112 protein-coding genes and 1 tRNA gene (1 of these 113 running past the window's edge) are annotated in these 107,007 nt (G+C 61.2%); 46 read left to right on the top strand and 67 right to left on the bottom strand.

What is annotated here, in order from left to right; all coding sequences use genetic code 11:
• The 4 genes from B4F27_RS17650 to B4F27_RS05915 all read right to left on the bottom strand — a co-directional run.
• Positions 1–89 (bottom strand): 30S ribosomal protein S2 (locus tag B4F27_RS17650; RefSeq protein ID WP_414717689.1); only part of this gene is annotated, 89 nt, incomplete at its 3' end.
• Positions 90–277: 188 nt separating this feature from the next.
• The gene (locus B4F27_RS05925; RefSeq protein WP_286759129.1) at positions 278–1,132 is read right to left on the bottom strand and encodes a lysophospholipid acyltransferase family protein; all 855 of its coding nucleotides are present in this window, start codon (positions 1,130–1,132) and stop codon (positions 278–280) included.
• Complete coding sequence (locus B4F27_RS05920) at positions 1,129–1,893, bottom strand: GNAT family N-acetyltransferase (protein ID WP_286759128.1); 765 nt, start codon at positions 1,891–1,893, stop codon at positions 1,129–1,131. Before B4F27_RS05920 ends, B4F27_RS05925 begins: the two co-directional genes overlap by 4 nt.
• A gap of 99 nt (positions 1,894–1,992) precedes the next feature.
• Positions 1,993–2,196, bottom strand: a complete 204-nt coding sequence (locus B4F27_RS05915; RefSeq protein ID WP_005853586.1) for a DUF3553 domain-containing protein — start codon at positions 2,194–2,196, stop codon at positions 1,993–1,995.
• 68 nt (positions 2,197–2,264) lie between these two features.
• On the opposite strand from B4F27_RS05915, the gene B4F27_RS05910 reads away from it, so the two are divergent.
• Positions 2,265–2,867, top strand: coding sequence for a histidine phosphotransferase family protein (locus tag B4F27_RS05910; RefSeq protein ID WP_286759127.1), 603 nt, complete (start codon positions 2,265–2,267; stop codon positions 2,865–2,867).
• Here B4F27_RS05910 and B4F27_RS05905 read toward each other — a convergent pair.
• The 10 genes from B4F27_RS05905 to B4F27_RS05860 all read right to left on the bottom strand — a co-directional run bounded on the left by B4F27_RS05905 (position 2,864) and on the right by B4F27_RS05860 (position 11,089).
• A complete protein-coding gene (locus B4F27_RS05905) occupies positions 2,864–4,141 on the bottom strand; it encodes a glutamate-5-semialdehyde dehydrogenase (protein ID WP_286759126.1) in 1,278 nt (425 codons plus the stop codon). The genes B4F27_RS05910 and B4F27_RS05905 overlap by 4 nt on opposite strands.
• 79 nt (positions 4,142–4,220) lie before the next feature.
• Positions 4,221–5,330 (bottom strand): glutamate 5-kinase, encoded by a 1,110-nt coding sequence (gene proB, locus B4F27_RS05900; RefSeq protein WP_286759125.1) that lies wholly within the window; start codon positions 5,328–5,330, stop codon positions 4,221–4,223.
• The gene (obgE, locus tag B4F27_RS05895; RefSeq protein WP_005853579.1) at positions 5,318–6,355 is read right to left on the bottom strand and encodes a GTPase ObgE; all 1,038 of its coding nucleotides are present in this window, start codon (positions 6,353–6,355) and stop codon (positions 5,318–5,320) included. The genes proB and obgE overlap by 13 nt, the downstream gene beginning before the upstream one ends.
• Positions 6,356–6,382: 27 nt before the next feature.
• Positions 6,383–6,919: a GNAT family N-acetyltransferase gene (locus B4F27_RS05890; protein WP_005853576.1), complete on the bottom strand. Its 537-nt coding sequence runs from the start codon at positions 6,917–6,919 to the stop codon at positions 6,383–6,385.
• A gap of 2 nt (positions 6,920–6,921) precedes the next feature.
• Positions 6,922–7,524, bottom strand: a complete 603-nt coding sequence (locus B4F27_RS05885) for a LysE family translocator (protein WP_286759124.1) — start codon at positions 7,522–7,524, stop codon at positions 6,922–6,924.
• Positions 7,521–8,117: a GNAT family N-acetyltransferase gene (locus B4F27_RS05880; RefSeq protein ID WP_184582059.1), complete on the bottom strand. Its 597-nt coding sequence runs from the start codon at positions 8,115–8,117 to the stop codon at positions 7,521–7,523. The genes B4F27_RS05885 and B4F27_RS05880 overlap by 4 nt, the downstream gene beginning before the upstream one ends.
• Before the next feature lie 98 nt (positions 8,118–8,215).
• The gene (rpmA, locus tag B4F27_RS05875) at positions 8,216–8,485 is read right to left on the bottom strand and encodes a 50S ribosomal protein L27 (RefSeq protein WP_005853571.1); all 270 of its coding nucleotides are present in this window, start codon (positions 8,483–8,485) and stop codon (positions 8,216–8,218) included.
• A 12-nt stretch (positions 8,486–8,497) separates the two neighbouring features.
• Positions 8,498–9,211: a 50S ribosomal protein L21 gene (locus B4F27_RS05870; RefSeq protein ID WP_005853569.1), complete on the bottom strand. Its 714-nt coding sequence runs from the start codon at positions 9,209–9,211 to the stop codon at positions 8,498–8,500.
• Positions 9,212–9,434: 223 nt separating this feature from the next.
• Entirely contained in the window at positions 9,435–10,244 is an 810-nt protein-coding gene (locus B4F27_RS05865) for a hypothetical protein (protein WP_286759123.1), read from the bottom strand.
• Positions 10,245–10,246: 2 nt separating this feature from the next.
• A complete protein-coding gene (locus tag B4F27_RS05860; RefSeq protein WP_074634903.1) occupies positions 10,247–11,089 on the bottom strand; it encodes a DUF2059 domain-containing protein in 843 nt (280 codons plus the stop codon).
• Positions 11,090–11,236: 147 nt separating this feature from the next.
• On the opposite strand from B4F27_RS05860, the gene B4F27_RS05855 reads away from it, so the two are divergent.
• Positions 11,237–11,326 (top strand) — tRNA-Ser (locus B4F27_RS05855).
• Between the two features lie 123 nt (positions 11,327–11,449).
• Here B4F27_RS05855 and B4F27_RS05850 read toward each other — a convergent pair.
• From B4F27_RS05850 to B4F27_RS05825, 6 genes are read right to left on the bottom strand one after another with little or no spacing between them, the layout of a single operon-like run.
• The gene (locus B4F27_RS05850; RefSeq protein WP_286759122.1) at positions 11,450–11,914 is read right to left on the bottom strand and encodes an HAD family acid phosphatase; all 465 of its coding nucleotides are present in this window, start codon (positions 11,912–11,914) and stop codon (positions 11,450–11,452) included.
• Positions 11,911–12,459, bottom strand: a complete 549-nt coding sequence (locus B4F27_RS05845) for a histidine phosphatase family protein (protein WP_414717685.1) — start codon at positions 12,457–12,459, stop codon at positions 11,911–11,913. The genes B4F27_RS05850 and B4F27_RS05845 overlap by 4 nt, the downstream gene beginning before the upstream one ends.
• A complete protein-coding gene (locus tag B4F27_RS05840) occupies positions 12,456–13,472 on the bottom strand; it encodes an MBL fold metallo-hydrolase (RefSeq protein WP_286759120.1) in 1,017 nt (338 codons plus the stop codon). The genes B4F27_RS05845 and B4F27_RS05840 overlap by 4 nt, the downstream gene beginning before the upstream one ends.
• 51 nt (positions 13,473–13,523) lie before the next feature.
• Positions 13,524–14,567, bottom strand: coding sequence for an ABC transporter ATP-binding protein (locus B4F27_RS05835; RefSeq protein WP_286759119.1), 1,044 nt, complete (start codon positions 14,565–14,567; stop codon positions 13,524–13,526).
• A complete protein-coding gene (locus B4F27_RS05830) occupies positions 14,555–16,258 on the bottom strand; it encodes an ABC transporter permease (protein ID WP_286759118.1) in 1,704 nt (567 codons plus the stop codon). Before B4F27_RS05830 ends, B4F27_RS05835 begins: the two co-directional genes overlap by 13 nt.
• On the bottom strand, positions 16,258–17,226 hold the full coding sequence (locus tag B4F27_RS05825) for an ABC transporter substrate-binding protein (protein ID WP_286759117.1): 969 nt from the start codon (positions 17,224–17,226) through the stop codon (positions 16,258–16,260). Before B4F27_RS05825 ends, B4F27_RS05830 begins: the two co-directional genes overlap by 1 nt.
• A 169-nt stretch (positions 17,227–17,395) precedes the next feature.
• Between B4F27_RS05825 and B4F27_RS05820 the strand changes: the two genes are divergently transcribed.
• Positions 17,396–18,163, top strand: a complete 768-nt coding sequence (locus B4F27_RS05820; RefSeq protein WP_286759116.1) for a DeoR/GlpR family DNA-binding transcription regulator — start codon at positions 17,396–17,398, stop codon at positions 18,161–18,163.
• A gap of 3 nt (positions 18,164–18,166) precedes the next feature.
• On the opposite strand, the gene B4F27_RS05815 is transcribed toward B4F27_RS05820, so the two are convergent.
• From B4F27_RS05815 to B4F27_RS05795, 5 genes are all read right to left on the bottom strand, one after another.
• The gene (locus B4F27_RS05815) at positions 18,167–18,949 is read right to left on the bottom strand and encodes an amino acid ABC transporter ATP-binding protein (RefSeq protein ID WP_286759115.1); all 783 of its coding nucleotides are present in this window, start codon (positions 18,947–18,949) and stop codon (positions 18,167–18,169) included.
• Positions 18,946–19,620: an amino acid ABC transporter permease gene (locus tag B4F27_RS05810; RefSeq protein WP_005853555.1), complete on the bottom strand. Its 675-nt coding sequence runs from the start codon at positions 19,618–19,620 to the stop codon at positions 18,946–18,948. Before B4F27_RS05810 ends, B4F27_RS05815 begins: the two co-directional genes overlap by 4 nt.
• A 6-nt stretch (positions 19,621–19,626) precedes the next feature.
• Complete coding sequence (locus B4F27_RS05805; RefSeq protein WP_005853554.1) at positions 19,627–20,379, bottom strand: amino acid ABC transporter substrate-binding protein; 753 nt, start codon at positions 20,377–20,379, stop codon at positions 19,627–19,629.
• A gap of 321 nt (positions 20,380–20,700) precedes the next feature.
• Positions 20,701–20,922 (bottom strand): DUF1127 domain-containing protein, encoded by a 222-nt coding sequence (locus tag B4F27_RS05800; RefSeq protein WP_286759114.1) that lies wholly within the window; start codon positions 20,920–20,922, stop codon positions 20,701–20,703.
• 83 nt (positions 20,923–21,005) lie between these two features.
• Positions 21,006–21,173, bottom strand: coding sequence for an RSP_7527 family protein (locus B4F27_RS05795; RefSeq protein WP_235183784.1), 168 nt, complete (start codon positions 21,171–21,173; stop codon positions 21,006–21,008).
• A gap of 377 nt (positions 21,174–21,550) precedes the next feature.
• On the opposite strand from B4F27_RS05795, the gene B4F27_RS05790 reads away from it, so the two are divergent.
• Together B4F27_RS05790 and B4F27_RS05785 are read left to right on the top strand one after the other, a co-directional pair.
• Positions 21,551–21,877 (top strand): TfoX/Sxy family protein, encoded by a 327-nt coding sequence (locus tag B4F27_RS05790; protein ID WP_005853551.1) that lies wholly within the window; start codon positions 21,551–21,553, stop codon positions 21,875–21,877.
• 93 nt (positions 21,878–21,970) lie between these two features.
• Positions 21,971–22,387, top strand: a complete 417-nt coding sequence (locus B4F27_RS05785) for a DUF4112 domain-containing protein (protein ID WP_286759113.1) — start codon at positions 21,971–21,973, stop codon at positions 22,385–22,387.
• Between the two features lie 91 nt (positions 22,388–22,478).
• On the opposite strand, the gene ndk is transcribed toward B4F27_RS05785, so the two are convergent.
• The gene (gene ndk, locus B4F27_RS05780; protein WP_005853549.1) at positions 22,479–22,901 is read right to left on the bottom strand and encodes a nucleoside-diphosphate kinase; all 423 of its coding nucleotides are present in this window, start codon (positions 22,899–22,901) and stop codon (positions 22,479–22,481) included.
• Between the two features lie 104 nt (positions 22,902–23,005).
• Here ndk and B4F27_RS05775 point away from each other — a divergent pair, with 104 nt between their 5' ends.
• The 3 genes from B4F27_RS05775 to B4F27_RS05765 are packed head-to-tail and all read left to right on the top strand — an operon-like array spanning position 23,006 to position 26,193.
• The gene (locus B4F27_RS05775) at positions 23,006–24,868 is read left to right on the top strand and encodes an ABC-F family ATP-binding cassette domain-containing protein (RefSeq protein WP_037945024.1); all 1,863 of its coding nucleotides are present in this window, start codon (positions 23,006–23,008) and stop codon (positions 24,866–24,868) included.
• Between the two features lie 53 nt (positions 24,869–24,921).
• Positions 24,922–25,557 (top strand): MarC family protein, encoded by a 636-nt coding sequence (locus B4F27_RS05770; RefSeq protein WP_237279953.1) that lies wholly within the window; start codon positions 24,922–24,924, stop codon positions 25,555–25,557.
• Positions 25,558–25,608: 51 nt separating this feature from the next.
• Positions 25,609–26,193, top strand: coding sequence for a retropepsin-like aspartic protease family protein (locus B4F27_RS05765; protein ID WP_286759112.1), 585 nt, complete (start codon positions 25,609–25,611; stop codon positions 26,191–26,193).
• Positions 26,194–26,210: 17 nt separating this feature from the next.
• Here B4F27_RS05765 and B4F27_RS05760 read toward each other — a convergent pair whose 3' ends face one another.
• Positions 26,211–26,669 (bottom strand): DNA polymerase III subunit chi, encoded by a 459-nt coding sequence (locus B4F27_RS05760; RefSeq protein ID WP_009824619.1) that lies wholly within the window; start codon positions 26,667–26,669, stop codon positions 26,211–26,213.
• A 5-nt stretch (positions 26,670–26,674) separates the two neighbouring features.
• Positions 26,675–28,147: a leucyl aminopeptidase gene (locus B4F27_RS05755; protein WP_286759111.1), complete on the bottom strand. Its 1,473-nt coding sequence runs from the start codon at positions 28,145–28,147 to the stop codon at positions 26,675–26,677.
• Positions 28,148–28,286: 139 nt separating this feature from the next.
• On the opposite strand from B4F27_RS05755, the gene lptF reads away from it, so the two are divergent.
• Genes lptF through rsmA form a run of 6 tightly spaced genes read left to right on the top strand, consistent with a single transcriptional unit; the run spans position 28,287 to position 35,716 of the window.
• Complete coding sequence (lptF, locus tag B4F27_RS05750) at positions 28,287–29,417, top strand: LPS export ABC transporter permease LptF (protein ID WP_286759110.1); 1,131 nt, start codon at positions 28,287–28,289, stop codon at positions 29,415–29,417.
• A complete protein-coding gene (gene lptG / locus B4F27_RS05745; RefSeq protein ID WP_286759109.1) occupies positions 29,414–30,511 on the top strand; it encodes an LPS export ABC transporter permease LptG in 1,098 nt (365 codons plus the stop codon). The genes lptF and lptG overlap by 4 nt, the downstream gene beginning before the upstream one ends.
• Position 30,512: 1 nt before the next feature.
• Positions 30,513–32,627, top strand: coding sequence for an LPS-assembly protein LptD (locus B4F27_RS05740; protein ID WP_286759108.1), 2,115 nt, complete (start codon positions 30,513–30,515; stop codon positions 32,625–32,627).
• Between the two features lie 5 nt (positions 32,628–32,632).
• Complete coding sequence (locus B4F27_RS05735) at positions 32,633–33,850, top strand: peptidylprolyl isomerase (protein WP_005853540.1); 1,218 nt, start codon at positions 32,633–32,635, stop codon at positions 33,848–33,850.
• A complete protein-coding gene (gene pdxA, locus B4F27_RS05730; RefSeq protein ID WP_286759107.1) occupies positions 33,847–34,833 on the top strand; it encodes a 4-hydroxythreonine-4-phosphate dehydrogenase PdxA in 987 nt (328 codons plus the stop codon). The genes B4F27_RS05735 and pdxA overlap by 4 nt, the downstream gene beginning before the upstream one ends.
• Positions 34,834–34,873: 40 nt before the next feature.
• Complete coding sequence (rsmA, locus tag B4F27_RS05725) at positions 34,874–35,716, top strand: 16S rRNA (adenine(1518)-N(6)/adenine(1519)-N(6))-dimethyltransferase RsmA (protein WP_009824612.1); 843 nt, start codon at positions 34,874–34,876, stop codon at positions 35,714–35,716.
• 77 nt (positions 35,717–35,793) lie between these two features.
• On the opposite strand, the gene B4F27_RS05720 is transcribed toward rsmA, so the two are convergent.
• The 3 genes from B4F27_RS05720 to prfA all read right to left on the bottom strand — a co-directional run bounded on the left by B4F27_RS05720 (position 35,794) and on the right by prfA (position 38,591).
• A complete protein-coding gene (locus tag B4F27_RS05720; protein ID WP_286759106.1) occupies positions 35,794–36,480 on the bottom strand; it encodes a DUF4167 domain-containing protein in 687 nt (228 codons plus the stop codon).
• 216 nt (positions 36,481–36,696) lie between these two features.
• A complete protein-coding gene (gene prmC, locus B4F27_RS05715; RefSeq protein WP_286759105.1) occupies positions 36,697–37,539 on the bottom strand; it encodes a peptide chain release factor N(5)-glutamine methyltransferase in 843 nt (280 codons plus the stop codon).
• Complete coding sequence (prfA, locus tag B4F27_RS05710; RefSeq protein ID WP_180829335.1) at positions 37,536–38,591, bottom strand: peptide chain release factor 1; 1,056 nt, start codon at positions 38,589–38,591, stop codon at positions 37,536–37,538. The genes prmC and prfA overlap by 4 nt, the downstream gene beginning before the upstream one ends.
• Positions 38,592–38,653: 62 nt before the next feature.
• On the opposite strand from prfA, the gene B4F27_RS05705 reads away from it, so the two are divergent.
• The gene (locus B4F27_RS05705) at positions 38,654–38,959 is read left to right on the top strand and encodes a hypothetical protein (protein WP_286759104.1); all 306 of its coding nucleotides are present in this window, start codon (positions 38,654–38,656) and stop codon (positions 38,957–38,959) included.
• Here B4F27_RS05705 and B4F27_RS05700 read toward each other — a convergent pair.
• The 3 genes from B4F27_RS05700 to B4F27_RS05690 form a co-directional block, all read right to left on the bottom strand.
• Positions 38,900–39,331 (bottom strand): DUF1499 domain-containing protein, encoded by a 432-nt coding sequence (locus B4F27_RS05700; RefSeq protein WP_286759103.1) that lies wholly within the window; start codon positions 39,329–39,331, stop codon positions 38,900–38,902. The genes B4F27_RS05705 and B4F27_RS05700 overlap by 60 nt on opposite strands.
• Positions 39,332–39,403: 72 nt before the next feature.
• Positions 39,404–40,381, bottom strand: coding sequence for an agmatinase (speB, locus tag B4F27_RS05695; RefSeq protein WP_286759102.1), 978 nt, complete (start codon positions 40,379–40,381; stop codon positions 39,404–39,406).
• Position 40,382: 1 nt separating this feature from the next.
• The gene (locus tag B4F27_RS05690; protein ID WP_005853528.1) at positions 40,383–41,552 is read right to left on the bottom strand and encodes a M20 aminoacylase family protein; all 1,170 of its coding nucleotides are present in this window, start codon (positions 41,550–41,552) and stop codon (positions 40,383–40,385) included.
• Positions 41,553–41,614: 62 nt separating this feature from the next.
• Between B4F27_RS05690 and mazG the strand changes: the two genes are divergently transcribed.
• The 5 genes from mazG to B4F27_RS05665 all read left to right on the top strand — a co-directional run bounded on the left by mazG (position 41,615) and on the right by B4F27_RS05665 (position 46,320).
• Positions 41,615–42,439 (top strand): nucleoside triphosphate pyrophosphohydrolase, encoded by an 825-nt coding sequence (gene mazG, locus B4F27_RS05685; RefSeq protein WP_037966320.1) that lies wholly within the window; start codon positions 41,615–41,617, stop codon positions 42,437–42,439.
• A gap of 72 nt (positions 42,440–42,511) precedes the next feature.
• Positions 42,512–43,453 (top strand): nucleoside hydrolase, encoded by a 942-nt coding sequence (locus B4F27_RS05680; protein ID WP_009824603.1) that lies wholly within the window; start codon positions 42,512–42,514, stop codon positions 43,451–43,453.
• On the top strand, positions 43,450–43,899 hold the full coding sequence (locus B4F27_RS05675; RefSeq protein WP_005853523.1) for a GNAT family N-acetyltransferase: 450 nt from the start codon (positions 43,450–43,452) through the stop codon (positions 43,897–43,899). The genes B4F27_RS05680 and B4F27_RS05675 overlap by 4 nt, the downstream gene beginning before the upstream one ends.
• Before the next feature lie 42 nt (positions 43,900–43,941).
• Entirely contained in the window at positions 43,942–45,354 is a 1,413-nt protein-coding gene (locus tag B4F27_RS05670) for a protein adenylyltransferase SelO (protein WP_286759101.1), read from the top strand.
• Positions 45,355–45,498: 144 nt separating this feature from the next.
• Positions 45,499–46,320, top strand: a complete 822-nt coding sequence (locus B4F27_RS05665; RefSeq protein WP_286759100.1) for a DUF533 domain-containing protein — start codon at positions 45,499–45,501, stop codon at positions 46,318–46,320.
• 51 nt (positions 46,321–46,371) lie between these two features.
• On the opposite strand, the gene mfd is transcribed toward B4F27_RS05665, so the two are convergent.
• Positions 46,372–49,860, bottom strand: coding sequence for a transcription-repair coupling factor (gene mfd, locus B4F27_RS05660; protein ID WP_286759099.1), 3,489 nt, complete (start codon positions 49,858–49,860; stop codon positions 46,372–46,374).
• A 31-nt stretch (positions 49,861–49,891) separates the two neighbouring features.
• Positions 49,892–50,419 carry a hypothetical protein gene (locus B4F27_RS05655; protein WP_005853514.1) on the bottom strand — a complete coding sequence of 176 codons (528 nt, stop codon included), beginning with the start codon at positions 50,417–50,419 and terminating at the stop codon, positions 49,892–49,894.
• Positions 50,420–50,572: 153 nt separating this feature from the next.
• Between B4F27_RS05655 and hemB the strand changes: the two genes are divergently transcribed.
• Both hemB and B4F27_RS05645 read left to right on the top strand, forming a co-directional pair.
• Entirely contained in the window at positions 50,573–51,571 is a 999-nt protein-coding gene (gene hemB / locus B4F27_RS05650; protein ID WP_286759098.1) for a porphobilinogen synthase, read from the top strand.
• Positions 51,572–51,714: 143 nt separating this feature from the next.
• On the top strand, positions 51,715–52,281 hold the full coding sequence (locus tag B4F27_RS05645; protein ID WP_005853509.1) for a YSC84-related protein: 567 nt from the start codon (positions 51,715–51,717) through the stop codon (positions 52,279–52,281).
• 45 nt (positions 52,282–52,326) lie between these two features.
• Here the strand turns inward: B4F27_RS05645 and B4F27_RS05640 are convergent, their stop codons facing one another.
• On the bottom strand, positions 52,327–53,199 hold the full coding sequence (locus B4F27_RS05640; RefSeq protein ID WP_037944263.1) for an NAD(P)-dependent oxidoreductase: 873 nt from the start codon (positions 53,197–53,199) through the stop codon (positions 52,327–52,329).
• Positions 53,200–53,297: 98 nt separating this feature from the next.
• On the opposite strand from B4F27_RS05640, the gene B4F27_RS05635 reads away from it, so the two are divergent.
• Together B4F27_RS05635 and B4F27_RS05630 are read left to right on the top strand one after the other, a co-directional pair.
• Positions 53,298–55,766 carry a penicillin acylase family protein gene (locus tag B4F27_RS05635; protein ID WP_074634932.1) on the top strand — a complete coding sequence of 823 codons (2,469 nt, stop codon included), beginning with the start codon at positions 53,298–53,300 and terminating at the stop codon, positions 55,764–55,766.
• Entirely contained in the window at positions 55,763–56,326 is a 564-nt protein-coding gene (locus B4F27_RS05630) for a pseudouridine synthase (protein ID WP_037944262.1), read from the top strand. Before B4F27_RS05635 ends, B4F27_RS05630 begins: the two co-directional genes overlap by 4 nt.
• Before the next feature lie 75 nt (positions 56,327–56,401).
• On the opposite strand, the gene B4F27_RS05625 is transcribed toward B4F27_RS05630, so the two are convergent.
• The 5 genes from B4F27_RS05625 to trkA all read right to left on the bottom strand — a co-directional run bounded on the left by B4F27_RS05625 (position 56,402) and on the right by trkA (position 61,538).
• The gene (locus tag B4F27_RS05625) at positions 56,402–56,803 is read right to left on the bottom strand and encodes a DUF2177 family protein (RefSeq protein WP_064216540.1); all 402 of its coding nucleotides are present in this window, start codon (positions 56,801–56,803) and stop codon (positions 56,402–56,404) included.
• Between the two features lie 112 nt (positions 56,804–56,915).
• Entirely contained in the window at positions 56,916–58,214 is a 1,299-nt protein-coding gene (gene hflX, locus B4F27_RS05620; RefSeq protein WP_286759097.1) for a GTPase HflX, read from the bottom strand.
• Positions 58,211–58,450 carry an RNA chaperone Hfq gene (gene hfq, locus B4F27_RS05615; protein WP_005853497.1) on the bottom strand — a complete coding sequence of 80 codons (240 nt, stop codon included), beginning with the start codon at positions 58,448–58,450 and terminating at the stop codon, positions 58,211–58,213. Before hfq ends, hflX begins: the two co-directional genes overlap by 4 nt.
• 141 nt (positions 58,451–58,591) lie before the next feature.
• On the bottom strand, positions 58,592–60,127 hold the full coding sequence (locus B4F27_RS05610; RefSeq protein ID WP_074634934.1) for a TrkH family potassium uptake protein: 1,536 nt from the start codon (positions 60,125–60,127) through the stop codon (positions 58,592–58,594).
• A gap of 34 nt (positions 60,128–60,161) precedes the next feature.
• Positions 60,162–61,538 carry a Trk system potassium transporter TrkA gene (gene trkA / locus B4F27_RS05605; RefSeq protein ID WP_005853494.1) on the bottom strand — a complete coding sequence of 459 codons (1,377 nt, stop codon included), beginning with the start codon at positions 61,536–61,538 and terminating at the stop codon, positions 60,162–60,164.
• Between the two features lie 155 nt (positions 61,539–61,693).
• Between trkA and B4F27_RS05600 the strand changes: the two genes are divergently transcribed.
• Complete coding sequence (locus B4F27_RS05600; RefSeq protein ID WP_286759096.1) at positions 61,694–62,164, top strand: hypothetical protein; 471 nt, start codon at positions 61,694–61,696, stop codon at positions 62,162–62,164.
• A gap of 9 nt (positions 62,165–62,173) precedes the next feature.
• Here the strand turns inward: B4F27_RS05600 and B4F27_RS05595 are convergent, their stop codons facing one another.
• The 5 genes from B4F27_RS05595 to dusB form a co-directional block, all read right to left on the bottom strand.
• Positions 62,174–63,586 (bottom strand): sigma-54-dependent transcriptional regulator, encoded by a 1,413-nt coding sequence (locus tag B4F27_RS05595; protein ID WP_037966344.1) that lies wholly within the window; start codon positions 63,584–63,586, stop codon positions 62,174–62,176.
• The gene (locus B4F27_RS05590) at positions 63,579–65,801 is read right to left on the bottom strand and encodes a sensor histidine kinase NtrY-like (RefSeq protein WP_286759141.1); all 2,223 of its coding nucleotides are present in this window, start codon (positions 65,799–65,801) and stop codon (positions 63,579–63,581) included. The genes B4F27_RS05595 and B4F27_RS05590 overlap by 8 nt, the downstream gene beginning before the upstream one ends.
• A gap of 132 nt (positions 65,802–65,933) precedes the next feature.
• Positions 65,934–67,307 carry a response regulator gene (locus B4F27_RS05585; protein ID WP_005853488.1) on the bottom strand — a complete coding sequence of 458 codons (1,374 nt, stop codon included), beginning with the start codon at positions 67,305–67,307 and terminating at the stop codon, positions 65,934–65,936.
• A 2-nt stretch (positions 67,308–67,309) separates the two neighbouring features.
• On the bottom strand, positions 67,310–68,401 hold the full coding sequence (locus B4F27_RS05580; protein ID WP_005853487.1) for a two-component system sensor histidine kinase NtrB: 1,092 nt from the start codon (positions 68,399–68,401) through the stop codon (positions 67,310–67,312).
• A complete protein-coding gene (gene dusB, locus B4F27_RS05575) occupies positions 68,401–69,387 on the bottom strand; it encodes a tRNA dihydrouridine synthase DusB (RefSeq protein WP_286759095.1) in 987 nt (328 codons plus the stop codon). The genes B4F27_RS05580 and dusB overlap by 1 nt, the downstream gene beginning before the upstream one ends.
• Positions 69,388–69,569: 182 nt before the next feature.
• Here dusB and B4F27_RS05570 point away from each other — a divergent pair, with 182 nt between their 5' ends.
• The 4 genes from B4F27_RS05570 to B4F27_RS05555 all read left to right on the top strand — a co-directional run bounded on the left by B4F27_RS05570 (position 69,570) and on the right by B4F27_RS05555 (position 73,008).
• Entirely contained in the window at positions 69,570–70,712 is a 1,143-nt protein-coding gene (locus tag B4F27_RS05570) for a bifunctional 2-C-methyl-D-erythritol 4-phosphate cytidylyltransferase/2-C-methyl-D-erythritol 2,4-cyclodiphosphate synthase (protein WP_286759094.1), read from the top strand.
• Positions 70,709–71,206 (top strand): phosphatidylglycerophosphatase A family protein, encoded by a 498-nt coding sequence (locus B4F27_RS05565; protein WP_286759093.1) that lies wholly within the window; start codon positions 70,709–70,711, stop codon positions 71,204–71,206. Before B4F27_RS05570 ends, B4F27_RS05565 begins: the two co-directional genes overlap by 4 nt.
• Positions 71,199–71,666: a CinA family protein gene (locus tag B4F27_RS05560; protein WP_082896073.1), complete on the top strand. Its 468-nt coding sequence runs from the start codon at positions 71,199–71,201 to the stop codon at positions 71,664–71,666. Before B4F27_RS05565 ends, B4F27_RS05560 begins: the two co-directional genes overlap by 8 nt.
• A 160-nt stretch (positions 71,667–71,826) precedes the next feature.
• The gene (locus B4F27_RS05555; protein ID WP_286759092.1) at positions 71,827–73,008 is read left to right on the top strand and encodes an ammonium transporter; all 1,182 of its coding nucleotides are present in this window, start codon (positions 71,827–71,829) and stop codon (positions 73,006–73,008) included.
• Positions 73,009–73,060: 52 nt separating this feature from the next.
• Here the strand turns inward: B4F27_RS05555 and B4F27_RS05550 are convergent, their stop codons facing one another.
• Positions 73,061–73,516, bottom strand: coding sequence for a type II toxin-antitoxin system RatA family toxin (locus B4F27_RS05550; protein WP_074634939.1), 456 nt, complete (start codon positions 73,514–73,516; stop codon positions 73,061–73,063).
• A gap of 67 nt (positions 73,517–73,583) precedes the next feature.
• Here B4F27_RS05550 and hpt point away from each other — a divergent pair, with 67 nt between their 5' ends.
• Together hpt and B4F27_RS05540 are read left to right on the top strand one after the other, a co-directional pair.
• Positions 73,584–74,120, top strand: a complete 537-nt coding sequence (hpt, locus tag B4F27_RS05545) for a hypoxanthine phosphoribosyltransferase (protein ID WP_005853480.1) — start codon at positions 73,584–73,586, stop codon at positions 74,118–74,120.
• The gene (locus B4F27_RS05540) at positions 74,117–74,290 is read left to right on the top strand and encodes a hypothetical protein (protein ID WP_286759091.1); all 174 of its coding nucleotides are present in this window, start codon (positions 74,117–74,119) and stop codon (positions 74,288–74,290) included. Before hpt ends, B4F27_RS05540 begins: the two co-directional genes overlap by 4 nt.
• A gap of 103 nt (positions 74,291–74,393) precedes the next feature.
• On the opposite strand, the gene lipA is transcribed toward B4F27_RS05540, so the two are convergent.
• Positions 74,394–75,341: a lipoyl synthase gene (lipA, locus tag B4F27_RS05535; RefSeq protein WP_005853478.1), complete on the bottom strand. Its 948-nt coding sequence runs from the start codon at positions 75,339–75,341 to the stop codon at positions 74,394–74,396.
• A gap of 114 nt (positions 75,342–75,455) precedes the next feature.
• Positions 75,456–76,550 (bottom strand): DUF6456 domain-containing protein, encoded by a 1,095-nt coding sequence (locus tag B4F27_RS05530; protein ID WP_286759090.1) that lies wholly within the window; start codon positions 76,548–76,550, stop codon positions 75,456–75,458.
• A 243-nt stretch (positions 76,551–76,793) separates the two neighbouring features.
• Here B4F27_RS05530 and B4F27_RS05525 point away from each other — a divergent pair, with 243 nt between their 5' ends.
• Entirely contained in the window at positions 76,794–77,093 is a 300-nt protein-coding gene (locus B4F27_RS05525; RefSeq protein ID WP_286759089.1) for a DUF6477 family protein, read from the top strand.
• Here the strand turns inward: B4F27_RS05525 and B4F27_RS05520 are convergent.
• Positions 77,086–78,624 (bottom strand): trimethylamine methyltransferase family protein, encoded by a 1,539-nt coding sequence (locus B4F27_RS05520; protein ID WP_037944248.1) that lies wholly within the window; start codon positions 78,622–78,624, stop codon positions 77,086–77,088. The genes B4F27_RS05525 and B4F27_RS05520 overlap by 8 nt on opposite strands.
• A gap of 200 nt (positions 78,625–78,824) precedes the next feature.
• On the opposite strand from B4F27_RS05520, the gene guaA reads away from it, so the two are divergent.
• From guaA to B4F27_RS05480, 8 genes are all read left to right on the top strand, one after another.
• Positions 78,825–80,387, top strand: coding sequence for a glutamine-hydrolyzing GMP synthase (gene guaA, locus B4F27_RS05515; protein ID WP_005853474.1), 1,563 nt, complete (start codon positions 78,825–78,827; stop codon positions 80,385–80,387).
• A 73-nt stretch (positions 80,388–80,460) separates the two neighbouring features.
• Complete coding sequence (locus tag B4F27_RS05510) at positions 80,461–81,324, top strand: DMT family transporter (protein ID WP_286759088.1); 864 nt, start codon at positions 80,461–80,463, stop codon at positions 81,322–81,324.
• 164 nt (positions 81,325–81,488) lie between these two features.
• Entirely contained in the window at positions 81,489–82,589 is a 1,101-nt protein-coding gene (locus B4F27_RS05505) for an OmpP1/FadL family transporter (RefSeq protein WP_286759087.1), read from the top strand.
• Between the two features lie 161 nt (positions 82,590–82,750).
• Entirely contained in the window at positions 82,751–83,605 is an 855-nt protein-coding gene (locus B4F27_RS05500; protein ID WP_286759086.1) for an ATPase, read from the top strand.
• A gap of 83 nt (positions 83,606–83,688) precedes the next feature.
• Positions 83,689–84,621, top strand: a complete 933-nt coding sequence (gene metA / locus B4F27_RS05495) for a homoserine O-acetyltransferase MetA (protein ID WP_005853468.1) — start codon at positions 83,689–83,691, stop codon at positions 84,619–84,621.
• Between the two features lies 1 nt (position 84,622).
• Positions 84,623–85,585, top strand: a complete 963-nt coding sequence (locus B4F27_RS05490) for an alpha/beta fold hydrolase (RefSeq protein ID WP_286759085.1) — start codon at positions 84,623–84,625, stop codon at positions 85,583–85,585.
• Positions 85,586–85,637: 52 nt separating this feature from the next.
• Entirely contained in the window at positions 85,638–86,507 is an 870-nt protein-coding gene (ppk2, locus tag B4F27_RS05485; RefSeq protein WP_037966363.1) for a polyphosphate kinase 2, read from the top strand.
• Positions 86,500–87,117 carry a TetR/AcrR family transcriptional regulator gene (locus B4F27_RS05480; RefSeq protein WP_005853462.1) on the top strand — a complete coding sequence of 206 codons (618 nt, stop codon included), beginning with the start codon at positions 86,500–86,502 and terminating at the stop codon, positions 87,115–87,117. Before ppk2 ends, B4F27_RS05480 begins: the two co-directional genes overlap by 8 nt.
• Here B4F27_RS05480 and B4F27_RS05475 read toward each other — a convergent pair.
• The 4 genes from B4F27_RS05475 to B4F27_RS05460 form a co-directional block, all read right to left on the bottom strand.
• Positions 87,114–88,103 (bottom strand): LLM class flavin-dependent oxidoreductase, encoded by a 990-nt coding sequence (locus B4F27_RS05475; RefSeq protein ID WP_286759084.1) that lies wholly within the window; start codon positions 88,101–88,103, stop codon positions 87,114–87,116. The genes B4F27_RS05480 and B4F27_RS05475 overlap by 4 nt on opposite strands.
• Before the next feature lie 176 nt (positions 88,104–88,279).
• Positions 88,280–88,780, bottom strand: coding sequence for a 30S ribosomal protein S9 (gene rpsI, locus B4F27_RS05470; protein ID WP_005853459.1), 501 nt, complete (start codon positions 88,778–88,780; stop codon positions 88,280–88,282).
• A gap of 2 nt (positions 88,781–88,782) precedes the next feature.
• Entirely contained in the window at positions 88,783–89,244 is a 462-nt protein-coding gene (gene rplM / locus B4F27_RS05465; RefSeq protein WP_005853457.1) for a 50S ribosomal protein L13, read from the bottom strand.
• A gap of 162 nt (positions 89,245–89,406) precedes the next feature.
• On the bottom strand, positions 89,407–90,837 hold the full coding sequence (locus B4F27_RS05460; protein ID WP_132996627.1) for a PLP-dependent aminotransferase family protein: 1,431 nt from the start codon (positions 90,835–90,837) through the stop codon (positions 89,407–89,409).
• A 98-nt stretch (positions 90,838–90,935) separates the two neighbouring features.
• Here B4F27_RS05460 and B4F27_RS05455 point away from each other — a divergent pair, with 98 nt between their 5' ends.
• A complete protein-coding gene (locus tag B4F27_RS05455; protein ID WP_005853453.1) occupies positions 90,936–91,166 on the top strand; it encodes a DUF1127 domain-containing protein in 231 nt (76 codons plus the stop codon).
• 87 nt (positions 91,167–91,253) lie between these two features.
• Here the strand turns inward: B4F27_RS05455 and B4F27_RS05450 are convergent, their stop codons facing one another.
• A complete protein-coding gene (locus B4F27_RS05450; RefSeq protein WP_005853451.1) occupies positions 91,254–91,673 on the bottom strand; it encodes a PaaI family thioesterase in 420 nt (139 codons plus the stop codon).
• 63 nt (positions 91,674–91,736) lie between these two features.
• Between B4F27_RS05450 and B4F27_RS05445 the strand changes: the two genes are divergently transcribed.
• The 3 genes from B4F27_RS05445 to gluQRS all read left to right on the top strand — a co-directional run bounded on the left by B4F27_RS05445 (position 91,737) and on the right by gluQRS (position 95,000).
• Positions 91,737–92,513 carry an enoyl-CoA hydratase gene (locus B4F27_RS05445; protein WP_414717688.1) on the top strand — a complete coding sequence of 259 codons (777 nt, stop codon included), beginning with the start codon at positions 91,737–91,739 and terminating at the stop codon, positions 92,511–92,513.
• 301 nt (positions 92,514–92,814) lie between these two features.
• Entirely contained in the window at positions 92,815–94,167 is a 1,353-nt protein-coding gene (gene trmFO / locus B4F27_RS05440) for a methylenetetrahydrofolate--tRNA-(uracil(54)-C(5))-methyltransferase (FADH(2)-oxidizing) TrmFO (protein WP_037944238.1), read from the top strand.
• On the top strand, positions 94,164–95,000 hold the full coding sequence (gene gluQRS, locus B4F27_RS05435) for a tRNA glutamyl-Q(34) synthetase GluQRS (protein ID WP_286759082.1): 837 nt from the start codon (positions 94,164–94,166) through the stop codon (positions 94,998–95,000). The genes trmFO and gluQRS overlap by 4 nt, the downstream gene beginning before the upstream one ends.
• A gap of 3 nt (positions 95,001–95,003) precedes the next feature.
• On the opposite strand, the gene hisI is transcribed toward gluQRS, so the two are convergent.
• Positions 95,004–95,369 carry a phosphoribosyl-AMP cyclohydrolase gene (hisI, locus tag B4F27_RS05430; protein WP_286759081.1) on the bottom strand — a complete coding sequence of 122 codons (366 nt, stop codon included), beginning with the start codon at positions 95,367–95,369 and terminating at the stop codon, positions 95,004–95,006.
• 75 nt (positions 95,370–95,444) lie between these two features.
• Between hisI and B4F27_RS05425 the strand changes: the two genes are divergently transcribed.
• Entirely contained in the window at positions 95,445–95,900 is a 456-nt protein-coding gene (locus B4F27_RS05425; RefSeq protein WP_005853441.1) for an iron-sulfur cluster assembly scaffold protein, read from the top strand.
• Positions 95,901–96,170: 270 nt separating this feature from the next.
• Here B4F27_RS05425 and B4F27_RS05420 read toward each other — a convergent pair whose 3' ends face one another.
• The 5 genes from B4F27_RS05420 to B4F27_RS05400 form a co-directional block, all read right to left on the bottom strand.
• Positions 96,171–96,299, bottom strand: a complete 129-nt coding sequence (locus tag B4F27_RS05420) for a hypothetical protein (protein ID WP_005853439.1) — start codon at positions 96,297–96,299, stop codon at positions 96,171–96,173.
• A 98-nt stretch (positions 96,300–96,397) separates the two neighbouring features.
• Positions 96,398–98,488: an ATP-dependent DNA helicase RecG gene (gene recG / locus B4F27_RS05415; protein WP_286759080.1), complete on the bottom strand. Its 2,091-nt coding sequence runs from the start codon at positions 98,486–98,488 to the stop codon at positions 96,398–96,400.
• Positions 98,485–100,605 (bottom strand): NAD-dependent DNA ligase LigA, encoded by a 2,121-nt coding sequence (gene ligA, locus B4F27_RS05410; RefSeq protein WP_286759079.1) that lies wholly within the window; start codon positions 100,603–100,605, stop codon positions 98,485–98,487. The genes recG and ligA overlap by 4 nt, the downstream gene beginning before the upstream one ends.
• Positions 100,606–100,690: 85 nt before the next feature.
• Positions 100,691–101,410, bottom strand: a complete 720-nt coding sequence (ctrA, locus tag B4F27_RS05405; protein ID WP_005853432.1) for a response regulator transcription factor CtrA — start codon at positions 101,408–101,410, stop codon at positions 100,691–100,693.
• A gap of 97 nt (positions 101,411–101,507) precedes the next feature.
• Positions 101,508–101,786, bottom strand: coding sequence for a DUF1153 domain-containing protein (locus B4F27_RS05400; protein WP_286759078.1), 279 nt, complete (start codon positions 101,784–101,786; stop codon positions 101,508–101,510).
• Between the two features lie 166 nt (positions 101,787–101,952).
• Between B4F27_RS05400 and mnmA the strand changes: the two genes are divergently transcribed.
• Positions 101,953–103,095, top strand: a complete 1,143-nt coding sequence (mnmA, locus tag B4F27_RS05395) for a tRNA 2-thiouridine(34) synthase MnmA (RefSeq protein ID WP_005853429.1) — start codon at positions 101,953–101,955, stop codon at positions 103,093–103,095.
• A 113-nt stretch (positions 103,096–103,208) separates the two neighbouring features.
• On the opposite strand, the gene lpxB is transcribed toward mnmA, so the two are convergent.
• The 5 genes from lpxB to B4F27_RS05370 all read right to left on the bottom strand — a co-directional run.
• Positions 103,209–104,360: a lipid-A-disaccharide synthase gene (gene lpxB, locus B4F27_RS05390; RefSeq protein ID WP_286759077.1), complete on the bottom strand. Its 1,152-nt coding sequence runs from the start codon at positions 104,358–104,360 to the stop codon at positions 103,209–103,211.
• Entirely contained in the window at positions 104,357–105,148 is a 792-nt protein-coding gene (locus B4F27_RS05385) for an LpxI family protein (protein ID WP_286759076.1), read from the bottom strand. Before B4F27_RS05385 ends, lpxB begins: the two co-directional genes overlap by 4 nt.
• Positions 105,148–105,930 (bottom strand): acyl-ACP--UDP-N-acetylglucosamine O-acyltransferase, encoded by a 783-nt coding sequence (lpxA, locus tag B4F27_RS05380; RefSeq protein ID WP_286759075.1) that lies wholly within the window; start codon positions 105,928–105,930, stop codon positions 105,148–105,150. The genes B4F27_RS05385 and lpxA overlap by 1 nt, the downstream gene beginning before the upstream one ends.
• Positions 105,930–106,388: a 3-hydroxyacyl-ACP dehydratase FabZ gene (fabZ, locus tag B4F27_RS05375; RefSeq protein ID WP_005853421.1), complete on the bottom strand. Its 459-nt coding sequence runs from the start codon at positions 106,386–106,388 to the stop codon at positions 105,930–105,932. The genes lpxA and fabZ overlap by 1 nt, the downstream gene beginning before the upstream one ends.
• 68 nt (positions 106,389–106,456) lie before the next feature.
• Positions 106,457–107,007: the 3' portion of an OmpH family outer membrane protein gene (locus B4F27_RS05370; RefSeq protein ID WP_037944231.1), read on the bottom strand. 1 nt of this gene lie beyond the right edge of the window; only the last 551 of its 552 coding nucleotides appear in the window; only part of the start codon is in view: it crosses the right edge, with 2 bases visible at positions 107,006–107,007; it ends in the stop codon at positions 106,457–106,459.

Raw genomic sequence — 107,007 nt, 5'->3', positions numbered from 1 at the left:
CCCATGCGGGGGTTCCAGCGCTGTGTTTGGTGACCAAAGTGTACGCCTGCTTCAAGCAGTTGGCGCATGGAGAACTCAGGAAGAGCCATGTCTTTATACCTTTCCGGTTTTGCCTCGTCGGGGGTCTCGATCCCGGAATGGGACCAACCGGCGGACGTTCAAGGATTTCTCCCTCAAAGGCCCAACCCCGACTGCGGGTTTAAGTGACGCGCGTATAGTCCGGATTTTCACGCTTCGCAAGGTCCAAGGCGCATGTTTTAGCGCCTGGGGCCCTATATCACCGCAATTCAGCGGGGTTTGGCGTTGCAAGCCCCGCCGAGGGATGGGCCGCGCGCACCTGCGCTTCACAGGCTTGGGCCAGGGCTTTGCGGTTCTCGAAATCGGCGACGGCCAGCGGCGTGTGATAGATCGTTGTTACTTGCCCCTGCCGCAGCGACGCCAAGGTGCGCAGCAGATGCCCGCCAAAGCTCATATCGCCCCACCAGCCATAAAACCGTGGGTCGGTCCCATTGGGCGCGGTATAGAGCACGGTCACAGGCTGCACCCAGATCACGTCGCGCAGTTCGGGCGCGAAGAAGGACTGGAAGAGCGTGGTTTTGAACGGCAAGACCTGCAGACCATCGGTGCTGGTGCCTTCGGGGAAGAACAACAGCCGGTGGTTGTCGAGCAAGCGACGTTGGAACACCTCGGTCTGTTTGCGCGCGTGTTTCGGATTGCGTTCGATGAACAACGTGCCGGTCGCCTTGGCGAGCCAGCCAATGCCGGGCCAGCTGGCGACTTCGGACTTGGACACAAAGTATATCCGTTGCGCCGCGTTCAAGCTGAAGATATCAAGCCAGCTGGTGTGATTGGCGACAACAGCGCCCCTGTGGCGCATCGGGGTGCCGATAACCGTGCGGCGTAACCCCATGATCCAGAATGCGATTTTGCAAACGATCTGGGTGATATGCGGGGTCACGGGCCGACCCTGCCCATATAGCGGGCGCTCTATCAGGCGGATCGCGAGCAGGATCACCAGCCCCACAAGAACCACCGTCGCCAGCGTCATCCCACGCAGCAGCATCAGCACCCAGCCAAGCGGCCCGACGGATACCGGTGTCGGGTGGTCGGCGCTGTCCCAGGCTGCGCTCATCCTTGTTGTCCGCTGTAGATCTTGGCCTGCCGCTCGCTAAGCCGGGCGGTGTCGAGCATCAAAAGCACATCCGTGGTGTTGAAGTCATGATCGATAAAGGCCCCCTCGCCCACACATCCGCCAAGCCGCAGATAGGCTTTGATCAGGCTGGGCATCTGCACCATCGCCTGACGCCGGTTCAAGATGTCGGCGGGGATCAGGTTCATCTCTTGGCGTGCCTTTGGCAAGGCGGTGACCCGCAGATCGGGCGGCGCGAGGTAGGTGTGATGCAGCAGCGACAAGGGCTGCGCCAATGCCTCGGCCTGGGTGCCATGAAAGCTCGCGACGCCAAAAAGGATCTCTATCCCGTGTTCCGCCACATAAGAGGCAAGCCCCGCCCAAAGCTGGTGCATCGCGATTCCGCCGCGATAGGATGGATGCAAACAGGACCGCCCCAGCTCGAGTATCTCGCGGCCAGAGGATTTGAGCGCGGACAGATCATATTCGTTTTCCGAATAGAACCCGCCTGCCCGATCCGCCATATCGCGGCGGATCAGCCGGTACACGCCGACAGTTTGCTGGGTTTTGCGATCAATAAGCAGCAAATGGTCCACGAAATCGTCGTATTGGTCGACCTCTCGCCGGTTTTCGTGATCCACCAAAGGCCCGCCCGCCCCCAGCTCGGTGACAAAAACGTCATACCGCAGCCGCTGCGCCGCATGAAGATCCGCTTGGGTGCGCGCCAGACGGACTTCGAACTCTGCCGCTTTTGCAATGATCATGGGCTGGTTTCGTCTCCGGTCGCAATCACGCGGATAAATAGGCAGTTGCCGCCCGTTGCGCAATGCTTGCCCCGCGTCGCGGTGGTTTTCGGCGAAAAATTAACGATTTGCTAACGAAGAGCCTTCATCAAAGACGGGGGTGAGCATCACCCGATGACTATCGACCACGATCTTGCCCTCGCTGCGGAAGTTTACCGTGACCTTGCCGCTGATATTGCTTTGCACCTGCCCCACGCCCCAATCGGGATGTGCGGGGTGGCGTACAAGCATTCCGGGTGTCAGTATCGCATTCAGGTCTTCCAAGCGTGCGTCCTTTCTGCGGCGCGGTGTGGGGGGCAGCTATTTAGGGCCAGCTAATTAGGGGGCGTCCCATGGTAGAAACCGACACTGATCTTGCCGCCTTGATCGGCAGCCGCATCTGCCATGACTTGATATCGCCGGTGGGCGCGATCAACAATGGGCTTGAGCTGCTTTTGATGTCGGGCATGAATATGAGCCCCGAAGTCGCGCTGATCGATGAAAGCGTGCGCAACGCCAGTGCGCGGCTGCGGTTCTTTCGCGTGGCTTTCGGCGCGGGCGACGCGCAGCCTGTCCCTGCCCAAGAAACAAGCGGTATCCTGCGAGATCTATATGCTCAGTCCAAATGGCAGGTATCCTGGCCCGACGGCGTTGCCGCGCCGCGCAATGCGCTGCGGATGGTGTTCCTGGGCCTGCTATGTCTGGAAACGGGGATGCCCTATGGTGGGCAGATCACTATAGATCACCGCGATGCGGGATGGGACATCACCGGCACGGCCGACCGGCTAAGCATCAATGCCGCGCTTTGGGGCGTGCTGGCGGGGCAGTCTCGGGCAGAGGGTCTAACAGCTTCGCAGGTGCAGTTCGGGCTGTTGCCCGCCATCGTGAAAGACAGCGGGCAACAGTTAACATCCATCGTGACAGAAACGACCATCACCCTTGGGATCACGGCTTAGCTGCGCACAGCCCCATCGCCACGCACCAGATATTTGAAGCTGGTCAGCTGCTCGGCACCGACAGGCCCGCGCGCGTGCATTTTGCCGGTGGCGATCCCGATTTCGGCACCCATGCCAAACTCTCCACCATCGGCGAATTGGGTGGAAGCATTGTGCATCAGGATCGCAGAATCCAGCCGCGTCATGAATTTGGTCGCCGCCGCATCGTCTTCGGTGATGATGCAATCGGTGTGGTTCGAGCCGTAGGTGCGAATATGGGTGATCGCATCGTCGATGCTGCCCACGGTTTTCGCCGCGATGATCATATCAAGGTATTCGTGACCCCAATCATCCGCCGTGGCCGGCACGGTGCCTTCAATCTCGGTTAGCTCGCCGTCGGCGCGCACTTCGACGCCAGCGTCCAGCAGCGCCTTGATCACGCCCTTGCCAATCGTCCGCGCCACTTTTTCATGGATCAGCAGACATTCAGCCGAGCCGCAAATGCCGGTGCGGCGGGTCTTGGCGTTCAGAACAACCTTCAACACTTTCTCGGGGTCGGCGTTTTCATCGATATAGATGTGCACGATGCCTTCGAGGTGCGCAAAGACCGGCACCCGCGCTTCGCGCTGCACCAGACCGACCAGCCCCTTGCCGCCGCGCGGGACGATCACATCAATCGTGTCGGTCATGGTCAGCATCTCGCTCACCGCGGCGCGGTCGCGCGTGGGCACCAGCTGGATTGAATCCGCAGGCAGATCAGCGGCTTCGAGCCCCTGTTGCAAGGCGGCATGGATCGCGCGCGAGGAATGGAAGCTTTCGGAGCCGCCCCGCAGGATCACGGCATTACCCGCCTTGAGGCAAAGAGCACCGGCATCCGCGGTCACATTCGGGCGCGATTCATAGATCACGCCGATAACACCCAAAGGCGTGCGCACGCGCTGGATGTTCAGCCCCGTCGGCTGATCCCATTCGGTCAGCACCTGCCCCACGGGATCATCCTGTGCGGCGATGCTGCGGAGGCTGTCGGCGATGGCGCTGATGCGCGCATCATCCAGCAAGAGCCGATCCATCATCGCGTCAGAGAGACCCTTGTCGCGGCCAAACTCCAGATCTTTGGCGTTCGCGTCCAGAATATCGGCGCTGCTGGCCATCAGCGCGTCAGCGGCTTTTTCAAGCGCGGTCTGCTTTTGGTCGGCACTGGCAAAGCCCAATGTCGCGGCGGCGGCTTTGGCGCGCGCGCCAATATCCGCCATCAACGCGGGAATGTCGTCTGTCTGTGTCATATCCAAGGTCATAACCTAATTACTGCTTTTTTGTCATTTCGGGTTGCCCTCTACCTAAAGCCTTCGGCGAGGATTTTAAACCATTTGGAGGTCAGGAAAGCGCAAGATCGTCCCGATGGATCAAAGCAGCACGCCCCGGCGCGCCCAGAATCGCCTCAATCTCCGAGGATTGTCGACCTTTGATCAGCTCTGCCTCTGCCGAGGTATAGCGTGTCAGCCCGTGCCCGATGGGGCGCCCATCTGGGGCCAGCAGCGCGACGGAGTCGCCGCGCCCGAAGGGACCGGAAACAGCGGTGACACCGGCGGGCAAAAGCGACTTGCCCTTGGACATGGCAGCCACTGCACCGGCATCCAATGTGACGCTGCCGCGCGGTTTGATTGCCGTAATCCATTGTTTGCGCGCGGTTTGGGGGTCGGATTGCGCGGTGAACCAGGTGGCGTTGGCCCCGTTTTCAAGGGTCAGCAGAGGCCGCAACGGTGATCCTTCGGAGATGGCCATAGCGCAGCCCGCGGCGGTCGCGGTTTTCGCGGCCATCAGCTTTGTCTTCATGCCGCCCTTGGAAAGGCCAGAGCCCGCATCGCCCGCCTGCGCCTCGATCTCTGGGGTGATCGTGTCGATCACATCATAGCGGATGGCATCGGGGTCGTCATTGGGGTTGGCGGAATAGAAACCATCCACATCCGACAGCAGGATCAACCGGTCTGCCGCCACGGTCACGGCGATCTGCGCCGCGAGCCGGTCATTGTCGCCAAAGCGAATCTCGTCCGTGGCGACGGTGTCATTCTCGTTGACGATGGGTACCGCCCCCATGGACAACAGCTGTTCCATCGTGGCGCGGCTGTTGAGATACCGCCGACGATCCGCGCTGTCTTCCAGGGTGACAAGCACCTGCGCGGCGGTGATCCCATAGGGTTCCAGCGCCTCTTCATAGGCGCGGGCCAGACGGATCTGCCCCACCGCGGCCGCGGCTTGGGATTGTTCCAGCGCAAGCGTGGTTGGCGGCAGCCCAAGCACACCACGCCCCAAAGCGATGGAGCCCGAAGACACCAGCACCACATCCTTGCCCTGCCCCTTGAGCCACGCCACATCCTGCGCGAGACTTTGCAGCCAATCGCGGCGCAGTTGGCCGGTGGCCCGATCGACGAGCAGCGCTGAGCCGATTTTTACAACGATACGGGTGCCGTCGCTTAGGGTTGCCAAGGTGCCTCTTCTTCATCTTCGGAGCGGAAACGCAGCCGATCGTCGTCAATTTGGCCACGCAAAGCCCGCAGCACCTCGGTGACCCCTTCGCGGGCGACGCCAGACATCATCATGACCTCTGCGCCGCAGGCTTTTTCCAATTCCTCGCGGGCGGTTACGCGGTCATCTTCATCCAGTGCATCAATTTTATTCAGCACGGTGATCCGCGGTTTATCCGCCAGCTCGCCGCCATAGGCTTCGAGTTCGTTGATGATGGTCTGGTAATCTTCGGCAATGGTGTTTGACGTGCCATCAATCAGGTGGAGCAGCACCGCGCAGCGTTCGACATGGCCCAGAAACAGATCGCCCAGACCGCGCCCTTCGGACGCGCCTTCGATCAGGCCGGGGATATCGGCGACGACGAATTCGGTATTATCCACCCCCACAACGCCCAGATTCGGGTGCAGTGTGGTAAACGGGTAATCCGCAATCTTCGGCCGCGCGTTCGATGTCGCGGCAAGGAAGGTCGATTTACCCGCGTTCGGCAGGCCGAGCAGACCCACATCCGCGATCAGCTTGAGACGCAGCCACAGCGTGCGGTCCACGCCTTCCTGTCCGGGATTGGCACGGCGCGGTGCCTGGTTCGTCGCGGATTTAAAATGCAGGTTCCCCCAGCCGCCGTTGCCGCCCCGCGCCAGTTCGACGCGCTGGCCAAGCTCTGTCATATCTGCCAGCACGGTTTCCTGATCCTCATCAAGGATCTCGGTACCCACGGGGACGCGCAGGATGATGTCATCGCCATCCTTGCCGGTGCGCTGCTTGCCCATGCCGGGCTGGCCGTTCTTGGCAAAGAAGTGCTGCTGGTAGCGGAAGTCGATCAGCGTGTTCAGCCCGTCGACGGCTTCGGCCCAGACCGATCCGCCCGACCCGCCGTCTCCGCCATCGGGACCACCGTATTCAATGTATTTTTCGCGCCGGAAAGACACGCAACCGCCCCCGCCTGCGCCAGAGCGGATATAGACTTTGCACAGGTCAAGAAACTTCATCAAAAGGGCCTTTCGGGGCACGTGTGGTCATAGTTTATGGCTATACGTCCAGGTTGGTACGCAGGTCTCGCGCGCCAGACAATAGGTTTCCGCATTGCCAAGATAGCGGAAGCCCGCATTTGTCAACACTTTGGCAGAGGCAGGGTTGTCGCGAAATACCGAGGCGAACATATTTTTGTTGCGCAGCGGATTGGCCTGCACCAGCGCTTGTACCGCCTCGGACGCGAGATGCGTGTTCCAGAACGCAGGAGCGACCCAATAGCCGACTTCGGATTGATCGCGGTCCATCCGGATCAGGGAAATCACGCCCATCACCTCGGAGCCGCCGGTTTTCAGCCCATCCATGACCCAGACATCTTCTGTCCGGGGGGTGCTGGTGGCGCGGGTGATGAAGCTTTCGATCACGCCGGGCGGTAGCGGGTGCGGGATGGATGCGGTGCGCATCGCAACCCGTGGATCGCTGGCATAATGTTCGATCATCCCACGATCCGACATGCGCACAGGGCGCAGGTCAAACCGTTCTGTTTCAATCACTTGCTGTTGCGACACTGTTAAATCTTCCATCGTTATGTCCCTCCTCCGAACAGCACGAACAAGACAGAGGCCACCGTCAAAGCGGCCAAGGTCCACATCAAATACTTCTCCCAAACGGTGCCGGCGACCGTCTTTGCGATCCCCGCACCGGCCAGCGTCCACAAGGGGTGCAGCACGATCTGGCATCCCAGCAGCACGGCGGCCACCGTGGCCGTCGCCGCCAGCGCAGGCGTCCCAGGCGCGATGAAGGCCGTGAAGCTGCCCACAATCATCGCCCAGGCCTTGGGGTTCAGCGGGTGGACGATCAGCCCGGCCAGAAAGCCCGGTGCGGCCTCGGTTCGTGCGCCCTGCCCCAACCGCAGGTTCGCAACCTTCCACGCCAGCCAGATGATATAGGCGGCAGAGGCGAATTTCAGCGCGACGAAAACCCCCGGCGCGCGGTCGGCCAGTTGCATCAACCCGAAACCCACTGGCCAGATCACCAGCTGTTTGCCAAGGGCCACGCCCGCGACAAAAGGCAATGCCGCGCGAAAGCCGAAGCGCGCGCCCGTGGCCATCAGCGCCATATTCGCCGGTCCGGGTGTGCCGATCTGGCTTGCCGCAAAGACGATAAAGGATGTCAGTGCGACGCTCATGACTGGCTCTTCTTCTTGCGCTTTTGCCGCGGCTTGGCGTCATAGACGGGCGGAACGTAATCGGGTTTGATCAGCCCGAACAACAGGTTGTCGTGCCATTCGCCCCCCAGAAAAGACGACTGCCGGGCGCGGCCTTCGGGGGCAAAGCCGACTTTGGTGAAACAGGCCGCAGCGCGTTCGTTGATGTCGAGCACGCGGGCAGAGAGGCGGTGCAGCGCCAGCGGGCCAAAGGCGTGGGCCGCAAGCAGATGCAGCGCGCGTGTACCCAACCCCTTGCCCAGTTTCTTGGGGGCCAGAATGCCGATCGCGACATCGGCGCTGGCGTCCCACGGACGCAGACTATGCAGGCGCAGCGCACCGATCATCTTGCCGCGATGTTCGATGACCCAGGCCAGCGGTTCAACCAGCTGCGTTTCATACCAACGTTCGGCCAGCGCCTTGGTCATCACCGGCACGGCGTTCAACTCTGCCCCGAACATGTGGTGGATCTCGGGCGTGTTTCCAAGCTTGAACCGGGCGTCGATGTCACGGTGTTCGGGCGCGCGCAGACGGATGGTGCCATCGCTCAGCTCGGGGCGGTTTGATCGTGACATAACGGCCCCTCCCTTCCTGGGTGAACACTGGGCGATAAAATGGAAAAGGGACCGGCGTTTCCGCCGATCCCTAAATTTTCAAACCTCTCGGGTGCGGCTTATTCTGCGGCTTCTGCCGCTGGCAGGACCGAGATAAACGTACGGTTCTTCAGCCCCTTGTGGAACTGGACCTTGCCGTCAACGGTTGCGAAGATCGTGTGATCCTTGCCCATGCCAACGCCTTCAGCGGGCCAGTACTTTGTACCGCGCTGACGCACCAGAATGTTGCCGGGAATGACAGCTTCGCCGCCATATTTTTTCACGCCAAGACGACGACCTGCTGAGTCGCGGCCGTTACGGGATGAGCCGCCTGCTTTTTTATGTGCCATTGGTGTCTCTCCTTAGCCTTTTGCGAGTTCTTTGGCCTGTGCGATCCAGTCTTCACGACCGACGCGACCTTTGAACGACAGTTTCTCTTCGATAGCTTCGACGTCAGCGTCTGTCCAAGCAGCGATCTGTGCGAAGGTTGTGATGCCTTCACCGTTCAGCTTGCCAACGATGACGGGGCCAACACCGGAGATCTTGCTCAGATCGTCGGCGCCTTCGGCTGCGGGTGCAGCTTTGGCCTTCTTCGCCTTGGCAGGCTTGGCCGATTTCTCTTCGGCCTGGTTGTTCTTCACGCGCTTGGCCATTTCGGCCTGATCGGTTTTGTTCAGCGCATACCGCTCTTCCATGGCTGTCACGGCAGCAGCGCTGACGGACCCGGTGCCGATGGCCGCTTTGACGTCGGATTTATCCGCGCCGGACGACAGGATCTCGCCGATCTTGACCAGTGTCAGCTTTTGACGGTGGCCTTTGGTACGCTTAGAAGAGTGCTTCCGGCGGCGCTTGACGAAGTGAATGACTTTCTCGCCCTTGATCTGATCGACGACCTCGGCTTGAACGCCGGCCCCTGCGACCAAAGGAGCACCCAGCTTGGGGGAATCGCCGCCCAGCATGAGAACTTCGTTGAATTGGACTGTTTCGCCCGCGTCAGCAGCCAAACGTTCTACCCGCAGCATATCGCCGGATTGAACTTTGTACTGCTTGCCGCCTGTCTTGATGACCGCAAACATGCGTCTTCCTTTACTGTTTCCGCATCCTGTGGTCCCCGTTCGGGAGTTTGTCGGGCCTTGGCCCACCTCGGACAGCGCATCCCGTTTCGGGATGTTCATGAAATAACAAAGGCACCCGAAACGGGCACCCTTAGGTTGAGGCTTGCCGTATGATGCACCGCCCCCCTGATGTCAAGGGCCAGCACGGGCCTCGCAGGACTTATCGCAAAGGCGGTGCGGCTGGCTATAACTCCTCGGCCACCATGTTCAACGCAACTGCGCGGCCAAGGGCATAGGACACGTCTTCGTATGCGGTGCCAAAGCCCTCGAACAGCGCTGTATTCAGGCTGCGCCCCGCATCGCTTTGCGCAAAGGCGATATAGCGGTCAAGCTCTGCATCCTCCAGCGGAGAATACGCCAGCAGCAGATAGCCATAAAGCCAGCCGCGCGTGTCTTGCGCGATCTCTTCTTGCTGCTGCGCCACGTCGGCCAGCATCTCGGCCTCTGTCATCTGCAGCGCGTTGCCATCTGCCATCCCGCGCATGAATTGAAAGTTGGAATTCATCGCTGCGGTGACATTGCGATCGATCATATCGCCACTGTCGATCAATGTGGCGATCTGCGCCAGACGTGGGTCGTCGCTGCCCTCAAGGTCATGGAAACCTGCACGGGCGGCGTCTTCCACCTCGGGGTCGGTGATGGCGGCGCGGGCCTCGTTCTCGAGCGTGATGATCCTTGCGCCCGTGTCTTGCGCGAAAAAGGCAATGACATCCTCGCGGGCCTGCCCTTGCAACCCCGCATCCAATGCCCCGCGCAGGGTTTCGACGATCCGTTCGGGGTTGTAGATGGCACGCACCTGCAGCGCCCACCCCGCGCCGCCCTGCCCGCCCAGCATATCGCGATCAAGCGTTTCCGCGTTCTCCAATCCCTCGCGCTGCAAAATCTCGGCCAGCTCGCCAAGACGCAGGACATCCACCAGCACGGTTGACCGCGCGTCGGCCCAAAGCGGCAGCGCCAGCATCGACAGGCCAGCAGCAAGAACAAAGGCGCGCATGGTTACAGGTCCTGACTGGGTTGCATGGTGCCAAGCCGCTGTGCGACCTCTTCAAACCGGTTCGCCATGATCTCGAACTGCACGGCGTTCATCAGCGCGTAGACCTCCTGCATCTGCGGATCTTCCAGCGCCTTGGCATAGACCAGTACCTCTTCATCCGAAAACGCCTGATAGGTATAGGCCGCACCCGCCAGCGCGTTCTCTTTGATAGAGGCGCGCATCTCGGGCTCTTGCGCGCGCATCGCTTCGCGCAGGTCGGGTTCTTCCATCTGTAATTCGATCACGCCCGCGCCCGCCGCTGCCATCAGGAACCGGATCTGCACCTCTTGCAGCGCCTTGATCGAGCTCTCCTCGACATCGCTCGCCCCGTTCAGACGCGCCAACAGATCCACACGCGGAGAATCGATCCCGCGCAGCCCGTTCAGGATCGCATCGCCCGCCTCTGCCTTCGCGGCATCGTCTTCCTCCATATGCGACGCGTTTTCAGCGGCCACCAGGCGTTGGCCCAGATCGCTGGCATAGAAATCCGAGGCATGTTCCAGCGCATCATCGCTAAGCGCCTGCGCCAGAATACCGGCCCCCATGTCCAGCATCAAATCCGTCTCGAATACCTCGCGCACCAGACGCGACCATTCAGAGCCGAAGGCATCCGCATCAATCCCCAGCATTTGCGGCGCGGAATCAGCAGACAGCCGGATGCTTTCAAGAGCGACATCAAACCCTGTGACTTCCAGAAATGCATCGACCCTTTCCCTGTCGGCGGCCCGTGCCATCGGTGCAATCAGCGATACCATGACCGCCAATCCAAAACATAAAGTTAACGGCAAACGGGACAGTCGGCGCATCAGGGCATTCCTTTCAAGTTGATCCACCCCAAGAGCTTAGGCGAAATCCATCTGTCAGCAATGAAATTCCCCGTGTCCGCGAAAACTGGCCTAGCCCCCCTTGCCACCCCGCAAAATCCATCCTAAACGGACGCACCACACCGATGCGGAGAGGTGCCGGAGTGGTCGAACGGGGCGGTCTCGAAAACCGTTGAGCCTTCACGGGTTCCCAGGGTTCGAATCCCTGTCTCTCCGCCACTATCCCCCTGACAGTTGAGGCCCACCCCTTACGGGACAAGCCGTCGCCTTGGTCGCACGCCCCCGTGGGGCGGTGCGCTGTCAAAATCTGCGATCAGGGTCGAGATGCTGCACCCGTCCGCGTTAAAAATCCCCCGGCGCGCATTGCAGACAGGCAAGCCCCTCGGCCCGCCATGCGTCAACGACCGAACTGCGATCATCGATGACCAGCCAGGGGGCCAGCCCGTCCGCTTGCATTTGCGCCAGCGCTTGGCGTTTGACGTCGGGATCGCTCGCGGCGTCCTGATCCTTGGCGCGCAGGTAAACGCCGTCGAAGGGCAGATCGTGTTTGTGCAGCCAGGCGATCGTGTGTTCCGCCCAACCGTCAGGGCGGCCCGAGCAGATGACGATCGTCTCGCCGCTTTGCTTCAGGCGGCGCATCAGTTTGGCGATGGGGGCAATCAGCGGGGCGTCGGCCATCGCCATGTGGAAGGCATCCCATTGCTTCTCGACGCCATGCACCAGATGACCCAGCTTTGCCGCGTCGAACTCGGCCAGAGTGCCGTCGACGTCGAATACCACGCAAGGTTTCAGGGGGGCGGATGTCATAGCTCTTTCTCCTCAAGAAGTGTGCCCGACCGCTGAAACAGGATCGGGATGGCGTTTGGCGGGCGTGTGCCCGCGTCATGGGGTGTCCACAGCACGCGCGCGGCGCGGATGATACCGGAATGGCAGACCAGCACCGGAAGGTGGCCAGCGGGTGTGGCGGCACAGGCCGCGTGGATCGCGCCTGCGACACGATCAAGCATGGCGGGCCAGCTTTCGCCGCCTTCGGGGGTGTCTTCGCGTATGGGTTGCTGCGACAGCGGCTGCCCCTCGAACGCCCCCCAGTCGCGTTCGCGCAACGCGGAAATCACGGTAAAACCGCGCTGCGGAAAGGCGAGCTTGCAGGTTTCTCGCGCCCGTGCGGCGGGGCTGGCGAAAAGCGTGACCGGCTGCGGCCAGCGACGACGGGCCAGCGCGCGCGCCTGATCGCGGCCATGGGCGGTCAGCGCTACATCGGTCACCCCTGCGATGATGCTTTGCGCATTGGCGGTCGTCTCGCCGTGGCGGATCAGGCAAAAGTCCGAGGGCGGAAGCGCGGCCACCCTCACAGGCGCACCAGATCATGCATGAAAACCTCGACGCCTAGATCCTCGATCAGGTAATCCTCGGGCTGGGTGCAGAAGGCTGGCGCAAAGCGTTTCGCGCCAAGCCGTTCCAGCATACGCACCTGATCACGCAGCGGCGGGTGTACGTTCCAGCGTTGGAAATATCCCCCCGGCACGCTGCAGATCCCGCGGGCATGGGCGGTCATATGGCCGGTAAAGACCACATGCGCGTCGCGCCCCAAACGGCCGCTTTCATGCCAGGCGCGCACATAGCCCCAGGCGGCACCGCCATCGGCATTGGGGGTGTCGCAGACAAGAAAACGCGCCTCGTCCAGCGGGCCGCGCGCCAGCAGCGGGGCGATCTTGGCCGCATCCTCGCCAAGCGTGCCGCTGCGCAGACCCGTCGCCAAGACCGCCTGACATTCAGGGTCCAGCATGACGCTGGCGTGACCATAGCGCCGGATCAGGTGCAAGGCCATTTCGCCCGCCCTGCCCGATGGCGGCACTGGCAAAAGCACCTGCCCCTCAAGCCCGTCTAGCAAGGCGTCAAGTGCTGCAAATCTTTCGGTCTGGGGCACATCGTCAAGCTGGTAGGAACAGTCCAGGATCGCCGTTGCCGCGGGGGGCGGAAGATCCAGCGGGAACCAGTCGGATTCCTCGGACCAATCGCCCGAGTAGAACAGTCCCTCGCCCAAGGCGAAATGCATCCAGACACCGCCCATGGCGTGCCCGTTACGCCCCGTGGTCAGCTGCACGCCATCGATCACGGATACCCCCTGTTCGGGCAGCAGGTTGACCTTGGCGGCAGGGGGCAGCGCCTTGGCGGTTTGCGCGGTGGCATAGATCGGCAGCCCCGCCTCTACCGCATAGATCGCCCCGCCGATGTGGTCGATATGGTCGTGGGTGATAAAGACCGCATCCGCGCCCTTCAGCCAGCGCGGGTCAAAATGGGCGTGGGCCTCGGGGCCAAAGCCGCAGTCCAGCAGCCAGCGCCGATTGCCCGTGTTCAATTGCATGCATGCGGGGCCTTTGTCCCCGATGCCGGAAAGTACTCTTACGCTTTGCATTTAATCCTCGGAGAATGCCCATGGGGTGGTGATCGTCAGGCCAAGCTGCATGCCGACATCAAACCGTGCCCGTGTTTCAGCCAGCAGACGCGTGCCGCAGTCCGCGACGGTTTCCAGAAGGTATTTGCCGCCCAGATAGGTCACCCGCGCCACTTTGGCGCGCAGGTCGCCGGTTTCGCTGATGGTCAGGTTTTCGGGGCGCAGGCAGACATGGCTTGGCAGGTCATCCCCGCTTTGCACCGCGATCCGCGTCCCCAGGACATGGCCGTGCAAGGCGCTATCGCTCTTTTCGACCCCTCGCATAGGCACCACCGTGCCGCGCCCGACGAATTCGGCGACAAAGCGGTTCCTGGGGCGTTCATACAGCGTTTGGGGCGTGTCGAACTGCTGGATGCGGCCCTTGTCCATCACGGCGATCCGGTCTGCCATGGCCATCGCCTCTGATTGATCGTGGGTGACATAGACCATCGTCGCGCCGGTGCGCTTATGGAAATCGGTGAACACCGTTTGCATCGACGCCCGCAGCGCCACGTCAAGGTTGGCCAGCGGTTCGTCCAGCAGCACCGCATCGGGGTGCGACACCAGACAGCGCGCCAAAGCGACCCGCTGACGCTGCCCGCCCGACAGGTTGGAGGGCATCCGGTCGGCATAGTCCGTCAGCCCCGTCGCCTGTAACGCCTGATCGGTCTGCGCGGTGATCTCGGCCTTGGAAAAACGCCGGATCTCCAGCGGATAGGACACATTGCGCCGCACGTTCATATGGGGCCAAAGCGCGTAGGACTGGAACACGAAACCGATGTTGCGATCCTCGGGCGGGACCATGCGGTTGCCGGCCACATGCGCGACCTCGCGCGGGCCGATGGAAATCTGCCCCGTCGTCGGCATCTCGAACCCCGCAAGCAGGCGCAGCAGCGTGGTCTTGCCGCAGCCCGACGGCCCCAGCAGGGCGACGAATTCGCCATCTCTGAACGTGGTGGTGATGTCATGCAGCGCGGGGGCACCGGCGAATGATTTGCCAAGCGCGGACAGGCTTATGTCTGCCATGGGACTACTCCTTTGGGGAAACGTCGGGACATCAGCTGCACCAGCACCATCAGCGCCATAACCACCAGTACGATGGTCATCGCCAGCGCGCTGGCCATCGCGGTCTCGCCGCTGTCGTCCAGATTGAAAATGACCACGCCCAACGTCTCGGTCCCCGAGGACCAGAGCAGCGCGGAAACCGTGAGCTCGTTAAACGCGGTGAGAAACACAAGGATCGCCCCTGCCGCCGCCGCCGGTGCCGAGAGCGGCACGATCACATCGCGCAGCCGCTGGAACAGCGATGCTCCCACCGATTGCGCGGCTTCGCCCATGGCAGGATCCAACTGCTTGAGGCTCGCTTGCACGGGGCGGAACATCACCGCGAAGAACCGCGCCAGATAGGCCAGGAAGATGATCCAGATCGTGCCGTACAGCGTCGCATCGGTGAACGGCAGCTTGATCAGCAGCAGGATCATCGCAATCGACAGCACCACTCCGGGCAGGGCATAGGGTAGATCCAGCAGGCTGTCGAACAGCCGCGACAGCCGCGTCGGGTTCCGCTCCATCAGCCACGCCAGCGGCAGGCAGAGCAGCATGAGCACAACCGCCGCGCCGATCGCCAGACCAAAGGAGTTCGCAAAGGCCCGCGTCGTGACCGGTTGGCGCAGCAGGACCTCGGTCCACGCCTGAAGGGTTACGGTGTCAAGTCGCAGTGGCACGCCATAGGCAGGCACCAGCGACGTCGCCAGCAGGCCGAACATGGGCAGCACAAGGATCGTGCAGACCACGGCCCATAGCAACACCTCGACCGGCAGACGCGCCGCCCCGAGCGGGATCGCCAAGGGGCGCGACGTGGCCCCCACCAGATAGACCCGTTGGCGCGATTGGAAGAACCGTTGCGTCAGGATGCCCGTTACAGCTACCGCACCGATCAGCATGGCGAGGATCGATACCTCGGCCAGCACGCTGGTGCCCATGCCCGCCAGCTTTTGGTAAACCAGTGTCGGCAGGGTCGCATAGCCCGCCGGAATACCCAGCATCGCGGGAATGCCAAAGTTGCCAAGGGCGGTGACAAAGGTGATTGCCGTTCCCGCCGCCAAACTGGGCAGGGTCAGGGGCATGACCACCTGCCACCACGTGCGCAGCCCCCGCGCGCCACTGATGCGCGCCGCCTCTACCACCTCTTGCGGGATGGCGCGCAGACCTGCACGCAGGGTCAGGAAAATAATCGACATATGCTGGATGCCCAGCAACAGAATGATACCTTGCGCCGAATAAAGCGGCTGCGGTGAGCCCAGTGGCGGGGCCATCCCCAAGGTCTTGAGCAACACAGACGACGGCCCCATAATCTGGGTCCACGACAGCGCGGTGATCTGGGGCGGGATCATCATCGGGATCATCAGGCAGAAGACCAGCGCCGCCTTGGCGCGCAGATCGGTCAGCGCTACCAGAAACGCAAAGGCAGCCCCCAGAACCACCGAGACCAGGGTGCCAAACCCTGCGGTCACCAGCGAATGTTTCAGCGCGCTTAGCGTCGATGGCTGGCGCAGCACCTCGCCCGCAAGCGACAGGCCAACCGCGCCCTGATCCGTCACCCCTTCGACAAACAGGCGCAGCACCGGCGCAAGAGTCAGGCTGATCGCCACAATCAAAATGGTAGAGAGCAGCCACCCCTCGGACCGGCTGCCCCCGTTTTTTGTCAGAACGCCCATTACTCGGCGCCAAACAGCTCTGTGAATTTGGCCTTGTTGGCTTCGGCGTCTTTCAACGCGGTCGCGGGATCGAAATCCATCAGTTTGATGTCTTCGCGCGCAGGGAAGCCGGCGGGCACGCCCATGCCATCGCGCGCGGGGATATAGCCCATCTCAAGCACCACATCCTGTCCTTCCGCGCTTAGCAGGAAATCGACGAACTTCTGTGCGCCTTCGACGTTCTTGGCGGTCGACATGATCGCCACAGGCTCGGTCACATAGGATACGCCTTCGGTCGGGAAGACGAATTCGATAGGCGACCCTTCGGCCTTGTTGCGGATCGCGAGGAAGTCGACGACCATGCCATAAGGTTTCTCGCCCGAGGCCACGGCCTTGAACGTGCCGCCGTTGCCGCCTTGGGCGCGGGCGTCGTTTTCCGCCAATTGTTCGTAATAGCCCCAGCCAAGGCTGTCATCGCCGGTCAGGGTTGCCAGATGGATCAGCGCCGCACCGGAATACAGCGGAGATGGCATGGCCACCTGCCCTTTCAGCGCCGCATCGCTCAGGTCGTTCCACGAGGTCGGAGCCGTCTCGACGCCGGTGTTATAGACGATGCCTGTCGTGATCAGCTTGGTCGAGTGATAGAAGCCGTCGGCAGAATACAGCGCGCTGTCATAATTGGCAGCCTCGGGGGATTGGTAGGCGGTCAGCAGACCGTCTTGAGCCATGCCCTCCAGCGTCACGGTGTCGGCGATCAGCAGCACGTCGGGCTGCGGGTTGCCTGCCTCGATCTCGGCGCGCAGACGGGCCATCAGTTTGGTCGTGCCGTCGCGGACCCATTCGACATCGGTGTCGGGGTTGGCGGCTTTGAAGGCGTCCACAGTCTGCTGTGCATCTGCATTGGGCTGCGAGGTGTAAAGTGTGATTGTATCTGCAAGGGCCGTGCTGGCCATCAGGGCAAAAGCGGTGGTGGTGAGGATGGTTTTCATGGGGCTCTCCTAAAAAGGTAGCTTTCGTACGAAAGCATTTCACGCTCGCCTTATTCCCATCTTACGCTACAGATTTATGACATTTGCGTAACAGATTTAATTATATTGCGCCGTGGACGGGGTCGCTCTAGAGTCCGGCTAACCTTGAGTTGTTTTCGAAGGAAAATAGATGGCGCGACCTACTCTGACCGACCGGCGCGACAGGATCATTGCGCTGCTGTCGCAGAACGACGCTTTGTCCGCTGCCGAACTATCGCAGCGTCTGGACGTTTCGGTGCAGACCATCCGCGCCGACCTGCGCGAGCTTGATGATGCGGCACTGGTGCAACGGCGGAAGGGTAAAGTGCAGCTGCGCCAGCAAAGCGAGAATATCGGCTACCTGCCCCGTGAAACCATCGCGCGACAGGAAAAGCAGCGCATCGCCTTGGCGGTTAAGACCCTGATCCCCGATGGCGCACGGGTGGCGCTTGGGACGGGGACGACGGTTGAGCATTGCGCGCGGTTTCTGTCGTCGCACAAAGACCTATTCGTCGCGACCAATAGCATCCACGCGGTGTGCGCCCTGCAGAATGCCGCGGGCGTGATGGTGGAGCTGGCGGGCGGCAATGTACGGATGCGCGATCTGGATCTGATCGGCGCTGCAGCGCTGGCGTTTTTCGCGGGTTACCGCATGGATTACGCGGTGTTCAGCTGTGGCGGGCTGTCGGGGTCGGGCGCGGTGATGGACTATAACTCGGACGAGGTGCTGGCGCGCAAGGCGATTGCGGGCTGCGCCAAGACGACGATCCTGGTGGCCGATCAGGGCAAGGCGGAGTTGGACCTTGCCTGCCAGCACGCGGAGATCTGGGCTTATGATTACCTTGTCACAGGGGCCGCGCTGTCGCCCGATCTGCTGTCCCGCGCCGCCGCCCATGGGTGCACGGTGATCAAGGTCTGATCCCTACCCCGTGACACGCCGTAGAAAGGATTGGGTGCGCGGGTCTTTGGGCGCATCAAGCAGTTCTGCCGGTGGGCCCTGTTCGACAATCCGCCCCTCGTCCATAAAGACGATCCGATCCGCAATCTCGCGCGCGAACTGGATCTCGTGGGTCACGATCAGCATGGTCTGTCGTTTCTCGGCCACGCGCCGCATGAGGTCGAGCACCTCTCCCACCCATTCGGGGTCCAGCGCCGAGGTCGGTTCGTCAAACAGCATCAGATCCGCATCCAGCGCCATCGCGCGGCCGATGCCCACCCGTTGCTGCTGGCCGCCCGACAGTGCTGCGGGGTAGCTGTCGGCTTTCTCGAACAGACCGGTTTCGCGCAGTGTCGCATCGGCACGGGCGTTAGCCTCGGCCTTGCTATAACCCTGAACTGTAATCAGCGCCTGAGTGATATTCTCGCGCGCGGTCTTGTTGGCAAACAGCGCGTAGTTCTGGAACACGAAGGACGTGCGCCGCCGCAGCGCCAAAATATCGGCGCGTTTCGCCGTAGCTGCATCGACAGACATATCGCCAATGCGGATGATGCCCGCGTCAGGCGCATCAAGAAAGTTCAGGCAGCGCAGCAAAGTGGACTTCCCCGTGCCCGACGGCCCGATGATCACCACCCGTTCGCCTTGGGCAATATCAAGCGAGATATCTTTCAGTACGGCGGTGCTGCCAAAGGATTTGGTCAGGCCGGATATGGTGATCCCGTCATCCGTCGCCCTGCCCGTCTCTGGAATGCTTTGTGTATTGGTCATCGCGCATGTGCCTTGTTCAGATAGACCTCTAGGTGACGCTGTGCGAAGGCCAATGTCTCGACCATGACCCAATAGATCGCGGCGACGACGAGAAAGGCTTCGAAGTAGAGGAAGCTGCCCGCTGCCTCTTTCTGGGTCGCCCCCATCAGTTCGGTCACCCCGAGGGTAAAGGCCAGCGAGGTGCCTTTGATCATATCGATAAAGTAGTTCACCAAAGTCGGTGCCGCGACCCGCGAGGCCTGTGGCAGAATAATCTGGCGCATCATCTGGCCTTGGGTCATGCCAACGGCCTGCGCGGCCTCCCATTGGCTGCGATCCACACCCAGAATGGCGGCGCGGATGCTTTCCGCCATATAGGCCGAGAAATGCAGCGTCAGCCCCATGATGGTCGCGGTGACGCCGTCGATCTTGCCCAGAAAACTCAGGACTTGCGGCAGGCCGTAGTAGAACAGGAACAACTGCACCAACAACGGCGTGCCGCGAAAGAAGCTGATGAACAGCCGCACAAAAACGTCGAGGACCGGAACCCGAAACACCCGTTCAACCGCGAGCACAGAAGCCAGTACCAATGCGCAGACCATGCCCACAAACGCCATGAACAGCGTCAGCGGGACATAGCCCAGCAACACAGGCAGCAAGCCCCACATATATTCGAAATCCAGTCCCCGCATCTTGTGTTACTCGGCTGTTGTGATGTCAGAGCCGAACCATTTTTCCGAAATCTCGGTCAGGGTGCCGTCTTCTTTCAGCTTGGTAATCGCGGCGTCGAAGCGGTCACGCAGGGCCTGACCTTCGTCATCGTTACGGAAGGGCAGTGCGTTGCGGATTTCGCTGAAGGGTTTGCCTGCAAGCGCCAGCGGCAGCGGGCTTTCCGCGATCAGCTGGGCCGAGGAAACGCGGTCCATCACAAAGGCATCCACGCGACCAAGGGCCGTGTCTTGCGCAATGTTGCTTTCATAGGTGCGAATGTCGATCTCGCCCGCGTTCGGCAGCTCGTTCAGCAGTTCCTCGAAGTTGGAGCCGAGGTTGACCGCAACGGTCTTCCCGCTCAGATCCTCGACACTGCCGATGGTGTCTTCGTTGCCCTCTTTCACCACGACTTGCGCCCCGTCAAAGACATAGGGCTGCGAAAAGGCGAATTTCGCCTCGCGTTCGGGGGTGATGGTGATCTGGTTGGCGATCGTGTCGATGCGGCCAGATTCCAGCGCGCCGATCAGGCCGGAAAAGGACATGGTGACAAAGTTAACTTCGTCGCCGGTTTCCTTGGCGACGGCATTGATGAAATCGACCTCGAACCCTTGAAGCTCGTCAAGCTTTACGAAGGTAAAGGGAAAGTACCCGCCCGACATGCCGACATTCAGCGTCTCTGCCTGAGCAGCACTGACGCCGGTAGCAAGGGCGATTGCGGTAAGTGTGGCGTGTTTGATCATGATATTCTCCGTTACGTCTAAGGGGGAGGTAACATGACGCAGCCGCGCTTCAATGGCGCAGCGTCAAGCAAGTCCGCGGTGGTGTCATTCATCCTTGGTCAGGAATAAAATTCTGGCAAGGACTTTGATCGCGAAACGCTGTTTCGGGGGCCGCAGCGGCGGAAGGGGTTTTGGGGGAAGATATCAAGCGATGCAGTACCTGATTGGGGGAATCACCAGCGCCGGATTTCACCGCATAAGCATCTGATCGGACAAAATAAAACCGCCGCAAAGTGGGAGGACTTTGCGGCGGGGAAACTCTTGTGGCTTTTGGCGTCGTGGTTAGCGCAGGGCAACCGCTTGCGAGGCAATATGGCGGATCTCGCCACGTGCAACACCGATATCTGCCAGATCCCGGTCATTCATCGCCGACAGCTCGCGGAAGGTCTGGCGTTTGGCGCGTTGGTCAGCGCTGTAGGCACGGAATGCATCAAGCGACTGGCGCAGCTTGGGCATCAGACCCGCAACAGGTGCGGCGGTATATGTGGATGTATAATAGCTCATTTCTTATTCTCTCTTTCACGTCTATGCGGCGGCCTATCCACCGCATTCGGTTTGGTATGTTCCGTCAGCGAAGCGCTGGCGGTTTAGGCTGCTGCCGTGCCGCGGGGTGCGGTGCGGAACAGGCCGGTAAACTTGCGCGATGCTTTGGCAACAGCGGCAGAGATATAGGCACTGCGCAGCGCGTTGGCTTCGGCAAGAAGACGGTCGACTTCGACCGGAGTGGCGGTTTTGTATGTAGCTTCGGTTTTCATTTTCCAGCTTTCCATTTCAGGGCTTCAATGCCCGTGACCGTCATATGTGCGCGGTGCAGCAAAGGTGCAAACCATAGTGGATATGCGGAAAACGCATGGCTTAAATGGCACAGTTTCGCCCCAAAACCGCCCATATCCGGCCCTTAAACCGGCAGTTTTCGACTTCACCGTGAACGAAAGGGCCGCCCGAACGTTGGTAGCCCCTGAAACGGAGAGACCAACACAAGCCGGAGAAGACCCATGACCAAGCAATCGCCGCAGCAGCAACAATCCGCCCCACCCAAACCCGCGCCGGAAAAACCCCAGCCGGTGATATTTACGGATTATGCCAGCATCTGAAAGTGACAGGCGGCAAGCTGCGGTATAAACAGCCCGGTATGACTGACCCTGTTTCTTCCATCCGCAATCTTGGCCCCGCGTTCGAGGAAAGCTGCGCCCGTGCTGGCATCCACTCTGCGCAAGAGCTGCGCGATCTTGGTGCCGATGCAGCCTATGAGAGATTGCTGCAAAATGGTCAGCGCCCCCACTTCATCGGGTACTATGTTCTGGTGATGGGGCTTCAGGGGCGCCCGTGGAACGACTGCAAGGGGGAAGAAAAGAAAGCCCTGCGGGTCAAGTTCGACGCGATCAAGGCCCGTGCCCATGATACCGGACGCTCTGAATTCGAACGCATGATGAACCTGATCGGTGTGCGCGAGGCGTAACGCGTCCCTGCGAAACCCGAAGGCGGCAGCGGAACGGCACTGCGCCCATAAGCGTTGGGTCGCTAACGTAGCCCCAACAGGATACCCTGCCCCATGCCACATACCCCCGATGTTCAACACGACCTTGACCGGCTGCGTGGCCTTGCCCGTACGATGGACAGCGCCCTGCGCGTGCCTGTGCTGGGCGTTCGGCTGGGCTGGGACAGCATCCTTGGCCTGATACCCGGTGTTGGTGACGTTCTGGCTTTGGCACCGGCGGGCTATATCTTGAAGGAAGCGCATCGCATGGGCGCAAGCCGCTCGGTCCTTGCGCGTATGGGGGCGAATGTGGGCATCGACCTTGCGATCGGTGCGATCCCCCTGATCGGTGACATCTTTGACGTGGGCTGGAAGGCAAACATCCGCAACGTCGATCTGTTGCACCGTCATCTTGAACAAACGGCGCTGATGAAAACCGTGAGCCCTGTGGACGGTGAACTGTCATCACACCATCCGACCCTTAAAGGCTGAACAGATCGGCCGCCGATATGTGATCCCCGTTGCATGAAAAAAGGGCCGCAGTTGCCTGCGACCCTTTTCATCTGTCCAAACCTGTAAAGGCTTAGCCAACCAGTTCCAGACCGGAGAAGAAATACGCGATTTCGACTGCGGCTGTTTCAGGTGCGTCGGACCCGTGAACGGAGTTTTCGCCAACGGATTCGGCGAATTCTGCGCGGATCGTGCCTTCGGCTGCGTCTGCTGGGTTGGTTGCGCCCATCACTTCGCGGTTTTTCGCGATGGCACCTTCGCCTTCGAGAACCTGAACAACAACAGGCTCGGACGCCATGAATTCGCACAGTTCGTCATAGAAAGGACGCTCGGCGTGTACGGCATAGAAAACGCCGGCTTGTGCCTTTGTCATGTGAATACGCTTTTGTGCGACGATGCGCAGGCCGGCTTCTTCGAATTTGGCGTTGATTTTGCCGGTCAGGTTGCGGCGTGTTGCGTCTGGTTTGATGATCGAGAATGTGCGCTCAAGGGCCATGATAGCTCTCCTAGGTGGGGTTGATTTGGCCGCTCCCTAGCATGGGTCATGCCCCGTGAAAAGCCGCGATTGACGCGGGGCCAGACATGGTTCACACCGCGTCCATGTTAAGCATTTCAGAAATCAACTATTCCGTCGAAGGCCGTCCCTTGTTCGAGGAAGCCAGCGCGGTCATCCCCGAAGGCCACAAAGTGGGTCTGGTCGGGCAAAACGGTGCGGGTAAAACCACGCTGTTCAAAATCATTCGCGGAGAGCTGTCGCTGGACGCGGGCGACATCAGCCTGCCCTCGCGCGCCAAGATCGGGGGCATCGCCCAAGAGGTCCCGTCCTCTGACGTGTCGCTGATCGATACGGTGCTGGCCGCCGATGTCGAACGCGCCGCCCTGATGCACGAGGCAGAGACAACGGATGATCCCGCGCGCATCGCCGAGGTGCAGACCCGCCTTGCCGATATCGACGCCTGGTCCGCCGAAGGCCGTGCCGCCGCGATCCTCAAGGGGCTCGGCTTTGACGACCATGATCAGCAGCAGCCCTGTTCGGCCTATTCGGGCGGGTGGCGGATGCGCGTGGCGCTGGCGGGCGTTCTGTTCGCGCAGCCGGATTTGCTGCTGTTGGACGAACCGACCAACTACCTTGATCTTGAAGGCGCGTTGTGGCTGGAAAACTACCTGTCGAAATACCCGCATACGGTGATCATCATCAGCCACGACCGTGGTCTGTTGAACCGTGCCGTCGGTGGTATCTTGCACCTCGAAGACCGTAAGCTCACGTATTATCAGGGTAATTACGACCAATTCGCGAAAATGCGGGCCGAAAAGCGCGCGCAGCTGACCGCGCAGGCGAAAAAGCAGCAAGCGCATAAGGCGCATATGCAGGCCTTTGTGGACCGCTTTAAGGCCAAGGCGTCCAAGGCGAAACAGGCGCAGTCGCGGATGAAGGCCATCGAGAAGATGGTGACAATCACGCCGCCGGAGGAAGCCGCGCGCAAGGTCTTTACCTTCCCGCAACCCGATGAGCTTTCGCCGCCTATTATCAGCATCGAAGGCGGATCGACCGGCTATACCGAGGGCCAGCCCGTCCTGTCGCGCCTGAACCTGCGGATCGACCAAGACGACCGCATCGCGCTGTTGGGCAAAAACGGTCAGGGTAAATCCACCCTGTCCAAGCTGCTCTCCAACCGTTTGGTGTTGTTCGAGGGCAAGGCGATCAACTCCAGCAAGCTGCGCATCGGGTTCTTTGCACAGCATCAGGTGGATGAATTGATCGTCCATGAAACGCCGCTGCAGCATATGATCAGCGCGCGCCCCGGTGTGATGCAATCCAAGTTGCGCGCACAGCTGGCGGGGTTCGGTCTGGGGCCGGATCAGGCCGATACCGAAGTGGGGCGTTTGTCGGGTGGGCAAAAGGCGCGTCTGTCGCTGCTGCTTGCCACATTGGACGCACCGCATCTGCTGATCCTCGATGAGCCGACCAACCACCTTGATATCGAATCGCGCGAAGCGCTGGTCGAGGCGCTAACGCGCTATTCGGGTGCTGTGATCCTTGTCAGCCACGATATGCACCTTTTGTCGATGGTCGCGGACCGTCTGTGGCTGGTGTCGAACGGCACGGTCAAACCCTATGAGGATGACCTTGAAGCCTATCGCAAGATGCTGTTGACCGTGGAAAAGCCCGTCAGCAAGAACCCCAAACCGGTCAAGGAAGCGCCAAAACCCAAACGCGCCAACCGCGAAGATATCCTTGCCCTGCGCGCCGAAGTGCGCACGGCCGAGGCGCGGGTGACCAAGATCAACGACATGCGCGACAAGCTTGCGAAAAAGCTCGCGGACCCTGCCCTTTACGAAAAGGACAAAGTCGGCGAACTTGAGGTCTGGAACAAGAAATACGCCGAAGTCATGGCCGCGCTTGAACGGGCCGAAGCGATCTGGATGGGCGCGTTGGAAAAACTGGAAACCGCGTCGGCGTAATGCCAGCGCGGCGCAAGGGATAAGGACGGGGCTGGCCCCGGTGACGTTTTATGATGGCACTTGATCTGGCATTCATGATCACCGCGTTCGCGACGATGATCGTGATCATTGACCCCTTTGCGATTGGCCCGATGTTTCTGGCTCTGACCCCCGGTATGACTCCGCGCCAGCGCCGGTTGATTGCGTGGCGGTCGGTCATCATCGCGGGGCTGCTGCTGCTGGTCTTTGCCGCCTTTGGCGAAGCCGTGCTTGGCTTTATCGGCATCTCCATGCCCGCCTTTCGTGTCGCGGGGGGCGTGCTGCTGTTTCTGACCGCGCTTGATATGTTGTTCGACCGCCGCACGAAACGCCGCGAGGGCCACGCCGAGGCGGATGACGATCACGACGACCCATCGGTATTTCCGCTTGCCATTCCCTTGATCGCGGGCCCCGGCTCTATCGCGTCGGTGATCCTGCTGACAGGCGAGAAACCGGGCCTTGAAGGGCTGGTGACCGTCGTCGCGATCACTTTCGCCGTCCTGATCATCATGGGCATCACGATGCAGGCCAGCGGTTACCTTGAAAACGCTTTGGGCAAGGTCGGGATCAACGTGATTACGCGGCTTTTGGGGATGCTGCTTGCCGCGCTGTCGGTGCAATTCGTGCTCGACGGGCTCAGCGCCTTTGGTTTCGGGCCGGGTCCGGGCTGACTTTTCCGCGCCCTGCCCCCATATCTTTGGAGAATTGCCAAAGGATATACGATGCCGGACATTGAAACAGGACGTTTGATCTATCTGATCGTGCTCATGGCGATGGTCGCGGGCTGGTTCTTTATACAAAGCCGTCAGGGCTGGAACAAGACGCTGCAACAGGTCGCGGTCTGGGCCATGATCTTTACCGGTGTCGCCGCGGGCTACGGCCTGTGGGAGGACATCAACCGGCAAGGCGACATTCCGCGCCAAGCCTATGAGGCCAGCACCGGCAGCGTCACCCTGCCACGCGCCCGCGACGGGCATTATTATCTGACGGCGACGATCAACGGCACGCCGCTCCGCTTTGTTGTGGATACCGGCGCGACGGATATGGTGCTGACCCGCGCCGATGCCGAAGCCGCAGGGCTTTCGCCCGATCGCCTGAACTATCTGGGCCGTGCCAGCACCGCCAACGGTGAAGTGCGCACCGCCTATGTGCGGCTGGACGAGGTTGAACTGGGCGGGGTGCGCGATACCGATGTGCCCGCGGTCGTGAACGAAGGCGAAATGCGGCAATCCTTGCTGGGGATGGGCTATCTGCAACGCTGGGGCCGGATCGAGATCACCAACGGAGAGTTGATCCTCACCCGGTAGAGCGTGGCGTAACGCCTTTAGGTCTCTGCCTTTTTCTCCCAACGACCCGATTCCTCGGACCAGTATTGCGCAGAGGCTCCTGCGGCTTTCAGCGATTTCCACTGGTCCCGCGCGACATTCAAGGCGTGGTCGTCCAGCCCGTCGAACAGGATGCACACCCGATCCAGCGCTGCGACTTCCTGTGCCGACACAGCCGCACCATGGATCGAGAACACGCAGCTTGCGTTATTCGGCGCGTGGGTGTCCGTGGTCAGCAAAACCGGCTGTTCGGCATCATGGGGGCCACCGGCCAGACCATGGGGCAGAAAGCCATCCTCGGGCCCGCGCCACAGGGCGACGTCAAGCTGTTCCAGCAAGGATTGATCGGTGCCGCGTACCGCCACACGCCAGCCCGCGCCTTGGGCCTTGCCCAAAAGCATGGTCAGCGTTTCGACCAGCGGTCGCTGGGTCAGATGGTAGAAATACGCGGCACCCATCAGGTTTACTCTGTCTCGTAGAGGTTTGAAATCAATCGGTTCAACGCGGCAACGCCCCAGCCCGTGGCCCCGACGGGCGCCAGCGCTGTCTCGGATTTGACGGAGGCCACACCGGCGATATCAAGGTGAATCCAAGGCGTGCCGTCCTTGATGAACCGTTGCAGGAATTGCGCCGCCGTGATCGACCCGGCAGGCCGCCCGCCGATGTTTTTCATGTCGGCGATGCGGCTTTTCAACAGCTTGTCATACCCCGCGCCCAAGGGCATCCGCCACGCGCCTTCACCCTCGGTTTGCGCAGCCTTGAGGAAGGCGTTGCACAGCGTATCGTCGTTCGAGAAAACCCCCGCATTGTCATGACCCAAGCCGATGATAATCGCGCCGGTCAGCGTGGCCAAATCGATCACGCCCGCGGGGTTGAACCGTTCTTGCGCGTACCAAAGCACATCACAAAGCACCAAACGGCCTTCGGCGTCGGTATTGATCACCTCGACCGTGTCGCCCTTCATCGTCTTGATCACGTCACCGGGGCGGGTTGCCGTGCTGGATGGCATGTTCTCTACGATACCGACCAGCCCGACGACATTGGCCTTGGCCTTACGCAGGGCAAGGCTGCGCATCACGCCCGAGACAACGCCTGCGCCGCCCATGTCCATTGTCATGTCTTCCATGCCCGCGCCCGGTTTCAGGCTGATGCCGCCGGTGTCGAACACAACGCCCTTGCCGACCAACGCCAGCGGGGCCGCGTCTTTCTCGCCGCCGTTCCATTTCATCACCACGACGTAGGACGGGCTGGCCGACCCCTGCCCGACGCTAAGCAAGGTGCGCATCCCCAGCTCTTCCAGCTTGGATTCGTCCAGCACTTCGACCTCAAGGCCGATTGACTCCATTTCGGCCAGACGGTCGGCGAATTCGGTGGTGGTCAGGATATTCGCGGGCTCATTCGTCAGGTCGCGGGTCATAAAGGCACCGTCGGCGATGGCCAGCAGGGGCGCGGCAGCGGCTTCGACCTCTTCGGGTTTGGAATTCATGATCACGACCTGCCCCTTGCGTGGCTTGCCGTTGCTTTTGCGATCCTCGAACGTGTAGTCGCGCATGGCCAGTCCAAAGCAAAGCTCGGCCGCTTTGCGCAAGCCGCCCGTCAACACCAGCAGATCCGCATCGCCGCGCCGTTTCGCAAGCGCCGCACCGGCTGCGCGCAGGGCTTCCTGATCGGCGTTATTTGCCAATTGCACCACATCCACGGCCTCGGCCGCCATGCCGGTGGGAAAACCGAGGCTGACCGCATCGCCCGCTGACAATTTCGTGAAGCTGTCGCTGGCCACCAGACGTTCCAGCGCGCCTTTGGTCAGCTTGTTGATGCGCCGCGCGGAGGGGTTGAGCTTGCCATCCGCGCCCACAGTCACAGCCACACGGCCCGTGTGACCCGCGATCTGGTCAATATCGGTTTCGGTAAATGTCATCGGCGTCAATGCGGTCATCAGGTGAACCCCTTTTGTCTGAATTTCGCTTAGACGTATCCTGCGTGCGCCGTTAAGGCCAGATAGCAGTTTTCGTGGGCGGAAATTTACTTTATCGTCGGGCGAAAGTTCACCCGTGTTGATACCCAAGGGATGCAGATTGGCCAAGTTCGACCGCTATATGTTGTCCCAGTTCCTGATTTTGTTCAGTTTCTTCGCGTTGATCCTGGTGGCGATTTTCTGGATCAACCGCGCCGTTGTGCTGTTTGACCGGCTGATTGGCGACGGCCAGACGGCGCTGGTGTTTCTTGAATTTACCGTGCTGGGGCTGCCCAAGCTGATCACCACCGTCCTGCCGATCGCGACCTTTGCGGGGTCGGTCTATGTGATCAACCGGATGACCAGCGAATCCGAGCTGACGGTGCTGCAGGCGACGGGCACCAGCCCTTGGCGTCTGGCGCGGCCGGTGTTCGTCTATGGCCTTTGCGTCGCGATCATGATGTCGGTGCTGACCCATCTGCTTTTGCCCCTTTCCAATGGCCAGCTGTCTGAACGCGAGGCCGAGATTTCGCAGAATGTCACCGCACGGCTGCTGACCGAAGGCACATTCCTGCATCCGACCTCTAAGGTCACGTTCTATACCCGCGTGATCGACGCCGACGGGGTGTTGCGTGATGTGTTCCTGTCGGACCGGCGCAACCCCGACGAGGGCGTGATCTATACCGCGTCCGAAGCCTATCTGATCCGCAATGGCGATGGTACGACGCTGATCATGGTCGATGGCATGGCGCAACGGCTCGAGATGGCCGGCAAGCGCCTGTCGACCGCCAAGTTCCGCGATTTTTCGTTCGATATCTCGGCATTAGTCAGCAGCGACAAACCCCGCACCCAATCCATCGACGCCATGACCACGGCAGAGATGTTTGCCCAGTGGGATCAGCTTGAGACGATCACCAAATCCAGCGCGGGCGAGATCGCAGAAGAGCTGACGGCGCGCTTTGCCTCGGCGGCGTTTTGTATGATCGCCGCGATGATCGGCTATGCGACACTGGTGCTCGGAGGGTTTTCACGCTTCGGAGTCTGGCGCGAGATCGTGATCGCCTTTGGTCTGCTCATCGCGATTGACGGGTTGCGCGGCACTTTGGTCGAAACGGTGCGCGACGACGCCAGCCGGTGGCCGCTGCTGTTCCTGCCCAGCCTGATTGGCGCTATGATTGTGATCGGGATGATCTGGCAAACGGCCCATCCGGGCTGGACCAAACGGATGGGCAAGCAAAGGGGCGTCGCATGATCCTGCATCTCTATTTCGCGCGCCGCTTTATTATGGGGTTTATCCTCATTTCCGCTGTGCTGTTCTCGCTGCTCGTGTTGGTGGATATGGTCGATCAGGCGCGCCGGTTCAGCAACTACGATATCGGCTGGCTGCGGCTCTTCGGGATGACGTTGTTAAACACGCCCGAAACCATGAACCTGATCCTGCCGCTGATCATGATCCTTGCGACCGTGGTGTTGTTTTTGTCGCTGGCACGCTCGTCAGAACTGGTGGTGACCCGTGCCGCCGGTCGGTCAGCGCTCAGCGCGTTGCAGGCCCCGATCTGGGTGGCGTTCATCATTGGCGTGATGGCTGTGGGCATGTTGAACCCCATCGTTGCGGCGACCGCCAAACGTTACATCCAGCTCAGCGATAGCATTCGCGCGGGCGGGACCTCTGTCCTGTCGGTCAGCGACGAAGGGCTGTGGCTGCGCCAAGGCAGCGACGAGGGGCAGACCGTGATCCGCGCATGGCGGTCAAACAAGGACGCCTCGGTGCTTTATGATGTCACATTCCTCAGCTACGCCCCCGAGGGCGGTCCCGCACGGCGGATCGAAGCGGACAGCGCCGCGCTGGAAGATGGCATCTGGACGCTAACCGATGCGAAGTCATGGCCGCTCGAAGTGGGGGTGAACGCCGAAGGCGCGGCAGAGACATTTGACACGCTCACCCTGCCCTCGACCCTGACGCTCGACCGTATCCGCGACAGCATCACCGATCCCGGTGCCGTCTCGATCTATGATCTGCCCGATTACATCAAGCAGCTTGAACTGGCAGGCTTCAGCCCGCGTCGCCACAAGGTCTGGCTGCAGACCGAACTGGCGCGCCCGTTCTTTCTGGTTGCGATGGTTCTGGTTGCGAGCGCGTTTACCATGCGCCATACGAGGTTCGGAGGCACGGGCGTCGCGGTGCTGGCCTCTGTTCTGATGGGGTTCGGCTTGTATTTTATTCGCAGTTTTGCGCAAATTCTGGGGGAGAACGGGCAAATTCCGGTTCTTCTTGCGGCTTGGGCTCCGCCTGTCGCGTCCATTCTTCTGGCGCTTGGTCTTCTACTTCATTCAGAGGATGGCTGACATGCGCCGTTTGCTCCTGACCCTTCTTGTCGCCCTTGGTCTGCCGGCTGCCGCGCAAGACAGCGAACGCCCCGCCGTTCTGGTGGCCGATGACCTGTTCATCACCCGTGATCGGGAACTGGTCGCCCAAGGTAACGTAGAGGCGTTTCAAGGCACGACCCGCATCCGTGCCTCTGCGATCCGCTATAATGACGAAACCGGTGCCTTGGTGATCGAAGGCCCGATTGTGCTGAACGATGGTGATGGCACCGTCATTCTCGCGGATGCGGCAGAGCTGGATCAGGGGTTGCAGAACGGTCTGCTGCGCGGCGCACGTATGGTGCTGAACCAGCAGGTGCAGATGGCCGCCGTCCAGATCGACCGTGTCGAGGGGCGCTATAGCCAGCTGTACAAGACCGCCGTGACCTCATGCAAAACCTGCAATGACGGCGAGCTGCCCCTCTGGCAGATCCGCGCGCGCCGCGTGGTGCATGATACCGAGGCGCAGCAACTGTATTTCGATGATGCGACCTTTCACATCCGGTCGGTGCCGGTGTTCTACCTGCCCCGTTTGCGGCTGCCCGACCCGACGTTGGACCGCGCGGACGGGTTTTTGGCCCCATCCATTCGCACCACGTCGCTGTTGGGCACGGGGCTGAAGCTGCCTTATTTCATCACCTTGGGCGAAAGCCGCGACCTGACCCTGACGCCCTATCTGTCGTCCTCGACCCGCACGCTTGAATTCCGCTATCGGCAGGCGTTCACCAATGGTGATATCGAGTTTAACGGGGCCTACACCCGCGATGACCAGCTGCCAGATGAAACCCGCGGCTATCTGTTCGGTGAAGGCAGCTTTGAGCTTGAGCGCGGCTACAAGCTGAGCTTCACGATCGAGGCCGTCAGCGACAGCTCTTACTTTACCGAATACGGCTATTCGGACGAAGACCGTTTGCGCAGTGACCTCACACTTTCACGCGCGCGACGTGACAGCTTTGTGCGTACCAGCCTTTACAACTTTGAAACCCTGCGTCCCGGAGAGTTGAACAGCACCCTGCCCACAGTCGTGATCGACGGCGAATTCGAACGGCGTTTTTTCCCCAAGGCATGGGGGGGCGAACTGCGGTTCGGGCTGGAGGCGCATAGCCATTGGCGATCTTCCGATGTTGATGTGATTGGCCGCGATGTATCGCGGATCAACGGGTCGCTGAAATATCTGCGTCGCTTCACCCACCGCTCCGGCTTGGTCACCGATGCGCAGGTCGGCACGACGTTCAATTTCTTTGACATCACCCAAGACGATACCTTTGCGCAGAACCACAGCGACATCGCGCCCTTCGCAGCGGTCGGACTAAGCTACCCGATGGCACGCCGCGAGGCTGGTGGTGCATCGCAGGTGCTGACGCCCGTGGTGCAACTGGGGTGGACCGATGGCAGCCGGCTCGACATTCCGAACGAGGAAAGCACCCGCGTGGAATTCGATCAGGGCAACATCCTGTCACTCTCGCGCTTTCCGCGCCCCGACCGGCGCGAACGCGGCACAACGGCAGCGGTGGCGGTGAACTGGTCGCGCTTTGACCCCAATGGCTGGGACACCTATGTCGCGGTCGGTCAGGTGTTCCGCAGCATCAGCGACCCTGCCTTCACCGATACGTCCGGCCTGTCGGGCGTGCGCTCTGATGTGCTGCTGGCGGGGCAGATCAAGAATAACGCCGGCCTTTCGCTGACCGCGCGGACCTTGGTCGACTCCGATTTCGACATCTCCAAGGCGGAACTGCGCGGCGGGTGGAGCTTTGGCAAAACCACCGTCGAAGGCACCTATGTCTGGCTTGAGGCGGATACTGCCGAAGACCGGACCGAAGCGATTTCCGAGGTGTCGCTTGACGGCAGCTACGACATCAACAAGCAATGGTCCGCCAGCGCCGACGTGCGCTATGACGTGCAAAACAGTACAGCGGCGACGGCGGGGCTTGGCCTGACCTACAATAATGAATGTGTGAGCGTCGACCTTTCGGTGCGCCGCCGCTATACCTCCTCAACAAGTGTTGAGCCCTCTACCGATATCGGGTTTAACATCGGCCTGCGGGGTTTCTCGGCCTCCAACGGAACAGAAAGATATGAGCGATCATGTGGGAAATAAGTAAGATGAACCTGAACCGTCTGACACGAAGCATCGCCGTCCTTGGGCTGGGTCTGATGACCGCCGCCCCCGTTTCGGCGCAGAACCTCTTTGCGCCCGTCGCCAAGGTGAATGAATCCGTTGTAACCGAATTCGAAGTCCAGCAGCGCCAGCGCTTTCTCGAGGTGTTGAACGCACCGGGGGCGACCCGCGAAGGGGCGCTGACCTCGCTGATCGACGAACGCCTGCGCAACGAAGCCGTGGCCGAAGCGGGCATCGAACTGACGCCGCAGGGTATCGAAGACAGCCTTGCCGAATTTGCCTCGCGCGCGGATCTGAGCACCGAAGAATTTACCCAGGCGCTTGGTCAATCCGGCGTCTCGCGCGAAACGTTTCGCGATTTTGTTGTAAACTCGGTCGGGTGGCGTGAACTGGTGCGTGCCCGCTATGCCAGCCGCGTGCAGATCACCGACGCTGAAATCAACCGCGCTTTGGGCGAAACACAAGGCAGCGGTGTGCGCGTTCTCGTGTCCGAGATCATCATTCCCGCTCCGCCTCAGCAAGCCGCACGGGTGAACGCGCTGGCCGAACAAATCTCGCAATCCAAATCAACGGCAGAGTTTTCGAACTACGCCAGCCGCTATTCCGCGACCGCATCGCGCGGGCGTGGCGGGCGGCTGCCGTGGCAGAACCTGACGGACCTGCCGCCAAGCCTGCAGCCGCTGATCCTGAACCTCGCCCCGGGCGAAGTTACCGACCCGTTGCCGATCCCCAACGCCGTGGCGCTGTTCCAGCTGCGCGACATCGAGGAAACCAGCGTCGCCGCGCCGACCTATTCCGAGATTGAATATGCAGCCTACTATATCCCCGGTGGCCGCACAGAACCCGCGCTGGCACAGGCGGCGCAGATCCGTGGCCGCATCGATACCTGCGATGACCTTTACGGCATCGCCAAGGGCCAGCCGGCGGAAGTGTTGGAGCGTGTGAAAAAAGCCCCCTCGGACATCCCGCAGGACGTGGCGATTGAACTCTCCAAGCTCGACACAGGCGAGGTTTCGACCACGCTGACCCGCGCCAATGGCCAGACGCTGATGCTGTTGATGATGTGTGGGCGTACTGCCGCCGCCAATGCCTCCGCCTCGCGCGAGGATGTGACCAATGCGCTGCGCCAGGAACGGCTGACCGGCTATGCCGAACAGCTGCTGGAGCAATTGCGGGCCGACGCGCGCATCGTTCGCAAATGACCCAAGCCAAGACGGGCTTGGCCGACAAGCCGGTTGTGATCTCTTGCGGCGAACCCTCTGGCATCGGGCCAGAGGTCGCCGCACGGGCCTGGGCGATGCTCGCGGGCGAAGTGCCGCTCGCCTGGATCGGTGACCCGCGCCACCTGCCCCAAGACATTCCCCATTGCATTATCGACAGCCCGTCGGACGCGCTTGCCGCGGGCAGCGACGCCTTGCCTGTGCTGCGCCACGACTTTGCCGCCGGTGCCGTCGCGGGCAAGCCTGACCCCGCCAATGCCCGAGGAGTGATCGACGTGATCGCACGCGGTGTTGACCTGGTGCGCAGCGGCGCCGCATCTGCGCTGACCACCGCGCCCATTCACAAAAAGGCGCTGAAGGACGGGGCCGGTTTCGCCTATCCGGGCCACACCGAATACCTTGCCGCGCTGGCGGGCGGAAGCGATGTGGTGATGATGCTTGCCTCTGACCAACTGCGGGTGGTGCCGGCCACAATCCATATCGCGCTGGATCAGGTCCCCAATGTGCTGACCCCCGCCCATCTGCGCCGCGTGATAGAGATTACAGCGGCGGGGCTTCGCTCTCAATTCGGGATCAAGGCACCTAGAATAGCCATCGCAGGTCTGAACCCCCATGCGGGCGAAGGCGGTACGATGGGTCGTCAGGAAGCAGATTGGATGACGGCGCTGGTCACCCGGATGCAGGGCGAAGGCTATGACCTGAGCGGCCCGCACCCTGCCGATACGATGTTCCACGCCGCCGCACGGTCGCGCTATGACGCGGCGATTGCCATGTATCACGATCAGGCGCTGATCCCGATCAAGACGCTGGATTTCGACCGCGGCGTCAATGTGACCCTCGGTCTGCCGTTCATCCGCACCTCGCCCGATCACGGCACCGCCTTTGACATCGCGGGTCAGGGCATCGCCAACCCCACCAGCATGGTCGAGGCGCTGCGCATGGCCTATCGCATGGCGCAATCATGACCCCGCGCCCCCGGAACCCTTCTGCTTCACAGGTCCAAGAATGAGCACAATCGACAACCTGCCGCCCCTGCGCGAGGTGATCAATACCCATGACCTGAAGGCGCGCAAATCGCTGGGCCAGAATTTTCTGCTCGACCTGAACCTCACCGCCAAGATCGCGCGACAAGCGGGCGATATGACCGAATGTGATGTGCTTGAAATCGGGCCGGGCCCCGGGGGGTTGACGCGCGGGTTGCTGTCCGAAGGCGCGCGCCGCGTGCTGGCGATCGAGAAAGACAAGCGCTGCCTGCCTGCTTTGGCCGAGATCGCCGAGGCCTATCCCGACCGTCTGACGGTGATCGAAGGCGACGCCCTTGAAATCGACCCGCTGGCCCATCTGACCCCACCGATCCGTATCGCGGCGAACCTGCCCTATAACGTCGGGACAGAGCTGTTGGTGCGTTGGCTAACCCCGCAGGAATGGCCACCGTTCTGGCAAAGTCTGACGTTGATGTTTCAGCGCGAGGTGGCCGAGCGGATCGTGGCCAAGCCCGGCTCCAAGGCCTATGGCCGTCTGGCGCTGCTTGCACAGTGGCGGGCCGATGCGCGTATCGTGCTGAACCTGCCACCCGAGGCGTTTACCCCGCCGCCCAAAGTCTCCTCAGCCGTAGTGCATCTGACGGCCCTGCCCGAACCCCGCTTTCCTGCGGACCCTGATGTGTTGAACCGCGTGGTGGCGGCCGCCTTTAATCAGCGGCGCAAAATGCTACGCTCTGCCCTCAAAGGAACCGCACCGGATATCGAGGATCGTTTGCGTGCGGCCGGATTGAAACCGACGGAGCGCGCCGAACAGGTGCCGCTGGAAGGATTCTGCGCGCTGGCCCGCGAAATCGCCAAGGGCTAAGGTCACCACAACACACACACCGTCCGAAACGCAAAAGGCCCCGCAATCGCGGGGCCTTTGTTACGATGTCAAAGCGTTTATTCAGCCGCTTCGGGCTGGTCGCCACTGCTGTCCTTGGCCGGTTCGTTCGTCTCTGCCTTGGGGGCAGGTTTGCGGCGCGGCGCGCGTCGGGGCTTGGGCTTGTTCTCGGGCGTGTCCACCAGATTGTCCTCTGCCGCACTGCCGTCTTGCGCGTCATCGCCATCCGACTTGGGCGCGCTGTCCGACTTGGGGGCGTTGTCATTCTGGTTATTGTTGCTGCGGCTGCGGCGGCGCTTGGGGGCATCGCCCTTGGCGTTGTCCTGCTGGGGCGCATCGGATTTGTCGCCCGTATCTGCTTCCGTGGCAGGTTGATCCGCAGTGTTCTGACCGGCTTGAGCGGCTTCGCGTTCCTGACGCTCTACCCGCTCGCGGTCCCGCTCTGCCTGACGTTCGCGGTTCTCGCGTTCTTGCTGATCGCGACGCTGGTCAATCTCGCGTTGTGCTTCGGACAGCATCCGCAGGTAATGTTCGGCGTGCTGCTGGAAGTTCTCTGCCGCCACGCGGTCGTTGCTCAGCTGGGCGTCACGCGCCAACTGGTTGTATTTCTCGATAATCTGCTGCGGCGTGCCGCGGACCTTGCCTTCGGGGCCAGAACTGTCGAAAACGCGGTTAACGACGTTGCCACCTTGCGGCTGACGGTTGCGATTATTCTTGGACCGGGACCGTGATCTGGAAGATTTCATGTAATCAGTTCAGCCTTGTTATGCTGGGCTTCGGAATAAGCTGCCGGACGCAGTCGCGTCCCTGAAAAGCTAGCTTTACGCTCTGTTGGGCTTAACGCCGCGCGGGACCGCCCAAAAGGCATCCACCGCTGCAACATCCTTGAATAAGCACGGCAAATGATTTGGAGCAAGTGGAAATTGGCGAAAAACACCCCCAAATGACAAGTTTTGGCGTGTTTATGCTGGCGTATCGGCCCAAAGGACACGGTCGCGCCCGCCCAGATCGGGCAAGATGCGCACCCGGCCCCAACCGGCTGCCTCAAATATCACTTTCACATCGGCACCCTGTTGCCAGCCGATTTCTGCCAGAACGCGGCCTGTGGGCGTCAGATATCCCTGTGCCTGCGCCGCGATGATACGGTAAACACTCAACCCGTCCTGCCCGTCGGTCAATGCCATCTCGGGTTCATGCAAGCGCAGTTCGGGCGAGACATCCGCCATCTCGCTTTGGGCCAGATATGGCGGGTTGGAAACGATCAGATCGAACCGCCCCTCGGCCGCGCTGAACCAATCCGATTGCTTGATCTCCGCGCGTGCCTGCACCCCGTGCAACACCGCATTGGCGCTGGCCTGCAGACAGGCAGCTTCGGACAGATCAAGGCCCAGGCCGCGCGCGTCTTGCTGTTCGGCCAGAAGCGTCACCAGAATACAGCCCGATCCGGTGCCCAGATCAAGCACCCGTTCAAAGGGCTCGGACAGCGCCAGTTCAATAAGGGATTCGGTCTCGGGCCGCGGGTCCAGCACATCGCGGCTGACCTTGAAGTCGCGCCCGTAAAACGCCCGCTGACCCACCAGATGCGAGACCGGCACGCGCACCGCCCGCAAGGCGATCAGCTTTTCGTAGCGTTCGGCAATATCCGGCGCGATTTCCTCGGGCGCGATCAACGTCACCCGCGCCGCATCAACCGAGGCCGCATGCGCCAGCAAGATCCGCGCATCCCGTGCGGGGTCAGGCACGCCCGCCGCGCGCAATCGCGCTGTGGCGGCGACCATGGCTTGCGCGGCGGTTGGCGCGCTCACTGCCCCATCTCGGCCAGCAGCTGCGCCTGCGCATCCGCGGTCAACGCATCGACAATCTCGTCCAGATCGCCCTGCATCACGGCTTCAAGCCGGTAGAGGGTGAGGTTGATCCGGTGGTCGGTCAGGCGCCCTTGCGGGAAGTTATAGGTCCGGATCCGTTCAGACCGGTCCCCCGACCCCACCTGCGCCGCACGGCTGGCCGATCGTTCACTGTCCACCCGCTGACGCTCCATATCATAAAGCCGCGCTTTCAGCACCTGCATCGCGATCTCGCGGTTGCGGTGCTGTGATTTCTCGGAAGACGTCACCACCAGCCCCGTCGGCAGGTGGGTGATGCGCACGGCAGAATCGGTGGTGTTGACGTGTTGCCCGCCCGCCCCTGAACTGCGCATCGTATCGATCCGCAGATCGTTGGCGTCGATGTGAATATCCACATCCTCTGCCTCTGGCAGAACCGCGACAGTCGCGGCAGAAGTATGGATACGCCCGCCGCTTTCGGTAGAGGGCACACGCTGCACGCGGTGCACACCGGATTCGTATTTCAGACGGGCAAAGACATTCTCGCCCTTGATATGGGCCACGACCTCTTTGACGCCGCCAAGCTCGGTGAACTGTTGTTCGATCAGCTCGACCTTCCAGCCCCGCGCCTCGGCATAGCGTTGATACATGCGCAGCAGATCGGCGGCGAAAAGTGCTGCCTCATCCCCGCCGGTGCCGGGGCGGATCTCCAGCATCGCAGGCTTTTTGTCGGCCTCGTCCCGCGGCAGCAGCGCGAGCTGCAAATCAGCCTCCGCTTGTGGCAAGGCGGCCTTCAGGCGCGGCAGCTCTTCCTCGGCTAGCTCCGCCATCTCGGGGTCTTTCAGCATGGCGCGGGCCTCGTCCATGTCTTGCAGCAACTGGCGATAGGCGTCGATCTGTTCGACCACGGGGCGCAGATCGGCGTATTCCTTGGCCAGCTTGGCAAAATCCGCCCCGTCAGAGCCAGCAGACATCGACGCCTCCAGAAACTGGAAACGTTGGGTGATTTGGGCAAGGCGGTCCATGGGGATCATACCGCTGGATGTCGCTGATGAAGCGGCTATGGTCAAGACCCAGCCTGTGCTATGATGCCCCTATGAAACGCATTTCGCTGGTTTTCAGTCTGATCTGCCTTGCCCCGTCGCTTGCGGCGGACCCCGCGCCCTCGGGGCGCAAAACGGTGGAGTGCTATTGCACCGACCGCAACGGCCAGCGGGTCGAGCTGGGGCAAACGATCTGCCTCGATGTCAACGGTCGCCGCTTTGCCGCGCAATGCCAGATGTCGCTGAATGTGCCCATGTGGCGCGATATCGGCGAGGCCTGCCCCGGCCTCGCACAGCGCCTAGACCCCGGCTTGCGCCAGAACCCGCTTCAAACGCTTGGCGTTCACGCCCATATCTGACCGGCCAAAGCGCAACCGCCCATAGACCACCGCGCGGCTTTGATCCGCCCCGTCAACGGGGGTGACCGCGACGCTGGTGTAATCGGGAAAACCCCAGAAGCCCGATCGTGTGACATAAAGCGCCTGACCTGCGGTGCTGTCGATCCGCTGGGTTCGGGGCAACGACAGCATCGCGTCGTCAAACCGGTTCAAGAACGCCGTGCCATCGCCTTCAACCTCGCGCACGGCCATAAGGCCCCCCTCCGACGGGTAATCACCGGGGGCCTTGTCGACCGCGCCCAATTCCCAGCGGGCCGCGGGGCCGGGTGCAAGACGGATGTACGCCTGCAAAGCGACGAAAATCGCCAGTGCGATCCAGAAAAATGCCATCATTATCTTTACCTTCATTTTGCAAAATAAACTCCCCGCGGAGCGTCCTGCCGTCGCAAACTGCGCCGCCAGTGGTTATTTGCTGGCCTTGGTCTGCCGCATATTCCACCCCAGCAGGCACAGGATCTCGGTCGCCACATGGGCCCCCGCGATCGCTGTCGCACCGGTCGTGTCAAAAGGCGGAGAGACTTCAACGATGTCGCCGCCCACGATATTGATCCCCGCCAGATCCCGCATCATGATCGCCGCCTGCGCCGACGTGAGCCCGCCCCATACCGGCGTGCCTGTGCCCGGTGCAAAGGCCGGATCAAGCGCGTCGATATCGAATGTAAGATAGCAAGGACGGTCGCCAAGTACTTGTTTTATTTTGGAAACGGCTGCTTGCGGCCCCTTCTCGTGGACCTCGCGCGCGTCGATGGTTGTCACGCCAAGCGTATCGGGGTTGGTCGTGCGGATGCCCACCTGAACCGAGGTTTTGGGATCAACGATGCCCGATTTCACCGCCTTGTAGAACATGGTGCCGTGGTCGATCCGGTCCATATCATCGTCAGGCCATGTATCCGAATGCGCATCGAACTGTAACAGACTGATAGGGCCGTATTTTTCGGCATAGGCCTTGAGGATCGGGAAACTGATGTAGTGGTCTCCGCCCAGGGTCACACTTGCTGCACCTGCGTCCAGTATCCCTTTGATATGGCTTGTTAAAGCGGCAGGAAACTGGCTTGTGTGACCATAATCGAATGCCAGATCGCCATAGTCGGCGATGGCAAACTCGCTGAGCACGTCGAAATCCCAGCCATAGGGCGGATCGTAGGGCTGTAAGGAAGACGCTTCGCGGATCGCACGTGGGCCCAGACGGGTGCCGGTACGGTTGGTCACGGCCTGATCAAAGGGCACGCCGGTCACGGCGATGTCCACGCCGCGCAGGTCTTTGGTATAGCGCCGCCGCAGAAAGGACGTGGCCCCGCCAAAGGCGTTCTCGAAGCTCGGCCCTTTTAGATCTTCGCGGGTAAAGGCTTGATCAACCTGATTTTTCGCGTCTTCCAAACCCATGTTACTTGGCTCCTAATGGTTGGGCCCGCTCGACGATGCGGGCAAAAAAGGATGCACCCACGGGCGCGATCTCATCGTCGAAGTTATAGGCGGCGTGGTGCAGCCCTGCGGTGTCACCCTGCCCGATGAACAAATAGGCACCGGGGCGTTTTTCCAGCATATAACTGAAATCCTCGGCCCCCATCTCGCGGCCATTATCGGCAATCACGCGGTCCTCGCCCGCAATCTCGGTGGCAACGGCGGCGGCAAATCCGGCCTCTTCCGGGGTGTTCACCGTGGCGGGATAGCCCTTTTCATACTCAAGTGTCGCGCTGACATCATAGCTGGCGGCCTGCCCGGCGACGATCTGCTCCATCCGGCGGATCACCATGGCCTGCACCTCTTTGTCAAAGCTGCGTACAGTGCCGTTGATATAGGCCGTTTCGGGGATCACGTTGTCGGTGGTGCCCGTGTGGATCTGCGTGACTGAAACGACAAGATCATCCTGCGCATAGTGGTTGCGGCTGACGATGGTCTGCAATGCCGTCGCAATGCCACAGGCGGCAACGACCGGATCTCGGGTCAGATGCGGTGTGGCACCATGACCACCCAAGCCCTTGATGTGGATATGAAATTCATCGACCGCCGCCATCATCGCGCCGGGGGATGTGTAAAAGCCCCCTTTCTCAAAGCCGGGCGCATTGTGCAGCGCATAGACCTGACCGATGTCGAAGCGATCAAGGATCCCTTCCTCGACCATCACCTCGGCCCCGCCGCCGGTTTCTTCGGCGGGTTGGAAGATCAGCGCCACGCGGCCCGCGAAATTGCGCGTTTCCGCCAGATATTTCGCCGCCCCCAGCAGCATCGTTGTATGCCCGTCGTGCCCGCAGGCGTGCATCTTGCCTGCGTGGGTGCTGGCATAGTCCAGCCCAGTTTCCTCGGGGATCGGCAGCGCATCCATATCGGCGCGCAACCCGATGGTCGGCCCCTCGGCCTGACCGTTGATGATGGCGACGATGCCCGTGGTGGCAAAGCCTTCGTGCAGCTCGTCCACGCCGAAGTCCCGCAGGCGTTCCGCCACGAAAGCCGCGGTCTTGAAGCAGTCGTTCCCCAGTTCCGGGATCGTGTGCAGATATCTGCGCCATTCTGTCATTTGGGGGGCATAATCCGCGATACGGTTCACGACGGGCATTACTGGACTCCTGTGGGGATGCTGGTCAGGTTGCATCTGACATCAGACACATGGGGGCTGCAATGGCCGAGACAAGAAATGATGCGTTGATCCACGATCGCGACGCCGGGATCGAACGCTTGTTGGAAATCATGCGCCGCCTGCGTGACCCGCAAACCGGATGCCCTTGGGATATCGAACAGGATTTCGACAGCATCGCCCCCTATACCATTGAAGAAGCCTATGAAGTCGCCGATGCGATCGAACGGCGCGACTGGCCCGAGCTTGAGGGAGAGTTGGGCGATCTGCTGCTCCAGACCGTGTATCACACGGCCATGGGCGAAGAGGACGGGCGGTTCAGCTTTCAGACGGTGGTGCGCAATATCTCGGACAAGATGGTCGCGCGGCACCCGCATGTTTTCGGCGATGAAAGCCGCGATAAATCAGCCGAACAGCAGACCGCGGATTGGGAGAAGATCAAGGCGGCAGAACGCGCGGGCAAGGCCCAGGGGGGAACGCTTGACGGTGTGGCTGTCGGCCTGCCCGCGCTGCTGCGCGCCTACAAGCTGCAAAAACGGGCGGCCCGTGTCGGGTTTGACTGGCCGCAGGTCGATGATGTGATCGCCAAGATCACCGAGGAAGCAACCGAACTGGTCGAGGCGCGTGATACCCTGACCCAGGCCGAGGTAACCGAGGAATACGGTGACCTGATGTTCGTTATGGCCAATCTGGGCCGGCATCTTGGGGTCGAACCCGAAGCCGCCCTGCGCGCCGCCAACGCCAAATTCATCCGCCGCTTCAACGGGGTAGAGGCGCGGTTGGCCGCACGAGGTAAATCGCCCTCGGACAGCGATCTGGCCGAGATGGATGCCCTGTGGGAGGATGTAAAACGGGCGGAACGCAGCTAGGACCGCCCGTGCCTGCTGGACAAGTCGCGGCACTTGCGGCAAGGCTCTGGCACAGCCAAGACAGGAGAGCCCATGACACCGCGCAAGATCATTATCGACACGGACCCCGGTCAGGATGACGCCGTAGCGATCCTTGTCGCTTTGGCCAGCCCCGAAGAGCTTGATGTTCTGGGGATCACCTGCGTCGCGGGCAATGTGCCGCTGGACCTCACCTCGCGCAACGCGCGGATCGTGTGCGAATTGGCAGGCAAACGGGATGTCAAAGTCTTTGCCGGATGCGACCGCCCCCTGGGCCGCGCGCTGGTCACAGCAGAGCATGTGCACGGCAAGACCGGGCTGGACGGCCCCGATCTTCCCGAACCTACCATGCCGATGGCCGAAGGCCATGCGGTGGATTTTATCATCGACACGCTGCGCGATAACGCTCCGGGAACCGTCACGCTATGCCCGCTGGGGCCGCTGACCAATATCGCCACCGCGTTGCAAAAAGCACCCGATATCGCCGATCGCATCGCCAAGATCGTGCTGATGGGCGGCGGCTATTTCGAAGGGGGCAACATCACCCCAACGGCGGAGTTTAACATCTACGTCGACCCGCAAGCGGCTGATATCGTGTTTAAATCCGGCGCGCCTATCGTTGTCATGCCGCTGGACGTTACCCATAAGGCGCTGGTGACCAAAGCGCGCAACGATGCTTTCCGCGCCCTTGGCACGCCTGTGGGCATCGCCGTGGCTGAAATGACCGATTTCTTCGAACGGTTCGACAAAGAGAAATACGGCTCTGACGGCGCGCCGCTGCATGACCCTTGCGTCACCGCCTATCTGATCAACCCCGATCTGTTCAAAGGCCGCCATATCAACGTCGAGATCGAGACAGAGTCAGAGCTGACCATGGGTATGACCGTCGCCGATTGGTGGGGCGTGACCGACCGCGCCCCCAATGCGACCTTTATGGGCGATCTGGATTCTGATGGCTTCTTTGCCCTGCTGACCGAACGGTTGGCCCGTCTATGAGCGCGGCCTTCACCCTTGCCAAGCCAGAGCATCTGGACCGTCTCGTTGCCCTCGTGGGCAGCTTTCACGCCGAGACGGGGATCGAGCAGACGGATGACGACCGCCGCAACGGGCTGGCACCGCTTCTCGAAGGCACGCCCTATGGGGTGGCCTATCTGATCGGCCCTGCCCGTGCGCCCATCGGCTATATCATCATCACCTTCGGCTGGTCGGTTGAATTCGGCGGTCTGGACGCGATCATCGATGAAATCTACGTGCGCCCCGGCGTGCGTGGCCGTGGCATCGCGACAGAGGCATTGCTGGCCGTCCCGAATGCGCTGGCGGGCGGCGGTCTGCGCGCGATCCATCTTGAGGTAGAGCGTAGCAACGAGATCGCGCAGAAGCTTTACCACCGTGCAGGCTTTCGCCCCCGCGAAAACTACATGTTCATGTCGCGCAAATTCTGACGCGGACTGGCAAGCTGGGGCCGCGGCCCCTATATCAGCCCTATGACAGTATCAGCCCCCTTCGATAACAGCTACGCGGCCTTGCCCGATGGCTTTTTCACCCGCACCACGCCTACGCCGGTGGCCGATCCCAAACTGCTGGCTTTCAACGCGCCGCTGGCAAAGACGCTGGGGATCACCCACGGATCGACCGAGGATCTGGCCTTTATCTTCAGCGGGAACGAACTGCCCGCCGGTGCCGACCCGCTGGCGCAGCTTTATGCGGGGCATCAGTTCGGCAATTACAACCCGCAGCTTGGCGATGGTCGCGCGATCCTCTTGGGCGAGGTGCTGGATGCAAAGGGCCAGCGCCGCGATATCCAGCTGAAAGGATCGGGGCGCACGCCCTATTCCCGTGGCGGCGACGGGCGCGCCTGGCTTGGGCCGGTCTTGCGCGAATATGTGGTGTCCGAGGCGATGCACGCCCTTGGCATCCCCACCACCCGCGCCTTGGCCGCTGTGCAGAGTGGCGAGGATGTTTTTCGCGAAACCGCCCTGCCCGGTGCCGTGCTGACCCGCGTCGCCGCAAGCCATCTGCGTGTGGGGACGTTTCAGGTCTTTGCCCATCGGGGCGAGGTCGAAAACCTACGCCGCCTCACCGACTATGCGATCCAGCGGCACTACCCGCAGGCGGACGGGCCCTTGGGCCTGCTGCGCGCGGTCTGCGCTGCACAGGCGGATCTGGTCGCGGCGTGGATGTCTGTGGGCTTTATTCACGGGGTGATGAACACCGATAACTGCGCCATCTCGGGCGAGACGATTGATTACGGCCCCTGCGCCTTCATGGATGCGTTCCACCCCAACCGTGTGTTCAGCTCCATCGACCGTCAGGGGCGCTATGCCTATGCCAATCAGCCGCAAATCGTCGTGTGGAATATGGCGCAGCTTGCAACCTCGTTGTTGCAGCAGCTTGATGATCCCGAAAGCGGCGTGGCCGAGGCGACAGAAATCGTGCACGCCATGCCCGCGTTGATCGAGCAAGCCTGGCTGAGACGCTTTGCTGCCAAGATCGGGATCACGACGCCCAAGGCTGAAGATACTGCGCTGATCGACGCCCTGTTGTCGCTGATGCAAACGGATGGCGCGGATTTTACCAATGCGTTCCGCGCGCTGTCAGGCGATGATGCCGCCGGCCAGTTCACCGACCGCGCGGCCTTTGCCAACTGGCGCGACGCGTGGCAGCAGCGCATCGCGGCCGAGCCGGACCCTAAATCGGTCATGGAGGCCGCCAACCCCGCCGTGATCCCGCGCAACCACCGGATAGAGGCGATGATCAACGCCGCCGTTGCCGGTGATATGGACCCGTTCCACCGGCTGATGACAGCGCTTGCCCGCCCGTACCGCGAAACCGACGCCGACCTGCACCGCGCGCCGACGACGCAGGAAATCGTGCCGGCCACCTTCTGCGGCACCTGAACGACGGCCAGCGGGTGGCTGGTGTCACCCGTTGTCCCACCGTCAAGCACGTCGACAAGCGGGAACCCCCGCGATCTTTTGGTTGTTTTGCACAGTAAACTGCAACAGACTTGCAGGCGATTTGACCCAAAAGGATTATCGATAATGAGCTTGATGAAAACATTGGCCAAAGTGGCGATCGGCGTGGCTGTGGCCAAAGGGGCCAGCGCCATGATGAACAAGAATAAATCCACAACCGGCAGCGCCAGCAGCGGCGGCGGATTGGGCGGACTGTTGGGCGGTCTGACCGGCGGCAGCACGGGCGGCTCGGGCGGTAACCTGCAGGATATGCTGGGTGGTTTGATGGGGGGATCGTCAGGTGCCAGCAGCGGCGGCTTGGGCGGTTTGCTGAACCAGCTTGGCGGCGGCACAGGAACCAGCACGTCAGGCAGCTCGGGCGGCCTTGGCGGGCTGCTGGGTGGGCTTGCCGGTGCCGCAGGTGCGGGTGGCTTGCTGTCCAGCCTGGGCGGTGCCAGCCAAAAAGCCCCCGAACGGCCAGAGGCAGACTTTGGCGCGGTGCTGAACTCGCAATTCGATAGCAACCCTGCCCCCGAAATCACCCCCTCGCGCGAGCAGGAGGCCACCGCCGCGCTGATGATCGCCGCGATGATCCAGGCCGCGAAATCTGACGGTACTTTTGATGAGAACGAGCGTGAAAAGCTGCTGAACCACCTGGGCGACGTGGACGCTGACGAGGCCGCATTCGTGCAAGGCCAGATGGAAGCCCCTGTGGATGTCGACGCGCTGGTCGCCCAGACCCCCGACGGCATGGGCCCGCAAATCTATGCGATGTCGCTGCTGGCGATTGATCTGGATACGCAGGAAGAGGCGCAATATCTGCACAAGCTGGCCAGCGCTTATGGCATGCAGCCCGCTGCGGTGAACGAGATCCACGCGCAGATGGGGGTGCCGTCGCTTTACACCTAAAGCGGCGCGGCCTGACCACAGACGGTTGTGAAAGCCTGACCCCGAAACGGGTCAGGCTTTTGCTTTCTTGGCCTTCTTTTCCTTGGCGATCACATGCTCTGCCAGATCACGAGCGATGGCAAAGGCCCCTTTGATCTTGTCGGCATCGGTTTTCCAGTCGCGCTTGACGACGATCTTGTTCTCTTTGACCTTTGCCAGCCCGCGTTGGTCCTGAATGAAGGTGACCAACCCCTCGGGCGAGGCGAATTTGTCGTTGTGAAACTGGATCGTGACGCCCTTGGGCCCGCCATCCAGCTTGGCAATACCGGCGCGTTTGCACATCGCCTTGATCCGCACGACCAGCATCAGCGTATTCACCTCTTTCGGCAGCTTGCCGAAACGGTCGATCAGCTCGGCGGCAAAGCCTTCCAGCTCGACCTTGGTGGTCAGTTCGGACAGGCGACGGTAGAGCCCAAGGCGCACATCCAGATCAGGGACGTAATCCTCGGGGATCAGCACCGGCACGCCCAGATTGATCTGCGGTGCCCACTGCCCATCGTCGTCGATCACGCCTTCCAGCTCGCCCGACTTGATCTTGGCAATCGCGTCTTCCAGCATGGATTGATAAAGCTCGAACCCCACGTCGCGCATCTGGCCGGATTGTTCCTCGCCCAGCAGGTTGCCCGCGCCCCGGATATCAAGATCCTGCGACGCCAGCGTAAAGCCTGCCCCAAGCGTGTCGAGACTGCCCAACACCCGCAAACGCTTCTCTGCCGTGGCCGTCAGCTTGGCACGGGGTTTGGTTGTCAGATAGGCATAGGCGCGGGTTTTTGATCGGCCCACCCTGCCCCTGATCTGGTAGAGCTGTGCCAGACCGAACATATCGGCACGGTGCACGATCATCGTGTTGGCGGTCGGGATATCCAGACCGGATTCCACAATCGTCGTGGCCAGCAGGATGTCATACTTCCCGTCGTAAAAGGCGTTCATCCGGTTGTCGAGCTCTCCGGCGGCCATCTGCCCATGGGCAACAAGATAGGTCAGCTCGGGCAGTTGCTCTTTCAGGAACGCTTCGATTTCGGGCAGATCGGTGATGCGGGGCACAACATAGAAGGACTGCCCGCCGCGATAATGTTCGCGCAACAGCGCCTCGCGCAGGGTGACGGCATCAAATTCGCTGACATAGGTCCGGATGGCCAGACGGTCGACTGGTGGCGTGCCGATGATCGACAGGTCGCGCACGCCGGTCAGGCTAAGCTGCAGGGTGCGCGGGATCGGCGTGGCGGTCAGGGTCAGCACGTGAATATCCGTGCGCATCGCCTTGAGCCGTTCTTTGTGACCCACGCCAAAGTGTTGTTCTTCATCAATAATCAGCAGGCCGAGGTTCTTGAACTTGACCGTCTTTGCCAGCAGCGCGTGGGTGCCGACAACAACATCGACGGTGCCGCGATTGATGCCGTCGCGGGTGGCTGTGGCCTCTTTCGCGGTGACAAAACGCGACAGTTGACGCACTTCAAGCGGGAAGCCACGGAAGCGTTCGGCGAAGGATTTATAGTGCTGACGTGCCAGCAGGGTCGTCGGCGCGACAATCGCCACCTGCAACCCTGACATCGCCGCGACAAAGGCGGCGCGCATGGCGACCTCTGTCTTGCCAAAGCCTACGTCGCCGCAGATCAGCCGGTCCATCGGGTTGCCGCTGGTCAGATCGTCCAGCACATCCGAGATGGCATTCAACTGGTCGTCGGTCTCGGTATAGGGGAAGCGCGCGGAAAACGCGTCCCACATGCCGGGGGGCGAATCCATGACAGGCGCTTTGCGCAGCGCACGTTCGGCGGCGATGCGGATCAGCTTGTCCGCCATCTCGCGGATGCGTTCCTTGAGCTTGGCTTTCTTGGACTGCCACGCGCCACCGCCCAGCTTGTCAAGCAGCCCCTCGTCATGGCCATAGCGTGACAGCAGTTCGATATTCTCGACCGGCAGATAGAGCTTCGAGCTTTCGGCGTATTCCAGCAGCAGACATTCATGGGCGGCACCGGCGGCGGTCACCACCTCCATCCCCAGATAGCGGCCGACACCGTGATCCACATGCACGACCAGATCGCCGGGGCTCAGCGATTGTGTCTCGGTTAGGAAATTCTCGGCCCGCCGTTTACGTTTCGGCGCGCGGATCAAGCGGTCGCCAAGGATGTCTTGTTCAGAGATGACAGTCAGTTTCGACGCGCTGCTGCTGCTTTCCCACGGGGCTTCGAACCCGTGTTCCAACGCCCAAACCGCCAGATGCAGCCCGCGTTTGCCGATGCGGGTGCCATTCTTGATGGCGATGGTCTCGCCCATGCCTTCGTCTTCGATCAGCCCAGTCAGCCGTTCCCGCGCGCCATCGGAATAGCTGGCGATGACCACCGGACCTTCTTGAAGTTTTGCTTTAATATGCGCGGCCAAAGCACCGAAAAGGCTTACGGTTTCCTGTTGCCGCTCGGGGGCGAAGTTACGCCCCAAGCGTCCGCCCGCATCCAGCACATGCGGACCCGTCGGCTGGGGGAGCGGCTTGAAACTGATCACGCGTTTGCCGATCAGCGCGGTTTCCCACGCGGTGTCGGTCAGGTACAGCCCCTCGGGCGGTGCGGGCTTGTAGACGCTATCCATCTTCGACCGGTTCGCCATCGCCAGCCTGCGGGTTTCATATTGATCCGCGATACTCTCCCACCGCGACAAACGTTGCGCGGTCAGTTGGTCGTCCAGCGTGATCGTCGCCCGCGGCACGTAGTCGAACAAGGTCTCGAGCGTCTCGTGAAAGAACGACATCCAGTGTTCCGCGCCCTGATGCTTGCGCCCTGCGCTGATCGCTTCATACAGCGGATCATCGGTCCCCGCGGCCCCGAATTCGATCCGGTAGTTCTGGCGGAAACGGGTGATAGCACTTTCGTCAAGGATGACTTCGCTGACGGGGGCAAGCTCCACGAGCTCCAGCTTTTCTGTGGTGCGCTGTGTCACCGGATCAAAGCGGCGCGCCCCGTCCAGCGTATCGCCAAAGAGGTCCAGTCGCACAGGGCCAAGATCGCCGGGTGGGAAAATGTCGATGATGCCGCCGCGGATCGCGTAGTCGCCCGGTTCGGTCACCGTCGGGCTCTGGACAAAGCCCATGCGGACAAGGAACCCGCGCAAGGCTGCCTCGTCTATCCGGTCGCCCACACGGGCCGAAAACGCGGCATCGCGCAGCACATCGCGCGCAGGCACCCGCTGGGTCGCGGCGTTCAGCGTGGTCAGCAGGATAAAACGGTCCGGCATTCCATGCACCAGTCCCGCCAGCGTCGCCATCCGCTGCGCCGAGATATCGGCATTGGGCGACACGCGGTCATAGGGCAGGCAATCCCATCCGGGGAAGACGACCACAGGCACATCCGGCGCGAAAAAGCGCAGTGCCGCCTGCATTGCCACCATGCGTTTGTCATCGCGGGCAATATGCAGCACCGGTGTGCCACTTTTGCCCAGTTCGTTCAGCACCGCCTGTGCGTCAAAACCTTCGGGAACGCCGGACAGCGTGATTTGGGATTTCTCTGACATCAGCAGCTACCTGTATCCGATCGCGGTTTTTTCAACCGCCAAACGGACCTGTATAAAGGTTTTGGTACATGCCCCACATCGATGTGATGAAAATCGAAATCATCCCGATGATCTGGGTATAAAGACGGTGACGGTTCAGCCGTTTGATCAGGCGGTCGCCGGTGCCGGAATCCTCGCGGATCTGCTGCGCGGTCGACACGCTCAGCACCCCTACCAGACACAACGGAAAAGCCAGCAACAGCACGGCTTGGGCGAATTCGAACCGGTAGAAAACCGCCAGCGTAAAGAGCATCGTCATGAAAAAGCAGGTGAACCCCAAAATCCAGATGCCGGACACTTGGGTGATATATAGAATACGGTTCACGTTGATGCGTGCCATATCCTCCAGGTCGACCAGCGCCTGTTCACCGTTGCGCCGCGCGCGCAGCACCATATCAAAGGGCACGCCCAAGACCCAATGGCTGGCAGAAGACCAGATCACCGCAACGGCGATCCAGTACCACAGGTTGGAAAAAGACCGCATGTCGATGACTTCGAAAATTGTCTGATAGAGGGTCAAGGTGCGCTCATCTTTGAAGTGAAATCATTGTGTTCAGACGTGCTGCCCTACAATCGTCTGCCTGTCATAGCGGCGCGTTCGCGAAATTCCTAGCCTTGAGCCGTGCAAAAATACGTGGCAAGCCTTGCCCGGTAGCATCTGAGGTATTTTTGCATGAGACCCCAACAAGCCCCCTTTCCCGCCACCCGCCTGCGCCGCACCCGTCAATCCGAGGGCGTCCGTGCATTGGTCCGTGAAAATGCGCTGTCCTTGGGGGATCTGATCTGGCCGGTGTTCGTGCGCAGCGGTGAGGGCGTGGAAGAGCCCGTCCCCTCCATGCCCGGCGTCTATCGGCGCAGCGTTGACAAGCTGGTCGATGCCGCGCGCGAGGCTTCTGATCTGGGGATCGGGGCGATGTGTATCTTCCCCTATACCGGTATCGAGGACCGGACAGAGGATTGCGCCGGCGCCTGGGATCCTGAAAACAACGCCAACCGCGCCATTCGCGCGATCCGCGAGGCGGTGCCCGATATGGTCCTCATGACCGATGTCGCGCTGGACACCTATAATATCAACGGCCATGACGGCTTTGTCGAAGACGGGATCATTGTGAACGATCGTACGGTCGAGGCATTGGTCAAGATGGCGCTGGCGCAGGCCGACGCAGGCGCGGATATCATCGGGCCGTCCGATATGATGGACGGGCGCATCGCCGCGATCCGCGCGGGCCTTGAAGGGGCGAGCCATTCCGACGTGATGATCATGAGCTACGCGGCGAAATACGCCTCGGCCTTCTATGGCCCGTTCCGCGATGCTGTGGGGGCCTCGGGGGCGCTGACCGGCGACAAGAAGACCTATCAGATGGATTACGCCAACAGCAACGAGTCGATCCGCCTGATCGAGCGTGATCTGCGCGAAGGGGCCGATATGGTCATGGTCAAACCCGGCATGCCGTATCTTGATATCTGCCACCGCGTGAAATCCAGCTTTGGGGCACCGACCTTTGCCTATCAGGTGTCGGGTGAATACAGCATGGTGAAAGCCGCCGCCCAGAATGGCTGGATCGACGAAGACCGCGTGATGATGGAAAGCCTGATGGGGTTCAAACGTGCGGGCTGTGACGGGGTCTTGACGTATTTTGCCCCTGCCGTGGCGCGGTTGATGAACGGATAACGCGGCTTCGATGCGCAAATAACACGCCACGTGTGGCAGATCACCGCCGATTCAAGCCCTAAATTCGTGACACCCGCGGGTTTTGAGCATAAGATCGCGCAGAAACCGGATGAACCGGCACAGGCAATTACAGGCAGAAGACTATGACAAACAACACTTTCTCGCGCCGGGCTTTCGCTTTGGGTGCGATTGCAAGCGCGGGTGCCGTTGCGGCATGTGGCAACGGTGTCGGCAGCCGTGGCAGCGGGATGATCGACGCCCGCGTCGATGCGACGCTCAACGCGATGTACCGCAGCTTCCCCAACACGCGGCAACTGGCGGAAAAATCCAACGGTATGCTGATCATGCCGCTTGTGACCGAGGCCGGGCTTGGCTTTGGCGGTGCCTATGGCCGTGGTGCGCTGCGGGTGAATAACGTGACTGTCGACTATTACTCGGTCACCAAGGCGACGGGCGGCTTGCAGATCGGGGCGCAGCAATACGCGCATGTGCTGTTCTTCATGACGGAAGCCGCGCTCAGCGATTTCCGCCGCTCCCCCGGTTGGGCTGCGGGTGCCGATCTGGAATATGTCATCTCGGATCGTGGTGAAAGCGTCGAAGCGGATACCACAACCGTGCTTGCCCCCGTGCTGGCCGCCGTCTTTGGCCGCGCCGGTCTGCGTATCGGTGCCACGCTGGAAGGCACGAAATATTCGCGCATCATTCCCTAAGCATAACGCCCGATCCGCACCATCGCGGATCGGGCAGCTTTGGGCTTAACCCAAGGCGTTCAGACGTTTGAACAGCGCCGACGTGTCCCAACGTCCGCCCCCCATTTTCTGCACATCCTTATAGAACTGATCGACCAGCGCCGTGACAGGCAGGCTCGCGTCGATCTCGTTGCCGGTGTCCAGACAAATCCCCAGATCCTTGCGCATCCAGTCCACGGCAAACCCGTGGTCGAATTTATCATCCAGCATTGTCTCGTAGCGGTTGGCCATCTGCCAGCTGCCTGCGGCACCCTGGCTGATCACCTCGACCACATCGCGCCCGTCCAATCCGGCCTTCTGGGCGAAATGCAGCGCCTCGCTCAGGCCCTGCACCAGACCAGCAATGGCAATCTGGTTGCACATCTTGGTCATCTGGCCGGCACCACTGTCGCCAAGGCGACGGCAGATCTTGGCGTAAACCTCCATCACGGGCAGCGCACGATCAAAGGCACCGGAATCGCCACCGCACATGATGGACAGCTGGCCATTCTCCGCCCCCGCCTGCCCGCCGGAAATCGGCGCATCGACAAAGCTGATCTGGCGCGCATCCGCCGCCGCGTGCAATTCGCGCGTCACCGCGGCCGAGACTGTGGTGTGATCGACAAAAATCGTGCCCTCGCCCATTCCGGCAAAAGCGCCGTCGTCACCAACGCAGACGGAGCGCAGATCGTCATCATTGCCGACGCAGGAAAAAACGATCTCTGCTCCTTCAGCGGCGGCTTTGGGCGTCTCTGCCATCTTGCCACCGTGGGTTTCTGCCCAAGCGCGCGCCTTCTCTGTGGTGCGGTTGTACACGGTCACGTCATGCCCCGCTTTTTGCAGATGCGCGGCCATTGGCGCACCCATCACGCCCAATCCCAAAAATGCGAGCTTTGCCATCGTCTTTTCCTTGTCATTCAGTTGCGCTATTGCCTGAGAGGAACCTATCACCCTGCGCGCATTGGTCAATCGCGCGTAGATATACCCAGGAGCGTGACATGGCAGTGGTTTTTCGGTGGCTGATGCGAATTGCAACGCTCTTGGTGGTGCTGGCGGTAATTGGTGTCGGCGGTGCCTATTGGCTGGCCTCGCGGTCGCTGCCAGACTACGACGATACGGTCCGCGTACCCAACCTCGGGGCCGAGGTGGAGATCGTGCGCGACAACGCCAATGTGCCGCATATATTCGGGGAAAGTGACCAAGATGTGTTCTACGGGCTGGGCTTTGCCCATGCGCAGGACCGTCTGTGGCAGATGATCACCATGCGCCGCACGGTCCAAGGCCGCTTGTCCGAGGTTTTCGGCACCACCACCGTCCGTATCGACCGCATGCTGCGTCGCTTTGATCTTTATACCTTGTCGGTGCAATCGCTTCAGGCGCTCGACCCCAAGACCCGCGCAGCGCTGGATGCCTATGCCGCCGGGGTGAATGCCCGGCTGGACCAGATCAACACCGAAGCCCTGGGCCGCGGTGCGCCCGAAATGCTGCTGTTTGATGCACCCGTCGCCCCCTGGCGCGCGGCGGATTCCGTGGCGCTGGTCAAGCTGATGGCCTTGCAGCTGTCGGGGCATCTGGATGCCGAGGTCAAGCGCGCCCGCACCTCGCTGGCGCTGCCCGATCAAAAGCGCCTGTCGGATATCCTGCCTGACGCCCCCGGCAGTGGCATCGCCGCCCTGCCCGAATATGCGCAGCTGGCGCCCGGCCTGCCGCAGTTCGCCGCCAATATCCCCCTCGATCCCTCGCCGCTGTCGCCGTTCAAATCCTTTGATCTGGCGGGTGCCTCCAACGCCTGGGCTGCCGCACGGGATCGCTCTGCCTCGGGCGGGACGCTGATCGCCAATGACCCGCATCTGGGCTTCACCGCGCCGACCATCTGGTACCTCGCGCGGCTCGAGTTGCAATCGGGCGGTGTCATCGGCGGCACGATCCCCGGTATCCCCGTGGTGCTGACAGGGCGCAGCAGCGCGCTTGGCTGGGGGATCACCTCATCCTATGCTGACGATCAGGACGTCTATATCGAAGAACTGAATCCCGACAACAGCGAGGAATATCGCACCCCCGACGGGTTCAAGAAATTCGCCAAACGCGCGTCGATCATCACGGTCAAGGATGCCGACCCGATCACGCTGACCCTGCGCTGGACCGACAATGGGCCGGTGCTTCCCGGCAGCCACTATAACCTTGCTGCGATCACCCCGCCCGGTCATGTCGCCGCGCTGAACTGGACTGCGCTTGACCCCGCCGATACCTCGATCGCCGCGGCCATGCAGTTGATGGAGGCCAAGACCGTCGAGGAAGGGATCACCGCGGGCGAGGCCTATATCGCGCCGTCGCAAAACCTGACGCTGGTGGATGTGAATACCATCGCGATGAAAACCATCGGCGCGCTGCCCGCCCGCGACGCCGCGCATCAAAGCCAGGGGCGCATGCCCACACCGGGCTGGATCGCCGCGAACCGCTGGCAGGGCCGCCTGCCCTATAGCGCAAACCCCGAATTCCTGTCGCCCCGTGGCGGGATTATCGGCAATACCAACAACAAGACGGTGGACCGCCCCTTCCCCAACCACGTGTCCTTCCTCTGGGGCGATACGCAACGCATCCAGCGGTGGCGCAACCTGATGCAGCGCCGCCAGGTGCACACCCGCGACAGCTTTATCGAAGCGCAGCTGGATACGGTCAGCTTCACCGCGCGCTCTCTGCTACCGCTGATCGGGGCCGAGCTTTGGTTCACCGGCGAAACCGCGCCCGAAGGCACGCCCGAACGCCAACGCCAGCGCGCGCTGACCCTGCTTGCCGGCTGGTCGGGCGAGATGAACGAACATCTGCCCGAACCGCTGATCTATGCCGCCTGGCTGCGCGCCTTGCAGCAACGGCTGATCCAGGACGAGCTTGGAGCCTTGGCGGAGGAATTCGATCATGCCGATCCGCTGTTCATCGAACGTGTTTTCCGCGATGTGGACGGTGCGGCCGCATGGTGCGACGTGCTGCAATCCGCCCCGAAAGAGACCTGCCCCGACATGGCCCGCATGGCGCTGGACGATGCGCTGATCTGGATCAACGAGACATGGGGAACCCAGCTGGAATCCCTGCGGTGGGGCGACGCACACCAAGCCACCCACGACCACCAGACCTTGGGCGAAGTTCCCGTGTTGCGCTACTTCATGAACATCCGCCAGTCGACCTCGGGCGGTGACAACACCCTCCTGCGTGGCCGCACCCGTGGCACGGGGCCGGACCCTTTCGCCAATGTCCACGGCGCAGGCTTCCGCGGGGTTTATGACTTCGCCGATCCGGATTCATCGGTGTTCATCACATCAACGGGCCAATCGGGCCACTTCCTGTCGCATCACTACGACGATCTGGCACAGCTCTGGCGGCGCGGCGAATACATTCCCATGTCGCTGGACGAAGAGCTTGCCCGCGCCGCCCCCGTCGGCATCACCAAGCTGATACCGGAGGCAGAATGAACCGCGTGATCCTTTTCAACAAACCTTTTGGCGTCTTGTCCCAATTCACCGACAAGGGCACCGAAGGCTCGCCGCGCCCGACCCTGTCGGCCTATATCGATGAAAAGGGCTTCTACCCCGCCGGACGGCTGGACCGCGACAGCGAAGGGCTGATGGTGCTGACTGACAGCGGCCCGCTGCAAGCCCGTATCTCGCATCCGAAATATAAACTGGCCAAAACCTATTGGGTGCAGGTCGAAGGCACGCCGGATGAACAAGCCCTCGCCGCTTTGCGCAGTGGTGTCACGCTCAAAGACGGCAAGACCGCCCCCGCCAAGGCGCGGCTGATGGACCCGCCCGACCCTCTGTGGGACCGCGACCCGCCGGTGCGGTTCCGCAAATCCGTCCCTGATGCCTGGCTCGAGATCACGATCACCGAAGGTCGTAACCGTCAGGTGCGGCGCATGACGGCCCATGTCGGCCTGCCGACACTCCGCCTGATCCGCGCGCGCGTCGGCGACTGGGAACTGCACAAGCTCCAACCCGGCGCATGGCGCTTCTCGTCCGAGCTTGGCCGCTAATTCCAAATGGCCCAAAATCCCGGGGGACGGCCAAAGGCCGGGGGGCTGGCCCCCTCTTCTCTGACCCCTGAACCGTCAGGAAAACACCCGCGTGCCCCAGACCCCCAAGGTGGCAGAGGTCCCCGTCAACACCACCCCCCAAGAGAAATCCGTCGCCACCATCTGCGGTGTCCAGTCTTTCAACGTCGCGAGGTTGGTGAACTCATAGGTGCCATACCCCAAGGCCCCGATCAGCGCCGCATTGCCAAAGACCCACAGCAAGGATTTATCCTGTGCAATCGCGGGCCAGCTGACGAAATACAGCAGCACAGCAATATAGAAGGCATAGAAGACAAAGGCAGGCAGCAGCCGGAACTGGTCCAGCAGCAAGGGGCCGATATCACGGCTGAAAACCGGTTTGATCAGATAGCTCAGGCCCAGAAAGTCGAGCCCCAGAAAGATCACGAATGTCAGTACATAAAGAATAATCAAAGTCATCGGGGGCTCCTGAAAAATCAACGCTCCCCAATCATATGCAGCAGCGCTTGGAAAATGCGACTTTTCCGAGCGTTTTTTATCTTATTTCAATTGGTCCCGAAAGCTGCCGGCCTTACAGCCGCTGGTATTGCGCTTCTTGCTGTGCCGACCAACGCACGATCAAGTTAAACCCGTCTTCGGTTTGGGTTTCCTCGATCACGACGTCCTGTTCGAACAGCCAGGCGCGTTTCTTGCCGTCGGCAAAGGCTAGCGTCAGTTCGGCTTCACGCACAGCACCTTGCAGCGCTTCGGCGATGACCGCTTGCAACGCGTCCAACCCCTCACCCGTGATGGCAGAGATGGCAAGAACACTGTCGTCGCGCTGCGCACGGGCGCGTACGGCGGCGGCACGGTCGTCATCCAACTGGTCGAGCTTGTTCCAGACCTCGAAGCTGCGCGTATCCTTGGGCACGCCCAAAGACGTAAGGATATCGCGCACATTGCGTGCCTGGCTTTCCGTCTCTGCATGAGAGATATCGCGCACGTGGCAGATGATATCGGCGGCCAGAACCTCTTCCAGTGTGGCGCGGAAGGCGGCGACCAGTTCAGTCGGCAGGTCAGAGATGAAGCCCACGGTGTCGCTTAGAATGATCTCTGGCCCGTCGGGCAGCACAAGGCTGCGCATGGTCGGGTCCAGCGTGGCGAAAAGCATGTCTTTCGCCATCACATCGGCCCCGGTCATCCGGTTGAACAACGTCGATTTGCCTGCGTTGGTATAGCCCACAAGCGCCACGATGGGGAACGGTACCTTGGCACGCGCGGCGCGGTGCAAGGCGCGAGTCTTGACGACCTTGTCCAACTGTCGGCGCAAGCGCACCAGTTGTTCGTCAATGGCGCGGCGGTCCGATTCAATCTGGGTTTCGCCGGGGCCCCCGACAAAGCCCAAACCACCCCTTTGACGTTCAAGGTGAGTCCAGGCGCGGACCAGACGCGTGCGCTGATAGTTCAGCGCAGCCATTTCGACCTGCAGCACCCCTTCGCGGGTGGCGGCGCGGTCGCTGAAAATCTCGAGGATCAGACCGGTACGGTCAAGCAGTTTGACGCCCCATGCTTTTTCAAGGTTGCGCTGCTGGACCGGCGTCACTGGTCCATCGACCAGCACCAGTTCAACCTCGGCCTCTTCAAAGACAAGCCGAAGCTCCTCGATCTTGCCAGAGCCGAACAGCATGCCCGCGCTGACGGTGCGCAGGGGCACGATGTTGGCCCCTTCCACGTCCAGATGCGGCAGGGCACGGGCCAAGGCAACGGCTTCCGCCAAAGCGGGCTCCGCGATGCGGCGGTCATTGTCTGACTTGATGTCAGGGTGAATCACCCAAGCCCGGGTACGCTTCGGGCCTGCGGTGTCATCAATTTGAAACGGAGGACGGCTCAATTAGCGTCTTCACCCTCGTATAGCGAGATCGGCGTGCTTGGCATGATCGTGGAAATCGCATGTTTGTACACAAGCTGCGATTGGCCATCACGGCGCAGAAGAACACAGAAATTGTCAAACCATGTGATGACGCCTTGCAGCTTCACACCGTTGATCAGGAAAATCGTTACCGGCACCTTTGTCTTGCGCACATGGTTCAGGAATGCGTCTTGCAGGTTTTGTCGGTCAGCCGCCATTGTTGGTCTCGCTCTTATTCTTGCTGTTGTTCTTGCTGGCAACCGCGGATCGGTTTACCCCTTCGGAAGACTATGAAGACCCGCGCACAGAGTTTCCACCCCAAAATGTCAGAACTGTTGCGCGCAAAGCCGCATCCCGTGTCACGCGCGCCACAGATCTGGGGTAAGCAGCGCAATAATCGCCAAAGTTTCCAGCCGCCCCAACACCATCGCCGCACATAGGATCATCTTGGCCCCGTCGCCCAGCTGGATCAACGCGATGGGGGCATCGGCGGCAAACTCCATCAACGGGCCGGTTGTCGCCAGTGTGGCCACCGACATTACCAGCGCATCGGCAAAGGGCGCGCCGACAAAGGTCAGCAGCAGGGTCACCCCCGCCAGCGACAGCGCGAACAGCATAAAGAAGATCCAGGCGATAAACGCTCCGTTGCTTTGCAGCCGCCGCCCCGCTTGCCCGGCACCCGAGACAGAGTGTGGATGGACCAGCCGTTCCATCTCGCGGACGCCGTTGCGATACAGTGCAAAGACCCGCAGCAGCTTGACCCCGCCCGCCGTGGTCGCCACTCCGCCGCCGATCAGCGCCAGCCCCATGAGGATCAGCCCCGGAGTCTCGAGCCCCGACCAGCTTTGCGCTTCGGCCCATGAGGCGCTGACAAATCCGGTGGTGGTCAGAAAGGAGGTGACTGTGAACATGGCCCCCCAGAAGGCGCTGCCGGTCTCAAGTGCTTCGGCGCTTGCATGCACATCGAAAGCGCCAAGAAAATGGCGCACGAACAGCACCACAGGCACGCCGAGGATCAGCGCCAGCCCCATGCGGAATTCTGGATCGGTAAACAGCCCCCCTTGCGTCGCCGTCACCGTGTCTTTGGAAAAGGTCAGCCGCGACAGCGCGAACAGCATGAACAGCATCATCATCGCTTCCGCGCCAAAGCCGACACCGGTGTCATGCGTCCCCCCTAGGGGCGAGATGCCCGAGGTCGCCAGCACCGACATTGCATGACACAGCGCCACCAGCGATCGGTCCCCGTTGGCCAGCAACAGCACCCAAAGCAAAAGCGTCAGCGCAAGATAGGTGGGCGTCAGCGCCGCCGCGGACCGCAGCAACCGTTGGCGCGGGTCGATCTGGCCCATATTGCTGCGGCGTTCGTCCGGGTTGCCGGGTTCGGCCTGCGAGGTCACCTCGAATCCGCCAAGGTGTAAGGGGGCCAGAATGGCCGACGCCGCGATCCACATCAGCAGGCCGCCCATCCAGGCGACCTGCGCGCGCCACAGATGAAGCGTGTCACTGATCCGTCCGGGATCATCGAACAGCGTCGCGCCGGTCGTGGTGATCGCGCTGACCATATCGAAATAGGCGTGCAGGAACCGCGTGGTCGGCAGGGCCTCAAGAAACGGGATCGCCAGCAGCGCGGGCAAAAAGACAAAGCTGGAAAACAGCGACATCAGCGGCCCCAAGGCCCCGTGCCGCGCGCGCCGTCCGGCATGGGCGACCGCAATCAGGGTAAAGATAAACACCCCCAGCAGCCCCGAATAGAAAAACGCCCGCGATGCCAGATGGTCTTGGGTGGTCAGCGCAAAGATCGCTGGGAAGATTGTCGAGGCGCTGAACACACCGAAAATCAGCAAGAACAGCGGCAGTTCAAGGATCTCGCGGCGGATATAGGATTTGCGTCTCACGTGCGGCGCTCCGGTAATTTGGACGCAGGCACCATCAGAAAAAGTCGATGGAGACCTGCATCAGCTGTTCGACCTGCGGCACGTCTTTGGCCAGACAGAACACAGCGATGACGTCACCTTCTTCGATGCGTGTGGTGCCGAGGGGGCGCATCACCTCGTCGCCCTTGCGAACCATGCCCATCAGCGCCCCTTCGGGGAAATCAATGTCGGACACGCGTTTGCCCGCAATCGGCGAGGTCGACAGCACCTCGGCCTCGATCACCTCTGCCTCGGCGTCGCCGATGGAGTAGACCGACCGCACCCGCCCGTGACGGATGTGTCGCAGGATAGAGCTGACGGTGGTGGAACGCGGGTTGATATAGGCGTCGATGCCCAAAGGCTCCATCAGCGGGACCAGCGTGGGGTCGTTGATCAGCGCGATGACATAGGGGCAGCCTTCGGATTTGGCGCGCACGCAGGCCAGCATGTTGGTCTTGTCGTCATCGGTGATTGCCATCATCGCATCGGCGCGGCCAATGCCCGCTTCGGCCAGCAGGGACGCGTCCAGCCCGTCGCCGTTGAGCACGATCGTCCGCTCCAACGCCTCGGCGGCGCGTTCCGCGATGCGGCGGTTCTTCTCGATCATCTTGGTGCGCACCCGCTTGCCGCGCGCCTCGAGGTTCTGGGCCACGGCCAGCCCGACATTCCCCCCGCCCACAAGCACGACACGTTCAAGCTTGCTGGTGGTCTTGCCAAAAATCTCGAGCGTGCGGGGGATGTCATCGCGGTGGCAAAAGACATAGCAGGCGTCACCGACAAACAGCTGGTCCTTGGATTCCGGCGCAAACAGCGTGCCATCACGGCGCACTCCGACGACGACAGCGCGCAGCGTCGAGAACAGATCGGTCAACTGTCGCAGCGGCGTGTTCACAACCGGGCAGTCTTCGTCGATCTGGATACCGATCAGATGCGCCATCCCGTCCATGAAAGTTTCTGTATCAAAGGCCGCTGGGGCCGACAGCCGCTGCAACGCCGCATTCGCCACCTCTTTCTCGGGCGAGATTACAACGTCGATCGGCATGTGATCGCGACGATAAAGATCGGAATAGATCGCCGTCAGATAGGATTGGCTGCGCAGTCGCGCGATCTTGCGGTTGATGCCAAAGACCGAATGGGCCACCTGACAGGTGACCATGTTCACCTCGTCCGAATGGGTGGCGGCAATGATCATCTCGGCATCGCGGGCACCGGCGCGGTCCAGCACGTCGGGGTAGCTTGCAAAGCCGGCGATCCCTTGCACATCCAGCGTATCGGTGGCGCGGCGCACCAGATCGGCGTTGCTGTCAACGATTGTGACGTCGTTGCGTTCGCCCGAAAGATGGCGGGCAATCTGCCACCCGACCTGCCCTGCGCCGCAAATGATCACTTTCATAAATGGGGTTCCTTTGGCGTGAAGCCTTGCCTTGCGTCACCAGCTGGGGCGTGCCCGCGTGACCCGTGATATGCCAGTGATTTGAATGACAGATGGCTATGCAAGGGTCAATTCAAATGTCAGACTATGCTTCCATAGCAAGACGGGGGGCGCATATGCGAAAAACGGCATTGATCATCTGGGGTGGCGTGGCACTGGCGGCCTGCGCACCGTTGAACACCTACTACAAACCCGGTGCCACTGTCGCGACGGTCGAACGCCAGACCACGCAATGTCAGGTCGATGCCTTGGCACAGGTGCCTGTGGTGCTTCAAACCGTGCGCACCCCGCCCCGTTTCATCCCGCCGCGCCGCGTCTGCCGGTCCGATGGACGTTGCACTTCCCGCGCGGGATATTTCGAGCCCGGGCAAACCTATACGGTCGATCCCAGTGCCGATCTGCGCAAAAGGGTTGAAACGCAATGTATGGCCGATGCGGGCTTTGCCCCGGTGTCGATCCCGCAATGCCCCGCTGGCATCGCCAAGGCCGCGCCGCAGGGGCGCACAACCGCCCTGCCCGCGCTGACTGAAAGCGCCTGCGTGATCCGCAATGACGACGGCAGTTTCCAGATCGTGACGCGGGGGTAGCGAATAGGGTCAGCTATCGGCTGCCCCGTCATCATCCACATGCGCCACCCGCGTGCCCGACTTAGCCGAGGTCACCACCCCGAGACTTTTGAGCTTACGGTGCAGCGCCGACCGTTCCATGCCGACGAAATTCGCGGTGCGGCTGATGTTGCCGCCGAACCGGTTGATCTGGGTCAGCAGGTATTCGCGTTCAAACGCTTCGCGGGCCTCGCGCAGGGGCAAGGTCGCCAAGGCACCAGACAGCACCACGCGCCCCTCTTCGTCGGTGGTTTCTTCCTCGCCCGGCAGCTCGCGCGCTTCGATCGGGCCGGTGCCGTCGCCAAGGATCAGCACACGTTCCACCAGGTTCTTGAGCTGACGCACGTTGCCCGGCCAGACCATCGTCTGCAACAACGCCTCTGCATCGCCCGAGAATTCGCGCAGCGGCAACCCCTGCGAGGCATTGAAATCCGCGATAAAGTGGCGCGCCAGGACTGGGATATCCTCGCGGCGGTCCTCCAGCGACGGGACAGAGATCGGCACGACGTTGAGCCGGTGAAATAGCTCCTGCCGGAAGGTGTCCGCTTTAATCGCGGCATCCAAGTCCTTGTTTGTGCTGGATATAACACGCAGATCGACACGCACCTTGTCGTTGCCGCCGACGCGGGTGAATTGCTGGTCCACCAGGACACGGAGGATTTTCGATTGTGTCCCCAGCGGCAGATCGGCCACCTCGTCAAAGAAGATCACCCCGCCATGCGCCTGTTCCAGCAGGCCCGGCTCTACCCCGCGGTCAGGGGTTTCACGGCCAAACAACACTTCCTCCATGCGGTCCGGCGCGACACTGGCGCAGTTGACCGTCACGAAGGGGGCCGAGGCCCGGTTGGAATTGGCATGGATATAGCGCGCGGCGATCTCTTTGCCCGCCCCCGCAGGGCCGCGCAGCATCACCCGACCGTTCGATTTCGTGACCTTGTCAAGCTGCCCCATCAGTGTTTTGAAGGCGGTCGAGCTGCCGATCATATCAGTGCTCGCGACCTCGCGCCGCTTGAGGCTGTGGTTCTCGCGACGCAGGCGCGAGGTTTCCATCGCGCGGCGGATCACCACCATCAACTGGTCGATATTGAAGGGTTTTTCGATGAAGTCATAGGCACCCTGCTTGATCGCCGCGACCGCGATTTCGATGTTCCCATGCCCCGAGATGATGACAACAGGCACATCCGGATTGTCCCGCTTTACCGTTTTCAGAATGTCGATCCCGTCCATCCGGCTGTCTTTCAACCAGATATCAAGGATCATCAGCGCCGGCGGCTCCGCATTGATGGCCGAGATCGCCTCGTCCGAATTGCCGGCCAACCGCGTGACAAAGCCCTCGTCTTCCAGAATGTCCGAAATCAACTCGCGGATGTCGCGTTCGTCGTCAACGATCAGGATGTCACTCATTATGGGTCTCCAGTTCTGGGGTTCCGGTGGGGGCAGCAAGGGGTAGCGTGATCACCGCCATTGCGCCGAAATGTGTTTCGCCCGCGAAGACCGGCGCGTTTTCCAACGACAACGTCCCGCCGTGTTCTTCGATGATCTTTTTCACGATGGGCAGGCCAAGGCCAGTCCCTTCGGATCGGGTGGTGACATATGGCTCGAACAGTCGCGCGCGGTCTTCCGGCAATCCGATGCCATTATCCGCTATGGTGATTTGTAGCGCCGTTTGGGTTGTGGTCAACTGCACCTCGATGCGCGGGTCTATATCGGCCTCTGGATCATTTTGCTTACGGCTTTCAATGGCTTCTCCCGCGTTCTTAATCAAATTTGTTAAGGCTTGCGACAGCATTGTCTGGTCCACGCGCGCCAGTATCTCTTGTGTCGGCAGATTGGCGCTGATGGTCACGTCGGGCTGGCCCGACTGCTGCAACAAGACCGCATCCTGCAACACCTGAACGACATTCTGCACAGAGGTCTCAGGCTCTGGCATGCGCGCGAATTTGGAGAATTCGTCGACGATACGGCGCAGGTCGCCGGTCTGGCGGATGATCACGCCGGTCATCTGGTCAAGGCTGGCGGCGTCCTCGGGCAGCTTGGGGCCGAACTTGCGTTTGATCCGCTCGGCGCTCAGCTGGATCGGAGTGAGCGGGTTCTTGATCTCGTGGGCAATGCGCCGCGCCACGTCGCCCCATGCGGCCATGCGCTGCGCGCTCACCAGATCGGTCACATCGTCAAAGGCCACCACATAGCCCTCAAGCCGCCCGTCTTCGCTGCGCCGCGTGGCGACGCGCACCAGCAGATTTTCCATCTGCCCCTGACGCGAGACCTTGATCTCGCCCTGCGCGACCTCGTTCTGCCCTTTGACGACCGTATTGAACAGCGGGCCGAACTCCGGCACCGCGACCGAGAGCGCCAGCGATTGCTGGTCCTCGCTCCAGTCCAGCAGCCGCGCGGCAGAGCGGTTGACGAAGGTCACCCGCCCCTCGGGGTCCAGCCCCACGACGCCCGAGGTGACGGAGCTAAGCACCGAATCGAACAGGCGACGACGGCGTTCGATCTGGCGGGTGTTATCCAGCAACGTCTCGCGCTGGCCTTTCAACTGTTTGGTCATCTGGTTGAAGTAGCGGCCAAGCATGGCGATCTCGTCATCGCCTTCTTCCTCGCGGACCTGAACCTCAAGATCACCGGCACCGACCTGCTGCGCCGCGCCCGTCAACCGGCCCACCGGCCCTGACAGACGTTCGGCAAACCACAGCCCCAGCCAGACCGCTGCGAGAATCAGGATCACCGCAAAGCCCACATAAAGCAGACCGAATTCGAACAGCAGCTTGCCGCGCTCGTTTTCAAGCTGTTGGTACAGCCGCACCGTTTCCTTGGTATCGTCCAGCAGCGACAGGATTTTTCCGTCCACATCGCGGCTGACGTAAAGATAGCGGTCGACAAAGGCTTCCATCAGCACCAGCGCGCGGAATTCGTTGTTGTCCCAATCCTCGATCACCAGCGGCGCGCCGTCGAGCTCTTGTGCCTCGCGGATCTGTTCGGGTGTCGGTTCTTCGAAATCGAACAGATAGGACCGGTCGCCGCGCGCGCGGATCTGGCCGGTGCCGTCGATCATATAGGCCTCGCGCAAGCCGCGCTGGATCAGGCGTTGCCCGTCCGCCAAAAGCTGGGTGTCAGGCACATCAACGCCCTGCGTGCGCGCTTGATCAATCGCGCGGGCCAAGGCGATGGCATCTTCGCGCAGGTCATCGCTTTGCTCGTTCTCATAGGCTTCGGCGGCGGCCAGCGAATTGCCCACCACCGACCGCACCCGGTCCGAGAACCAGCCTTCAAGCCCCACGTTGATCGTCAGCCCCGCGAAGATCGCAACACTCACCGTCGGGATCAGCGCCATCAGCGCGAACACCCCCGTCAGACGCAGGTGCAACCGCGAGCCCGCAGACTTCGCCCGCCGCGCCGCCACCAGCCGCGCGACCTCGCTCAACACAAGGGCGGCGACGAGCAGGATATAGACCAGATCGATCAGCAGAATGATGCGCAGGCTGGGGGTGTTTCCGCCTTGTTCAAGCGGGCCGAGCACCAAATAGGTGACAAGCGCCAGCACCGGCCCCAGAACCACAAGCCCCAGGGTCGCCAGATTGCGCACGCGCCTGATCCGGCGCAGGCGCTCAAGCCGCATAAGATAATAGCTGCGTGACCGGGTAAGCACCCGCTATCCTCACCGATGATGTGATGCACCTATGCATCAACCGCCCATTTTTGTGGTCCTGATCCGGCTTTGAGGCTAGATGGCCACGGTTATGTGGCGCTTTTACATCATTTTTCGACCGCGTGTCACCTCAATATCGAGGTCCGTGATCTTTTTTCTCAGCGTATTGCGGTTGATTCCCAGAAGATCCGCGCATTTCGCCTGATTGCCAGCGGTTGCGGCAAGGGCGATCTCGATCAACGGGGCTTCGATCTCGCGCAGGATACGGGCGTAAAGTCCGGGGGGCGGCAGCATCGAACCGTGTTGATCAAAGTATCGCTGTAGGTGACGTTCGACCGAGGCCCCAAGCTTTTCGGTATTGGCCTGCGCGCGCAGCGGTTCGGGGTCGGGTTGCGCGCCCAACACATGCTCTGCCTCGGATTGGGTGATTTCCGGCGCGCGGCTGGTCAGCGCGAGCTGCCGCATCGCGTGTTCCAACTGTCGCACGTTGCCGGGCCATTGATAGTTGGCAAAGACCTTCGCCGCCCCTTCGGACAGGGCGCGCGGCGCGGTATTGCCGGTTTCCGACCGTTCAAGGAAATGCGCGGCGAGCAAGGCAATATCATCCACGCGGTCGCGCAGCGCGGGGACATGCAGCGTCGCCCCCGAGAGACGATAATACAGATCGCGCCGCAGGGTCCCCGCCTTCATCGCGGCGGCCAGATCCGATTGGCTGGTGGCAAGGAAGCGCGGCGCATGTTCACCGGGGGTATCCATCATGCGTGCGATACGGGCCTGAATCTCTTCCGAGAAATCGCCGATCTCGTCAATCAGCAGCGTCCCGCCGCGGACCCTCGCCAAGACACGTGTCGGGCCTTCAAGGTCTTGCAACTCGGCCGAGGTGACGGTGACAAAGGGCAGGTTCCGCCGGTCCGAGAAATCGTGGATCGCCTTGCCGATCAGCGACTTTCCTGTGCCGGATTCGCCCCAGATCAACACCGGCAGATCCGTGTTCATCACCCGCGCCACCACGCGGTAGAGCGCTTGCATCACCGGCGTGCGCCCCACCAGCGGCAGATCATCCCGATCCCCATCGCTGTCAGAGCTGGTCTGCGCCGGACGGCGCGCCGGCCCGCTGCGCTCTAGCGCGCGGGCGGTGCGTTTCATCAGGTCAGGCAGGTCGAAAGGCTTGGGCAGGTAGTCATAAGCCTCCGCCTCTGCCGCCTTGATCGCGGTCATGATCGTGTTCTGCGCCGAGATCACGATCACGGGCAAGCCGGGTCGGTCCTGCGCGATCTTGGGCAGCATCTCGAGCCCATTGCCGTCGGGCATCACCACATCCGAGATCACAACGTCGCCTTTGCCCTCGCCCACCCAACGCATCAGGGTGGTCAGGCTGGATGTCGCGTGCACCTTGCAGCCTGCGCGGGTCAGTGCCTGTGTCAGAACGGTGCGGATTGTGCGGTCGTCATCAGCGACCAGAACGGTGCCATCCATCGTTAATTCTCCTGATCGGAAGCGGTATTTTCAATTTGGGTCTTATCGGCCCGCGGCAGTGAGATGCGGAACACGGTCTTGCCGGGCACAGACTCCACCGTGATCCAGCCGCCGTGGTCGGAAATGATCTTGCTCACCAGCGCCAGCCCCAGCCCGGTGCCGTTCTCGCGCCCGGATACGAAGGGTTCGAACACGTCAGCGCGGATCGCCTCTGGTAGACCGGGGCCGTCGTCGATGACTTCGATCTGCAAGGGCAACGATTGCGCCGTGCCGTCGGATCGGCGCATGCGGAAGGAATGTTCATAATAGCTGTGCAACCGGATCGTCCCGCCCGAGGGGCCTGCCGCCTCTGACGCGTTCTTGATCAGGTTCAGCACCACCTGCAACAACTGATCCTTGTCACCCAAGGCCGGCGGCAGCGAAGGGTCGTAATCCTCGATGATCTTCATGCGCGCGCCAAACCCCAGCAGCGCAGACCGGCGCGCGCGGTCCAGCGCGTCATGCAGGTTCACCGCCTTGCGTTCCGGCGGCATGAGGTTGCCGAATTGTTCGACCTGCTCCAGCAGCTTCACGATCCGGCGCGATTCCGCGACGATCAGGTCTGTGAGCTCCAGATCCTCGGTGCTGAGATTCATGCTGAGCAGTTGCGCGGCACCGGTGATCCCTGCCAGCGGGTTCTTGATCTCATGGGCCAGCATCTCGGCCATGCCGATGGCGGATTTGGCGGCGGATTTGACCGAATTATTCTGCGTCATCCGACCGGCCATCTCGCGGGGGGTGATCATCAGGATCATCTGCCCCGCCGCATCGATCAGCGGCGCGAAGTGTAACGCACATTGCACCGGCGGGCGCTGGCCGCTGCCGACATCCACATCGTTGACGAACAAGGGCGTGCCATTGTCGCGGGCGCGGGTGAACGCCTCTTCCAGAGGGGCATCGACGGCGATCATGTCCCACACTGGCACACCGCGCACGGATTTTGCAGAGGCGTTCAGAAACCCTTCGGCTTCCGAGTTCAACTCGGCGATCGTGTCGTCTGTATCGATCAGAATGGCGGGCACGGGCAGCGATGCGAAAACAGTATCCAGCGACATCAAGCAGCCTCCAACTGGCGGTCCGGCAGACAGGCGGACGGGATAAGACGGTGCACCTCGGCGGGGCTGGCAGCGGTCAGTACCGCGCGGCGTAGATCAGCGGGGGTGTTGCTGGTGTCCATGTACCACCCCAGATGTTTGCGCGCGACGCGCAGGCCAATCACCTCGCCATAGAACCGGATGATCGCCTCGTAGTGGTCGGACACCATGCGCGCGAAATCGGCGCCCTGCGGGATGACCGGTGCGGGCGCGCCGAACAGATCATGGGCCACCTGAGCGAGCAGCCACGGTTTACCTTGGGCACCGCGCCCGATCATCACACCATCCGCCCCCGACTGCGCTAGCGCCTGACGCGCGGCATCGGTGCTGATGATATCGCCATTGGCAATGACGGGAACTGAGACCGCCTGTTTGACACCCGCAATCGCGGCCCAATCGGCGGACCCCTTATAGAACTGGCAGCGCGTGCGTCCGTGGATGGTGATCATGGTGATCCCCGCCGCTTCGGCCCGCGCGGCGATCTGTGGCGCGTTCAGCATATTGTCGTCCCACCCCAGCCGCGTCTTGAGCGTGACGGGCACGTTCACCGCGTTCACCACCGCCTCGATCAGGCGCAGCGCGTGGTCGGGCGTTTTCATCAGCGCAGAGCCGGAATAGCCTTGTGTCACCTTCTTGGCGGGGCAACCCATATTGATGTCGATCACCCGCGCGCCCTGCCCTTCGACCATCCGCGCGGCCTCGGCCATGGGGGCGGCCTCGCGTCCTGCCAGCTGTACCGCAGTGCCTTCGACGCCAAGCCCCAGTTCGGCCTTTTCCAGCGTCCCGGGGCGGGCGTTGATCATGTCGACGCTGGCAACCATCTCTGACACCACCAACCCTGCGCCAAAAGACGCCACCAGTGTGCGGAACGGCAGATCGGTGATCCCCGCCATCGGAGCCAGCAAAACAGGCGGGTCGAGTTTGAAGGGCAGATCCGAGAGATCCAAACGCTTAATCCTTGTGCAATTGCCTTTGGTTTACCGAGGGGTGGGCCGAAACTCAATCAAACCAAAAGCTTTTACTGGTGAGAAACTGACCTATTGCCTAAAATTTAAGCACCACGCGCGGGCGATTGCACAGGCTGCTTTGCAGGCTTAGAACGGGGCGAGTTTATCAAAGGGGGCGCGCGATGGCGTCGAGACCGAAAATCGCAGCGCTCATCGTGGCCGCCGGACGGGGCACCCGTGCGGGGGGTGCCGTGCCCAAACAATGGCAGCCGCTGTGCGGGAAACGCGTGATCGACCACACGCTTGCGGCTTTCCAGCGGCATCCGCAGGTGGACCGGATCATCATCGTATTGAACGCCAGTGACATGGCGCAGGCCGACGGATTCACCGCGCAAGGCTGTCTTGTCGCCGAAGGCGGGGCGGATCGTGCAGCATCGGTGCGCAACGGTCTGGCGCTGCTGGGGGATGCGGATCTGGTGCTGATCCATGACGCCGCCCGCCCCTGTGTCACGCCGCAGATCATCGACGGTGTGATCGACGCGCTGGCCACAGATGCCGCAGCCGCCCCCGGCCTGCCTGTCACAGACGCGCTTTGGGTCGCCGAAGACGGAGCCGTCGCAGGCACGCAGGACCGCACCGCGCTTTATGCCGCACAAACCCCGCAAGGCTTCGATGCGGCCACGATCCGCGCCGCCCATGCCGCCTTTGAAGGCATCGCCGCCGATGATGTAGAGGTCGCCCGCGCCGCCGGTGTTGCGGTTGCCATCACCCCCGGCAGCGTCGATAACCTGAAAATCACGGTGCCGGGCGATTTGACCCGCGCCGCCCGCATATTGGAGTCTTCAATGGATATTCGCACCGGCAACGGGTTTGATGTACATGCTTTCGGTCCGGGGGATCATGTCACACTTTGCGGCGTTGATATTCCGCATGATCAGGGGCTGGTCGGCCATTCCGACGCCGATGTCGGCATGCATACGGTCACCGATGCGATTTATGGCGCGCTGGCTATGGGCGACATCGGCCAGCATTTCCCCCCGTCTGACCCGCAGTGGAAAGGGGCGCAAAGCCAAATCTTTCTGCGCCATGCCGCCGATCTGGCGCGCAGCGAAGGGTTCACCCTGACCCATGTGGATTGCACGCTGATCTGCGAATACCCCAAAGTGGGGCCTCATGCCGCAGAGATGCGCCGCGTGATGGCGGATATCCTGTCCCTTGAGGAAAGCCGTGTGTCGGTCAAGGCGACGACCTCGGAACGTTTGGGATTTACCGGCCGCGGCGAAGGCATCGCCTGCATGGCCACAGCAACATTGGTGAAACTATGACTTTGGCAAAGCTGATCGCGACCGTTCTGGGGGTGGGTTACATCCGCCCTGCTTCGGGCACCTGGGGGTCGCTGGTCGCGCTGCCCTGGGCCTGGCTGCTTCATGTCATCGGGGGGCTGCCGCTGTTGATCGCAGGCATCGTGCTTACCTTTGCCGCAGGTTGGTGGGCCACCGCACGCATGACCGCGGGAAGCGCGGATCATGATCCGTCGGAAATCGTGATCGACGAGGTTGCAGGCCAATGGGTCGCGCTGCTGCCGCTCAGCTATGCCAGTTGGACGATGGATATGAACATCCTTGTGGTGTGGCCCGGCTGGATCGCGGCTTTTGCCCTGTTCCGTCTGTTCGACATCTGGAAACCGCTGATCATCGGCTGGGCCGACCGGCGCGGCGATGCGCTTGGCGTGATGCTGGATGATATCTTTGCAGGCATTTTCGCACTGCTGGGGGTGATCGCACTGGCCGTGCTGTATCACGTGTATCTCTTTGCCTGATTTGCACGCCCTTCTGGACCGCGCCCGCACGCGCGAGGTCATGATCGCCTGCGCCGAAAGCTGCACGGGCGGCATGGTGGCCGCCGCCCTAACGGACCTCCCCGGATCCTCCGCGATCTTCGACCGAGGGTTTGTCACCTATACCAATGCCGCCAAGATCGATCTTCTGGGCGTCAGCCCTGACACACTCACCGCCCACGGCGCGGTGTCCGAGCAGGTCGCCCTTGAAATGGCGCGCGGTGCCTTGGCACGATCTGGCGCGCAGATCGCCGTGTCGATCACCGGTATCGCAGGCCCCGGCGGGTCAGAGCATAAGCCCGAAGGCCGCGTCTGTTTTGGCCTCGCCACGGCGTCCGGTATCACCACCCAAACGCAAGAGTTCGGTGCCTTGGGCCGTGATAAAGTCCGCCGCGCTGCCCGCGATTTCGCCTTGGGGCTGATTTTTGAGGCGATTGCATAACGCCCGCAAAACAGGCGACATGGCTAAATTGCTGCCTAAATATGTGGCGAATGTAGAAATGCCCGTTTAATCACCGGCTTTGCCCACATTTTAACTTTTGTCGCGCGCGCACATCCGTTTCACCCGTTTGCAATCAAAAACCTTTCGGGAGGAAACCAAGATGAACGCAGCTGATACGGCCTGGATCATGACCGCCACGGCCTTGGTCCTGTTCATGACATTACCGGGGCTCGCGCTCTTCTATGGCGGGCTGGTGCGCAGCCGCAACGTGCTGAGCGTTTTCATGCATACCTACGGCGTCGCCTGTCTGATGAGCGTGCTGTGGTTCTTCGCCGGATACTCCATCGCCTTTGGTCCCGACACATCGGGCCTCTGGGGCGGCTTGGGCAAGATCGGCCTGTCGGGAGTCACTGCTGACAGCCTGTCAGGCACCCTGCCCGAGATTCTGTTCTTCGCCTTCCAGATGACATTCGCGGTGATCACGCCTGCGCTGATCGTCGGTGCCTATGTGGAGCGTATCGGCTTTGGCTTTGTAATGCTCTTCTCGGGTCTCTGGATGCTGCTGTGCTATGCGCCCGTGGTGCATTGGGTCTGGGGCGGCGGTTTCCTGGCCGATGGCGGCATCTTTGGCGAGGTCGGCGTGCGCGATTTCGCGGGCGGAATCGTGGTGCATGAAACAGCCGGCCTCGCGGCGCTGATCCTCGCGGTCTTCCTTGGTCCACGTCTCAACCACAACACCCCGCCACATAACCCGGGCTTCGTGATGATCGGGGCGGCGATGCTCTGGGTCGGCTGGTTCGGCTTTAACGGCGGCTCGCAACTGGCCGCAGACGGTGGTGCGGCGATGGCGATCACGGTGACCCATATCTCTGCCGCCACCGCCTCGCTCACCTGGGCGCTGTGGGAGCGGATCAAATTCGGCAAAGCATCGTTGGTCGGCATCGTCACAGGCACCATCGCGGGACTGGCCTCCATCACGCCTGCGTCGGGCTTCGTCGGCCCTTGGGCGGCGCTGCTGATCGGCGCGGTTGCCGGGATCCTGTGCCAGGAAGCAGTCGTCTTGATCCGCAACAAGGCCAAGATCGACGACACGCTTGACGTATTCGCGGTTCACGGCGTGGGTGGTATCTTTGGGACCATCATGATCGCTGCCCTCGGGGCGGGATCCTGGGCCGCACAACTGGGGTCGCTGGCGATTGTTGGCGTCTATACCACGGTGGTGACCGTGGTGCTGGTGCTGATCTGCAAGGCGATCACCCCGCTGCGTGTCAGCAAAGAGGTCGAGGTCAACGGGCTTGATCTATCCGTCCACGGTGAGCGGGCCTATGACCTAAGCAGCTGATCGGGAAAACGCAGACCCACACAAAGGCCCCGCATCGGGGCCTTTGTTGTTTCTAGGCCTCGGCCCCATAAAGAGCAGCCGCGCGTTTCTCGAACGCCCGCACCACCCGCTGCATCGCCTCGTTAAAGACGACGCCGATGATCTTTTGCAAAATCGCGTTCTTGAATTCGAAATCGACGAAGAAATGCACCTTGCAGCTGCCGTCGCCATTGTCCTCGAACGCCCAGTTCGATTTCATGTATTTGAACGGGCCATCCAGATATTCGGTGTCGATCTTCTTGGCCTCTGGCCACAACACCACGCGGCTGGTGAAACGTTCGCGAAACACCTTGAAACTGATGACAAGATCGGCGTCCATCACCTCGTGATCCCCCTTATCCTCACGGCTTTTGATCCGCGCGGCGGCGGTCCAGGGCAGAAAATCTGGGTATGACGCCACATCGGCCACCAGATCATACATCTGTTGGGCGGTGTAGGGCAGTTCGCGGGTCTCTGAATGGGTAGGCATTGATTTCCATCTGTCATGAAGTTAGCCCTTATGAAATCCTATCTCCCCCTTTTTCAAGGTAAAACCCATGACGACGCGACCTTATGTCATCGATGAAATGATCTCGGCCAAGGCAATCGCCGCGCGGATCGAAACTCTCTGCCGCGAAATCCAAAGCGAATTCGCCGGCACCGAAAAGCTGACAGTGGTGGGGCTGCTGCGCGGATCTTTCGTGTTTATCGCCGATCTGGTGCGCGAGCTTGACCTCCCGATCGAGGTCGATTTCCTCGAGGCCTCCAGCTATGGCGATGGTATGGAAAGCAGCAGAGAAGTACGTATCCTCAAAGACTTGCGCGGCGCAATCGAAGGGCGCGATGTGTTGGTCGTCGAAGATATCGTCGATACGGGCCACACCCTGCATCACGTGCGCAATCTACTGATGTCGCGCGAACCCGCACGGCTGAAAACCATTGCCCTGCTCGACAAACCCAGCCGCCGCGAGGTGGACATGAAGGCCGATTGGATCGGCTTTGAAATTCCCGATGAATTTGTTGTGGGCTACGGCATCGATTTCGCACAGCGCGACCGCAACCAGCCCTTTATCGGCAAGGTCCGTTTTACATGAACGTCGCTTGGCTGATGCGGATGAAACGGTGGGTGCAGCACCCGCCCTCGGCGGGCCGCGTCAAATTCGTCTTTGCTGTGGTCCTGGCCGGCGCGCTGATCTTTGCCGCAGAATACTTTGGCTACTGGCCCGAATGGGCCACGACCCAACGGATCAATAACCCGTTCTAACCTTTCCAAATGGATGTAAATCCCGGGGAGTTTGAGGGGCAGCGCCCCTCATTGTACCGCGTGAGCTTGAAGGACAACGCCCCTCAAACTCAATGCAACACAGTTACCCCAGCTTGGCCAACCGCGCCGCCTGCAGCCGCGCAAAGTCATCCCCTGCGTGGTAGCTCGACCGCGTGAGAGGCGTCGCAGAGACCATCAAGAACCCTTTGCCATAGGCCGATTTTTCATAGGCGGCGAATTCATCGGGGTGCACAAAGCGGTCCACCGCGTGGTGCTTTGGTGTCGGCTGCAGGTATTGCCCGATGGTCAGAAAATCGATGTCCGCCGCGCGCATGTCTTCCATGACCTGCATAACCGACTGACGATCCTCGCCCAGACCGACCATGATGCCGGATTTGGTAAACATCGTCGGATCAAGCTCTTTGACCCGCTGCAACAGGCGGAGCGAATGGAAATACCGCGCCCCGGGGCGGACCTCGGGGTAGAGGCCGGGCACTGTTTCCAGATTGTGGTTAAACACGTCTGGCCGCGCTTCGACCACGGTTTCCAACACTTTGGGATCGCAGCGGATGAAATCGGGGGTCAGGATTTCGATCGTGGTGCCCGGGGACCGTTTGCGCACGGCGCGGATGGTCTGGGCAAAATGCTCTGCCCCGCCGTCTTCGATGTCGTCGCGGTCCACGCTGGTGATTACCACGTGGTTCAGCCCCAGTTTGGACACCGCGTCGGCCACACGCCCGGGTTCAAAGATGTCCAGCGCTTCCGGTGGGCGCCCTGTCGCGATGTTGCAGAAGGTACAGGCGCGGGTGCAGACCTCCCCCATGATCATCATGGTGGCATGGCCCTGCGACCAGCATTCGCCCACATTCGGGCAGCCGGCTTCTTCGCAGACCGTTACCAGCTTGTTCTCGCGCATGATCTTTGCGGTATCCGCATAGCCTTTGCCACCCGGCGCCTTCACCCGGATCCACGACGGCTTTTTCGGCTGTGGATTGTCGGGGCGTCGGGCCTTTTCAGGGTGGCGCTGCTCGGGGATTTTCAGGTCTCGCATGATCAGGCTCCGTTTGGAATACGCCCCTTATGTAGTCGGTTCGCGCGGCGCATGAAAGAGGCAGTTGTCACCTGCGGGGCAGCCATGCGGTACGCGCCGATCTGGATTCGCCGCCTAGCCGATCATAGCGCTCCCGGGGCCAAGCGTTTCCGCATAGTGTTTGCGCAGCCGCATCAGGGCGATACGCAGCACGATCTTTCCCGACCGCGCGGACCAGCCTAGGCGCTTTTCCGTGGTTTCCAGCCCTTCCAGATAGCAGCAGCACCGCAGCACAATATCCGACAGACCCGGTCCCAGATCCGCCAGCGCCGATCCCACCCGTGCCCGGGCCGCAGAAGGTGCGCTGCCTTCAAAGCTGACGCTGTCGCCCTGCCCGCCCGGTGCCAAAAACCGGTCCCAGTTCTGCGTCACCGCCTCGCCCATTTGCGCCAGTTCAAAATCCTCGCGCAGGCGCTCTCCGGCTTGGACGAGACTGTCGGACAGGAACGGCGCGCCTTTTGCGTCGCGTCTGCGGGCGAGCGCGGCCAACGGGCTTTCTGCCAGCGTGTAGCGCAAGCGCCGCGCTGTCTTCTGCCGCGCCCCCTCTGGCAGCGGCGGCGCAGGGGCAAAGCTGCTTTGGGCTTCGGCAAAACCGTCCTGTGCCCCCTGCCCCAGCATCTCTTCCAGCGCATGCCGTCCGGCCGCGGTGATGTGATAGCGCAGGATGCGCCCCTCGCCATCGGTTGCGATCCAGCCGTTAAGCGCCATCGCCTGCGCGACACAGCGGTCCACCACGGCAGTCCGCGTCTGCGCGCCATTCGGACCACTGCGCACGACAACGGCGTTGTCCATCTCGGCTGCGACCGCCAGCAGCGCACCGGTTTCGCACAAGCGCCGCAAGATGCGCTGCGCCTCGCTTTTCAGGGTTTCATCATCGGGCATCATGGGGTGTGAGGTGTCATTCATCGCGGCGGGCTCCTGCAGAGGGTGGGTTTCAAAACGGCTGACCTGCCCCAGCAGATCAAGGGCGTCGTCCACCAGCGGATCATCGCGCCGCGTTTCCAGCCGCCGGATCTGGCGCAGGATGGTAGAGGCGTGACACTCAGCTGATCGCGCCAGCGCCCGGATCGGCTGGCCCATCTCCACATGCGACACATAATGCCGCGCGGCATCCGGCACCCATCCGGGCAATCCACGTCGGTCCGGCGGCGTATTCAAAACTTGGGTCATGCGGTCTCCTTTCTTCAGGCGGCGCGGTTATCCACAGCCTTATCCACAATACCAAAAGGTTAATTGGTTATGGATTTGTTAATATTTACCGATACAACCCATAATTGTTTCCAATGGGTAAACAGTCGTAACCGCGACGCACGCTGACCCCGCTGCGCGAGCAACACCAGTATCCTGCGTGAAATCCTGCCCATGAGCGGCCATGCGTTTGCATGCAGCCGCAGTCAGCAAGGATTTGATTTTATGCAAGATATTCTAGCGCGTCTTCGCGGTATTCGCCGTCCCGCCATATTGGTGCAGGCAGGCTCCATCGGGGCCCGCACTTATCGCCGCGGCCCGGCCCTGCGACGGATACTGGGGAAAGCGCCCCCATCGCGCAGCGCCGTGGTGCTGGTGCAGCTGATCGATATAGAGGCAGACCTGAACGCCAGACGTAAAAAGACGGACGCAGGCTATAACCTGGTCCGTCATATAGAGGTGATGATCGCCCTCATTGCCGAGGCCGCGATCTTGCGCGAAACTCTGCGAGATGCGGCTACATAAAGCTGTCAGGCTCCGCCGCCTTGCGTTCCGCGACAAAGGCATCCAGCGCCGCACGCGTCTCGGGGTCCATAGGCGGTTGCACATAGTCGCCCAACAGCTTTTCGACCCGCGCCGCCGCCAGCGACTGGGTATCGCGCGCGCCCTCATCTGACCATGTTTCAAATGGCTTGTAGTCCAGCAGATCGGATTTCCAGAAGGCTTCCTTAAAGTTGGCCTGTGTGTGCGCGCATCCCAGATAATGCCCGCCCGGACCAACCTCGCGGATCGCATCCAGCGCTTGCGCGTTTTCGTCAATCTCTACACCGCGCGCCAAATGGTGCAACGCGCCCAGCTGATCGGCATCCATCACAAATTTCTCGAACGAGGCGACAAGCCCCCCTTCGAGCCAGCCACAGGCGTGGAGCATAAAGTTCACCCCCGACAAAAGCCCCATGTTCAGACTGTTCGCCGTCTCATAGGCTGCTTGCGCGTCGGGCAGTTTTGACCCGCAGAACGAACCCGAGGACCGGAATGGCAGGTTCATCCGCCGCGCCAACTGCCCCGCCCCATAGGTGATATGCGCGGCCTCCGGCGTGCCAAAGGTCGGCGCACCCGAGTTCATGTCGATCGAGGTCACAAAGGCCCCGAAAATCACCGGCGCGCCCTTACGGATCAGCTGGCTATAGGCGATGCCCGCCATGACCTCGGCCAGGACCTGCGTCAATGTCCCTGCCACGGATACCGGTGCCATCGCGCCGCCAACGATAAAGGGCGAAATGATCGACGCCTGATTGTTCTCGGCAAAGACCTTCAGCGCGCCCATCATCACATCATCAAACGTCATGGGCGAGTTGATGTTCACCAGCGACGTCATCACCGTGTTCTGGTCGACGAAATCCGCCCCGAACAGGATCTTGCACATGTCCACGGAATCCTGCGCGCGGCTCGGTTCCGTGACGGATCCCATGAAGGGTTTATCGCTCAGCGTCATATGCGCATGGAGCATGTCCAGATGGCGCTTGTTGACGGGCACATCGGTGGGCTCACAGACGGTGCCGCCGGAATGGTGCAACCACTTGGACATATAGCCAAGCTTCACGAATTTGTTGAAATCTTCCATCGTGGCATAGCGACGGCCCCCGGCGGTGTCGCGCACGAAGGGCGGGCCATAGACCGGGGCCAACACCAGATTGCGCCCGCCGATCTCGACGTTGCGCGCGGGGTTGCGCGCGTGTTGGGTGAACTGCGACGGCGCGGTCTTGCACAGCTCGCGCGCCAGCCCGCGGGGGATACGCACGCGGTCGCCGGTCACATCCGCCCCGGCCGCGCGCCACAGCGCCAGCGCCTCGGGGTTGTCGGGAAAGTTCACGCCGATCTCTTCCAGCACCGTATCGGCGTTATACTCGATGATCTGCAGCGCCTCTTCGGTCAGCACCTCGTAGTTGGGAATGTTGCGTTCGATGTATTTCGCTGTCTCGAAGGACACAGCCGAGCGTGCCGCCCGACGTGCCGCACCGCCACCACCGCGCCCGCGTCTTGCTGATTCCGCCATGAGGTCTTCCTTTCCGCCAAAACTGACGCCTAGCTACCCCATTCACGCAGCGGCCTTTACGCGGTTTACGGCCTTAGCGGTCAAAAACCGACATCATGATCCGCCGCCCCCTTCATTTTGCCAAAATAAACTCCGGGGGTCTGGGGGCTGGCCCCCACTCCACTCTTGCCACGCAGGCCATCCGCCCATAATCAGTCTGCATGACAGATATCTCCCATGACCGCCTTCTCATCATCGACTTCGGCAGCCAGGTCACCCAGCTGATCGCCCGCCGTTTGCGTGAACTTAATGTGTTCTGCGAAATCCACCCGTTCAACACGGTGGATGATGCCTTTCTCAAGGATTTTGCGCCCAAGGCGGTGATCCTGTCGGGGGGGCCGTCCTCGGTCTTCGCCGAAGGTGCGCCCATGCCACCGCAATCGGTGTTCGAGCTTGGGGTACCGATCCTTGGCATCTGCTACGGCCAACAGGTCATGATGCATTGCCTTGGCGGCAAGGTTGAACGCGGTCACGGCACCGCTGAATTCGGGCGCGCCTATGTGACCCCCTCCGAGGCCCGTCTTGAGCTGTTGGAAGGATGGTTCCTCACCGAGAAAGAGCAAGTCTGGATGAGCCACGGCGATCACGTCAGCGCGATCGCCCCCGGCTTCGAAGTCTACGGCACCTCGCCCCACGCGCCTTTCGCGGTCACCGGCGATGTGTCGCGCAATTTCTATGCCGTCCAGTTCCACCCCGAAGTGCACCACACCCCCAATGGCGCGCGCCTGTACGAAAACTTTGTGCGTCTCGCGGGTTTCAAGGGCGACTGGACAATGAGCGCCTACCGCGACGAGGCCATCGCCGCGATCCGCGAGCAGGTCGGTGATCAAAAGGTCATCTGCGGTCTGTCCGGCGGGGTCGATTCCTCGGTCGCGGCCGTGCTGATCCACGAAGCGATTGGGGACCAGCTTACCTGCGTCTTTGTCGACCACGGTCTGCTGCGCAAGGGCGAGGCCGAAGAGGTCGTCACCATGTTCCGTGACAACTACAACATGCCGCTGATCCACGCAGACGAACAGGAACTGTTCCTGGGCGAGCTGGATGGCGTGTCCGACCCCGAAACCAAGCGCAAGATCATCGGCAAACTTTTCATCGACGTGTTCCAGAAGCACGCCAAGGAAGTCGGCGATGCCACCTTCCTCGCACAGGGCACGTTGTACCCCGATGTCATTGAATCGGTGTCCTTTTCCGGCGGGCCGTCGGTGACAATCAAATCGCACCACAACGTGGGCGGTTTGCCCGAAAAGATGGGCCTCAAGCTGGTCGAGCCGCTGCGCGAACTTTTCAAGGACGAGGTGCGCGAGCTTGGCCGCGAGCTGGGTCTGCCGCCGTCGTTTATCGGCCGCCACCCCTTCCCCGGCCCCGGCCTCGCCATCCGCTGCCCCGGCGAGATCACCCGCGAAAAGCTCGACATCCTGCGCGAGGCGGACGCGGTCTATATCGACCAGATCCGCAAGCACGGGCTTTACGATGAAATCTGGCAAGCCTTTGTGGCGATCCTGCCTGTTCGCACCGTGGGTGTGATGGGCGACGGGCGGACCTATGATTTTGCCTGTGCCCTGCGGGCCGTCACCTCGGTCGATGGGATGACGGCGGATTACTATCCGTTCACCCATGAATTCCTGGGCGAGACCGCAACGCGGATCATCAACGAAATTCCGGGCATCAACCGGGTAACCTATGACATCACGTCGAAACCTCCCGGCACGATTGAATGGGAATGATCTGAATGGCTGTGATCGGCCGCATGACAAAGATGCCTCCGGCGGGGATTTTTTTCCATTTGGAAGAGAGACCATGACCCCGACGCTAAGGGCGGCTTTGTGGATGATGGGGTCGATCACGTCTTTCTCTGCGATGGCCGTTGCCGGGCGCGAGCTTGGCGGCAGCCTCGATACGTTCGAGATCATGATGTACCGGTCACTGGTGGGCGTGATCGCTGTGTTTACGCTCGCGACCGTTTACGGGACCTGGGGGCAGATCAACCGGCGCGATTTCGGCACGCAGATCGGGCGCAATCTGGCGCATTTCACCGGACAGAATCTGTGGTTCTACGCGGTTACCGTGATCCCGCTCGCGCAGGTCTTTGCGCTTGAATTCACTTCTCCGCTTTGGGTGATTGTCCTGTCGCCCCTGATTTTGGGCGAACGGCTTACCAAGGTGCGGGCATTGGCGGCGGTTCTTGGATTTATCGGCATCCTTTGTGTTGCCCGTCCGACGATTGCCGGGCTGAATGCCGGCGTGATCACGGCGGCGTCCTCGGCGATTTTCTTTGCGCTGACGATCATGCTGACCAAGCGGCTGACGCGCAGCCAGACGATCACCTGTATCCTGTTCTACCTGACCGTGACGCAACTGGTTTTTGGCGTGATCATGGCCGGTTACGACGGGGATATCGCGGTGCCCGAGGTAACACAGATGCCGCTGTTGTTGCTGATCGGTGTCGCAGGGCTTATGGCGCACTTCTGTCTGACCAACGCCTTGTCCATTGCGCCTGCGACAGTGGTCGTCCCGATCGACTTTGTCCGCCTGCCCCTGATCGCCGTCATCGGAATGCTGGTCTATGCCGAGGCCCTGGATATCTGGGTTTTCATCGGCGGCGCGATTATCTTTGCCGGCAACTACATGAACCTCTGGATCGAATCCCGCCGCGTTTCGTAACGAAACTGCAACAGTTCTGGCATAGGGGCGCAGACTTCCCCTTGGTCAAGAATTGACAGATTGACGCACCCTGCCGTTCAGTTGCTGTATAAAATGTGGCTGCGTGTTGTGGCTGCATCGCTTCTGGGGAGGAGTATTTAGAGATGACGTATCGAGTAATCGCAATGGCGGCCCTGTTGGGCAGCGCATCCACGTTGCACGCGGGGGGGTTGGATCGTTCTGGCCAAGACATCGGCATTCTGTTCGAAGATGGCAACCGTTTCGAATTCAGCTTTGGCCGCGTCTCGCCTTCTATTGACGGCACCGATGTGCGCGGTGGTGGCGATACAGGCAATATTGCCCAAGATTTCAATGTCATTGGCGGCGGTCTTAAGTATCAGTATTCCGATCAGCTGTCCTTTGCTGTTGTCGTTGATGAACCATTCGGGTCCGACGTTTTGTACCCCGCAGTACCAAGTTCCCCGTCCTATGGTGGAACCCAGGCGACTGTGGACAGCTTCGCGATTACCGCTTTGGCGCGGTACAAGTTTAACGATTCTTTCAGCATGCACGGCGGTCTGCGCTATCAAGAAGTCGATGCGACTGTTGCGCTGCAAGGTGCAGGATACGGGCCGCTCAGCGGGTATCGTGCAGACTTCGATTCTGACGGTGCCGTCGGATATGTAATCGGTGCGGCATTTGAAAAGCCGGACATCGCGATGCGCGTTGCGCTGACGTATAACTCGAAAATTACACATGATTTGTCGACGTTGGAAACCAGCAACGGTGCCCCCATCAACCCAGCAGGACGCACAGACACCGAAGTCGAGACGCCCGAAAGTCTCAACCTGGAATTTCAAACCGGGGTCGCGGCTGATACGCTCGTTTTCGGTTCGATCCGCTACGCACGCTATTCCGATACCATCGTATCACCAGACGTCTTTAACGTTCTGACACGCGGTGCGAGCCTGACGTCAATCGAAGATTCCACCGATTATGAAATTGGCGTCGGCCGTCGCTTCAACGACCAGTGGTCTGGCTCGATTGCGATCGGATACCAGCGAGCGAACGGTGACGATCAAGTCTCTCCGCTCGCGCCAACCGATGGTGCGCGGTATGTGTCCTTGGGCGCTAAATATCAGGCGACAAGCCAGTTCGACGTGAGCTTGGGCGTGCGCTATACCGAGCTTGGCGATGCGCGGGCAACCACACTGAATACGCCGCAGGCAAACTTCGAAGACAACTCTGCAGTCTCTGTCGGGGTTAAATTCGGCTACAACTTCTAAGCCCTACCACAGCAACGCTCTATCAGCCCGCCCCAGCAATGTGGCGGGCTTTTTCATGGGGGCGCGATGTCTGACGTCTCGTGGCCGATAGCTCGCGGCTGGTGTCTGGGCACAGGCTAGGCTACTCATTGCGAAACAAGACGTTCCAAGGATGACGACCCATGCTTTACCCCTCCGCCGATGCGTGGCGTGCCGCGCCGCATAAACATGTGCTGGTCTTTGGCATGTCGGGTCTGGGCAAGACGCATATGGCGCATCTGCTGCGGCAATCTGGGGGGTGGTTCCACTACTCCATCGACTACCGGATCGGCACGCGATACTTGGGTGAAACCATCGCCGACAACGCCAAGGCCGAAGCGATGAAGGTGCCCTTCCTGCGGGATCTTCTGCTGAGCGATAGCATCTACATCGGGTCAAACATCACCTTTGATAATCTCTCTCCCGTGGCGACCTGGCTGGGCAAGCCCGGCGATGCGGCCAAGGGTGGCTTGCCGATGGCGGAATATGCGTCGCGACAGGAAGCGTTCAAACAGGCAGAGATCGCGGCCCTGCGCGACACCGGCCATTTCGCCCGCCGTGCGCAGGCGCTCTATGGGTATCCGCATTTCATCTGTGACACCGGCGGCTCGATCTGTGAATGGGTGGACCCCGATGACGACAATGATCCGCTGATGCAAACCCTGTCGGCGGAATGTCTGCCGGTCTGGATCAAGGGCGACGATGCCCACACTCAAGAGCTGATCCGCCGCTTTGACAAAGCCCCCAAGCCGATGGCCTACCAGCCCGAGTTCCTGCTGCGGGTGTGGCAGGAATATCTGAGCGAAAACAACTGCAAAGAGGATGATGTCGATCCGGATGCCTTTATCCGCTGGACCTACGCCCAAGCGCTTGCCCACCGACAGCCGCGCTACGAGGCGATGTCGCGATGGGGGGTGACCGTGACTGCCGATCAGGTGGCCGGGCTCAAATCCGAGGATGATTTCAACGACCTGATCGCGGGGACGTTAAGCGCGTGACCCTTGGCGCCCTCTGCGCGGGCGCTTATCTAAATCCGGCGCAGATGATGCAAGACCTGAGCCCCTAGACGTGGAATACTGACATGCCGATTAAACTGCCTTCCGACCTGCCTGCCTATGACGTGCTGACGCGCGAAGGTGTCATGGTGCTGGATGAGGAAATGGCGGCGCGTCAGGACATCCGGCCTTTGCGCATTGCCTTGCTGAACCTGATGCCGAAAAAAATCCAGACAGAAAACCAGTTCGCGCGGCTGATCGGGGCCACGCCCTTGCAGATCGAATTCAGCCTGATCCGCATGTCCGACCACCAGTCGCGCAATACGGCCGCAGATCACCTTGAAAGCTTTTACCGCCCGTTCGAGGAAGTCACCCACGAGAAATTCGATGGGCTGATCATCACCGGTGCCCCGATAGAGCATCTGGACTTTGACGACGTCACCTATTGGGAAGAGCTTACCCGCGTCTTTGACTGGACCCAGACCAATGTCCATTCGACCTTCGGCGTGTGCTGGGGTGGCATGGCGATGATCAATTACTTCCACGGTATCAAAAAGCATCTGTTGGAAGAAAAAGCATTCGGCTGCTTCCGCCACAGCAACCTTGAACCGTCGTCGCCCTATTTGCGCGGGTTCTCGGATGATCTGGTGGTGCCGGTCAGCCGTTGGACCGAAATGCGCGCGGCAGAGGTCGACGCCGTGCCCAGCCTGACCACCTTGCTCGGCAGCAAGGAGGTCGGCCCCTGTCTGGTCGAAGATGCAGGGCATCGGGCGCTTTATATCTTCAATCACCTAGAATACGACCGCGACACATTGAAGGACGAATATGACCGCGATGTTGCCCAAGGCACGCCGATCAACGTGCCCTGCAACTATTACCCCGATGATGACCCTGCCCAGGTCCCGCTGAACCGCTGGCGCAGCCACGCGCATCTGCTCTACGGCAACTGGATCAACGAGATCTACCAGACCACCCACTACGATCTGAACGACATCGGTCGCAGCAATTTTGGGACGTAGCATGCTGTTGATCCTGACGCTGGTCGCCCTGGGCTTGGTGATCGTGGTGCACTGGCGGGCCAGCGCGCGTGAGGCTGCGGCCAACGCCGCCTACCCGCCGATTGGCGAGCTGATCGATATCGACGGCGTGAAGGTCCATGCCAAGGTGCAGGGCAGCGGGCCGGATCTGGTGCTGATCCACGGGGCTTCAGGAAATATGCGGGATTTCACCTTTGATATGGTGGACCAGCTGAGCGACCGCTACCGCGTTATCCTGTTCGACCGTCCGGGGCTCGGCTGGACCGACAATTTGCCCCAACACGCGGGCGCATGGAATGCCACTGCGGCCACACCACATGAACAGGCCGCGCTGTTGCAAAAGGCAGCGGACCGGCTTGGGGTGAGCAACCCGATCGTCCTGGGGCACAGCTATGGCGGCGCGGTGGCGCTGGCGTGGGGGCTGTCGCGGCCCGATGACACGGCGGCGCTGGTGCTCGTATCCGCCGTGTCCGAGCCGTGGGAAGGTGACCTTGGCTGGCAGTACAAGATCACTGGTTCTGCCTTCGGGTCGGGTATTGTGATCCCGCTGGTCACCGCCTTTGTGCCGCAGGGATTTGTGCGCGCCAGCGTCGGCGCGATCTTTGCCCCGCAAGCCGCGCCTGACGGCTATAGTGACCACATCGGCACCGGCCTGTCCCTGCGCCGGATGTCAATGCGCGCCAATGCCCAACAGGTGAACACGCTGCTGCCCGAGATCAAGAAGATGGTCCCGAAATATGATACGCTGACCATGCCGGTCGAGCTGATCCACGGCACCGCAGACACCATCGTCCCGCTGGATGTCCACGCGGCAATCGCCACGCCGCAACTGCCCGACGCGGTGCTGACCACCCTGCCCGGCATCGGCCATATGCCACAACATGTGACCCAACCCGACGTCATCGCCGTCATTGACCGCGCAGCGACACGTGCGGGTTTGCGCTAGGGGGCAGAACGCTCCATAAGTTAGGGTGAACAGGATATTTGAGGAGGCCCCCATGGACCTGCCCTTTGACGGTGCGATCAGCGCCTATTTCGAAAACGACGCGCCCGCGCCCATCAACAAGGCGATCAAACGCGCCGACAAGGACGATATCCTGAGCGACAGCTACCCCCATTCCGAACGTCTGGGGCGCAAGCAATATGACCGCGAGATGGATCGGCTCCAGATCGAACTGGTCAAGCTGCAAGCATGGGCGCGCGACACCGGCACGCGTATCGCGATGATCTTTGAAGGCCGCGACGCTGCGGGCAAAGGCGGCACCATCTCGCGCTTCCGTCAGAACCTGAACCAGCGTGCCGCCCATGTGGTGGCCCTGCCCAAACCCACCGAAACCGAAGCTGGTCAGTGGTATTTTCAACGCTATATCAAGCATTTGCCGACCGCCGGCGACATGGTGTTCTTTGATCGAAGCTGGTATAATCGCGGCGTCGTCGAGCCGGTTTTCGGCTTTTGCACCGAGGCCCAGCGTGAAGCCTTCTTCGATCAGGTTGTCCCGCTGGAAAAGATGCTGGTGGACGACGGGCTACACCTGTTCAAATTCTGGCTCAACGTAGGCCGCGGCGAACAGCTGCGGCGGATGCTCGCGCGCGAAGGCGACCCGCTGAAACAATGGAAACTCAGCATCATCGATGTCAAAGGGCTGGCGAAATGGGACGCCTATAGCGCCGCGATCAAGGACACCCTGCAGCGGTCCCATACGCCGCAGACCCCGTGGACGGTGATCCGCTCTGACGATAAACGCCGCGCGCGGCTGGCAGCGATCCGGACCGTGCTCCACGCGTTTGACTATACAGGCAAAGACACCAAAGCGATCGGCGCGATTGATGACCAGATTTGCGGCGGGCCGGATATCTGGGATGCCTAAACGCGGCTATCACCACGGCAACTTGCGACAGGCGCTGATCGACGGCGCGCTCAAACTGATCGAGGATCGCGGCCCCACGGGGTTCACCCTGTCAGAGGCGGCGAAACAGGCGGGTGTCACCCCCGCAGCCGTCTATCGGCATTTCGAAGGCCGCGAAGACCTGATCGCCGAAGGCGCGTTGCAAGGCTATGATATCTTTGCCGAATTGATGGAAGCCGCATATCAATCCGGCCAGCCTTCCGCGCTCAAGGCGTTTGAGGCGACGGGCCGCGCCTATCTTGCCTTCGCCCGCGATTATCCGGGTCATTACATCGCGATGTTCGAAAGCGGCATTTCCGTCAACCGCACCCCCGATCTAGCCGCAGCTGCGGCGCGGGCCAATGGGGTGCTGGAACAGGCCGCAAGCGATCTCAGCCAGCATATCCCGTTGGAAAAACGCCCGCCCGCCTCGATGTTCTCGGCCCATATCTGGGCGCTGAGCCACGGGGTTGTTGAACTCTTCGCCCGGAATTCCCCCGGCAGGGCCTCTCCCTTTCCCGCAGATGATCTGCTGGAAAGCGGCATAGGCATCTACCTGCGCGGCCTTGGGCTGGTTGGACCGGACGACTAGGCGGCGATCTCCGCCAAGGCCTGTGCCGCGATCTCGAAGGATTTGACCCGCGCGGCGTGGTCGTGGATCTGCCCTGTCAGGATCAATTCATCCGGTTGATATGTCTCAATCATCTGCGACAGTTGCCGCGCGACGCGCTCGGGGCTGCCAACGGCAGTGACCCGCAGGGCCTGATCGACGGCCTGACGCATCTGAACGCCAACTTCGGCGTCAATATCGCGCACAGGACGCGGCAGCTTGCCCGGTTTACCGGTGCGCAACCGCACAAAAGCCTGCTGCATGGAGGTCCGAAGGTAGGCCCCCTCTTCATCGGTATCCGCCGCGAAAACATTCGCCGCCAACATGAAATGCGGTTTCTCCCACTGCGCCGAGGGTTTGAAATCGCGACGGTAAATCGCCACGGCGTCTTCCAACGCATCGGGGGCAAAATGCGAGGCAAAGGCATAGGGCAGCCCAAAATGCGCCGCCAGCTGCACGCCATAAAGCGAAGAACCCAGGATCCACACCGGCACATGCGTGCCCTGCCCCGGATGCGCCATCACACGCGCCCCCGCAGGGGCCTCGCCAAGATAGCCGATCAGCTCGGCCACATCTTCGGGGAAACGGTCGCCCCCTTGCATCCCGCGCCGCAAGGCGTGGTACACGGCCTGATCCCCACCGGGCGCGCGGCCAAGGCCCAGATCAATCCGGTCTCCGTGAATCGTGGCAAGGGTGCCAAACTGCTCTGCAATCGCCAGCGGCGCGTGGTTCGGCAACATGATGCCCCCCGCGCCCACACGGATGCGAGAGGTGTGATCCGCCACATGCCCGATCAACACCGATGTCGCGGCAGAGGCGATCCCCGGCATGTTGTGATGCTCTGCCATCCAGTAGCGATAATATCCCGCCGCTTCGGTCCGCTTTGCCAGATCAATCGTATTCGCAATGGCTTGACGGGCATCTGACCCTTCGGGCACGGGGGAAAGATCAAGGACTGAATATCGCATGGGCGGCTCCGTTTTTAACGCATCCTTTACCTAAGCACGCGGCCTGGAAAACAAAACCACCCCGCCGGCTTCATTTTGCGAAATAAACTCTCCCCGAAGGGTCGGCTGGCCTCAGGCGCATACGAAAAAGGCCGCCCCAGCAGGAGCGGCCTTTTCCAAAAATTGTAAAGTAAAGCTTAACGCTTGGAGAACTGGAAGCTCTTACGCGCTTTCGCACGACCGTACTTCTTACGCTCAACAACACGGCTGTCGCGTGTCAGGAAGCCTGCCGCTTTCAGCGCGCCGCGCAGGGAGGGATCGTAGAGCTGCAGTGCTTTGGAAACACCGTGCTTCACCGCGCCCGCCTGACCGGACAGGCCGCCACCTTTCACAGTTGCAACAACGTCGAACTGACCGTCGGTGCCTGTGATGGTGAATGGCTGTGCCAGGATCATCTGCAGAACGGGGCGTGCAAAATATTCGTTTTGCGCTTTGCCGTTTACGATGACTTTACCGGAACCTGGTTTGATCCAGACGCGGGCAACCGCATCTTTACGCTTACCGGTTGCATAGGCGCGGCCTTGCGCGTCACGCACGGGCTCGCGTGGGGTCATTTCAACTTCTGTCCCCTGAACGCCACCGATGTTCTCGGTTACGGCCGCTTCGAGGCCTTCGAGTGTTTTGATTTCATCAGCCATGCTTATGCACTCCGCGTGTTTTTAGAGTTCATGGATTTCACGTCCAGAACCTCGGGGCTTTGCGCCTCGTGGGGGTGTTCGGAACCGGCGTAAACGCGCAGGTTGGTCATGATCTGGCGGCTCAGGCGGTTGCCGGGCAGCATGCGCTTGACCGCTTGGGTCACAACACGCTCGGGGTGCGCACCTTCAAGGATCTGAGCTTTGGTACGCTCTTTGATCCCGCCGGGGTGGCCAGTGTGCCAGTAGAAGTTTTCTTCACGCTTCTTGCCGGTCATCTGGATTTTCTCGGCATTGATCACGATGACGTTGTCGCCGCAATCCATGTGAGGGGTGTAGGAAGGCTTGTGCTTGCCGCGCAGACGCATGGCAATGATCGACGCAAGACGGCCAAGGACGACGCCTTCAGCGTCGACGATGATCCATTTCTTGTCGATATCTGCCGGTGTTGCAGAAAAGGTTTTCATGGAGGGAATTCCCGTTACTTTGGTGAAAGGGTCCGAAACCGAACCCCGCTATCTGATGGCTGGGTTATAAACACGCCCTTCGCCGCGTCAAGCGCCGCATTCCCTATTTTTTCACACAAAAACAATGCCTTGCAAATTAGGTATTATTATACCCCACAAAAATCACACGCTCAACTGCTCGGGTGGAGAGTCCAGCAGATGTCGCAGGCGCATGATCGCATCCTCAAAGCTGTGCAGCGCCACGCCTGCGTTGATCGCAAGCCGCACTGCATGGGGCGCGCGGGCATCGCGGCAGACGAATTCCTCGGCCGAGCGGATTTGCACACCCTGCCCTTCAGCCGCCTGACAGAACGCGCCCGCCCGCCAGCCAACCGGCAGGCTCAGCCATAAAAACGGCACGTTGGTGCGCCACGCCACATCATATCCGCCCAGTATATTCACCGCGCTTTGGACATAGGCGTTAAAGCCCTGACGCGTGCCTTCGGCGATGGTGTCGATATCGGGATGCACCAGCAGCTTGGCACAAAGGTCGATCAACGGGGTTGCAAGGCCGAAGCAATTGTACTCGGCCACGCGACGCAGATCGGGTGTGCGCTGGCGGGGGCCGATGGCGAAGCCGATGCGCAGCGCAGGGGTCAGGGTCTTGGCCAGTGACGATACATACCAGCCGCGTTCGGGCGCAAGCATCCGGTAGGTCGGCGCACGCTCTACGCGCATGCGATAACAATCGTCCTCGACAATTTGAAAGTCATGTTTGCGCGCCACTTCAACCAGCGCCTCGCGGCGCGCCACAGGTGTGAAACCGGCGGTCGGGTTATGGACTTCGGGCGAGGTGCAGAAAATCTGAAGATCATGGTTCCGCGCCACCTCGTCCAGCGCTTCGGGGATCACGCCGTCTTTATCCATAGCCACCGGAATGACATCGGCGCGCAGCAGCTCGCCCGCGCGGCGGAACCCGGGGTACGACAGCTCTTCAATCGCGATGGCGGGGCGTCGGCCTTGCAGGATGGACTGGAACACGAGAGACAGACCGTTTTGCCCGCCGTGAGACAGGATCACATCGGCCTCGGTAAAGGATCCCAACGGCGTGCCGGCCAGCCATTTGACCACGGCTTCGCGGGCGGGGCGCGCGCCGGTGCGGCTGGGATAATGCATCACACCTGACGCCGGATCCTGAGCGACCTCGGCCATCAGATTGCGGATCAGCGTCGCCTGCCCCGCCGATGGAAGGTGCGGCGAGAACATGTTCACGGCATAGGTATCCGCGGGGTAGTTCTTTGTCCCTTGATGCACGTGGTGGGCGATCACATCCATCTCGATCGGGCTGTTGCGATCGGGGGTCGTGGGCGGCAGGGCGACAAAGGTGCCGCGCCCGACCTCGGCCTGCAACGTCCCGCTTTCGGTCAGCATCGTATAGGCCCGCGCCACAGTCCCCGGCGTGACGCCAAGCTTCCATGCCAACTCCCGCACCGGCGGCAGTTTTTCCCCCGCCGATAAAGCGCCGTTCGAGATACCGTTTCGTATCATTGTAACAACGGCTTTGTATTTGGGGCCTGGCCCGTCAATTTGATCAGGTTGCCAAATTGTACCCATTACAATGTTTTCCTTTTCAAAATGTATCGCATTTTGTACCCCTTTGTTACGGCAAAACGTAACATTGTGTCAATACAATTCAGAAATAGGAGATTCTCATGACACAGACCCTGACCCTCAACCACGAAACTGTGGCAATCCTGAATCAGCGCAGCACACCGTTTGCCGCTGTTCTTGCGGTCAAATTTGCGGTCTGCGTCACGAAGATGGCATCGCGTCGCCGGACACGCAAAGCGCTCGCACAGCTTGAGCCTTGGCAGTTGGCAGACGTGGGACTCACACCGCGACAGGCTCATGATGAGTCTATTCGGGTGTTCTGGAAGGCGTAACGTCCCTGTGGCGCAGTCCAGACCTCTTCACTCGGGCCGGTAAATACCGGCCCTTTTTTCGATTGTACCCGTCAGTGTGGGGTACAATCAGCGTGGCGGAATGGCATAGGTCAGCGATGCCCGCGCGACAGGGTCGTCCAGCCCTTCGGAATAGACCAGCACATCACAAATCGACAGCAGCTTGCCAAGCTTGAGCAACCGCGTCTTGGCGATCAGATCGGTATTGGCCGCGGGCTTGCGCATGAAATCGATCGAACAGTTTGTGGTCACCGCCAGCGCTTTGGGCCCGATTCGCGCCAAGGTCATCAGATAGGCGCTTACATCGGCCAGCGCGAAGATCGACGGGCCGGACACGGTGCCGCCGGGGCGCAGGTGCCGGTCCGCGGTGAGCAAACGTGTGGTCAGATCCGTCTCTCCGACATGGTCGATGGCGAAATCATCGGCGACCTGCTTGAACACGTCTTTCATAAAAACCGCGAGCGCATCGGCATCCATCATAATTGGCATACTTGTCCTCCCTCATATGTCGCGGCTAGGCTCAGGGAAAAGCGGGAGGGGTTCAAGATGACAATGGTCGAAATGGCATGTGACGGTGCGGTAGTCCGGTTGACGATGAACGCGCCGGACCGGTTGAACGCGCTGTCGGACGAGATGCTGGCTGCGTTGCAGGCGCGTCTGGACGAGATCGCGCATCGGCCCGACATACGGGTCGTCATCCTTGCCGGGGCGGGCAAGGCGTTCTGCGCCGGGCATGATCTGAAGCAGATGACCGCGTTGCGCGACGCCAAGGATGGGGGTGTCGCCGGCTTCCAGGACCTGTTCGAACGCTGCGCCCGTCTGATGGCGCGCATCCAGTCCCTGCCCCAGCCCGTGATCGCGCAAGTCCACGGCATCGCCACGGCCGCGGGATGTCAGCTGGTCGCGACCTGCGATCTTGCGGTCGCGGCCGAGGATACGCGCTTTGGCGTGAACGGCGTGAATATTGGCCTGTTCTGCTCCACCCCGATGGTCGCGCTCAGCCGCAATATCCCGCGCAAACAGGCGTTCGAGATGCTGACCACGGGCGAGTTTATCGATGCAGCCCGCGCCCGCGAGCTGGGGTTGATCAACCGTATTGCCCCATCAGACGAGCTTGCGACGCAGACGACAGCGCTGGCCCAGCAGATCGCGGACAAGCTGGGCACAGCGGTCAAGATCGGCAAACAGGCCTTCTATGCGCAGCTCGCCATGCCGGTCGCGCAAGCTTATGTCTACACGGGCGACGTGATGGTGGAAAACATGCTCAACCCCGACACGGCCGAGGGCATCGCGGCCTTTCTGGAAAAACGCACCCCTGAGTGGGATTAGTAAGCCGGAAACAGACTGTTTCCGATGGTGCCGCACAGATCACGAATTCGTGCTTTCAATTCGGGCGCTTTTGTGGCACAAATAAGACAAGGCAGATGCCTTGATGATTTTGGGTCGCCGCCGGCGGAAGGTCCCTCCAGGTCAGCCTCTCACTGACCGACCGTTCCCGCAGCGGCGACCCCAAAAATCTCCCTTCACTTTCAGTCGATATGTTTGACGGCCCAAAGAGCGGCGGGCACGTGTTTCGCGACAGGCACCGCTGGCTATTGCACCGCGCCAGCCCCTGCCCTACATCGCTGGCATGACACATACACTCCATATCATCGGCGGCGGCATGGCCGGATCAGAGGCCGCCTGGCAGGCGGCGAACGCGGGCATTCAGGTTGTGCTCCATGAAATGCGGCCCAAGGTCGGCACCTTCGCGCATCAGACGGGGCTGCTGGGGGAAATGGTCTGCTCCAACTCCTTCCGCTCGGATGATAACGAACAGAACGCCGTGGGGCTGCTGCATTGGGAGATGCGTGCCGCCAACGGGCTGATCATGGCAACCGCCGAGAAACACCGCCTGCCCGCCGGCGGTGCCTTGGCGGTGGACCGTGATCCCTTCGCGCAATCGGTGACAGACGCGCTGATGGCGCATCCAAATATCTCTGTCGAATATGGCGAGATCACCGATCTGCCGCGCGAGGGTCACTGGATCATCGCGACCGGCCCGCTGACCTCGGGCGATCTAGCGCAGTCTATCGCCGCCGAAACCGGTGCCGAGGCGCTGGCCTTTTTCGACGCGATTGCGCCTATCATCTACCATGACAGCATTGATATGAGCAAAGCGTGGATGCAATCGCGCTATGACAAGGGCGAGACCGAGGAAGAGCGTACAGCCTACCTCAACTGCCCGATGACCAAAGACCAATACGAAGCGTTCATCGACGCGCTGCTGGCCGCGGATAAAACCGAATTCAAGGAAGGCGAGACGGCGGGTTACTTCGACGGCTGCCTCCCGATCGAGGTGATGGCCGAACGCGGGCGCGAGACGCTGCGCTTTGGCCCGATGAAGCCCGTCGGCCTGACCAACCCCCATGATCCCGACAATAAACCCTATGCCGTGGTGCAACTGCGCCGAGATAACAAGTTGGGCACGTTGTATAATATCGTCGGCTTCCAGACCAAGATGAAATACGGGGCCCAGACCGAGGTGCTGCGGATGATCCCGGGGCTTGAAAATGCCTCCTTCGCGCGGCTCGGCGGTATCCACCGCAATACTTTCCTGAACTCGCCCACGCTGTTGGACGACCAGATGCGTCTGCGCAGCCAGCCGAACGTACGGTTTGCAGGGCAGATCACCGGCGTCGAAGGCTATGTGGAAAGCGCTGCGATGGGACTGCTTGCCGGGCGTCTGGCCGTCGCCGAGATCAAGGGCGAAGCGGCCGCACCGCCCCCGCCGACCACTGCGACCGGCGCCTTGATTACCCATATCACTGGCGGCGCGGATGCGAAAACCTTCCAGCCGATGAACGTCAACTTTGGCCTGTTCCCACCGGTCGAGGGGCTGAAATCCGGCCGTCGTGGTCGCAAGGATCGCTATAAAGCCTACACCGACCGCGCCAAGACAGACTGGCAGGGCTGGCTGGACGGCACCACGCCCGCAGCATGAGCTTTCGGACCCGGTTCGCGCCGTCGCCCACCGGGCCGCTGCATCTGGGGCACGCCTATTCGGCGCTGGTGGCCCATGATATGGCGCGCTCCCAAGGTGGCAGCTTCTTGCTGCGGTTCGAAGACACGGATCTGGAACGATCAAAGCCCGAATATATGCGCCAAGCGTTGGACGATCTGGCGTGGCTGGGCATCACATGGGATGCACCACCCCTGATGCAATCAGAAAGCCTTGATGTGTATAATCAAAGTGTTGAGGCGCTTTCTTCACGTCGATTGACCTATCCCTGCCGCTGTAGCCGCAAAGATATTGCCGCCGCGCTCGCCGCGCCGCAGGAAGGGGCACCGCATAGCGTCTATCCGCAAACCTGCAAAACGCGCAGTATGGACGACCGCGGACCGAATGACGCCATCCGCCTGCATATGGACCGCGCGCTTGGGCAAGCCTCAGACGGGCTGGGGTTCATAGAGGACGGGCCGCTACACACCGGCCCGCATCCCGTTGATCACGCTGCGCTTTTGACAAAGATCGGTGATATCGTGGTAGGGCGCAAAGACATCCAGACCGCCGCCTACTTCCTTGCCTCTGCCATCGACGATATCCGCGAGGGGATCACCCATGTGGTGCGCGGCGTGGATCTGTTTGACTTCACTCAGGTGCAAGTGTTGCTGCTGGATCTGCTGGGCCACAAACCCCCGCGCTATTTCCACCACGATCTGATCCGTGATGAAAATGGCAAGCGGCTGGCAAAACGCGATGACGCGCGCGCAATCTCCTTGTACCGGAGCGAAGGCGCGTCACCACAAGATATTCGTGCACTGATAGGGCTTTAGCGCCTATTCATCATCCATTACGTCAAGCGTGATACGTTCGGCACCATCCTCAACCAGCGTGTAAAAGCAGCTTCGCCGTCCTGTGTGACAGGCCGCCCCCGTCTGGTGCACCTTCACCAGCAGACAATCGCGGTCACAGTCGATGCGCAGCTCGACCAGCTCTTGCACGTGGCCGCTGGTGTCGCCCTTGATCCAGAACGACTGACGCGAGCGGCTCCAATAGGTGACGCGGCCGGTTTCCAGCGTTTGGGTGACCGCCTGCGCGTTCATCCACGCGATCATCAACACGTCGCCCGTGGTCGCATCCTGCGCAATCGCGGGGATCAGCCCTGCTTCGTTGAATTTCAATGTGCTGGTGTCAAAGTCCATCGCCGTGCCTTCAGTTTGTTTTTGCATCATCCGCTTGAAGGCTTATGTAAGGGTTAATGACACAGAGGAACAGCCATGAGTGACGAGACAGACCTGATCAAGCTATACTCGGCGCGGATTTTGGGGCTTGCGGCTGACATCCCACATCTGGGGCGCTTGGAAAATCCCGATGCCAGCGTCACGCGGCGCTCGCCCCTATGTGGGTCCACCGTCACGGTCGATGTCGTGGTCGAAGATGGCAAGCTGGCGCAGATGGGGCAGGATGTGAAGGCCTGCGCGTTGGGTCAGGCTTCTGCCGCTGTTGCCGGTGCGGCGGCAGTTGGTGCGACGTTGGATCAGATCCAGACGGCGCGGGATCAGTTGAAAGCGATGTTGAAAGGCCAAGGCCCCGTGCCCGACGCCCCCTTCGACGGGTTCGAAGTGCTGACCCCCGCAGTGGCCTATAAAAACCGTCATGCGTCCATCCTGCTGACGATAGAGGCGTTGGCCGAAGCGATGGAACAGACCCAAGAGGTTGCGCAAAACGGCTAGGCCCGTTCCGCCGCGATCTGCGCCAATAGCGCCGCGGCGGCGATGCCTCCAGCGGCGAACGCCCCCCACCGAACGCCTACACAAAAAAACGCCGCACATCCGGGCAGGATGGCGGCGTAAGGGTGCGGTGACCGTGAAGGCTCGTTTTGATCCGTGACAGAGGGGACAACTCGGGCACAGGGACGAAGGTATTGCGGACTTCGCCAACGCATAGAGTTTGGGACAGATGCGCGGGCTAGATCAAAACAACACGGTTTACGCAGGCAGAAGTCAAACGAAGGCGGGAAGGTGCAGACCGACCACGAGGATGACAACCAAGGCAGCCGCCCCTGCGGCATCTTGCAACAACGTGTCTTTCGACCGTTTGGCAATGGCTTTGACTGTAAGGATCGTGGTCATTTGCGTTCTCCCGTTTCCGTTGCCTATTTGTTCTCATTTTCAAACCCCTGTGTAAAGAACTTTATGAGAACAAAAGAGAACAAAATGAGATTAAATCGCTAACCCACTGATATCAAACGGATCGCCTCGTCCTGGCGCATCAGCCATAACAGCAGCCGGGCGGCTTTGCCGCGCGGGGTGGTCAGATCAGGGTCCACAGCCAGCAAGGCGCGCGCATCCGATTGGGCGACCTGCATCAAAGCCGCCTGTTTCTCCAGATCCGCCACCCGAAACCGCGGTACGCCGGATTGCGCCGTGCCGATCAGATCACCGGTCCCGCGCATCTTGAGGTCCGTCTCGGCGATCACAAAACCATCCTCGCTTTCGCGCAAAACCTCCAGCCGTTGCCGGCCGCTTTCGCTGAGCGGGGCTTGATACATCAGCAAGCAGGTAGAGGCCGCCTGCCCCCGTCCCACGCGCCCGCGCAGCTGGTGCAGCTGTGCCAGCCCGAAGCTTTCGGCGCGCTCGATCACGATGATGCTGGCGTTCGGCACGTCGACGCCCACCTCGATCACCGTGGTGGCGACCAGCAGCTTGGTCTGCCCTTGCTGAAAGGCACGCATGGCCGCGTCTTTATCGGCGGGCGGCATCTGCCCATGGACCAGCCCGACCACGCCTTCGCCCAATGCCGCACGCAGGTGTTTGAACCGCGCTTCTGCGGCGATCAGATCGCTGACCTCGCTTTCTTCGACCAGCGGGCACACCCAATAGCATTGCCGCCCTTCGCTGATGGCGGCGCGCAAGCGGGTCACGACCTCCTCCATCCGGTCGGTGGCAATCAGGGCGGTGCGGATGGGCTTGCGTCCGGGCGGCTTTTCATCCAGCACAGACACGTCCATATCGCCATATTGCGCAAGGGCCAGCGACCGCGGGATCGGCGTCGCGGTCATGACCAAAACATCGACGGCCTGCCCTTTTTTGCCAAGTTCAAGCCGCTGGCGCACCCCAAAACGGTGCTGTTCATCCACCACCGCAAGGCGCAGATCGCCAAAGGCGACATCGGCCTGAAACACCGCATGGGTGCCCACAAGGATCTGGATCGCGCCGTTTTCCAGCGCGCTCAGCTTGGCGCGCCGTTCGGGCCCTTTGTCGCGTCCGGTCAAAAGCTCAAGCACCACACCCGCTTGTTCGGCCAGGGGGCGCAAGCCTTCAAGATGTTGACGCGCAAGGATTTCTGTCGGGGCCATCAGCACGCCCTGCCCGCCTGCCTCGGCCGCCCGCAACAATGCCATGAAGGCGACCAGCGTTTTGCCCGCGCCCACATCCCCCTGCAGCAAGCGGTTCATGCGCGCGCCGCTGGCCATGTCCTTTGCAATCTCGGCGATGGCGCGGGTCTGTGCACCGGTGGGCGCGTAGGGCAATGCGCCAAGCACGCGCTGCTGCAGGTGGCCATCCCCAACCGTCTTGCGACCCGCCTTCCGCCGGTCCTTGGCGCGCGCAAGGGCAAGCGTCAGTTGATGGGCGAGCAATTCATCATAGGCCAGCCGCGCCCGCGCTGGCGCCGCGGCAGAAAGGTCAGCCATGTCGTTCGGGGCATGCGCCTGTTGCAGCGCATCTGGAAAATCTGGCCAGTTCTCTTGGTTTTTCTGATTAGGATCAATCCATTCGCCGACCTCTGGCACCCGCGACAATGCGGCCCGCGTGGCCTTATACATCAGCTTTTGCGTGATCCCGCTGGTCAGCGGATAGACCGGTTCAAACGTCGGAATATCGCCCGCCTCGGCCTCGGGCACGACGAAATCCGGGTGCACCATCTGGGGGATGCCGTCAAAAAGCTCTACCCGCCCCGACACCACGCGCCGTGACCCTTCGGGCATCTGTCGTTTCCAGTAATCCCCGCGCGCGTGAAAGAAGACCAGCTGAAAGGCCGTGGCGCTGTCTTCGACATGAATACGGTAGGCCCCGCCCTTGTTTGCAGGGGCCCGATGCGCGCCAACGGTGACCGCCACGGTGACAGTGGCGGGCAGGATCGCATCCTTGACACTGGGCTGCAGCCGTCGGTCGATGCCGGAATACGGCAGCGTAAACAACAGGTCACGCGGGGCCATCACCCCCAGCTGGGCAAAGTTCTGCGCGGTTTTCGGCCCGACCCCTTCCAGCGTTTCGAGCTTGGCAAAGAGGGGGAAAAGCGCCTCGGGCCGGCCGGTCATGCGCCGTCGATCAGCGCAAGCCAGCCGTCCTCGTCCAATGTCTGAATGCCCAGATCTGCCGCTTTCTTGGCCTTGGAGCCAGCCCCCGGCCCCGCGACCAGAATATCGGTTTTCGCACTGACCGAGCCAGAGACCTTGGCCCCCAAACGTTCGGCGCGCGCCTTCGCCTCGGCGCGGGTCATTTTTTCAAGCGTGCCGGTGAAGACTACGGTTTTTCCTGCCACAGGGGAGCCTTCGGTATCGGGGCGCGCCACATCCTGCACCGACAGTTCCGCCACCAGCCGGTCGATCGAGGCACGCTCGGCCTCTTGGGCAAAGGTGCTCACCAGGCTTTGCGCCATGACCTGACCGACGCCGTCCACTCCGATCAGATCGTCCCAGGCGGGGCCAACCCCGGATTTTGCATGGCCCATTGCAGCCTCGAACGCGGTCCAGCTGCCGTAATGCTGCGCGATCAGGTTCGACGCCGCTTCGCCCACATGGCGGATGCCAAGCGCAAAGATCAGCCGCGACAGGGGGATTTTGCGTTTATCCTCAATGGCCTGAAACAGTTTATCGGCAGATTTCTCGCCCCAGCCTTCGCGGTTCTTGAGCTGCTGCATGCCGCTGCCATAGCGGGCCTTGAGCGTGAAGATATCCGCCGGTTCCGCGATCCAGTCATCGGCATAGAATTGTTCGACCTGTTTCGCGCCCAGACCGTCAATATCAAAAGCCGCGCGTGACACGAAATGTTTCAGCTTTTCAACGGCTTGCGCAGGGCAGATCAAACCACCCGTACAGCGACGCACCGCATCACCTTCCTCGCGGATGGCATCGCTGCCACATTCCGGGCAGGTCGTTGGATAGATATAGGCTTCGGCGTCCTCGGGTCGCTTGCCAAGGTCCACATCCGCGATCTTGGGGATCACGTCCCCCGCACGGTAGACCTGCACCCAGTCGCCGACGCGGATATCCTTACCCTCGCGGATACGGGCCCCCTTACTGTCGAGCCCTTTGATATAATCCTCGTTATGGAGCGTCGCATTCGAGACAACGACGCCCCCCACGGTCACCGGATGCAACCGCGCCACCGGCGACAGCGCGCCGGTGCGGCCGACCTGAATGGTGATATCCTCCAGCCGGGTCCAGGCCAGTTCTGCAGGGAATTTATGCGCAATTGCCCAACGGGGGGTGGTGGAGCGAAAGCCAAGCCGGTCTTGCAACGCCAGATCGTTCACCTTGTAGACGACGCCGTCGATGTCATAGCCAAGCGTCGCGCGTTGCTCTTCGATCTTACGGTAATGCGCGATCATCTCTTGCGGGCCATCGCAGAGCGTCGTCAACGGGTTGGTGTCAAACCCGAATGCCTTAAGCCGCTCTATCGCCTGAAACTGCGTTTCGGCCAGTGGCGCGGACAAGGCCCCCCAGGCATAGGCGAAAAACGCCAGCGGCCTTGCGCGGGTAATCTCGGCATCCAACTGGCGCAAGGATCCGGCGGCGGCGTTGCGCGGGTTGGCAAAGGTCTTGCCGCCATTGGCCGTCTGTCGGGCGTTCAGCGCATCAAAGTCGTCGTGGCGCATATAGACTTCGCCGCGCACCTCAAGCAGCGCCGGTGCGCCCTTGATCCGTGTCGGAATGGTATCAATCGTGCGCGCATTGGCGGTGACGTTTTCCCCGACGGCACCATCCCCACGGGTCGCGGCCTGTACCAGATCCCCGTTTTCATAGCGCAGCGACAGCGACAGCCCGTCAATCTTGGGCTCTGCGGTGAAGGCCAGCGGCGTCCCGACTGGGAGCCCCAGATACTTGCGGATGCGCGCATCGAAATCGACAACATCCTCATCCTCGAACGCATTGCCCAAGGACAGCATCGCCACGTCATGCCGGACCTTGCCGAACCCTTCCGCCGGCGCGGCACCAACCTTGTCGCTGGGGCTGTCAGCGCGTTTGAGGCCGGGAAACCGTTCCTCAATCGCCTGATTGCGACGTTTCAGGCGATCATATTCCGCGTCCGATAGGTCGGGCGCGTCCTGCGTGTGATAGGCCGCATTCGCCCGCCCCAACAGGTCAGCCAACCGCGCCAATTCGGCTTTGGCCTCCTCTTCGGAAAGCTCCTGAAGTGCGGTTTTATCAGTCACGGTAAGCCCCAGCCTGCTGTTTCAACTGGGGTCTAGATACGCAGGGAACTCCCCCGCGTCTAGAATATTTCCCTCTCCTTTGTGGCTAGCCGCCGACGGCCAATCTTTCCTGTTCGGGGTAGCCCATGGTGGCCGGATCGCGCAGCACATATCCCCTGCCCCAGACCGTCTCGATGTAATTCTCGCCACCCGTGGCATTGCTAAGCTTTTTACGCAATTTGCAGATGAAAACATCGATAATCTTGAGCTCGGGTTCATCCATGCCGCCATAAAGATGGTTCAGAAACATCTCTTTCGTCAGGGTCGACCCTTTGCGCAGGCTCAGCAGTTCGAACATCTGGTATTCCTTGCCGGTCAGATGCACGGGCTTATCCCCCACCGTCACCGACTTGGCGTCCAGATTGACCGACACGCGCCCGACGTTGATCACCGATTGCGAATGGCCCTTGGACCGCCGGATGATCGCATGGATGCGCGCCACCAGTTCTTCGCGGTGGAAAGGTTTGGTCAGATAGTCATCAGCACCAAAGCCGAACCCCTTGATCTTGTTTTCTGTGTCGTCAGAGCCGGAGAGGATCAGGATCGGCGTCTGGATCTTGCTCAGCCGTAATTGGCGCAAGACGTCATGCCCGTTCATATCCGGCAGATCCAGATCCAGCAGGATCAGATCGTAGTCATAGAGCTTTGCCAGATCGATGCCCTCTTCCCCCAAATCGGTGGTATAGGTGTTCAGATTGGCATGGGTCAGCATCAGTTCGATGCTTTTGGAGGTGGTTGGGTCATCTTCGACCAACAAAATTCGCATGTGTCTCACTCCGCTCAAATGGATTTGGTATAAAAGGCACCGTGAACAAAATAGTTTAACCACTCGTTAATAGTGCTCAACTTGTTAGGCGAGCAACTTAAAGTTGTCTATACTTTTGTAGCGCTGTGGCCCGCAAAGCCGCCTCCCCATGTTCAGAGACAGCGCGCACCCATTCAACAAATTCTGCCCGACCCACGCCATAGCGTTCTTCCGCCTCCGCCTCAGAGATCAGCCCGTATAACACGCCGCGCACCACCGCAGCCTTGCGCGATGCGACCCACCGGCGGGTATTGCGATCCGGCAGATCCGCAAGGCTAAAGCTGGACCCGTCGGGCAAGGTCACCGCCCTGGGTCGTTCGACCTTTTTCAAATACACACGTTTTCCCCTTTTCACCCCTTACACATAAGACGCGCCCACTGTTCACGGCCCGTTCTTGATCCGGTGCAGGCTAGGTCGCCGCATGTTAACGACCCGTGAAGTCGCCCCTTGAGAGTACCGCTAATTTTCCTATATTAAGCCTCAAACCTCCCGGAGTATTCTCATGCCGCTTGATCGCACCCCGCCGCTCAATTCGTTGGGCTTTGCCAAAGCACCTGCCGACACCCGCGTCGTTGTGGCGATGTCGGGCGGTGTCGACAGTTCCGTGGTCGCCGCCATGCTGGCCGAGGAAGGCTATGACGTCGTCGGCGTCACCCTGCAGCTGTACGACCACGGTGCGGCACTGGCGCGCAAAGGGGCCTGCTGTGCGGGCATCGATATCCATGATGCGCGGCGTGTCGCGGAATCCATGGGGTTCCCGCATTACGTTTTGGATTATGAAAACGTGTTCAAGGACGCCGTGATTGACGAATTCGCCGATAGCTATCTAGGCGGGGCCACGCCCGTGCCCTGCATCCGCTGCAACGAACGGGTGAAGTTCAAGGATCTGCTGGAAACGGCCAAGGATCTGGATGCCGATTGCATGGCGACCGGTCACTATATCCAGCGCAAGATGGGCCCCGACGGGGCCGAACTGCATTGCGCCGCCGATGCCAATCGTGATCAAAGCTACTTTCTGTTCTCGACCACGCCCGAACAACTGGACTATCTGCGTTTCCCCCTTGGCCACCTGCCGTCCAAAAACGACACGCGGGCGCTGGCGGCGAAATACGGGCTGAGCGTGGCGGACAAGCCCGACAGTCAGGATATCTGCTTTGTGCCGAATGGCGACTACGCCTCGGTGATCCGCAAACTGCGCCCCGAAGCCGCCAACCCCGGCAATATCGTCGACACCGACGGCAATGTGCTGGCGCAGCATGACGGGGTGATCAACTACACCATCGGGCAGCGCCGTGGCCTTGGCATCGGCGGCTTGGCCGACCCGCTCTATGTGGTGAAACTTGATGCGGATAACGCGCAGGTCGTCGTGGGGCCTAAATCGATGCTGGCCACCCGTACCGTGCCCGTGAAAGAGATTAACTGGCTTGGTGACACCCCGCTCATGTCGCAAAGCGAATGGCCCATTGCTGTGCGCGTACGCTCTACACGCCCTCCGACAGACGCGATCCTGCGTCCGATCTCGGATACCGAAGCCACGGTAGAGCTGCTCACCCCCGAGGAAGGGATCTCGCCGGGTCAGGCTTGCGTCTTCTACGACCCCGAAAGCACCCGCATCTTCGGCGGCGGCTGGATCCACAAAGGCTAACCCCTTCCAAATGGTTTGAAATCCCGGGGAGTTTGAGGGGCAGCGCCCCTCATATAGGGTCGTGAGTTTGAGGGGCAGCGCCCCTCATTTTACTCTATAGCCAGTCTCTAGACCTATAGCTTTGCCAATACCGCCCGCGCCGCGCGCAGGCCCGGGCTCTCGCCCCCCTTGCCGAGCCGCTCCATCGTCAGCGCCATCGCGTCTTTCTGATCCTCGGGATGCGCAAAGACATGCGCCAAACCGCCAGCGATCTTATCGGCGGTGCAATCGGGGCCCAGAAACTCCGGCACGACGCGTGTGTCGGACACAAGGTTCACCAAAGTCACCGTATCAATCAGCGCCATCGCCTTGATCAGACGGAAGCTGAGCCAGTTCATCCGGTAGGCGATCACCATCGGCAGCGATGCGGCGGCCAGTTCTAGCGACACGGTGCCAGAGGCCGCAAGTGCCACGTCCGCGGCGGCAAAAGCCGCCCGTTTCATTGCGGCACCTTCCTCCCTGCTGCCTGCACGCGGGTCCAGCACGATGGGGCGCACCGTCCAACCTTGGGTCTGCGCAATCACCACATCTGCCACAGGACCGGCGGCGGGAATGACCACGCGCAGATCAGGATGTGTCTGCGCAAAACGGGCCACCGCATCGCCGAAAACATCCGACAGACGCGCCACCTCAGACCGCCGCGATCCGGGCAGCACCAGCATCAGGGGCGCATCGCCGATCTCATGCGCTTGACGAAAGGCAGCGGCTTCGCGGTGTGTGGCGATCTTCTCTCCGACCACGGGATGGCCGACGAAATCGCAGGCCATGCCCTCGGCCTCCATCAGGGGCGGCTCGAAGGGGAAAAGCGCAAGCACATGATCGATATACCGCGCCATCTTTTTCGCGCGCCCGGGACGCCAGGCCCAGACCGTGGGCGCGACATAATGCACCGTGCGAATATCCGACGCCGCCTTGACCCGCTTGGCCACGCGAAGCGAGAAATCGGGGCTGTCGATGGTGATCATCACATCGGGCTTGGCGTCAATGACGGCCTGCGCCGTCTCGTTGATCCGCGCCATCAGGAATTTATATTTCGGCAGGATCTCGGCGATGCCCATGACAGACAGTTCGGACATATCAAAACGGCTGCTCAGCCCCTCGGCTGCCATATCCGTCCCGCCGATCCCGTCAAAGGTGATGTCGGGGCGCAGGGATTTCAGCCCTGCCATCAGCGCGCCCCCCAATCGGTCACCCGAAGGTTCGCCCGCGATGATGAACACCTTCATGTCGCGGCCCTTGCCCATAGCACGAGGTCTAGTTCATCTGCCAAGGCGACGCAGGCGTCTGGTTCCAGAAGAATGACAGACCCCGCCTCTATCACGACACCCGCCAGCCCTGCCTCTTGGGCGCGGCGCAATGTGTCAGGCCCGATGGTGGGCATATCGACAAGATGGCTTTGGCCCGGTTTCGGACCTTTAAACAGCACCGCGCTGGCCGAGCGCGCACGATCAGGCAGGGTCGACAGCAAGTGATCCGTGCCGCCAATCGCCTCGACCCCCATGACCTGCCCCTGCCCGACGACGCAGCATTGCCCCACATCCATCGAGGCAAGGCAGCGCACCAGCGCAGCACCGCGCGCGGCGTCATCGCGCATCTGCGCATCAGGCTGACGCTGGCTAAGCACGCCTCCGCGCGCCATCAAGTCGGGCGCGAGGTGATGTGCGGCAACGACGGTCAGCCCCGCTGTTTGGAAAATATCGACCAAGGCGCGCAAGGCACCGTCGTCCCCCGCCGCAAGGGCTTTCTGGAAGACCGGCACCAAGGGCAGCGTTGCCGCATCCAGTTTGGACGGATCGAAGGACGGCCTTGCAACGGCACCGCAGAAACACACCTGCGTCACGCCGCGCGCAGTCAGCTCGGCCAGCAAAGTGCCAAGCGTCTCAAGTCGGAACACCAGATCCGGCACCAGCCCGACCGGTGTCGTCCCCTCGTAGGCGCAGATCAAAGGCGCATCGACCAGCGCGCCGGCCACCCGTTGAGGCAGTCCGCCGCCCCCTGCGATCAGCGCCAGCATCAACCCGGTGTCAGAAAGTGACGGCCCGTGTCGGCCAGCACGAAATCGACGATCTCGCGGACGTAATCGCTGCCGGTTTCCTCGCCCAAACGACGGGCGCGGTCGTGGAATGTCCCCTCGCCCTGCGCCAGCATCTGGAAAGCCGCGCGAAGGGCCGTAATGTCGGCGCGGGTGACACCGCGACGCTTGAGCCCGACAAGGTTAAGCCCGTCCAAGACTCCACGGGGCGCTTGCACCAGACCGTAGGGGATCACGTCATTCGTCACCATCGTCACAGCGCCGATGATGGCCCCGCGACCGATACGCACGAATTGGTGGATACCGGCCAGCCCGCCGATCAGAACATCGTCTTCGATGATGCAGTGACCCGCGACGGCGGCGTTGTTCACAACAATCACCCGATCGCCAAGGATCGCATCATGGGCGATGTGGCAGCCCGCCATAAACAGCCCGTCATCGCCAATCCTGGTCACGCCGCCACCGCCTTCGGTGCCGCCGTTCATGGTGACATGTTCGCGGATACGGTTGCGTTTGCCGATCTCGAGGCGGCTGGATTCCCCTCTGAACTTAAGGTCTTGGGGGATTTCACCGATAACCGCGAAGGAAAAGATCACCGTGCCTTCGCCGACTTCGGTGTCGCCGGTAACGATCGCGTGGGACTTCACCTCAACGTTGTCATGCAGCACGACCCGAGGGCCGATGACGCAGAACGGACCGACCTTGGCAGAGGCCGCGATCTGCGCCCCTTCCTCGATCACGGCGCTTGGGTGGATGTTGCCCATCAGGACAGGTCCATCATCGCAGTGAATTCAACCTCGGCCGCCATTTCGCCCTCGACCGACGCGACGCCACCGAATTTCCAGACTTTGCCGCCGGGTTTGCCGCGCAGGGTGTTCAGCTCCATCCGGACGACGTCACCGGGAACGACCTTGCGGCGGAATTTGCATTTGTCGATGGCCATGAAATAGACCTTCATGTCCTTATCCGCCATTTCCAGCGTGACACCGACCATCACCGCAGCGGTCTGCGCCATCGCCTCTACGATGGTGACGCCGGGCATAATCGGCATGCCGGGGAAATGCCCCTGAAAATGCGGTTCGTTCATCGTGACATTCTTGATCCCGACAGCGCTTTGCGTGCCCTGGATATCGACCACTTTATCGACCAGCAAAAAGGGATAGCGGTGCGGAATGATCCGCTGGATCATCTGGATATCGGCACTTGGCAGGGTGTCAGTCATTGCATGTCCTGTCTGTTAAAAGCTGTATGCTGGCTACCAATTCTGGCCGCCATGGGCAAGCGGGGGGATCAGTTCTTGCCGCTGCCGACCGACGCGTCAAGCCGCTCGATGGCTTCGTCGGTGATGTCGATGGCGTTGGCGCTGACGAAGACCGACCGGCGTTCAAGGATCACAGCCGCCCCGGCTTCACGCATCATCTGTTCCAACACAGGGCCCGCAGCGGCCAGAAACACCTGGCGCTCTTTCTCGACCAATTCGTTCAACGCCCGCCCCTTTGCCGCTTGCGCCGCGCGGGTTTTCTGCACCTTTTCGTCAAAGGCATCCGCCAGCCCGCTGAAGGCATCGGGGCTGAGCTTGCTACGTTGATCGGTGAGCTTGCGCTCTTCGGCCTTCAAATCCGCTTCAATCAGACGGTTTTCGGCAGAGATTTCAGCGCTTTGGGTTTCCACGTCATCCGCCACCCGCAGACCAAAGGCGCTTTCATTGAACACACGATCTGAATCGATGGTCAGGATCGGGCTTTGCACCACGCGCCGTTCAGACTGCTGTTGTGCAAAAACCGGCACCGCCGCGAGGGGCAGTACCGGCAGAAGGCAAATCAAGAGTGCCCGCAGTTTCA

Origin of the sequence: Sulfitobacter sp. UBA1132, from assembly GCF_002311545.1 — a bacterium.
Lineage (GTDB): Bacteria > Pseudomonadota > Alphaproteobacteria > Rhodobacterales > Rhodobacteraceae > Sulfitobacter > Sulfitobacter pontiacus.
This window is presented reverse-complemented; position numbering and strand designations above follow the sequence as displayed.

Excerpts from the sequence above, each read along its gene's own strand:
- B4F27_RS05925 (WP_286759129.1), bottom strand. The coding sequence starts at position 1,132 with ATGAGCGCAGCCTGGGACAGCGCCGACCACCCGACACCGGTATCCGTC.
- B4F27_RS05920 (WP_286759128.1), bottom strand. The coding sequence starts at position 1,893 with ATGATCATTGCAAAAGCGGCAGAGTTCGAAGTCCGTCTGGCGCGCACC.
- B4F27_RS05910 (WP_286759127.1), top strand. The coding sequence starts at position 2,265 with ATGGTAGAAACCGACACTGATCTTGCCGCCTTGATCGGCAGCCGCATC.
- B4F27_RS05905 (WP_286759126.1), bottom strand. The coding sequence starts at position 4,141 with ATGACCTTGGATATGACACAGACAGACGACATTCCCGCGTTGATGGCG.
- obgE (WP_005853579.1), bottom strand. The coding sequence starts at position 6,355 with ATGAAGTTTCTTGACCTGTGCAAAGTCTATATCCGCTCTGGCGCAGGC.
- B4F27_RS05890 (WP_005853576.1), bottom strand. The coding sequence starts at position 6,919 with ATGGAAGATTTAACAGTGTCGCAACAGCAAGTGATTGAAACAGAACGG.
- B4F27_RS05885 (WP_286759124.1), bottom strand. The coding sequence starts at position 7,524 with ATGAGCGTCGCACTGACATCCTTTATCGTCTTTGCGGCAAGCCAGATC.
- B4F27_RS05880 (WP_184582059.1), bottom strand. The coding sequence starts at position 8,117 with ATGTCACGATCAAACCGCCCCGAGCTGAGCGATGGCACCATCCGTCTG.
- rpmA (WP_005853571.1), bottom strand. The coding sequence starts at position 8,485 with ATGGCACATAAAAAAGCAGGCGGCTCATCCCGTAACGGCCGCGACTCA.
- B4F27_RS05870 (WP_005853569.1), bottom strand. The coding sequence starts at position 9,211 with ATGTTTGCGGTCATCAAGACAGGCGGCAAGCAGTACAAAGTTCAATCC.
- B4F27_RS05865 (WP_286759123.1), bottom strand. The coding sequence starts at position 10,244 with ATGCGCGCCTTTGTTCTTGCTGCTGGCCTGTCGATGCTGGCGCTGCCG.
- B4F27_RS05860 (WP_074634903.1), bottom strand. The coding sequence starts at position 11,089 with ATGCGCCGACTGTCCCGTTTGCCGTTAACTTTATGTTTTGGATTGGCG.
- B4F27_RS05850 (WP_286759122.1), bottom strand. The coding sequence starts at position 11,914 with ATGACATCCGCCCCCCTGAAACCTTGCGTGGTATTCGACGTCGACGGC.
- B4F27_RS05840 (WP_286759120.1), bottom strand. The coding sequence starts at position 13,472 with ATGCAATTGAACACGGGCAATCGGCGCTGGCTGCTGGACTGCGGCTTT.
- B4F27_RS05835 (WP_286759119.1), bottom strand. The coding sequence starts at position 14,567 with ATGGCAGACATAAGCCTGTCCGCGCTTGGCAAATCATTCGCCGGTGCC.
- B4F27_RS05830 (WP_286759118.1), bottom strand. The coding sequence starts at position 16,258 with ATGGGCGTTCTGACAAAAAACGGGGGCAGCCGGTCCGAGGGGTGGCTG.
- B4F27_RS05825 (WP_286759117.1), bottom strand. The coding sequence starts at position 17,226 with ATGAAAACCATCCTCACCACCACCGCTTTTGCCCTGATGGCCAGCACG.
- B4F27_RS05820 (WP_286759116.1), top strand. The coding sequence starts at position 17,396 with ATGGCGCGACCTACTCTGACCGACCGGCGCGACAGGATCATTGCGCTG.
- B4F27_RS05815 (WP_286759115.1), bottom strand. The coding sequence starts at position 18,949 with ATGACCAATACACAAAGCATTCCAGAGACGGGCAGGGCGACGGATGAC.
- B4F27_RS05810 (WP_005853555.1), bottom strand. The coding sequence starts at position 19,620 with ATGCGGGGACTGGATTTCGAATATATGTGGGGCTTGCTGCCTGTGTTG.
- B4F27_RS05805 (WP_005853554.1), bottom strand. The coding sequence starts at position 20,379 with ATGATCAAACACGCCACACTTACCGCAATCGCCCTTGCTACCGGCGTC.
- B4F27_RS05800 (WP_286759114.1), bottom strand. The coding sequence starts at position 20,922 with ATGAGCTATTATACATCCACATATACCGCCGCACCTGTTGCGGGTCTG.
- B4F27_RS05795 (WP_235183784.1), bottom strand. The coding sequence starts at position 21,173 with ATGAAAACCGAAGCTACATACAAAACCGCCACTCCGGTCGAAGTCGAC.
- B4F27_RS05790 (WP_005853551.1), top strand. The coding sequence starts at position 21,551 with ATGACTGACCCTGTTTCTTCCATCCGCAATCTTGGCCCCGCGTTCGAG.
- B4F27_RS05785 (WP_286759113.1), top strand. The coding sequence starts at position 21,971 with ATGCCACATACCCCCGATGTTCAACACGACCTTGACCGGCTGCGTGGC.
- ndk (WP_005853549.1), bottom strand. The coding sequence starts at position 22,901 with ATGGCCCTTGAGCGCACATTCTCGATCATCAAACCAGACGCAACACGC.
- B4F27_RS05775 (WP_037945024.1), top strand. The coding sequence starts at position 23,006 with ATGTTAAGCATTTCAGAAATCAACTATTCCGTCGAAGGCCGTCCCTTG.
- B4F27_RS05770 (WP_237279953.1), top strand. The coding sequence starts at position 24,922 with ATGGCACTTGATCTGGCATTCATGATCACCGCGTTCGCGACGATGATC.
- B4F27_RS05765 (WP_286759112.1), top strand. The coding sequence starts at position 25,609 with ATGCCGGACATTGAAACAGGACGTTTGATCTATCTGATCGTGCTCATG.
- B4F27_RS05760 (WP_009824619.1), bottom strand. The coding sequence starts at position 26,669 with ATGGGTGCCGCGTATTTCTACCATCTGACCCAGCGACCGCTGGTCGAA.
- B4F27_RS05755 (WP_286759111.1), bottom strand. The coding sequence starts at position 28,147 with ATGACCGCATTGACGCCGATGACATTTACCGAAACCGATATTGACCAG.
- lptG (WP_286759109.1), top strand. The coding sequence starts at position 29,414 with ATGATCCTGCATCTCTATTTCGCGCGCCGCTTTATTATGGGGTTTATC.
- B4F27_RS05740 (WP_286759108.1), top strand. The coding sequence starts at position 30,513 with ATGCGCCGTTTGCTCCTGACCCTTCTTGTCGCCCTTGGTCTGCCGGCT.
- B4F27_RS05735 (WP_005853540.1), top strand. The coding sequence starts at position 32,633 with ATGAACCTGAACCGTCTGACACGAAGCATCGCCGTCCTTGGGCTGGGT.
- pdxA (WP_286759107.1), top strand. The coding sequence starts at position 33,847 with ATGACCCAAGCCAAGACGGGCTTGGCCGACAAGCCGGTTGTGATCTCT.
- rsmA (WP_009824612.1), top strand. The coding sequence starts at position 34,874 with ATGAGCACAATCGACAACCTGCCGCCCCTGCGCGAGGTGATCAATACC.
- B4F27_RS05720 (WP_286759106.1), bottom strand. The coding sequence starts at position 36,480 with ATGAAATCTTCCAGATCACGGTCCCGGTCCAAGAATAATCGCAACCGT.
- prfA (WP_180829335.1), bottom strand. The coding sequence starts at position 38,591 with ATGATCCCCATGGACCGCCTTGCCCAAATCACCCAACGTTTCCAGTTT.
- B4F27_RS05705 (WP_286759104.1), top strand. The coding sequence starts at position 38,654 with ATGAAACGCATTTCGCTGGTTTTCAGTCTGATCTGCCTTGCCCCGTCG.
- B4F27_RS05700 (WP_286759103.1), bottom strand. The coding sequence starts at position 39,331 with ATGATGGCATTTTTCTGGATCGCACTGGCGATTTTCGTCGCTTTGCAG.
- speB (WP_286759102.1), bottom strand. The coding sequence starts at position 40,381 with ATGGGTTTGGAAGACGCGAAAAATCAGGTTGATCAAGCCTTTACCCGC.
- B4F27_RS05690 (WP_005853528.1), bottom strand. The coding sequence starts at position 41,552 with ATGCCCGTCGTGAACCGTATCGCGGATTATGCCCCCCAAATGACAGAA.
- mazG (WP_037966320.1), top strand. The coding sequence starts at position 41,615 with ATGGCCGAGACAAGAAATGATGCGTTGATCCACGATCGCGACGCCGGG.
- B4F27_RS05680 (WP_009824603.1), top strand. The coding sequence starts at position 42,512 with ATGACACCGCGCAAGATCATTATCGACACGGACCCCGGTCAGGATGAC.
- B4F27_RS05675 (WP_005853523.1), top strand. The coding sequence starts at position 43,450 with ATGAGCGCGGCCTTCACCCTTGCCAAGCCAGAGCATCTGGACCGTCTC.
- B4F27_RS05670 (WP_286759101.1), top strand. The coding sequence starts at position 43,942 with ATGACAGTATCAGCCCCCTTCGATAACAGCTACGCGGCCTTGCCCGAT.
- B4F27_RS05665 (WP_286759100.1), top strand. The coding sequence starts at position 45,499 with ATGAGCTTGATGAAAACATTGGCCAAAGTGGCGATCGGCGTGGCTGTG.
- mfd (WP_286759099.1), bottom strand. The coding sequence starts at position 49,860 with ATGTCAGAGAAATCCCAAATCACGCTGTCCGGCGTTCCCGAAGGTTTT.
- hemB (WP_286759098.1), top strand. The coding sequence starts at position 50,573 with ATGAGACCCCAACAAGCCCCCTTTCCCGCCACCCGCCTGCGCCGCACC.
- B4F27_RS05645 (WP_005853509.1), top strand. The coding sequence starts at position 51,715 with ATGACAAACAACACTTTCTCGCGCCGGGCTTTCGCTTTGGGTGCGATT.
- B4F27_RS05640 (WP_037944263.1), bottom strand. The coding sequence starts at position 53,199 with ATGGCAAAGCTCGCATTTTTGGGATTGGGCGTGATGGGTGCGCCAATG.
- B4F27_RS05635 (WP_074634932.1), top strand. The coding sequence starts at position 53,298 with ATGGCAGTGGTTTTTCGGTGGCTGATGCGAATTGCAACGCTCTTGGTG.
- B4F27_RS05630 (WP_037944262.1), top strand. The coding sequence starts at position 55,763 with ATGAACCGCGTGATCCTTTTCAACAAACCTTTTGGCGTCTTGTCCCAA.
- B4F27_RS05625 (WP_064216540.1), bottom strand. The coding sequence starts at position 56,803 with ATGACTTTGATTATTCTTTATGTACTGACATTCGTGATCTTTCTGGGG.
- hfq (WP_005853497.1), bottom strand. The coding sequence starts at position 58,450 with ATGGCGGCTGACCGACAAAACCTGCAAGACGCATTCCTGAACCATGTG.
- trkA (WP_005853494.1), bottom strand. The coding sequence starts at position 61,538 with ATGAAAGTGATCATTTGCGGCGCAGGGCAGGTCGGGTGGCAGATTGCC.
- B4F27_RS05600 (WP_286759096.1), top strand. The coding sequence starts at position 61,694 with ATGCGAAAAACGGCATTGATCATCTGGGGTGGCGTGGCACTGGCGGCC.
- B4F27_RS05595 (WP_037966344.1), bottom strand. The coding sequence starts at position 63,586 with ATGAGTGACATCCTGATCGTTGACGACGAACGCGACATCCGCGAGTTG.
- B4F27_RS05590 (WP_286759141.1), bottom strand. The coding sequence starts at position 65,801 with ATGCGGCTTGAGCGCCTGCGCCGGATCAGGCGCGTGCGCAATCTGGCG.
- B4F27_RS05585 (WP_005853488.1), bottom strand. The coding sequence starts at position 67,307 with ATGGATGGCACCGTTCTGGTCGCTGATGACGACCGCACAATCCGCACC.
- B4F27_RS05580 (WP_005853487.1), bottom strand. The coding sequence starts at position 68,401 with ATGTCGCTGGATACTGTTTTCGCATCGCTGCCCGTGCCCGCCATTCTG.
- B4F27_RS05570 (WP_286759094.1), top strand. The coding sequence starts at position 69,570 with ATGGCGTCGAGACCGAAAATCGCAGCGCTCATCGTGGCCGCCGGACGG.
- B4F27_RS05565 (WP_286759093.1), top strand. The coding sequence starts at position 70,709 with ATGACTTTGGCAAAGCTGATCGCGACCGTTCTGGGGGTGGGTTACATC.
- B4F27_RS05555 (WP_286759092.1), top strand. The coding sequence starts at position 71,827 with ATGAACGCAGCTGATACGGCCTGGATCATGACCGCCACGGCCTTGGTC.
- B4F27_RS05550 (WP_074634939.1), bottom strand. The coding sequence starts at position 73,516 with ATGCCTACCCATTCAGAGACCCGCGAACTGCCCTACACCGCCCAACAG.
- hpt (WP_005853480.1), top strand. The coding sequence starts at position 73,584 with ATGACGACGCGACCTTATGTCATCGATGAAATGATCTCGGCCAAGGCA.
- B4F27_RS05540 (WP_286759091.1), top strand. The coding sequence starts at position 74,117 with ATGAACGTCGCTTGGCTGATGCGGATGAAACGGTGGGTGCAGCACCCG.
- lipA (WP_005853478.1), bottom strand. The coding sequence starts at position 75,341 with ATGCGAGACCTGAAAATCCCCGAGCAGCGCCACCCTGAAAAGGCCCGA.
- B4F27_RS05530 (WP_286759090.1), bottom strand. The coding sequence starts at position 76,550 with ATGACCCAAGTTTTGAATACGCCGCCGGACCGACGTGGATTGCCCGGA.
- B4F27_RS05525 (WP_286759089.1), top strand. The coding sequence starts at position 76,794 with ATGCAAGATATTCTAGCGCGTCTTCGCGGTATTCGCCGTCCCGCCATA.
- B4F27_RS05520 (WP_037944248.1), bottom strand. The coding sequence starts at position 78,624 with ATGGCGGAATCAGCAAGACGCGGGCGCGGTGGTGGCGGTGCGGCACGT.
- guaA (WP_005853474.1), top strand. The coding sequence starts at position 78,825 with ATGACAGATATCTCCCATGACCGCCTTCTCATCATCGACTTCGGCAGC.
- B4F27_RS05510 (WP_286759088.1), top strand. The coding sequence starts at position 80,461 with ATGACCCCGACGCTAAGGGCGGCTTTGTGGATGATGGGGTCGATCACG.
- B4F27_RS05505 (WP_286759087.1), top strand. The coding sequence starts at position 81,489 with ATGGCGGCCCTGTTGGGCAGCGCATCCACGTTGCACGCGGGGGGGTTG.
- B4F27_RS05500 (WP_286759086.1), top strand. The coding sequence starts at position 82,751 with ATGCTTTACCCCTCCGCCGATGCGTGGCGTGCCGCGCCGCATAAACAT.
- metA (WP_005853468.1), top strand. The coding sequence starts at position 83,689 with ATGCCGATTAAACTGCCTTCCGACCTGCCTGCCTATGACGTGCTGACG.
- B4F27_RS05490 (WP_286759085.1), top strand. The coding sequence starts at position 84,623 with ATGCTGTTGATCCTGACGCTGGTCGCCCTGGGCTTGGTGATCGTGGTG.
- ppk2 (WP_037966363.1), top strand. The coding sequence starts at position 85,638 with ATGGACCTGCCCTTTGACGGTGCGATCAGCGCCTATTTCGAAAACGAC.
- B4F27_RS05480 (WP_005853462.1), top strand. The coding sequence starts at position 86,500 with ATGCCTAAACGCGGCTATCACCACGGCAACTTGCGACAGGCGCTGATC.
- B4F27_RS05475 (WP_286759084.1), bottom strand. The coding sequence starts at position 88,103 with ATGCGATATTCAGTCCTTGATCTTTCCCCCGTGCCCGAAGGGTCAGAT.
- rpsI (WP_005853459.1), bottom strand. The coding sequence starts at position 88,780 with ATGGCTGATGAAATCAAAACACTCGAAGGCCTCGAAGCGGCCGTAACC.
- rplM (WP_005853457.1), bottom strand. The coding sequence starts at position 89,244 with ATGAAAACCTTTTCTGCAACACCGGCAGATATCGACAAGAAATGGATC.
- B4F27_RS05460 (WP_132996627.1), bottom strand. The coding sequence starts at position 90,837 with ATGGGTACAATTTGGCAACCTGATCAAATTGACGGGCCAGGCCCCAAA.
- B4F27_RS05455 (WP_005853453.1), top strand. The coding sequence starts at position 90,936 with ATGACACAGACCCTGACCCTCAACCACGAAACTGTGGCAATCCTGAAT.
- B4F27_RS05450 (WP_005853451.1), bottom strand. The coding sequence starts at position 91,673 with ATGCCAATTATGATGGATGCCGATGCGCTCGCGGTTTTTATGAAAGAC.
- B4F27_RS05445 (WP_414717688.1), top strand. The coding sequence starts at position 91,737 with ATGGTCGAAATGGCATGTGACGGTGCGGTAGTCCGGTTGACGATGAAC.
- trmFO (WP_037944238.1), top strand. The coding sequence starts at position 92,815 with ATGACACATACACTCCATATCATCGGCGGCGGCATGGCCGGATCAGAG.
- gluQRS (WP_286759082.1), top strand. The coding sequence starts at position 94,164 with ATGAGCTTTCGGACCCGGTTCGCGCCGTCGCCCACCGGGCCGCTGCAT.
- hisI (WP_286759081.1), bottom strand. The coding sequence starts at position 95,369 with ATGGACTTTGACACCAGCACATTGAAATTCAACGAAGCAGGGCTGATC.
- B4F27_RS05425 (WP_005853441.1), top strand. The coding sequence starts at position 95,445 with ATGAGTGACGAGACAGACCTGATCAAGCTATACTCGGCGCGGATTTTG.
- B4F27_RS05420 (WP_005853439.1), bottom strand. The coding sequence starts at position 96,299 with ATGACCACGATCCTTACAGTCAAAGCCATTGCCAAACGGTCGAAAGAC.
- recG (WP_286759080.1), bottom strand. The coding sequence starts at position 98,488 with ATGACCGGCCGGCCCGAGGCGCTTTTCCCCCTCTTTGCCAAGCTCGAA.
- ctrA (WP_005853432.1), bottom strand. The coding sequence starts at position 101,410 with ATGCGAATTTTGTTGGTCGAAGATGACCCAACCACCTCCAAAAGCATC.
- mnmA (WP_005853429.1), top strand. The coding sequence starts at position 101,953 with ATGCCGCTTGATCGCACCCCGCCGCTCAATTCGTTGGGCTTTGCCAAA.
- lpxB (WP_286759077.1), bottom strand. The coding sequence starts at position 104,360 with ATGAAGGTGTTCATCATCGCGGGCGAACCTTCGGGTGACCGATTGGGG.
- B4F27_RS05385 (WP_286759076.1), bottom strand. The coding sequence starts at position 105,148 with ATGCTGGCGCTGATCGCAGGGGGCGGCGGACTGCCTCAACGGGTGGCC.
- lpxA (WP_286759075.1), bottom strand. The coding sequence starts at position 105,930 with ATGGGCAACATCCACCCAAGCGCCGTGATCGAGGAAGGGGCGCAGATC.
- fabZ (WP_005853421.1), bottom strand. The coding sequence starts at position 106,388 with ATGACTGACACCCTGCCAAGTGCCGATATCCAGATGATCCAGCGGATC.